111 protein-coding genes, 1 tRNA gene and 1 pseudogene (1 of these 113 only partly in view) are annotated in these 113,921 nt (G+C 62.0%); 42 read left to right on the forward strand and 71 right to left on the reverse strand.

The window, feature by feature from the left end; genetic code table 11:
* The 14 genes from CR917_RS01335 to tuf form a co-directional block, all read left to right on the forward strand.
* On the forward strand, positions 1-971 hold a 971-nt coding region (locus CR917_RS01335; protein WP_256589591.1), incomplete at its 5' end, for an elongation factor Tu.
* A gap of 53 nt (positions 972-1,024) precedes the next feature.
* Positions 1,025-1,100: transfer RNA gene (locus CR917_RS01340), tRNA-Trp, on the forward strand.
* Between the two features lie 45 nt (positions 1,101-1,145).
* A complete protein-coding gene (gene secE / locus CR917_RS01345) occupies positions 1,146-1,514 on the forward strand; it encodes a preprotein translocase subunit SecE (protein ID WP_043861940.1) in 369 nt (122 codons plus the stop codon).
* A 9-nt stretch (positions 1,515-1,523) separates the two neighbouring features.
* Positions 1,524-2,057 (forward strand): transcription termination/antitermination protein NusG, encoded by a 534-nt coding sequence (gene nusG, locus CR917_RS01350; protein WP_043861939.1) that lies wholly within the window; start codon positions 1,524-1,526, stop codon positions 2,055-2,057.
* Positions 2,058-2,176: 119 nt separating this feature from the next.
* A complete protein-coding gene (rplK, locus tag CR917_RS01355) occupies positions 2,177-2,608 on the forward strand; it encodes a 50S ribosomal protein L11 (RefSeq protein ID WP_028944937.1) in 432 nt (143 codons plus the stop codon).
* Positions 2,608-3,303, forward strand: a complete 696-nt coding sequence (gene rplA, locus CR917_RS01360; protein ID WP_043861938.1) for a 50S ribosomal protein L1 — start codon at positions 2,608-2,610, stop codon at positions 3,301-3,303. The genes rplK and rplA overlap by 1 nt, the downstream gene beginning before the upstream one ends.
* Before the next feature lie 200 nt (positions 3,304-3,503).
* Positions 3,504-4,004, forward strand: a complete 501-nt coding sequence (gene rplJ, locus CR917_RS01365) for a 50S ribosomal protein L10 (RefSeq protein ID WP_043861937.1) — start codon at positions 3,504-3,506, stop codon at positions 4,002-4,004.
* Between the two features lie 78 nt (positions 4,005-4,082).
* Positions 4,083-4,448, forward strand: a complete 366-nt coding sequence (gene rplL / locus CR917_RS01370) for a 50S ribosomal protein L7/L12 (protein ID WP_043861936.1) — start codon at positions 4,083-4,085, stop codon at positions 4,446-4,448.
* Positions 4,449-4,667: 219 nt separating this feature from the next.
* On the forward strand, positions 4,668-8,741 hold the full coding sequence (gene rpoB, locus CR917_RS01375) for a DNA-directed RNA polymerase subunit beta (RefSeq protein WP_043861935.1): 4,074 nt from the start codon (positions 4,668-4,670) through the stop codon (positions 8,739-8,741).
* Between the two features lie 64 nt (positions 8,742-8,805).
* On the forward strand, positions 8,806-13,005 hold the full coding sequence (rpoC, locus tag CR917_RS01380; RefSeq protein WP_054916698.1) for a DNA-directed RNA polymerase subunit beta': 4,200 nt from the start codon (positions 8,806-8,808) through the stop codon (positions 13,003-13,005).
* Between the two features lie 203 nt (positions 13,006-13,208).
* Positions 13,209-13,580: a 30S ribosomal protein S12 gene (gene rpsL, locus CR917_RS01385; protein ID WP_003186084.1), complete on the forward strand. Its 372-nt coding sequence runs from the start codon at positions 13,209-13,211 to the stop codon at positions 13,578-13,580.
* 120 nt (positions 13,581-13,700) lie between these two features.
* Positions 13,701-14,171 (forward strand): 30S ribosomal protein S7, encoded by a 471-nt coding sequence (gene rpsG, locus CR917_RS01390; RefSeq protein ID WP_008089143.1) that lies wholly within the window; start codon positions 13,701-13,703, stop codon positions 14,169-14,171.
* 30 nt (positions 14,172-14,201) lie between these two features.
* Positions 14,202-16,349: an elongation factor G gene (gene fusA, locus CR917_RS01395; RefSeq protein ID WP_043861933.1), complete on the forward strand. Its 2,148-nt coding sequence runs from the start codon at positions 14,202-14,204 to the stop codon at positions 16,347-16,349.
* Positions 16,350-16,379: 30 nt separating this feature from the next.
* Entirely contained in the window at positions 16,380-17,531 is a 1,152-nt protein-coding gene (gene tuf, locus CR917_RS01400; RefSeq protein ID WP_104571790.1) for an elongation factor Tu, read from the forward strand.
* Between the two features lie 42 nt (positions 17,532-17,573).
* Here the strand turns inward: tuf and CR917_RS01405 are convergent.
* From CR917_RS01405 to CR917_RS01575, 35 genes and pseudogenes are all read right to left on the reverse strand, one after another.
* Positions 17,574-18,793, reverse strand: a protein-coding gene (locus CR917_RS01405) for an IS3 family transposase (protein ID WP_104571780.1) whose coding sequence is annotated in 2 segments (ribosomal slippage) — positions 17,574-18,445 and positions 18,445-18,793 — 1,221 coding nt in all. Because the reading frame shifts where the segments join, the coding sequence is not laid out codon by codon here.
* Positions 18,794-18,895: 102 nt separating this feature from the next.
* Positions 18,896-19,408: a lysis system i-spanin subunit Rz gene (locus CR917_RS01410; protein WP_104571791.1), complete on the reverse strand. Its 513-nt coding sequence runs from the start codon at positions 19,406-19,408 to the stop codon at positions 18,896-18,898.
* Positions 19,405-19,956, reverse strand: a complete 552-nt coding sequence (locus CR917_RS01415; protein WP_104571792.1) for a glycoside hydrolase family 19 protein — start codon at positions 19,954-19,956, stop codon at positions 19,405-19,407. The genes CR917_RS01410 and CR917_RS01415 overlap by 4 nt, the downstream gene beginning before the upstream one ends.
* Before the next feature lie 55 nt (positions 19,957-20,011).
* Positions 20,012-20,440, reverse strand: a complete 429-nt coding sequence (locus tag CR917_RS27580; RefSeq protein WP_256589595.1) for a phage tail protein — start codon at positions 20,438-20,440, stop codon at positions 20,012-20,014.
* Positions 20,441-21,193: 753 nt separating this feature from the next.
* A pseudogene (locus CR917_RS27970) lies at positions 21,194-21,859 on the reverse strand (phage tail protein); the annotation flags it as partial.
* A gap of 3 nt (positions 21,860-21,862) precedes the next feature.
* Positions 21,863-22,453, reverse strand: coding sequence for a YmfQ family protein (locus CR917_RS01430; protein ID WP_104573133.1), 591 nt, complete (start codon positions 22,451-22,453; stop codon positions 21,863-21,865).
* Entirely contained in the window at positions 22,450-23,493 is a 1,044-nt protein-coding gene (locus tag CR917_RS01435; protein WP_104571793.1) for a baseplate J/gp47 family protein, read from the reverse strand. The genes CR917_RS01430 and CR917_RS01435 overlap by 4 nt, the downstream gene beginning before the upstream one ends.
* Positions 23,483-23,884 carry a phage GP46 family protein gene (locus CR917_RS01440; RefSeq protein WP_104571794.1) on the reverse strand — a complete coding sequence of 134 codons (402 nt, stop codon included), beginning with the start codon at positions 23,882-23,884 and terminating at the stop codon, positions 23,483-23,485. The genes CR917_RS01435 and CR917_RS01440 overlap by 11 nt, the downstream gene beginning before the upstream one ends.
* A gap of 3 nt (positions 23,885-23,887) precedes the next feature.
* A complete protein-coding gene (locus tag CR917_RS01445) occupies positions 23,888-24,376 on the reverse strand; it encodes a phage baseplate assembly protein V (protein WP_104571795.1) in 489 nt (162 codons plus the stop codon).
* The gene (locus CR917_RS01450; protein WP_104571796.1) at positions 24,373-25,485 is read right to left on the reverse strand and encodes a phage baseplate assembly protein; all 1,113 of its coding nucleotides are present in this window, start codon (positions 25,483-25,485) and stop codon (positions 24,373-24,375) included. Before CR917_RS01450 ends, CR917_RS01445 begins: the two co-directional genes overlap by 4 nt.
* A 4-nt stretch (positions 25,486-25,489) precedes the next feature.
* Entirely contained in the window at positions 25,490-26,869 is a 1,380-nt protein-coding gene (locus CR917_RS01455) for a DNA circularization protein (protein ID WP_104571797.1), read from the reverse strand.
* On the reverse strand, positions 26,870-29,080 hold the full coding sequence (locus CR917_RS01460; protein WP_104571798.1) for a phage tail tape measure protein: 2,211 nt from the start codon (positions 29,078-29,080) through the stop codon (positions 26,870-26,872).
* A 129-nt stretch (positions 29,081-29,209) separates the two neighbouring features.
* Positions 29,210-29,509 carry a phage tail assembly protein gene (locus tag CR917_RS01470; protein ID WP_104571800.1) on the reverse strand — a complete coding sequence of 100 codons (300 nt, stop codon included), beginning with the start codon at positions 29,507-29,509 and terminating at the stop codon, positions 29,210-29,212.
* Positions 29,509-29,856, reverse strand: coding sequence for a phage tail tube protein (locus CR917_RS01475; RefSeq protein ID WP_104571801.1), 348 nt, complete (start codon positions 29,854-29,856; stop codon positions 29,509-29,511). Before CR917_RS01475 ends, CR917_RS01470 begins: the two co-directional genes overlap by 1 nt.
* Before the next feature lie 57 nt (positions 29,857-29,913).
* A complete protein-coding gene (locus CR917_RS01480; protein ID WP_104571802.1) occupies positions 29,914-31,413 on the reverse strand; it encodes a phage tail sheath subtilisin-like domain-containing protein in 1,500 nt (499 codons plus the stop codon).
* Positions 31,410-31,589, reverse strand: a complete 180-nt coding sequence (locus CR917_RS01485; protein WP_043863306.1) for a DUF2635 domain-containing protein — start codon at positions 31,587-31,589, stop codon at positions 31,410-31,412. Before CR917_RS01485 ends, CR917_RS01480 begins: the two co-directional genes overlap by 4 nt.
* Complete coding sequence (locus tag CR917_RS01490) at positions 31,586-32,179, reverse strand: hypothetical protein (RefSeq protein WP_043863305.1); 594 nt, start codon at positions 32,177-32,179, stop codon at positions 31,586-31,588. The genes CR917_RS01485 and CR917_RS01490 overlap by 4 nt, the downstream gene beginning before the upstream one ends.
* Positions 32,180-32,200: 21 nt before the next feature.
* Positions 32,201-32,722: a hypothetical protein gene (locus tag CR917_RS01495; protein WP_043863304.1), complete on the reverse strand. Its 522-nt coding sequence runs from the start codon at positions 32,720-32,722 to the stop codon at positions 32,201-32,203.
* Positions 32,715-33,077 (reverse strand): phage head closure protein, encoded by a 363-nt coding sequence (locus CR917_RS01500; protein WP_104571803.1) that lies wholly within the window; start codon positions 33,075-33,077, stop codon positions 32,715-32,717. Before CR917_RS01500 ends, CR917_RS01495 begins: the two co-directional genes overlap by 8 nt.
* Before the next feature lie 2 nt (positions 33,078-33,079).
* Complete coding sequence (locus CR917_RS01505) at positions 33,080-33,598, reverse strand: hypothetical protein (RefSeq protein ID WP_218278971.1); 519 nt, start codon at positions 33,596-33,598, stop codon at positions 33,080-33,082.
* A 35-nt stretch (positions 33,599-33,633) separates the two neighbouring features.
* Complete coding sequence (locus CR917_RS01510) at positions 33,634-33,903, reverse strand: hypothetical protein (RefSeq protein ID WP_104571805.1); 270 nt, start codon at positions 33,901-33,903, stop codon at positions 33,634-33,636.
* 46 nt (positions 33,904-33,949) lie between these two features.
* Entirely contained in the window at positions 33,950-35,272 is a 1,323-nt protein-coding gene (locus CR917_RS01515; protein WP_104571806.1) for a phage major capsid protein, read from the reverse strand.
* A gap of 60 nt (positions 35,273-35,332) precedes the next feature.
* On the reverse strand, positions 35,333-36,277 hold the full coding sequence (locus tag CR917_RS01520) for a S49 family peptidase (protein ID WP_043863300.1): 945 nt from the start codon (positions 36,275-36,277) through the stop codon (positions 35,333-35,335).
* On the reverse strand, positions 36,274-37,545 hold the full coding sequence (locus CR917_RS01525) for a phage portal protein (RefSeq protein WP_104571807.1): 1,272 nt from the start codon (positions 37,543-37,545) through the stop codon (positions 36,274-36,276). The genes CR917_RS01520 and CR917_RS01525 overlap by 4 nt, the downstream gene beginning before the upstream one ends.
* A 2-nt stretch (positions 37,546-37,547) precedes the next feature.
* Positions 37,548-37,724: a hypothetical protein gene (locus CR917_RS27355; RefSeq protein WP_173925033.1), complete on the reverse strand. Its 177-nt coding sequence runs from the start codon at positions 37,722-37,724 to the stop codon at positions 37,548-37,550.
* Complete coding sequence (locus tag CR917_RS01530) at positions 37,721-39,553, reverse strand: terminase large subunit (RefSeq protein ID WP_104571808.1); 1,833 nt, start codon at positions 39,551-39,553, stop codon at positions 37,721-37,723. Before CR917_RS01530 ends, CR917_RS27355 begins: the two co-directional genes overlap by 4 nt.
* Positions 39,516-40,049, reverse strand: a complete 534-nt coding sequence (locus CR917_RS01535; RefSeq protein ID WP_104571809.1) for a phage terminase small subunit P27 family — start codon at positions 40,047-40,049, stop codon at positions 39,516-39,518. The genes CR917_RS01530 and CR917_RS01535 overlap by 38 nt, the downstream gene beginning before the upstream one ends.
* Positions 40,050-40,196: 147 nt before the next feature.
* Positions 40,197-40,565, reverse strand: a complete 369-nt coding sequence (locus CR917_RS01540) for an HNH endonuclease (protein WP_104571810.1) — start codon at positions 40,563-40,565, stop codon at positions 40,197-40,199.
* Positions 40,549-40,896, reverse strand: a complete 348-nt coding sequence (locus CR917_RS01545; protein ID WP_043863295.1) for a phage holin family protein — start codon at positions 40,894-40,896, stop codon at positions 40,549-40,551. Before CR917_RS01545 ends, CR917_RS01540 begins: the two co-directional genes overlap by 17 nt.
* A gap of 204 nt (positions 40,897-41,100) precedes the next feature.
* Positions 41,101-41,559 (reverse strand): hypothetical protein, encoded by a 459-nt coding sequence (locus CR917_RS01550; protein ID WP_256589599.1) that lies wholly within the window; start codon positions 41,557-41,559, stop codon positions 41,101-41,103.
* Between the two features lie 19 nt (positions 41,560-41,578).
* Positions 41,579-41,941, reverse strand: a complete 363-nt coding sequence (locus tag CR917_RS01555; RefSeq protein WP_104571811.1) for a hypothetical protein — start codon at positions 41,939-41,941, stop codon at positions 41,579-41,581.
* Between the two features lie 255 nt (positions 41,942-42,196).
* Positions 42,197-44,722, reverse strand: a complete 2,526-nt coding sequence (locus tag CR917_RS01560) for a bifunctional DNA primase/polymerase (RefSeq protein ID WP_104571812.1) — start codon at positions 44,720-44,722, stop codon at positions 42,197-42,199.
* Entirely contained in the window at positions 44,719-44,922 is a 204-nt protein-coding gene (locus CR917_RS01565; protein WP_104571813.1) for a TraR/DksA C4-type zinc finger protein, read from the reverse strand. Before CR917_RS01565 ends, CR917_RS01560 begins: the two co-directional genes overlap by 4 nt.
* Positions 44,915-45,403, reverse strand: coding sequence for a phage regulatory CII family protein (locus CR917_RS01570; RefSeq protein WP_104571814.1), 489 nt, complete (start codon positions 45,401-45,403; stop codon positions 44,915-44,917). The genes CR917_RS01565 and CR917_RS01570 overlap by 8 nt, the downstream gene beginning before the upstream one ends.
* Before the next feature lie 129 nt (positions 45,404-45,532).
* Positions 45,533-45,757, reverse strand: coding sequence for a YdaS family helix-turn-helix protein (locus tag CR917_RS01575; protein ID WP_104571815.1), 225 nt, complete (start codon positions 45,755-45,757; stop codon positions 45,533-45,535).
* Between the two features lie 97 nt (positions 45,758-45,854).
* On the opposite strand from CR917_RS01575, the gene CR917_RS01580 reads away from it, so the two are divergent.
* The 9 genes from CR917_RS01580 (at position 45,855) to CR917_RS27245 (ending at position 51,245) form a co-directional block, all read left to right on the forward strand.
* A complete protein-coding gene (locus tag CR917_RS01580) occupies positions 45,855-46,565 on the forward strand; it encodes a LexA family transcriptional regulator (RefSeq protein ID WP_104571816.1) in 711 nt (236 codons plus the stop codon).
* Positions 46,566-46,873: 308 nt separating this feature from the next.
* Positions 46,874-47,380 carry a hypothetical protein gene (locus CR917_RS01585; RefSeq protein WP_104571817.1) on the forward strand — a complete coding sequence of 169 codons (507 nt, stop codon included), beginning with the start codon at positions 46,874-46,876 and terminating at the stop codon, positions 47,378-47,380.
* Positions 47,377-47,616, forward strand: a complete 240-nt coding sequence (locus tag CR917_RS01590) for a pyocin activator PrtN family protein (RefSeq protein WP_104571818.1) — start codon at positions 47,377-47,379, stop codon at positions 47,614-47,616. Before CR917_RS01585 ends, CR917_RS01590 begins: the two co-directional genes overlap by 4 nt.
* Before the next feature lie 90 nt (positions 47,617-47,706).
* The gene (locus CR917_RS01595; RefSeq protein WP_104571819.1) at positions 47,707-48,207 is read left to right on the forward strand and encodes a hypothetical protein; all 501 of its coding nucleotides are present in this window, start codon (positions 47,707-47,709) and stop codon (positions 48,205-48,207) included.
* Positions 48,204-49,004, forward strand: a complete 801-nt coding sequence (locus tag CR917_RS01600) for a DUF2786 domain-containing protein (protein WP_104571820.1) — start codon at positions 48,204-48,206, stop codon at positions 49,002-49,004. The genes CR917_RS01595 and CR917_RS01600 overlap by 4 nt, the downstream gene beginning before the upstream one ends.
* Positions 49,001-49,195 carry a hypothetical protein gene (locus CR917_RS01605; protein WP_043863285.1) on the forward strand — a complete coding sequence of 65 codons (195 nt, stop codon included), beginning with the start codon at positions 49,001-49,003 and terminating at the stop codon, positions 49,193-49,195. Before CR917_RS01600 ends, CR917_RS01605 begins: the two co-directional genes overlap by 4 nt.
* Positions 49,165-50,430, forward strand: a complete 1,266-nt coding sequence (locus CR917_RS01610; protein WP_104571821.1) for a site-specific integrase — start codon at positions 49,165-49,167, stop codon at positions 50,428-50,430. Before CR917_RS01605 ends, CR917_RS01610 begins: the two co-directional genes overlap by 31 nt.
* Positions 50,431-50,680: 250 nt before the next feature.
* On the forward strand, positions 50,681-50,866 hold the full coding sequence (locus CR917_RS27000; RefSeq protein WP_146094975.1) for a hypothetical protein: 186 nt from the start codon (positions 50,681-50,683) through the stop codon (positions 50,864-50,866).
* Positions 50,850-51,245, forward strand: coding sequence for a hypothetical protein (locus CR917_RS27245; protein ID WP_158255573.1), 396 nt, complete (start codon positions 50,850-50,852; stop codon positions 51,243-51,245). Before CR917_RS27000 ends, CR917_RS27245 begins: the two co-directional genes overlap by 17 nt.
* Positions 51,246-51,540: 295 nt before the next feature.
* Here the strand turns inward: CR917_RS27245 and CR917_RS01620 are convergent, their stop codons facing one another.
* Positions 51,541-52,191, reverse strand: a complete 651-nt coding sequence (locus tag CR917_RS01620; RefSeq protein WP_104571823.1) for a hypothetical protein — start codon at positions 52,189-52,191, stop codon at positions 51,541-51,543.
* Between the two features lie 438 nt (positions 52,192-52,629).
* On the opposite strand from CR917_RS01620, the gene mutS reads away from it, so the two are divergent.
* Both mutS and fdxA read left to right on the forward strand, forming a co-directional pair.
* On the forward strand, positions 52,630-55,197 hold the full coding sequence (gene mutS / locus CR917_RS01625; RefSeq protein ID WP_173925071.1) for a DNA mismatch repair protein MutS: 2,568 nt from the start codon (positions 52,630-52,632) through the stop codon (positions 55,195-55,197).
* 139 nt (positions 55,198-55,336) lie between these two features.
* Positions 55,337-55,660 carry a ferredoxin FdxA gene (gene fdxA, locus CR917_RS01630; RefSeq protein ID WP_043863281.1) on the forward strand — a complete coding sequence of 108 codons (324 nt, stop codon included), beginning with the start codon at positions 55,337-55,339 and terminating at the stop codon, positions 55,658-55,660.
* 535 nt (positions 55,661-56,195) lie between these two features.
* On the opposite strand, the gene rpoS is transcribed toward fdxA, so the two are convergent.
* The 8 genes from rpoS to CR917_RS01670 all read right to left on the reverse strand — a co-directional run bounded on the left by rpoS (position 56,196) and on the right by CR917_RS01670 (position 63,335).
* Positions 56,196-57,203: an RNA polymerase sigma factor RpoS gene (rpoS, locus tag CR917_RS01635; protein ID WP_054914992.1), complete on the reverse strand. Its 1,008-nt coding sequence runs from the start codon at positions 57,201-57,203 to the stop codon at positions 56,196-56,198.
* A 108-nt stretch (positions 57,204-57,311) separates the two neighbouring features.
* Positions 57,312-58,172, reverse strand: coding sequence for a peptidoglycan DD-metalloendopeptidase family protein (locus CR917_RS01640; RefSeq protein WP_104571825.1), 861 nt, complete (start codon positions 58,170-58,172; stop codon positions 57,312-57,314).
* Positions 58,173-58,346: 174 nt separating this feature from the next.
* Positions 58,347-59,024 carry a protein-L-isoaspartate(D-aspartate) O-methyltransferase gene (locus CR917_RS01645; protein ID WP_162484879.1) on the reverse strand — a complete coding sequence of 226 codons (678 nt, stop codon included), beginning with the start codon at positions 59,022-59,024 and terminating at the stop codon, positions 58,347-58,349.
* On the reverse strand, positions 59,024-59,773 hold the full coding sequence (gene surE, locus CR917_RS01650) for a 5'/3'-nucleotidase SurE (RefSeq protein WP_043863278.1): 750 nt from the start codon (positions 59,771-59,773) through the stop codon (positions 59,024-59,026). The genes CR917_RS01645 and surE overlap by 1 nt, the downstream gene beginning before the upstream one ends.
* Entirely contained in the window at positions 59,761-60,819 is a 1,059-nt protein-coding gene (gene truD / locus CR917_RS01655) for a tRNA pseudouridine(13) synthase TruD (protein ID WP_043863277.1), read from the reverse strand. The genes surE and truD overlap by 13 nt, the downstream gene beginning before the upstream one ends.
* On the reverse strand, positions 60,816-61,289 hold the full coding sequence (gene ispF / locus CR917_RS01660) for a 2-C-methyl-D-erythritol 2,4-cyclodiphosphate synthase (protein WP_043863276.1): 474 nt from the start codon (positions 61,287-61,289) through the stop codon (positions 60,816-60,818). Before ispF ends, truD begins: the two co-directional genes overlap by 4 nt.
* A gap of 76 nt (positions 61,290-61,365) precedes the next feature.
* Positions 61,366-62,214 carry an S-formylglutathione hydrolase gene (gene fghA / locus CR917_RS01665; RefSeq protein ID WP_043863275.1) on the reverse strand — a complete coding sequence of 283 codons (849 nt, stop codon included), beginning with the start codon at positions 62,212-62,214 and terminating at the stop codon, positions 61,366-61,368.
* Positions 62,215-62,222: 8 nt separating this feature from the next.
* The gene (locus CR917_RS01670) at positions 62,223-63,335 is read right to left on the reverse strand and encodes an S-(hydroxymethyl)glutathione dehydrogenase/class III alcohol dehydrogenase (RefSeq protein ID WP_043863274.1); all 1,113 of its coding nucleotides are present in this window, start codon (positions 63,333-63,335) and stop codon (positions 62,223-62,225) included.
* Between the two features lie 106 nt (positions 63,336-63,441).
* Here CR917_RS01670 and CR917_RS01675 point away from each other — a divergent pair, with 106 nt between their 5' ends.
* Complete coding sequence (locus tag CR917_RS01675) at positions 63,442-64,338, forward strand: LysR substrate-binding domain-containing protein (RefSeq protein WP_043863273.1); 897 nt, start codon at positions 63,442-63,444, stop codon at positions 64,336-64,338.
* A gap of 94 nt (positions 64,339-64,432) precedes the next feature.
* Here the strand turns inward: CR917_RS01675 and ispD are convergent, their stop codons facing one another.
* The 23 genes from ispD to rpsB form a co-directional block, all read right to left on the reverse strand.
* Positions 64,433-65,143 (reverse strand): 2-C-methyl-D-erythritol 4-phosphate cytidylyltransferase, encoded by a 711-nt coding sequence (gene ispD, locus CR917_RS01680; protein WP_043863272.1) that lies wholly within the window; start codon positions 65,141-65,143, stop codon positions 64,433-64,435.
* Positions 65,140-65,418: a cell division protein FtsB gene (gene ftsB / locus CR917_RS01685; RefSeq protein ID WP_043863271.1), complete on the reverse strand. Its 279-nt coding sequence runs from the start codon at positions 65,416-65,418 to the stop codon at positions 65,140-65,142. The genes ispD and ftsB overlap by 4 nt, the downstream gene beginning before the upstream one ends.
* Before the next feature lie 160 nt (positions 65,419-65,578).
* Positions 65,579-66,868: a phosphopyruvate hydratase gene (gene eno / locus CR917_RS01690; RefSeq protein ID WP_043863270.1), complete on the reverse strand. Its 1,290-nt coding sequence runs from the start codon at positions 66,866-66,868 to the stop codon at positions 65,579-65,581.
* Between the two features lie 155 nt (positions 66,869-67,023).
* On the reverse strand, positions 67,024-67,869 hold the full coding sequence (gene kdsA, locus CR917_RS01695) for a 3-deoxy-8-phosphooctulonate synthase (protein WP_104571826.1): 846 nt from the start codon (positions 67,867-67,869) through the stop codon (positions 67,024-67,026).
* 3 nt (positions 67,870-67,872) lie between these two features.
* Positions 67,873-69,501, reverse strand: a complete 1,629-nt coding sequence (locus tag CR917_RS01700; RefSeq protein ID WP_043863268.1) for a CTP synthase — start codon at positions 69,499-69,501, stop codon at positions 67,873-67,875.
* A 271-nt stretch (positions 69,502-69,772) separates the two neighbouring features.
* Positions 69,773-71,056, reverse strand: coding sequence for a tRNA lysidine(34) synthetase TilS (gene tilS, locus CR917_RS01705; protein WP_104571827.1), 1,284 nt, complete (start codon positions 71,054-71,056; stop codon positions 69,773-69,775).
* Positions 71,057-71,119: 63 nt separating this feature from the next.
* Entirely contained in the window at positions 71,120-72,067 is a 948-nt protein-coding gene (locus CR917_RS01710) for an acetyl-CoA carboxylase carboxyltransferase subunit alpha (protein WP_043863266.1), read from the reverse strand.
* A 106-nt stretch (positions 72,068-72,173) separates the two neighbouring features.
* Entirely contained in the window at positions 72,174-75,695 is a 3,522-nt protein-coding gene (gene dnaE / locus CR917_RS01715) for a DNA polymerase III subunit alpha (RefSeq protein WP_058541490.1), read from the reverse strand.
* A 102-nt stretch (positions 75,696-75,797) separates the two neighbouring features.
* Positions 75,798-76,427, reverse strand: a complete 630-nt coding sequence (gene rnhB / locus CR917_RS01720; RefSeq protein ID WP_054914999.1) for a ribonuclease HII — start codon at positions 76,425-76,427, stop codon at positions 75,798-75,800.
* Positions 76,428-77,555, reverse strand: coding sequence for a lipid-A-disaccharide synthase (lpxB, locus tag CR917_RS01725; protein WP_104571828.1), 1,128 nt, complete (start codon positions 77,553-77,555; stop codon positions 76,428-76,430).
* 1 nt (position 77,556) lies between these two features.
* Positions 77,557-78,333: an acyl-ACP--UDP-N-acetylglucosamine O-acyltransferase gene (gene lpxA, locus CR917_RS01730; RefSeq protein ID WP_043863262.1), complete on the reverse strand. Its 777-nt coding sequence runs from the start codon at positions 78,331-78,333 to the stop codon at positions 77,557-77,559.
* Complete coding sequence (gene fabZ, locus CR917_RS01735) at positions 78,330-78,770, reverse strand: 3-hydroxyacyl-ACP dehydratase FabZ (protein ID WP_038613986.1); 441 nt, start codon at positions 78,768-78,770, stop codon at positions 78,330-78,332. The genes lpxA and fabZ overlap by 4 nt, the downstream gene beginning before the upstream one ends.
* Positions 78,771-78,882: 112 nt before the next feature.
* Positions 78,883-79,938: a UDP-3-O-(3-hydroxymyristoyl)glucosamine N-acyltransferase gene (gene lpxD / locus CR917_RS01740; protein WP_043863261.1), complete on the reverse strand. Its 1,056-nt coding sequence runs from the start codon at positions 79,936-79,938 to the stop codon at positions 78,883-78,885.
* 2 nt (positions 79,939-79,940) lie between these two features.
* Positions 79,941-80,444, reverse strand: a complete 504-nt coding sequence (locus CR917_RS01745) for an OmpH family outer membrane protein (RefSeq protein WP_043863260.1) — start codon at positions 80,442-80,444, stop codon at positions 79,941-79,943.
* A gap of 45 nt (positions 80,445-80,489) precedes the next feature.
* Positions 80,490-82,838 carry an outer membrane protein assembly factor BamA gene (bamA, locus tag CR917_RS01750; RefSeq protein WP_043863259.1) on the reverse strand — a complete coding sequence of 783 codons (2,349 nt, stop codon included), beginning with the start codon at positions 82,836-82,838 and terminating at the stop codon, positions 80,490-80,492.
* Positions 82,839-82,912: 74 nt separating this feature from the next.
* On the reverse strand, positions 82,913-84,265 hold the full coding sequence (rseP, locus tag CR917_RS01755) for an RIP metalloprotease RseP (protein WP_054915001.1): 1,353 nt from the start codon (positions 84,263-84,265) through the stop codon (positions 82,913-82,915).
* A 57-nt stretch (positions 84,266-84,322) separates the two neighbouring features.
* Positions 84,323-85,513: a 1-deoxy-D-xylulose-5-phosphate reductoisomerase gene (gene ispC, locus CR917_RS01760; RefSeq protein ID WP_043863257.1), complete on the reverse strand. Its 1,191-nt coding sequence runs from the start codon at positions 85,511-85,513 to the stop codon at positions 84,323-84,325.
* A complete protein-coding gene (locus tag CR917_RS01765) occupies positions 85,510-86,325 on the reverse strand; it encodes a phosphatidate cytidylyltransferase (protein WP_054915002.1) in 816 nt (271 codons plus the stop codon). Before CR917_RS01765 ends, ispC begins: the two co-directional genes overlap by 4 nt.
* Complete coding sequence (gene uppS / locus CR917_RS01770) at positions 86,325-87,080, reverse strand: polyprenyl diphosphate synthase (protein ID WP_043863255.1); 756 nt, start codon at positions 87,078-87,080, stop codon at positions 86,325-86,327. The genes CR917_RS01765 and uppS overlap by 1 nt, the downstream gene beginning before the upstream one ends.
* A gap of 18 nt (positions 87,081-87,098) precedes the next feature.
* Entirely contained in the window at positions 87,099-87,656 is a 558-nt protein-coding gene (gene frr, locus CR917_RS01775) for a ribosome recycling factor (protein ID WP_043863254.1), read from the reverse strand.
* A complete protein-coding gene (gene pyrH, locus CR917_RS01780; protein WP_038614006.1) occupies positions 87,653-88,396 on the reverse strand; it encodes a UMP kinase in 744 nt (247 codons plus the stop codon). Before pyrH ends, frr begins: the two co-directional genes overlap by 4 nt.
* Before the next feature lie 182 nt (positions 88,397-88,578).
* The gene (gene tsf, locus CR917_RS01785; protein ID WP_043863253.1) at positions 88,579-89,442 is read right to left on the reverse strand and encodes a translation elongation factor Ts; all 864 of its coding nucleotides are present in this window, start codon (positions 89,440-89,442) and stop codon (positions 88,579-88,581) included.
* A gap of 193 nt (positions 89,443-89,635) precedes the next feature.
* Complete coding sequence (rpsB, locus tag CR917_RS01790; protein ID WP_043863252.1) at positions 89,636-90,376, reverse strand: 30S ribosomal protein S2; 741 nt, start codon at positions 90,374-90,376, stop codon at positions 89,636-89,638.
* A gap of 345 nt (positions 90,377-90,721) precedes the next feature.
* On the opposite strand from rpsB, the gene map reads away from it, so the two are divergent.
* The 4 genes from map (at position 90,722) to CR917_RS01810 (ending at position 96,282) form a co-directional block, all read left to right on the forward strand.
* Positions 90,722-91,504, forward strand: a complete 783-nt coding sequence (map, locus tag CR917_RS01795; RefSeq protein WP_043863251.1) for a type I methionyl aminopeptidase — start codon at positions 90,722-90,724, stop codon at positions 91,502-91,504.
* Between the two features lie 20 nt (positions 91,505-91,524).
* A complete protein-coding gene (locus CR917_RS01800) occupies positions 91,525-94,227 on the forward strand; it encodes a [protein-PII] uridylyltransferase (RefSeq protein WP_043863250.1) in 2,703 nt (900 codons plus the stop codon).
* Between the two features lie 23 nt (positions 94,228-94,250).
* Complete coding sequence (gene dapC, locus CR917_RS01805; RefSeq protein ID WP_054915003.1) at positions 94,251-95,444, forward strand: succinyldiaminopimelate transaminase; 1,194 nt, start codon at positions 94,251-94,253, stop codon at positions 95,442-95,444.
* Between the two features lie 94 nt (positions 95,445-95,538).
* On the forward strand, positions 95,539-96,282 hold the full coding sequence (locus tag CR917_RS01810; RefSeq protein ID WP_052504292.1) for a M12 family metallopeptidase: 744 nt from the start codon (positions 95,539-95,541) through the stop codon (positions 96,280-96,282).
* Positions 96,283-96,391: 109 nt separating this feature from the next.
* On the opposite strand, the gene CR917_RS01815 is transcribed toward CR917_RS01810, so the two are convergent.
* Complete coding sequence (locus CR917_RS01815; protein ID WP_054915004.1) at positions 96,392-98,038, reverse strand: Na+/H+ antiporter; 1,647 nt, start codon at positions 98,036-98,038, stop codon at positions 96,392-96,394.
* Between the two features lie 158 nt (positions 98,039-98,196).
* Between CR917_RS01815 and pncA the strand changes: the two genes are divergently transcribed.
* From pncA to CR917_RS01840, 5 genes are all read left to right on the forward strand, one after another.
* Complete coding sequence (pncA, locus tag CR917_RS01820) at positions 98,197-98,886, forward strand: bifunctional nicotinamidase/pyrazinamidase (protein ID WP_054915005.1); 690 nt, start codon at positions 98,197-98,199, stop codon at positions 98,884-98,886.
* A 68-nt stretch (positions 98,887-98,954) separates the two neighbouring features.
* Positions 98,955-99,302, forward strand: coding sequence for an ArsC family reductase (locus CR917_RS01825; protein WP_104571829.1), 348 nt, complete (start codon positions 98,955-98,957; stop codon positions 99,300-99,302).
* A gap of 39 nt (positions 99,303-99,341) precedes the next feature.
* Positions 99,342-100,376 carry a 2,3,4,5-tetrahydropyridine-2,6-dicarboxylate N-succinyltransferase gene (gene dapD / locus CR917_RS01830; RefSeq protein WP_043863245.1) on the forward strand — a complete coding sequence of 345 codons (1,035 nt, stop codon included), beginning with the start codon at positions 99,342-99,344 and terminating at the stop codon, positions 100,374-100,376.
* 54 nt (positions 100,377-100,430) lie between these two features.
* Complete coding sequence (locus CR917_RS01835) at positions 100,431-101,636, forward strand: cysteine desulfurase (RefSeq protein ID WP_054915006.1); 1,206 nt, start codon at positions 100,431-100,433, stop codon at positions 101,634-101,636.
* Positions 101,633-102,043 carry a SufE family protein gene (locus tag CR917_RS01840; protein WP_078480074.1) on the forward strand — a complete coding sequence of 137 codons (411 nt, stop codon included), beginning with the start codon at positions 101,633-101,635 and terminating at the stop codon, positions 102,041-102,043. The genes CR917_RS01835 and CR917_RS01840 overlap by 4 nt, the downstream gene beginning before the upstream one ends.
* On the opposite strand, the gene tcdA is transcribed toward CR917_RS01840, so the two are convergent.
* Positions 102,022-102,846 carry a tRNA cyclic N6-threonylcarbamoyladenosine(37) synthase TcdA gene (gene tcdA, locus CR917_RS01845; RefSeq protein WP_058541484.1) on the reverse strand — a complete coding sequence of 275 codons (825 nt, stop codon included), beginning with the start codon at positions 102,844-102,846 and terminating at the stop codon, positions 102,022-102,024. The genes CR917_RS01840 and tcdA overlap by 22 nt on opposite strands.
* 289 nt (positions 102,847-103,135) lie before the next feature.
* On the opposite strand from tcdA, the gene CR917_RS01850 reads away from it, so the two are divergent.
* The 4 genes from CR917_RS01850 (at position 103,136) to CR917_RS01865 (ending at position 108,265) form a co-directional block, all read left to right on the forward strand.
* A complete protein-coding gene (locus CR917_RS01850; protein WP_104571830.1) occupies positions 103,136-105,727 on the forward strand; it encodes a glycosyltransferase in 2,592 nt (863 codons plus the stop codon).
* A 177-nt stretch (positions 105,728-105,904) separates the two neighbouring features.
* Positions 105,905-107,056, forward strand: a complete 1,152-nt coding sequence (dapE, locus tag CR917_RS01855; protein ID WP_058541482.1) for a succinyl-diaminopimelate desuccinylase — start codon at positions 105,905-105,907, stop codon at positions 107,054-107,056.
* Positions 107,056-107,868 carry a putative RNA methyltransferase gene (locus CR917_RS01860; RefSeq protein WP_054915009.1) on the forward strand — a complete coding sequence of 271 codons (813 nt, stop codon included), beginning with the start codon at positions 107,056-107,058 and terminating at the stop codon, positions 107,866-107,868. Before dapE ends, CR917_RS01860 begins: the two co-directional genes overlap by 1 nt.
* Positions 107,869-107,887: 19 nt before the next feature.
* A complete protein-coding gene (locus CR917_RS01865; RefSeq protein WP_043863238.1) occupies positions 107,888-108,265 on the forward strand; it encodes a hypothetical protein in 378 nt (125 codons plus the stop codon).
* 108 nt (positions 108,266-108,373) lie between these two features.
* Here CR917_RS01865 and CR917_RS01870 read toward each other — a convergent pair whose 3' ends face one another.
* Positions 108,374-108,583: a cold-shock protein gene (locus tag CR917_RS01870; RefSeq protein ID WP_038996759.1), complete on the reverse strand. Its 210-nt coding sequence runs from the start codon at positions 108,581-108,583 to the stop codon at positions 108,374-108,376.
* A gap of 222 nt (positions 108,584-108,805) precedes the next feature.
* Here CR917_RS01870 and plsB point away from each other — a divergent pair, with 222 nt between their 5' ends.
* Genes plsB through CR917_RS01885 form a run of 3 tightly spaced genes read left to right on the forward strand, consistent with a single transcriptional unit; the run spans position 108,806 to position 112,435 of the window.
* Entirely contained in the window at positions 108,806-111,301 is a 2,496-nt protein-coding gene (plsB, locus tag CR917_RS01875; protein ID WP_104571831.1) for a glycerol-3-phosphate 1-O-acyltransferase PlsB, read from the forward strand.
* A 13-nt stretch (positions 111,302-111,314) separates the two neighbouring features.
* On the forward strand, positions 111,315-111,713 hold the full coding sequence (locus tag CR917_RS01880; RefSeq protein ID WP_043863236.1) for a YbaY family lipoprotein: 399 nt from the start codon (positions 111,315-111,317) through the stop codon (positions 111,711-111,713).
* Between the two features lie 32 nt (positions 111,714-111,745).
* Positions 111,746-112,435: a DUF4197 domain-containing protein gene (locus tag CR917_RS01885; RefSeq protein ID WP_043863235.1), complete on the forward strand. Its 690-nt coding sequence runs from the start codon at positions 111,746-111,748 to the stop codon at positions 112,433-112,435.
* Between the two features lie 78 nt (positions 112,436-112,513).
* On the opposite strand, the gene CR917_RS01890 is transcribed toward CR917_RS01885, so the two are convergent.
* A protein-coding gene (locus tag CR917_RS01890) for an efflux RND transporter permease subunit (RefSeq protein WP_104571832.1) crosses the window boundary here: on the reverse strand, positions 112,514-113,921 show its end. It continues 1,658 nt past the right edge of the window; only the last 1,408 of its 3,066 coding nucleotides appear in the window; its start codon lies off the right edge, out of view; it ends in the stop codon at positions 112,514-112,516.

Genomic DNA, 113,921 nt, shown 5'->3' on the forward strand with positions numbered 1-113,921 from the left:
GCGGCCGCGGCTACCAGCCTGGCCAAGAAGGTCTTCGGCGCCCTCTAGGGCCCTTCGCCGGCAGGAACAGCAGCGTCAACGCCGTGGCCACGATCAGCCCGCCCATGATCGCCACCGCNCAAACCCGTGAGCACATCCTGCTGTCCCGTCAGGTTGGCGTTCCGTACATCGTGGTCTTCCTGAACAAGGCTGACCTGGTAGACGACGCTGAGCTGCTGGAGCTGGTCGAGATGGAAGTTCGCGACCTGCTGTCCACCTATGATTTCCCAGGCGACGATACCCCGATCATCATTGGTTCGGCTCGTATGGCGCTGGAAGGCAAAGACGATAACGAAATGGGCACCACCGCTGTCAAGCGTCTGGTCGAAACCCTGGATAGCTACATTCCAGAGCCTGAGCGCGCTATCGACAAGCCGTTCCTGATGCCAATCGAAGACGTATTCTCGATCTCGGGTCGTGGTACCGTTGTTACCGGTCGTATCGAGCGTGGCATCGTCCGCGTTCAAGACGCCCTGGAAATCGTTGGTCTGCGTGACACCACCACCACCACCTGCACCGGTGTTGAGATGTTCCGCAAGCTGCTGGACGAAGGTCGTGCTGGCGAGAACTGCGGCGTGCTGCTGCGCGGCACCAAGCGTGACGACGTTGAGCGTGGCCAGGTTCTGGTCAAGCCGGGTTCGGTCAAACCGCACACCAAGTTCACCGCAGAAGTCTATGTTCTGAGCAAGGAAGAAGGCGGCCGTCACACTCCGTTCTTCAAAGGCTACCGTCCACAGTTCTACTTCCGTACTACTGACGTGACTGGTAACTGCGAGCTGCCAGAAGGCGTTGAAATGGTAATGCCAGGTGACAACATCCAGATGACTGTCACTCTGATCAAGACCATCGCGATGGAAGACGGTCTGCGCTTCGCTATCCGTGAGGGCGGTCGTACCGTCGGTGCGGGTGTAGTAGCAAAGGTTATTGAATAAGTAGTTGATTTCTCTCGATCAGGCCGGCATAATGGTCGGCCTGATAAGCTTTTAGGTCAGTAGCTCAATTGGCAGAGCGACGGTCTCCAAAACCGTAGGTTGGGGGTTCGATTCCCTCCTGACCTGCCAGATTCACCTTGTGTGTCTGGCTTTCTTTTCACAGGATCCTCCTAGATGACTCCCAAGTCTGAAGCCCAAGACTCTCGTTTTGATCTGCTCAAGTGGCTGGCTGTTGTCGCTTTGGTGGTGGTAGGCGTGGTCGGAAATCAATATTACTCCGCTTCGCCGATTCTGTATCGCGTTATTGCACTCCTCGCTCTTGCTGCTGTTGCTGGCTTTGTTGCCTTGCAGACTGCAAAGGGCAGGTCGTTCTTTGCGCTGGCAAAGGAAGCTCGCACCGAGATTCGTAAAGTCGTATGGCCAACCCGCCAAGAGACCATGCAGACCACCCTTATTGTGGTGGCTGTTGTCCTGGTCATGGCGCTGCTGTTGTGGGGGCTCGATTCCCTGCTCGGCTGGTTGATTTCCTTGATTGTTGGCTAAGGGTGTCCTGTGGCTAAGCGTTGGTATGTTGTGCATGCTTACTCGGGTTACGAGAAGCATGTGATGCGCTCGCTCATCGAGCGCGTAAAGCTGGCTGGCATGGAAGATGGCTTCGGCGAGATTCTGGTCCCCACTGAAGAAGTGGTTGAAATGCGCAATGGCCAGAAGCGCAAAAGCGAGCGTAAGTTCTTCCCGGGCTACGTGCTGGTTCAGATGGACATGAACGAAGGGACTTGGCACTTGGTCAAGGACACCCCTCGTGTCATGGGCTTCATTGGTGGTACCGCAGACAAGCCTGCACCCATCACCGATAAAGAAGCCGAGGCCATTCTGCGTCGCGTTGCCGATGGCAGCGACAAGCCGAAGCCGAAAACGCTGTTCGAGCCAGGTGAAGTGGTTCGTGTTGTAGACGGTCCGTTTGCTGATTTCAACGGCACGGTCGAAGAGGTTAACTACGAGAAGAGCCGGCTCCAGGTAGCGGTGCTCATCTTCGGTCGCTCTACTCCGGTGGAGCTTGAGTTCAGCCAGGTCGAAAAGGTCTAGCAGAACGACGCATCCCATACCCCGCAGCCCTATGTGCTGCGGGGTTTTGTCGTCACTGGGATAAAACGCAAGTAATCCGGGGAGCCTTCTGGCGCTTGTACCCGATATTGGAGTAGCTCATGGCTAAGAAGATTCAGGCTTACATCAAGCTGCAAGTAAAGGCCGGCCAGGCCAACCCAAGTCCACCCGTCGGCCCAGCACTGGGTCAACACGGTGTGAACATCATGGAATTCTGCAAGGCCTTCAACGCCCGTACCCAGGGTCAAGAAGCCGGCCTGCCGACTCCTGTGATCATCACTGTATACAGTGACCGTAGCTTCACTTTCGAAACCAAAAGCACCCCTGCTTCGGTTCTGCTGAAGAAAGCAGCTGGCCTGACCAGCGGTTCTGCGCGTCCGAACACCGTCAAAGTCGGTACTGTGACCCGTGCTCAGCTGGAAGAGATCGCAAAAACCAAAAATGCTGATCTGACCGCTGCTGACATGGAAGCGGCCGTGCGTACCATCGCCGGTTCCGCTCGCAGCATGGGCCTCAACGTGGAGGGTGTGTAATGGCTAAGCTGACCAAGCGCCAAAAGGCTATCGCTTCGAAAATCGAAGCGGGCAAAGTCTACAACTTCGAAGAAGCAGCAGTGCTGCTGGCCGAACTGTCTACCGTGAAGTTCAGCGAGTCCTTCGACGTAGCCGTTAACCTGGGCGTTGACCCACGTAAATCCGACCAGGTCGTTCGTAGCGCTACCGTGCTGCCACACGGCACTGGCAAGACCGTACGTGTTGCCGTGTTCACCCAGGGTCCAGCTGCCGAGGCCGCTCTGGCTGCCGGCGCTGACCGTGTAGGCATGGACGATCTGGCTGCCGAAATGAAAGGCGGCGACCTGAACTATGACGTCGTTATTGCCTCCCCGGACGCAATGCGTGTTGTAGGTCAGCTGGGTCAGGTTCTGGGTCCTCGCGGCCTGATGCCTAACCCTAAAGTTGGCACCGTAACTCCAGACGTAGCCACCGCGGTCAAAAACGCCAAGGCTGGTCAGGTTCGCTACCGTACCGACAAAAACGGCATCATCCACACTTCCGTTGGCAAGATCGGCTTTGAAGCCGTCAAGCTGAAGGAAAACGTTGAAGCCCTGATCGCTGATCTGAAGCGTATCAAGCCAGCTTCCTCGAAAGGTATCTACGTCAAGCGCGTTACCCTGAGCACCACCATGGGCCCAGGTCTGGTAATCGATCAAGGTTCCCTGAACGCGTAAGACCGCGATGGGCGCGAGCAATTGCGCCCGTCAGCAAAAATTGGGGTCCCTGCCTGGCGGGGGCTATCCAAGACCGTAGGCGGCGCAAGCCTTAAACCTCAAGCCTACGCAGATGGTGCCCCTGATTCCTTACCGAGTCAGACACCAAAACGACATTCGGCTTCGGCTGGATGAAACGGTAACAAGCAGGAGTTTTACCCGTGGCAATTAAACTCGAAGACAAGAAGGCCATCGTCGCTGAAGTCAACGAGGCTGCCAAAGTCGCTCTGTCCGCTGTCGTGGCTGATGCCCGTGGTGTGACTGTAGGCGCAATGACCGGACTCCGTAAAGAGGCTCGTGAAGCTGGCGTTTACGTACGTGTTGTACGTAACACCCTGCTCAAGCGCGCTGTTGCCGACACTGAATTCAGTGTCCTCAACGACGTGTTCACCGGCCCTACCCTGATCGCGTTCTCCAACGAACACCCGGGCGCTGCTGCTCGTCTGTTCGCTGAGTTCGCCAAGGGTCAGAGCAAGTTCGAGATCAAGGCAGCTGCGTTCGACGGCAAGTTCCTTGCCGCAAACCAGATCGACGTGTTGGCTTCCCTGCCGACCCGCGACGAGGCCATTGCGAAGCTGATGAGCGTGATCCAAGGCGCGACCAGCAAGCTGGCTCGTACTCTGGCAGCCGTTCGCGACCAGAAAGAAGCTGCTGCTGCCTAAGGCACCGCAAGCCCTTTCGAAATCATACGTTTAATTTGATGGCTGCGTAGGCTGTCACCCCAATACAGGATTTAAGTCATGTCTCTGACTAACGAGCAAATCATCGAAGCAATCGGCCAGAAAACCGTTCTGGAAGTTGTTGAGCTGATCAAAGCAATGGAAGAAACCTTCGGCGTTACCGCTGCTGTTGCCGCTGCTGGCCCAGCTGCTGCCGCTGCCGTTGTTGAAGAACAAACCGAGTTCAACGTTGTTCTGGTTGCCGCTGGCGACAAGAAAGTAAACGTGATCAAGGCTGTTCGTGAACTGACCGGCCTGGGCCTGAAAGAAGCCAAGGAAAAGGTTGATACCGCTCCTCAAGTCGTTGCTGAAGGCGTTTCGAAAGAAGCCGCTGACAAAGCCAAGGCTGACCTGGAAGCAGCAGGCGCTACCGTCGAACTGAAGTAATTTCGACTGTGCGTCTCCAGCCCGAGCGACAAGCGAAAGGCTGATGGCTGGTGGCTTTTGCCACCGGCCTTTTTCCGTTATTGGCAGCCGATCAGGTCGGCGCCGATGACGAGCGGTAACCACCGATGACGGTGGCGCAAACCATGGGGTTTGCACGATTTTCTGGCTGCTCCCGTCGGGAGAAGCCAAACAAGCAGGTGACCAAGCTGGGGAACGCTGATGGCTTACTCATACACTGAGAAAAAACGTATCCGCAAGGACTTTAGCAAGTTGCCGGACGTCATGGATGTGCCTTACCTCCTGGCCATCCAGCTGGATTCGTATCGTGAATTCTTGCAGGCGGGAGCGACTAAAGATCAGTTCCGCGACGTGGGCCTGCATGCGGCCTTCAAATCGGTTTTCCCGATCATCAGCTACTCCGGCAATGCTGCCCTGGAGTACGTTGGCTATCGTCTGGGCGAACCGGCCTTTGATGTCAAAGAATGCGTACTGCGCGGGGTAACCTACGCGGTACCGCTGCGCGTGAAAGTCCGCCTGATCATTTTCGACAAAGAATCGTCGAACAAAGCGATCAAGGACATCAAAGAGCAAGAAGTCTACATGGGTGAAATCCCCCTGATGACTGAAAACGGTACCTTCGTAATCAACGGTACCGAGCGTGTTATCGTTTCCCAGCTGCACCGCTCGCCAGGCGTGTTCTTCGACCACGACCGTGGCAAGACGCACAGCTCGGGCAAGCTGCTGTACTCGGCGCGGATCATTCCTTACCGCGGCTCGTGGCTGGACTTCGAATTCGATCCGAAAGACTGTGTATTCGTCCGTATCGACCGTCGTCGCAAGCTGCCGGCTTCCGTACTGCTGCGCGCGCTGGGCTACACCACCGAAGAAGTGCTGAACGCGTTCTACACCACCAACGTATTCCACGTGGCGGGCGAAAAGCTCAGCCTGGAACTGGTGCCACAACGCCTGCGTGGTGAAATCGCGGTCATGGACATCCATGACGACAGCGGCAAGGTGATTGTCGAGCAGGGTCGTCGTATTACCGCTCGCCACATCAACCAGCTGGAAAAGGCTGGTGTCAAATCCCTGGACGTGCCGCTGGAATACGTTCTGGGCCGCACCACCGCCAAGGCGATCGTGCACCCGGCTACCGGTGAAATCCTGGCCGAATGCAACACCGAGCTGACCACCGAAGCACTGGTGAAGATCGCCAAGGCTCAGGTCGTTCGCATCGAGACCCTGTACACCAACGACATCGACTGCGGTCCGTTCATCTCGGATACCCTGAAGATCGACTCCACCAGCAACCAACTGGAAGCGCTGGTCGAGATCTATCGCATGATGCGTCCTGGCGAGCCGCCAACCAAGGATGCCGCAGAGACCCTGTTCAACAACCTGTTCTTCAGCGCCGAGCGTTACGACCTGTCGGCTGTTGGTCGCATGAAGTTCAACCGTCGTATCGGTCGTACCGAAATCGAAGGTTCGGGCGTGCTGAGCAAGGAAGATATCGTCGAGGTCCTCAAGACCCTGGTCGACATCCGTAACGGCAAAGGCATCGTCGACGACATCGACCACCTGGGTAACCGTCGCGTGCGCTGTGTCGGCGAAATGGCCGAGAACCAGTTCCGCGTTGGCCTGGTGCGTGTAGAGCGCGCGGTCAAAGAGCGTCTGTCCATGGCTGAAAGCGAAGGCCTGATGCCGCAAGACCTGATCAACGCCAAGCCGGTAGCGGCGGCGGTGAAGGAGTTCTTCGGTTCGAGCCAGCTGTCCCAGTTCATGGACCAGAACAACCCGCTGTCCGAGATCACCCACAAGCGTCGTGTCTCGGCACTCGGCCCTGGTGGTCTGACCCGTGAGCGCGCAGGCTTCGAAGTCCGTGACGTACACCCGACCCACTACGGCCGCGTGTGCCCGATCGAGACCCCTGAAGGTCCGAACATCGGTCTGATCAACTCCCTGGCGGCCTATGCCCGCACCAACCAGTACGGCTTCCTCGAGAGCCCGTACCGCGTGGTGAAAGAGGGTGTGGTTACCGACGACATCGTGTTCCTGTCGGCGATCGAAGAAGCTGATCACGTCATCGCACAGGCTTCGGCCACGATGGACGCGAAGAAGCAACTGATCGACGAACTGGTAGCGGTCCGTCACCTGAACGAATTCACCGTCAAGGCGCCGGAAGACGTCACCCTGATGGACGTTTCGCCAAAGCAGGTAGTTTCTGTTGCCGCATCGTTGATTCCGTTCCTCGAGCACGACGACGCCAACCGTGCGTTGATGGGTTCGAACATGCAGCGTCAGGCTGTACCGACTCTGCGCGCCGACAAACCGCTGGTAGGTACCGGCATGGAGCGCAACGTTGCGCGTGACTCCGGCGTTTGCGTCGTGGCTCGTCGTGGCGGTGTGATCGATTCCGTTGACGCCAGCCGTATCGTGGTGCGTGTTGCAGATGACGAAGTTGAAACCGGCGAAGCTGGTGTCGATATCTACAACCTGACCAAGTACACCCGCTCGAACCAGAACACCTGCATCAACCAGCGTCCGCTGGTGAGCAAGGGTGATGTGGTTCAGCGTAGCGACATCATGGCCGACGGCCCGTCCACCGACATGGGTGAGCTGGCTCTGGGTCAGAACATGCGCATCGCGTTCATGGCGTGGAACGGCTTCAACTTCGAAGACTCCATCTGCCTGTCCGAGCGTGTGGTTCAGGAAGATCGCTTCACCACGATCCACATCCAGGAACTGACCTGTGTGGCCCGTGACACCAAGCTTGGCCCAGAGGAAATCACCGCGGACATCCCGAACGTGGGTGAGGCTGCGCTGAACAAGCTGGACGAAGCCGGTATCGTCTACGTGGGTGCTGAAGTCGGCGCTGGCGACATTCTGGTCGGCAAGGTCACGCCAAAAGGCGAGACCCAGCTGACGCCAGAAGAAAAACTGCTGCGTGCGATCTTCGGCGAGAAGGCCAGCGACGTCAAAGACACCTCCCTGCGTGTGCCGACCGGCACCAAGGGTACTGTCATCGACGTACAGGTCTTCACTCGCGATGGCGTCGAGCGCGACAGCCGTGCGCTGTCCATCGAGAAGATGCAGCTGGACGAGATCCGCAAGGACCTGAACGAAGAGTTCCGCATCGTTGAAGGCGCAACCTTCGAACGTCTGCGCAGCGCCCTGAACGGTCAGGTCGTCGAAGGTGGTGCCGGCCTGAAGAAAGGTTCGGTCATCTCCAACGAAGTGCTGGACGGTCTGGAGCACGGCCAGTGGTTCAAACTGCGCATGGCCGAAGACGCGCTGAACGAGCAACTCGAGAAGGCCCAGGCCTACATCGTTGATCGTCGCCGTCTGCTGGACGACAAGTTCGAAGACAAGAAGCGCAAGCTGCAGCAGGGCGATGACCTGGCACCGGGCGTACTGAAGATCGTCAAGGTCTACCTGGCAATCCGTCGTCGCATCCAGCCGGGCGACAAGATGGCCGGTCGTCACGGTAACAAGGGTGTGGTCTCCGTGATCATGCCGGTCGAAGACATGCCGCACGACGCCAACGGTACGCCGGTGGACGTGGTACTCAACCCGTTGGGTGTACCTTCGCGTATGAACGTCGGTCAGATCCTCGAAACCCACCTGGGCCTGGCGGCCAAGGGCCTGGGCGAGAAGATCAACCGCATGCTCGAAGAGCAGCGCAAGGTCATCGAGCTGCGCAAGTTCCTCACCGAGATCTACAACGAGATCGGTGGTCGTCAGGAAAGCCTGGAAGACTTCTCCGACCAGGAAATCCTCGACCTGGCGAAGAACCTCAAAGGCGGTGTGCCAATGGCCACTCCAGTCTTCGACGGTGCCAAGGAAAGCGAAATCAAGGCCATGCTGAAACTGGCAGACATGCCGGAAAGCGGTCAGATGCAGCTGTTCGACGGTCGTACCGGCAACAAGTTCGAGCGTCCAGTGACCGTTGGTTACATGTACATGCTCAAGCTGAACCACTTGGTGGACGACAAGATGCACGCGCGTTCCACTGGTTCTTACAGCCTGGTTACCCAGCAGCCGCTGGGTGGTAAGGCGCAGTTCGGTGGTCAGCGTTTCGGGGAGATGGAAGTGTGGGCGCTGGAAGCATACGGCGCGGCATACACCCTGCAAGAAATGCTCACAGTGAAGTCGGACGATGTGAACGGTCGGACCAAGATGTACAAGAACATCGTGGACGGCGATCACCGTATGGAGCCGGGCATGCCCGAGTCCTTCAACGTGTTGATCAAAGAGATTCGTTCGCTCGGTATCGATATCGATCTGGAAACCGAATAACACGTGACGCGAATCGGGAGCGCGGCTGAAAAGCCCGCTCCCTGCTCCGCCAGGAGGAAAGGCCTTGAAAGACCTACTGAATTTGCTGAAAAACCAGGGTCAAGTCGAAGAGTTCGACGCCATCCGTATCGGATTGGCCTCGCCTGAGATGATCCGTTCGTGGTCGTTCGGTGAAGTAAAAAAGCCGGAAACCATCAACTACCGTACGTTCAAGCCTGAGCGTGACGGCCTGTTCTGCGCCAAGATCTTTGGCCCAGTCAAGGACTACGAGTGCCTGTGCGGCAAGTACAAGCGCCTGAAGCACCGTGGCGTGATCTGCGAGAAGTGCGGTGTTGAAGTCGCGCTGGCAAAAGTTCGTCGTGAGCGCATGGCGCACATCGAGCTGGCCTCGCCTGTTGCCCACATCTGGTTCCTGAAGTCGCTGCCGTCGCGTATCGGCCTGCTGATGGACATGACCCTGCGTGATATCGAACGCGTTCTCTATTTCGAGAGCTATGTCGTTATCGACCCGGGCATGACCACCCTGGAAAAAGGCCAGCTGCTGAACGACGAGCAGTACTTCGAGGCGCTGGAAGAGTTCGGCGATGACTTCGACGCCCGCATGGGTGCCGAGGCCGTCCGCGAACTGCTGCACGCTATCGACCTGGAGCACGAGATTGGCCGCCTGCGCGAAGAGATTCCGCAGACCAACTCGGAAACCAAGATCAAGAAGCTGTCCAAGCGACTGAAGCTGATGGAGGCCTTCCAGGGCTCGGGCAACCTGCCTGAGTGGATGGTCCTGACCGTTCTGCCGGTTCTGCCGCCAGACCTGCGTCCACTGGTTCCGCTGGATGGCGGTCGTTTCGCGACCTCCGACCTGAACGACCTGTACCGTCGGGTGATCAACCGTAACAACCGTCTGAAGCGCCTGCTCGACCTGTCTGCGCCTGACATCATCGTGCGCAACGAAAAGCGCATGCTGCAGGAAGCGGTCGACGCACTGCTCGACAACGGCCGTCGCGGCCGCGCCATCACCGGCTCGAACAAGCGTCCTCTGAAATCCCTGGCCGACATGATCAAGGGTAAGCAAGGTCGTTTCCGTCAGAACCTGCTCGGTAAGCGCGTTGACTACTCGGGTCGTTCGGTAATTACCGTAGGTCCGACCCTGCGTCTGCACCAGTGCGGTCTGCCGAAGAAAATGGCCCTCGAGCTGTTCAAGCCGTTCATTTTCGGCAAGCTGGAAATGCGTGGTCTGGCGACCACCATCAAGGCTGCCAAGAAGATGGTCGAGCGCGAGTTGCCAGAGGTGTGGGACGTTCTTGCCGAAGTGATTCGCGAACACCCCGTACTGCTCAACCGTGCACCGACCCTTCACCGTCTGGGTATCCAGGCGTTCGAGCCGGTACTGATCGAAGGCAAGGCCATCCAGCTGCACCCGCTGGTCTGTGCCGCGTACAACGCCGACTTCGACGGTGACCAGATGGCCGTGCACGTGCCGCTGACGCTGGAAGCCCAGCTCGAAGCGCGCGCGCTGATGATGTCGACCAACAACATCCTGTCGCCAGCCAACGGTGAGCCGATCATCGTTCCTTCGCAGGACGTTGTACTGGGTCTGTACTACATGACCCGCGAAGCCATCAATGCCAAGGGCGAAGGTCGCGTATTCGCCGACCTGCAGGAAGTCGACCGCGTATTCCGCGCCGGCGAAGCGGCCCTGCACGCCAAGATCAAGGTTCGTATCAACGAAACCGTGAACGATCGTGATGGCGGCAGCGTCAAGAACACCCGCATCGTCGACACCACTGTCGGCCGTGCACTGCTGTTCCAGGTTGTACCGCCAGGTCTGTCGTACGACGTGGTCAACCAGCCGATGAAGAAAAAGGCGATCTCCAAGCTGATCAACCAGTGCTACCGCGTGGTTGGTCTGAAAGAGACCGTCATCTTCGCTGACCAGCTGATGTACACCGGTTTTGCCTACTCGACCATCTCCGGCGTTTCCATCGGTGTTAACGACTTCGTTATCCCGGATGAAAAAGCCCGCATCATCGGTGCTGCCACCGACGAAGTGAAAGAGATCGAGAGCCAGTACGCCTCCGGCCTGGTAACCCAGGGCGAGAAGTACAACAAGGTCATCGACCTGTGGTCCAAGGCGAACGACGAAGTGTCCAAGGCGATGATGGCCAACCTCTCGAAAGAGAAGGTCATCGACCGCGAAGGCAACGAAGTCGAGCAGGAGTCCTTCAACTCGATGTACATGATGGCTGACTCCGGTGCCCGGGGTTCGGCAGCTCAGATTCGTCAGTTGGCCGGTATGCGTGGTCTGATGGCCAAGCCGGACGGCTCGATCATCGAGACGCCGATCACCGCGAACTTCCGCGAAGGTCTGAGCGTACTGCAGTACTTCATCTCGACTCACGGTGCGCGTAAGGGTCTTGCGGATACCGCGTTGAAAACCGCGAACTCCGGTTACCTGACCCGTCGTCTGGTAGACGTGGCGCAGGATCTGGTGGTTACCGAGATCGACTGTGGCACCGAGCAGGGTCTGGTCATGACCCCGCACATCGAAGGCGGCGACGTTGTAGAGCCGCTGGGTGAGCGCGTACTGGGTCGTGTAATCGCCCGTGACGTGTTCAAGCCTGGCACCGACGACGTCATCGTTCCGGCCGGTACCCTGGTCGACGAGAAGTGGGTCGAGTTCATCGAGCTGAACAGCATCGACGAAGTGATCGTGCGTTCGCCGATCAGCTGCGAAACCCGCTACGGCATCTGCGCCAAGTGCTACGGTCGCGACCTGGCTCGCGGTCACCAGGTGAACATCGGTGAAGCTGTCGGCGTTATCGCTGCACAGTCGATCGGTGAGCCGGGTACCCAGCTGACCATGCGTACGTTCCACATCGGTGGTGCTGCAAGCCGTACCTCGGCTGCCGACAGCGTCCAGGTGAAGAACGGCGGTATGGTTCGTCTGCACAACCTCAAGCAGGTTGAGCGTGCCGACGGCAACCTGGTTGCCGTATCGCGTTCCGGCGAGTTGGCGATTGCCGACGAGTTCGGTCGTGAGCGCGAGCGTTACAAGCTGCCTTACGGCGCCGTGATTTCGGTGAAGGAAGGCGACAAGGTCGACGCTGGCGCCATCGTCGCCAAGTGGGACCCGCACACCCACCCGATCGTTACCGAAATGAAAGGTACCGTGACCTTCGTGGGCATGGAAGAAGGCATCACGATCAAGCGTCAGACCGACGAATTGACCGGCCTGACCAACATCGAGGTTCTGGACGTCAAAGACCGTCCGGCTGCAGGCAAGGAAATCCGTCCTGCAATCAAGATGGTCGACGCCAGCGGCAAGGATCTGCTGTTGCCAGGTACCGACGTACCGGCTCAGTACTTCCTGCCAGCCAACGCCCTGGTCGGTGTGGCTGACGGTGCACAGATCGGTGTTGGTGACGTTATCGCGCGTATCCCGCAAGAAACGTCCAAGACCCGTGACATCACCGGTGGTCTGCCGCGCGTTGCCGACCTGTTCGAAGCGCGCCGTCCGAAAGAAGCCTCGATTCTGGCTGAAGTCAGCGGTACCATCGCCTTCGGTAAAGAGACCAAGGGCAAGCGCCGTCTGGTCATCACCCCGAACGATGGCAGCGATCCGTACGAAGAGCTGATTCCGAAGTGGCGTCACCTGAACGTCTTCGAAGGCGAACAAGTGAACCGCGGCGAAGTCATCTCGGACGGTCCTAGCGATCCGCACGACATCCTGCGTCTGCTGGGTGTTAGCGCGCTGGCCAAGTACATCGTCAACGAGATCCAGGACGTTTACCGTCTGCAAGGCGTGAAGATCAACGACAAGCACATCGAGACCATCCTGCGTCAGATGCTGCGTAAGGTCGAGATTGCCGAGTCGGGTGACTCCAGCTTCATCAAGGGCGACCAGATGGAACTGACCCAGGTACTGGTAGAGAACGAGCGCCTTGGCGCGGAAGACAAGTTTGTCTCCAAGTTCACTCGTGTACTGCTGGGTATCACCAAGGCCTCGCTGTCCACCGAATCGTTCATCTCGGCGGCTTCCTTCCAGGAAACCACCCGCGTACTGACCGAAGCGGCGGTAACCGGCAAGCGCGACTACCTGCGCGGCCTGAAAGAAAACGTGGTCGTGGGTCGTCTGATCCCGGCCGGTACCGGTCTGGCCTACCACAGCGAGCGCAAGCGTCGCCGTGATGCCGACAAGCCGTTGCGTGTTAGCGCCAGTGAAGTGGAAGCTGCACTGACCGAAGCGCTGAACTCCAGCGGCAACTAAAGCGTAGGGCCCTGGCGGCCCTCACCCGATCTTCGCGACATAATCTGTTGCGAAGGGGAGGGTGGGGGATGTCGGGGCCTTGCCTTGACGAGGGGCAAGATCCTCTTTAGACTCTTGTACCCCTAAATTTGGTGGGACTTCGTCCTGCCATTTTGCTTTTCTTGCAAGACAATAGCGTCGCAAGACAACAGTGGAGCTAGTAGATGGCAACTATCAACCAGCTGGTACGTCAGCCGCGTAAGCGTATCGTCGAGAAATCCGACGTTCCTGCGCTGCAGAACTGCCCGCAACGTCGTGGCGTGTGCACCCGTGTGTACACCACCACGCCGAAAAAACCTAACTCGGCACTGCGTAAAGTATGCCGTGTGCGTCTGACCAACGGTTTCGAGGTTTCCTCGTACATCGGTGGTGAAGGCCACAACCTGCAAGAGCACAGCGTGGTACTGATCCGCGGCGGTCGTGTAAAAGACTTGCCAGGTGTTCGTTACCACACCGTTCGCGGCTCCCTGGATACCTCCGGCGTCAAAGGTCGTAACCAAGGTCGTTCGAAGTACGGTACCAAGCGTCCGAAGTAATCGGCCGTTTGCAGCAATTTGCAGTTATCAATTTTATTGAGTCGATAAGAGTAAGGTCGGGCACGCAACCTCTGGGTTCCCTGTCCCGAGCTAACCTGAAGACCGTTTGAGGGCTTATCAATGCCAAGACGTCGTGTAGCAGCCAAGCGTGAGATTCTGGACGATCCAAAATACGGATCGCAGATTCTCGCCAAGTTCATGAACCACGTGATGGAAAGCGGCAAGAAGGCCGTTGCCGAGCGTATCGTTTACGGTGCGCTGGACAAGGTCAAAGAACGCAAGAACAGCGATCCCCTGGAAATCTTCGAGAAAGCTCTCGACGCCATCGCTCCGCTGGTCGAAGTGAAGTCGCGCCGTGTTGGCGGTGCTACTTACCAGGTTCCGGTCGAAGTTCGTCCGTCCCGTCGTAACGCCCTGGCAATGCGCTGGTTGGTAGACTACGCGCGCAAGCGCGGCGAGAAGTCTATGGCCCTGCGCCTGGCCGGCGAATTGCTGGATGCTGCTGAAGGCAAAGGTGCTGCAGTCAAGAAGCGTGAAGACGTACACCGTATGGCCGAAGCCAACAAAGCGTTCTCGCACTACCGCTTCTAATTCAGGCATCACTATTTTTGCGAGGGCTCTATGGCTCGTACTACACCAATCAACCGCTACCGTAACATTGGTATTTGCGCGCACGTTGACGCGGGCAAGACCACTACTACCGAGCGGATCCTGTTCTACACAGGCCTGAGCCACAAACTGGGCGAGGTGCATGATGGCGCCGCGACCACCGACTGGATGGTGCAGGAGCAGGAGCGGGGTATCACCATTACCTCCGCTGCTGTCACTACCTTCTGGAAAGGCTCCAAGGGTCAGTATGACAACTACCGCGTAAACGTCATCGATACCCCCGGCCACGTTGACTTCACCATTGAAGTTGAGCGTTCGCTGCGTGTACTCGACGGCGCTGTCGTTGTGTTCTGCGGTACCTCCGGCGTTGAACCACAGTCCGAAACCGTATGGCGTCAAGCCAACAAGTACGGCGTTCCACGTGTTGTATACGTGAACAAGATGGACCGTGCCGGTGCCAACTTCCTGCGCGTCGTAGGTCAGATCAAGAACCGTCTGGGTCACACCCCGGTTCCTGTTCAGCTGGCCATCGGTTCGGAAGAGAACTTCCAGGGTCAGGTCGATCTGATCAAGATGAAGGCTATCTACTGGAACGAAGACGACAAAGGCACCACCTATCGCGAGGAAGAAATTCCTGCCGATATGCTGGAGCTGGCTCAAGAGTGGCGCTCCAACATGGTTGAAGCGGCTGCCGAGTCCAGCGAAGAGCTGATGAACAAGTACCTGGAAGGCGAAGAGCTGACCGTCGAAGAAATCAAGGCCGGTCTGCGCGCGCGTACCCTGGCCAGCGAGATCGTTCCGGCTGTCTGTGGTTCGTCGTTCAAGAACAAGGGCGTTCCCCTGGTTCTCGACGCCGTTATCGACTTCCTGCCTGCTCCTACCGAGATTCCTGCGATCAAGGGTATCCACCCTGACCTGATCGAGAAGCCAAAGGAAGAGCTGGTCGACGCCGACTACGACGAGCGTCATGCCGACGATAACGAGCCGTTCTCGGCTCTGGCGTTCAAGATTGCCACCGACCCGTTCGTTGGTACTCTGACTTTTGTCCGTGTTTACTCGGGTATGCTGCAGTCTGGCGACTCCGTGATCAACTCGGTCAAGGGCAAGAAAGAGCGCGTTGGTCGTATGGTGCAGATGCACGCCAACCAGCGTGAAGAAATCAAGGAAGTACTGGCCGGCGACATCGCTGCTCTGATCGGCATGAAGGACGTCACCACTGGTGACACCCTGTGCAACGCCGACAAGCCGATCATCCTCGAGCGTATGGACTTCCCTGAGCCTGTGATTTCGGTAGCTGTCGAGCCGAAAACCAAGCAGGACCAGGAAAAGATGGGTATCGCACTGGGCAAGCTGGCTCAGGAAGACCCGTCGTTCCGCGTCAAGACCGACGAAGAAACCGGCCAGACCATCATCTCGGGTATGGGCGAGCTTCACCTGGACATCCTCGTTGACCGCATGAAGCGCGAATTCAACGTCGAAGCCAACATCGGTAAGCCGCAGGTTTCCTATCGCGAGCAGATCACCAAAGACAACGTCGAAATCGAAGGCAAGTTCGTTCGTCAGTCCGGTGGTCGCGGTCAGTTCGGTCACTGCTGGATCCGCTTCTCGCAGCCAGACGTGGACGCACACGGCAACATCACCGAAGGCCTGGTTTTCACCAACGAGGTTGTGGGTGGTGTGGTTCCGAAGGAATACATCCCGGCGATCCAGAAGGGTATCGAAGAGCAGATGAAGAACGGCATCGTTGCCGGCTATCCGCTGATCGGCCTGAAGGCAACCGTGTTTGATGGTTCCTACCACGACGTCGACTCTAACGAGATGGCGTTCAAGGTGGCGGCCTCCATGGCGACCAAGCAACTCGCAGCCAAAGGCGGCGGTAAGGTGCTTGAGCCGATCATGAAGGTAGAAGTTGTGACCCCTGAGGACTACATGGGTGACGTGATGGGTGACCTGAACCGTCGTCGTGGTCTGATCCAGGGTATGGAAGATTCGGTGTCCGGCAAGGTTGTCCGTGCTGAAGTTCCGCTCGGAGAGATGTTCGGTTATGCGACCGACGTTCGTTCCATGTCCCAGGGTCGCGCGAGCTACTCCATGGAATTCTCCAAATACGCTGAGGCTCCGTCGAACATCGTCGAAGCGCTCGTTAAAAAACAAGGCTGATTCAGTCCTTTAGGCTAGGAGTTAATTGTCGTGGCTAAAGAAAAATTTGATCGTTCCCTTCCGCACGTCAACGTTGGCACCATCGGTCACGTTGACCACGGTAAAACCACTCTGACCGCAGCTCTGACTCGCGTCTGCTCCGAAGTTTTCGGTTCCGCAGTCGTTGAATTCGACAAGATCGACAGCGCTCCAGAAGAGAAAGCTCGCGGTATCACCATCAACACCGCTCACGTTGAGTACAACTCGACCATTCGTCACTACGCTCACGTCGACTGCCCAGGTCACGCTGACTACGTGAAGAACATGATCACCGGTGCTGCCCAGATGGACGGCGCGATCCTGGTTTGCTCGGCTGCCGATGGTCCGATGCCACAAACCCGTGAGCACATCCTGCTGTCCCGTCAGGTTGGCGTTCCGTACATCGTGGTCTTCCTGAACAAGGCTGACCTGGTAGACGACGCTGAGCTGCTGGAGCTGGTCGAGATGGAAGTTCGCGACCTGCTGTCCACCTATGATTTCCCAGGCGACGATACCCCGATCATCATTGGTTCGGCTCGTATGGCGCTGGAAGGCAAAGACGATAACGAAATGGGCACCACCGCTGTCAAGCGTCTGGTCGAAACCCTGGATAGCTACATTCCAGAGCCTGAGCGCGCTATCGACAAGCCGTTCCTGATGCCAATCGAAGACGTATTCTCGATCTCGGGTCGTGGTACCGTTGTTACCGGTCGTATCGAGCGTGGCATCGTCCGCGTTCAAGACGCCCTGGAAATCGTTGGTCTGCGTGACACCACCACCACCACCTGCACCGGTGTTGAGATGTTCCGCAAGCTGCTGGACGAAGGTCGTGCTGGCGAGAACTGCGGCGTGCTGCTGCGCGGCACCAAGCGTGACGACGTTGAGCGTGGCCAGGTTCTGGTCAAGCCGGGTTCGGTCAAACCGCACACCAAGTTCACCGCAGAAGTCTATGTTCTGAGCAAGGAAGAAGGCGGCCGTCACACTCCGTTCTTCAAAGGCTACCGTCCACAGTTCTACTTCCGTACTACTGACGTGACTGGTAACTGCGAGCTGCCAGAAGGCGTTGAAATGGTAATGCCAGGTGACAACATCCAGATGACTGTCACTCTGATCAAGACCATCGCGATGGAAGACGGTCTGCGCTTCGCTATCCGTGATGTCTAGTCCTGAAATAGGTTTACACCTGTTCAGGTAGGCCGATAGGCCTCAAAACGCCCGATGCACCGCATCGGGCGTTTTGTTTTTCAGGGCCATATGGGGCCGTTCTGTGTTGTAGATCTGCACTGCCTCATCAACCATCTGCCTCGCTTGCTCCAGATCTTCAGGTCTGCTTAACAGCAGCTCCATCTTGAGGATTCCGTTGATTCGCTCAGCCAGCGCGTTCTGGTAGCAGTCATACCCATCAGTCATGGAGCACTGAACGCCGTGCCGTTGGTGCAGTGACTGGTATAGCGCCGAGCAATATTGGATGCCTCGATCCGAATGGTGGACTAATGGCTGGCGACGACGTCGCTTTCGTAAGGCCTGCTTGAAGGCTTGCGCTACTGACTCGGCATGCAGGCTTTCATGGACGTGGTGACCAACAATTTTCCTGGAGTACGCGTCCGTTACCAGGCTCAGGTACAGCGGGCCGTTACGTGCGGGCAGATAAGTAATGTCGGCAACCCAGACGTGCTCCGGCCTTGTCGGAACGACTTGGCTTGGACCGGGCTTGATTAAGTTGGGATGGCGGTAGAAGCGATGAAAGCTCTGTGTTGTCTTGTGGTATGCCCGCTTGGGCAGTACCAGCAAACGGCGCTCTCCCAAGACCTGAAACAGCCTATCTCGGCCGACCTGGAATCGTTTGTCAGGTTGGCAATGCAGCAAATAGTGCAGCTTACGGGTACCCAGACGGGGCTGGCGCAGCCGGACTTGCTGAACAAACTGAACCACCCGATCTGCCTGGCGCTCTTTGCCATCAGCAGCTCGGTTGCGCTTGTAGTAAGCCTGTCGACTGATGCCTAGAAACTGACAAGCCCTGGCAATGCTCAGTCCTGCGACTTGACCTTGCGAGAGGACTTGCCGGATCGCTTTTTTACGACCGAGACACCATAGTCATTTTTCAGAACATCAACGACCGTTTCAAAGAACTGGGCCTTCTGGCTCATCAGCTCAAGCTGCTGCTCAAGCTCTTTGATTCGCTGCTCTGGAGTGAGCATTTTGGGGTCAGACATCGCGCAGCTCCTCTCGTCGCGGATCGAGGCCCCCTGGCTCCAATCCTGCCGACCGTGCTTACGCAACCATACCAGAACCGTCGACCGTCCCTGGATGCCATACCGCACCTGGGCCTGCTTGTAGGTCAGTTCGCCTTTTTCAATCTGATCAACCACCGCCAATTTAAAAGACAGTGAGTAATCACGCTGTGTGCGCTTTACACCTTGCTCCATCTGACTCTCCGGAAATTCGGGATGGGAGGTGTAAACCTTATTCAGGACGGGACACCCTCTGACAAAAAGCCTTGAAATTCAAGGCTTTTCTTTTTCACAAGTTTATTCTGAAACAGTCCGAGCGTAACGCTGACAGGCCTTCAATGCGATCAGTCCTTGGTCGCCGGCATCGGTGATGCTGATAATTCGTCGAGCATGCGCTGGGTCAAGTTTGGCTCGCGTGACTCCATGATCCACGCTGCTGGCGCCGGTGGCGGCTCGCATCCCACTGTCACAACCCGTGGAGGCGTCGAGTAGGACTGACAACCGCAGATCAGCAGTGGCAAGGCGGTCACGCAGGCGAGACTGAGCTTGTTGCGCATCGTTTAATTCCTTGTAGTGGGTTTGATCGTTCGCCTGCAGGCGATCTTCCAGCTCACGCCGATGGGTCTGCTGCAAATCCATCTGCTCAAGCGCTGCGACCGCGGCAGTTTCTCGGTCGAGCCTATGAGCCTCGGCCTGCTCAGCCAGCACCCTGGCATAGGCGTTGTCCTGCCACTGCCAAGCAGCCCAAGCGCCCAGTACGATCCCGACCAGCAGGGCAAAGGCCGTCACACGTATATGGAGGGCTTTCACTGCAGCACCCTCAAGGCGCGCTCATAAAGCACTTCCCGGTCTGCCAAGCCATTGATGCCGCCATTGATGCGCCTGGTGATCAGCACGAAAGCCCCTTTGTCGGCGAGCTTGTTCAGCTCGGCTTGATGCCAATACCAGCCTGCCGACAGGCACGCGTACACCGGGTGCTCCAACAGCTCAGGCGTATTGAGCAATCGGCTGTCGCCGAACAAAGCCTCGCTGCAGGCTTCGTAGTTCGCCCTGCCAGTAACCTGAATCAGCCCCCTGCCCCGGTACTTTTGCCCGTCACCATCGGCCTCTGGCGTATTGCCCAGCGCCTTGGCCAGCTTCCCCGTGTCGTACTTGGAGAGGTAGTCATTGCTGCCCAGCTCGCGGACGTAGCGCAACTGGCCGGACTCATGGCCGATCTGCGCAATGAAGGCCGCGATACGCAGACGGGTAACGATGGCGTACTTGCCCATGGCCGCATTCAGGGCAGGTACAAAAACGCCGGCTTTGGCGCCGGCGTTGGGGAGGATTTGCAGCAGTTGCCGCTCGGTAATAGCCATACAACCTGTTCCTCAAATAATGGTGGGAAAGAAAAAGCCCCGTCAGTGCGGGGCTTTATTGGGATTGCTCGGCGAGCCAGGGCGGCGCCACCGGGCGGTGTTCGATGGCGGGGAACAGCTCCGACTGGGGCCAGTCGCGAAGCTGCTGGATGTAGAGCAGTAGAGCCATGAACTGATCAGGCTCCAGTGTTGTGGGAAGGCCAAGCTCCTGCTGATCGCGGTGGCGGTCGCGTAGACCCGCAGCGCGCAGCATCACGCCATCCCGCCAGATGCGCTCTTGCTCCTCGACCACAGCAGCAGCCGCCGGCGGCGCTGCCTGAAACGATATGACACCCCCCGAACAGACAATCACCTGCCCATCAGCCCGAGCGGCAATAATCTGACCGCGACGTTCGGTGCTGACTTCGACGATGCCTGCGGGCAGGTCCGTACCATGGATAACAGTGTCCAGAAACCCGCCAGTTGCGGGGTTGTAATAGATCATGTGCCAGGACTCCTAGCGGCCGATAACGAAACCAATGACGCTCTGCACGCCTTTCGATGCTTGCGCTGCGTTGAAGACTGAAAGGTTCATACCGGTGGAGTTCATCCCGCTGGGCGTCACCACCATGCCCACCTCGGAGGCTGTTGCGCCGGTGGCAATTCCCCACGGCACCATTGGGCCAACAGGAAACGTCAGGGGCCAGGTCAGTGTTTTAGTTACAAAGCCACCCGATGCGAGGCTGGGAATGGAGCCAGCATTGACCCACTGAAGAATCCACCCGCCCATCCAGCTCGGGAGCGCGATGTACCCCGTACCGTCGAACTGCACCGAAAACCCGTTGCGCAGCTTCTTCGGCGTGACAAAAGTTGTGTCATCGTTGCCGGCATTCGTTGCTGACTGCCCGGCGACCTTTGCCCAGCCGAACGCGGTTTCCGTAGCTTGCGACACAAAGCTGGTGAACGCCCTGAAGACGCCCAGCGGTGTCATCCACTTAGTGTCGTTTACCCCCGACTCAGCATCAGTCTGCGTGGCTTTGTTCGCCACACTAACAGCATCGGTAATGCCGTACCCGGTGAGCGTGGTTGCTTTGCTCGCCTTCCCCTGCAGCGCACTGGACATAGCCGCCAGTGCGTTGGTCGTAGTGGTTGAGAAATTTGGGTCACTCCCAATCGCACTTGCCAGTTTTTTCAGCGTGTCCAGCGAGGACGGCGCTTCCGCAACCAGCGCCGATATAGCCACCTGAATTGCCTCAGTGGATTCGATTTTGGTGATCGCGTCGAGAATGCCGAACCCCTGCAGGGTTGTTGGGTTGGCCCCGCTTCTGACATGACCGTAGGCATCTACAGAGACCTTGAAGTAGGGCCCGGGAGTCACGCCCGTTTTACCTCCTGCCTGTTCAAATACCAGGGCCGTCGCGCCGAGAACGGGCTGCGTGGTGTTCGACAACTGCCACGATGTGCCGGCGTTTCGCGTGCCAGCCTGCACCGGTACCAGGTGGCCCGGGGCACACTCAATACTCTCATCGGCATCCTTCGCTCGCACCCAGGCCCCTGCGGCGGCGGTGTAGATCCAGTTTTGTGCAGCGTTGGCCTGGTTCTTGACCAGGACACGATCCCCGGCCACCAGGGCAACATCGTCAATGGTCTGCAGGCCGCTCAGCGCGATAGCCCCCGTGGTGGCCACCCGCACCGACTTCTTGACATCCGACGCGGCGATAGCCAGAACCGCAGACAGCAACTGACTGACGTTGGCCTCGTCGGGCACCATGCCGGCGCCCTTGATAACGTTCAGCACTTCCTGGGTGATCGCGTCGCCCCAGGCGGCCGGGATCAATGAGCCGATTTGCCCGGTGACCGGATTCTCATCGACAAAATGCCCGTCCACCAATCCGATGTTGGGCACGCTCTTGGGATAGTCCATCCACTACTCTCCATACTTAATAAATTCGACGGCATGCGCAGGTGCGCCACGCCGCAAGACACACTCTAGGGCGCCGCTCGGACTGCCCCCGAACTGCTCGCCAAAGTACGACACCCCGAAGCGACGCCCCACGCGGCGCCGGGGTCCCGTGTCGAGTGTCCACATGAACTGCGCGAACCAAGTGCCGAAGTGCGCCGCACCGAAGCGTGAGCGGCCAAAGCGCGGCGCCCTGTGCTCGAACACGCGGGCCTGCGGGTAGCCTTGGTCGATGGCCAGCTCGACGAAGTACGCCGGCGACTGCCCGCCGACCTCGACCAGGCGCCGGCGCACGGCCAACTGCCGGTCCTCAAACTTGGGCGAATCGCCCAAGCACGGATCGGGCAAGTCCATGACCCGCTCCCAATCCGGCACCAGCTCGCGCACGGTGTACGGATCGGACTCGGCCAACAGGTCGGCGGCGCGCAAGTCTTCCTTGGCCAGCCGCTCGGCACCCGCCTGCAGCAGCTCGTCCAGCCCCGGGTTGAACTCCCGGTCCCATGCCGGCCCAGGCGGCAGCAGCAGGCGCAGCTGCGCGTGGTAGGCCTCGGCGGTCATGATCGCCACAGCACACCCCCGTAGGTCAGCAACTGGTTGGCAGCGGCCGAGACGTTGCCGGACGGGCTGATAACGTCGTGATCGCGCTCGCCCGTGGCGCCGCTGATGGCCTCGCGAATATGCGACAGCAGCAGCTCGGCGCCCAGGGCGGATTCACGGTTGTGCAGATCGATCAGCGCACCCTCAACGGCACGGCGCACGGCGCTGCTGTCGGGGGTGATTTTCAGTTCGTACTGCACCGGCTTTTCCGCCGGCGGCAACACGTACAGCTCGGCAGTCACCGGCCGTTCTTTCTCGATGTAAGCCCGCACCAGGTCGCACGCGGCCGGGCTGGGGATCGGGTCGACGTCGCTGTCACGCATGAAGAACACCGCGACCGTGCCCGGCCCCATCCAGTGCCGCACGACCCAGGCCCGGGTGACCCCGGCCACCTCCAGCGCCCAGGTCACGTAATCGCTTTGGCTGCCGCCGTGGGGAATCACACGATACGAACGAAGCACACGGGCGCGCAGGGCCTCAATGCTCTCCTGGGCCACCCCGCCCTGCAGGCCGGGCGCATCGACGGTGACCGTCTCTTTCACGCCCAGCACCGGCGAGACGAAGCGCAGCACGGTGCCCGCCGGGGTGTTGCCCAGCGGGCCGGCGTCCAGGGCTTCAAGCTTGGCGGTACCGCTCGCGCCGGTCAGGGTGACCGTGGTCGTCACACGAAAGCGCACGCCGTCGTCACGCTGCAGCAGCGTGCCGGCATCGAGCAACGCCGAGACCGCGCCGGCGAATGTCCCGGTACCGGTGCTGACTACCGCCTCCAGCCGGCCACGCTTCAAGCGCGCCTGCGCCATGCGCAGCAAGGTTTCTTCGTCCGCCGTGTCCGGCAAAATCTGGTCGGCAATGTAGGCCTGATGCCCGTAGCGCCCATACGACGCGGCAGCCAGCACGCGGGCCAGCACCTCGGCGTCAGAGCGCAGCAGCGCACTGGAGCCCGCCAGGCGCGACAGCTCGGTGCTGATCAGCTCGGGCAGGCTCGGGGTATTAAACGGCATTAATCACCTGCCATAGGTTGTCGAGTTGCAGATTGATGGTTCGCCCGTCTCGCAACGTGAGTACCACCCCCATGTTCAACCGGTCGATACCCCGGGCCACCGTTACCGTAACGGCAGTGACCCGGCCGTCATCGAGCATCCAGGCCAGCGCCTCCCGCGCGAAGGCCTCGGCCAGCTGCAGCGTGGCGTCGTTCAGCGTGCGCCGGCGCAACTGCCACAGCCGAGACCCGATACGGTCGTCGGCCTGGCTGGGGAAACTGTCGCCCCACCAGCCGAAGCGCTCGGCGTCGTCCAGACGGTCATCCGCGCCGGCGCGGCGCCAGGTCAGCAGGCTGATCACCGCTGCTCGTCGCCAGGCCGTGTCGGTTTCGTCGGCTTCAATCAGTGCCATGCGTTACCCCTTGACCGGCTTCTTGTCCGAGCCTTCGTGTACGTGCTGCGACGTGCTAACACCGGCGGCGACCTGATCCCCGACCGACACGATGCGGCCAGTGGTGCTGATCAGCGGCGTGTCGAACTCCACCGCCGTGCCGGCCTTGATACGTAGGGTCATCGTTTCAATCGAGATTTCCCGGCCGCGCTTGAAGTGCAGAAAATCGCCCTCGTCGGTGTACAAGGCGACCTCGCCGGACTTGAGCCCCTGCAGACGAAAGCGCCGGTCGGACACTTGAATCACAAGGCCGTGGGATCGATCACCGCCGACAAACACCGCCACGGCTTCGGCCCCCGGGTGCGGGTTGGCCGTGAACCCGTAAGGCTCAAAGTGCTCCATGCCGTCTTTCACCTCATCGGCGTTCAGGCGCATCTGCAGGCCCTGCATCTTGCCGTCAGGGTTCACCAGGGCCAGCTCGCCCCGGGCTATCACGTTGTTGCTCGGCTTCATGTGCCAGGCTTCCAGTCAGCGGGAATGAGGTATTCGAAGTTGTCGGCCTTGCCGCCCTTCTTGAGCTTGCGTGTGCTGTGCGGGTCTTTCGGCTCAGGCTCAAACGCATCCGGCGGCGCCACGGTCAGGTTGGCCACGGTGCCGCCTTCGTCCAGGCTGTATTCGATTTCGCTGATCAGCATGTCGCGGTCGATGCCGATCAGCGGATCGACCACGCGCACGATCATGTTCGGCAGCCACAGGGCGCCGTTGGACTGCCTCCAGCCCTGCACCTTGTAATTCAGGGTCAGGGCCTTGCCCATGCGGTTGCCGCGCTCCCAGTTGGCCCGGGCGGCTGCCAGGTCCGGGGTCATCTGCCCGCTTTCGTGAATCACCAACACGCGCTTGCGTGCGGCACGCGGATCAGTCACAGCGGCCTGTACCTCCGAGGCCTTGGCCCCAAAGGCGTCATCCGTACCCGAACGCTGGCCGGTCACCTTGTAGTCCGAGAACACCCCGGAAAAGTCGAGCGCCGCATCACCGGTCAGAATGTTTTGCCCCAGCTCCAGACGGTCAACCGCCCGGCCGGCTGACCCTGGGCGAATGATCACCAGGCGGCCCCGCGTGTCGTCCGTTGACAGCAGGCGCGATAAGGTCAACAGCCGGTCGATGGACTCGAACACTGTTTCCCCGGGCTCGATGGCGTGCTCGGCCAGCTTCGACGTTTCCGCCGCCTGGCTGATAACCTGCACGCCGTAGAGCTCGGCCAGCGCCTGCACGATTTGCTGCACGCTCTGACCCTTCCACTGCCCGGGCTTGTTGATCGCCGAGCAGTCCACCAGGTCTGCGGTCAGCGACCGCCCCTGAATCGAGCGCGTCACCTGCTTGCTGTCGTAGCTGACCGGCGTACCGAAGATGTAGCCCGTCAGGGCCAGGTCATCGCCGATCTTGACGACGCAGTGATCGCCCTGGCGGATCGGGATTTCATCCGCCTGGCCGGGCCACCGCCAGGTCACGTCAAGTTTGAAGTCCCGGCTCTGTCGCTCGATGCCGGCGCTGATGCTGACTTTCTTCCAGCCGCGATAATCCAGGCCGTTCACGCTCAGCGTGACAGCATTCTGTTCATGCATAGGGTTACTCCTGGGCGACTTGCAGCACCCCCGCTGGCAGAAACCCGGGGTGCTTCACTTTGTTACGGGTAACGATTTCACCGGCGCGGGATGCGTCAGCGAACAACTGATAAGCCAGCACCACCGCCGGCAGGCTTTCCTTGCGCTCAACCTCGACCAGGCGCACACCGGCCCCGGCCACGGCTGTCAGGTGATCCCGCACGCGCTTGCGCACCGCCTCCAGCAGTTGGAAGTGCTCATGTGTGGCCACCAGCGACGCCGACCACAGCGCATCACTGATTGCCTCGCGTAGCGTGATCACGTCCGCCGCCACCGGCACCTGCGGCCGATCAATCGGCGCCGCCACCTGCTGCGCCAGGCCCGGCACCCCGGGCAACGCCGCCGGCGCCGACACCACTGGCATCGACGCGGCAACACGCACGGCCTGCACGATCAGCGCGTCACGCATCAACTCGCGTGCCGCCTGCACCACGGCGGCCGTGGCCAGCCCGCCGTCGGCATTGACCGCTGTAGCACTGTCCTGCAGCTCGCCGTTCAGCCCCTGGGCCAGCTCGATCTGGTTGGTGATGTCGCGTGACGCCGACACAAAGCTGCTGAATCCCGGCTCAGTGTCTGCAAGGCGCGCCACGGTGCGCGAAAACTCGGGGTCGGCCTCGACCCCGGTTGCGCCCGCGCTCCCCCCCGAGGGGTCCCAGCGGTAGCCAGACGACCGGTTACTACCCCCGACACTGGCGAACTGTGCGCGGATCATCGCCGCGAAGTTGCCCGGGGCGTTGATCAGCATGTCAGCCAGCGCCTCGACCGACGACACCAACCCCAGCACCTGGCCCAGCTCGCGCTGGATGGCCATCTGAATCCCGGCTATGCCGTTCTGCAGGGCGACCACGGCCAGCCGCGCTTTGTTGACCACGGCCATTGCTGCCTTGTAGCGAGCAATGGCCGACTCAAGCAGGCTTTCCGAATCGTCCTCCAGCTGGCTGGCCGGGTTGGGCACCCCGACCGGGTAGCCCTTCTCGCCGGCTTCGATGAACTCCAGTTCAAAGCGCACCAGGCCACCCTCGCGGCGTTCGTGCGACACGTCGCAGGCCTCGCCCGGGGTGACCGTCATGCGCCCGAACCATGGGTGCACCAGCTCGCCAGCGCCGGGTTGGTTCAGGGCGTGCAGCAGGTTGTCACGTTGAAACAGGCAATCCTCGCCGACGACAAACGCCGTCATCTTGACTACCCGAGTCTTCGCGCCCATGTCTTCCACCAGCGGCTTGTCGCGCTGAGGGTACTCATGCAACTGCGTGCGCCGGCCGACCGGCGTTGAATCACTCTCGACAAAGAACGGCACCCCGCGAAAGGATGCCGGCTGCCGTTTCTCCCGCCATGTACCCGACATTTATCCAGGCCTCCCCAATGAGCGATAGCCCACGCTCGGCGTGACCGACAGCCCGGGCTGGTTGGTTTGCGCTGGGTTGACGACCATGCCCGCCGGGGCATTGTCGAAGCGCACGACCATTGAGCCCTGCAGCTCGGTTTTCGAAGCAGCGGCTGTTTGCTGAACCAGCGAACCGCGCGCCGTTGGCAGGCTGCCGCCCGGGGTTGCCCCAGGCAGCGGCCGACCACGCGCCGCGTCCCGGGCCAGCGCTTCGGCCTTGGTCGTCACCGGCACAGCGGCCGGCTTGGCCAGCGACTGCGCGGCCGCTGCAGACTGCACCGCACTGGCCGGTACCGACGGCACGGCCATCAGCGGCACCAGCCCATCATTCGCAGGCGCCCGCATCATGCTGGCCACCGTCGTCGCCTCGGGCAGCAGCTGGGGCATCGGGGCAATGGGCTTGACCAATCGCCCCTGGCCCGCCTGGGCCTGTTCGTTACGCGCCTTCTGTTCCTCGGTCCAGGCGTTGACCTTATCGGTCGCCCCCTTGACCACGCCGTCACCGTCCGAGCTGAACCCTAGAAACTTCATCATCGGTTCAATGATCGGTTTGAGCTTGTCCCACAGGCCTTTAAAGAATCCGGTAATCGGCTCCCAGTGCTTGAGGATGATGCCCAGCGGCGACCAGTCGAACAGGGTTTTCATGAAGTCCAGGAACGGCACCGAAAGGGCTTTGATCAGTTCCCACACCGCGCCGAAGAACTCAGTGATCGGCCCCCAGTTGGCGACGATCATGCCGAGCGGGGTCCAGCTGAAAGCCTGTTTCATCCAGCCCCATACGGCCATCGCCGGGCCCTTCACCATGTCCCAGACCTTGGCGAAGTACGGCCCCACCGTTGACCAGTTGCCGATCAAAAGGCCGGCGGCCAAGGCGATACCCCGCACAACCAAGCCAATGGGGCTCATGCTGGCCACCGCGTTCATCAGCGTGAGCGCGCCGGTTGCGGCGGCCGTGGCCAGGCGCAGCACGGTAAAGCCCACAGCGGCGCCGAGGATGCCCTTGATCAGCCACGGGTGCGCGCCGGCCAGCTCGGTCACGTTGCTGATGATCGGCCCCACCGTGGCCATGAAGTCGTTGAACGGCGGCAGTAGCGCCGTACCGACTGTTATGCCCAGGCGGGTTACCCGGTTCTGCAGCAGTTGCAGGCCGTTTTCCGTGGTGGCCGCCCGTGCGGTGTACTCGTCTTGCATCGAGCCGGCAAAGTCGCCCTCCTTGCCTACCGACCTGAAGTTCTTCTGCAGCGTGTCCAGGTTGGTCAGCAGTGGCGCAATGGCCCCTACCGACTCCTTGCCGAACAGGCTGGTAAGCACCGCCGCCTGCTTGGCCTTATCGACCTTGGCCAGCGTCTTGAGTACGCGGGTCATGGTCCCTTCGCTATCGGTCTGCATGCCCTGGGCGATTTCGTTCGCGTCCAGTCGCAACGCCTTGTAGGCCTCGCGTTGCGACTTGGTGGCCGCGTTACCGGCGGTCATCGTGAGCATGAAGTTCTTGATGCCAGTGGCCGCCACGTCCTGGGCGATACCCACCCCGGCCAGCGCCGAGCCCATCGCAGCCAGTTGCCCGGCGTTGACCCCCGCTACCTCGCCCAGCGGGCCGATGGCGGTCACGATGGCGGAGATTTGCGCCGTGCTGGCTGCACCCGTGTTACCCAGGTAGTTGATCTTGTCGGCCAGGGTGACCACTTCGTCCTGGTTCATGTGGAACGCGGTGCGCCACTTGGCCATCATTTCCCCGGACTGCGCGGCGGTCTGGTCGAACGCCACGCCCATCTTTACCGCGTCTTCGGCGAACTTGTTCAGTTCCTCCCGGGCAATACCCGACTGCCCGCCGGCCGCAACGATTTGCGCGATGCCATCGGCCGCCATTGGCAAGCGCTCAGACAGGTCGAGCACGTCGTTGCTCATGGCCTTGAACTGCTCGGGCGTGTCGAAGTTGACGACCTTCTTCACGTCGGCCATGGCGCTTTCAAACTTCATCGCCGCCTGAACGCCCATGACAAAGGGGGCCGCGATGGCCCCCCCTTGTACTGCATCCATGAACGTGATTTTGCCCAGGCCCGAGCTGTTCAACTGCTTGCGCAACATGGCCGCGTTTTTGCGCACGCCGGTCATCACCGGCGACAGCTTATCGACGCCGGTAATCAGCGCTTTAAGCTGGAACTTATCCGCCATTGTTCGCCCCCGCTAACTCTTGGATTCGCCAAGCGTTTTCTTCACTTTCGAACAGCACGTCCAGCGGCCACGCCTTGACCTGTTCCGGGTTGGTTTTCCAGTACCAGGCCAGGTCGTAGGACAGATCAATCAGCTCGCTGATGGTGGCGAAGCGGGGGACATGAAAAAACCAGCAATCAACCACGCGAAGCGGTTGAGGTCGGACAGGTCCAACTGATCCACCGACCCCGGGGGGATGGCTGCGCATACACCCAGGTACTTAGCGGCGACGTCAAGATCGAGCGAGACTGCTTCGTCTTTGTCGATGTGGTAGGGCAGCGACTTGATAGCGCGGCAGTCCTGTACGGTGGGGCGGCGAATGGTCAGTTCGACCAAAGTTTCGCCGTGTGCCTGAATCGGTGCGCTCAACGTGTGAGTAGTGGTGCTCATTATTGCCAGTCCCCTGCGATGCCTTCGAAATTGAGTGAAACCTTGCCGTCGTCACCGGTGACGTTCACGTCGTCCACCAGGTAGGCGCCGGACAGCACATAGCTGCGCCCGGTCTTGAACTCGGTTGTAACGGTCATGTTGATGCCGTTGGTCAGCTTGGTAATGGGAAAACCCGGCGTCATCACCGCGTCAACCTTGGTGAACGGAACGCGGTCTTCCTCCTTGAAGTAACCCTTCACAACGGTTTCGCGCTTGACGCTGGAAAGCGCCACCTCGACGCCACCCGTGATAACCAGCTGCTCGCCATCGACCTTGATGTAGCAGGTGCCTGCGACTTTCTGACCCATAAAAAGGGCTCCCATAAAAAGGCCCGCACAAGGCAGGCCGGGGTGAATTGCTGCGGGTTACGCCGCGTCGGGGTGCTGCAGGCGGAACTGGTACAGCAGCGCGAACACGCGCAACTGATTGACCAGATCCGGCGGGAACAGCACGTTCAGCCGGTTCGGGTTGGTCGCGTCACGCTCGACCACCAGATGCTCCTTGAACGCCTCAATGTTCTCGACGATGCCGGCGCGCTCCAGCTCGCCATACGCCGCGATCAGCTCGCCCCGGATCACAATCGGCGTGACGATGGCCGCGCCGGCGCCGAAGCTGGTGCCGTCGTTGGCCAGCTTACTGCGCCCGTATTTGCTGGTGATACGGCTTTGCAGGTTGCGGATCACATACGCCGACTGGTGCAGCGGCTCGCTGTCCAGGTAAGAGTCATCCGCCTGGCCAAACGCATTGCGCTGGTATGTGGTGATACCCCGCTGAATGCGGTAGCTGCCGCCTTCGTAGTACGCCGTGGCAATGCCGTTCATCAGCAGCGACTGCCGCTCGGTCAGCATGAAGCGGCTGCTCGCCGGCGCAGGATCGATGCCCGGCAGCGTGCCGGTTTGCGTCGGCCGGGCTGGGTCGGCGCTGATGAACACGGCGGTGCGTGCCGCGTACTGCGCCGCGATTTCCCACGCCGGCTGCGGCACACCGCGTTCGAAACCGTGAATCGTCATGTGTGGGTCATTGCGCGCCCGGCCGGCCGCCACCAGCTCGCCCAGGCTGCCGCGCTTGGCGGTGTACACATGACCATACAGCTGCTTGGCCCAGGACCAGCGGCCGGCGGTGTCTTCCATCGTGACTTTCCAGGCGTCCAGGGTCGCCACGTCGCTCCAGGGCTGACAGATGAACTCGAAAGGCTCATCGCCCAAGGCAGCCAGCGCGGTCGCCATATCGGGGCTGCCAACGCCGCCCGTCATCACACCCGCCACCAGCGTCAGCCCGGCCGGGGTTTCCTCGCCGTTGGTGCGGCCCAGGCGGTTCAGCTCGACCCGAATGTCGTTGCTCAGGTCGCCCTTGAACTTGGCCGTCAGGGTCACCACGGCCGCCTCCACGGTCGCCGTGACCGGCAGATCAAGCGCCGCGTTGATGCTGGCCGCGACAGCGGTGGCCACCGCCTCGGCCGACATACCCAGGGTGACGGTGGTACGCACGCGCTTGCCAGCCACGTACAGATTGACCTGGCCGGGCGCCGACGGTGTGCCCGTTACGGTAACGGTAGCGGTGGCCGCCGTGCCTTCGGTCACCTGCAGCGGCAGACACCAGACCTCGCCGGCGATATCGATGGCGCGGTGTTTCTCGTACATCGCGGCCAGCATCGAGCCGGTACCGCCGATGGCGGTGGCTTCGGCCTGGCGCGACACCAGCACCAGGCTGCCGACTTCTTCGCTGTCTACGCCGTCGTTGACCTGCCCCACCAGCAGCCGGCGCAGCGCGGCGCCGGCATTGCTATTGGCCATCGAGTTATCAACCTCGGCGTAGAACAGCGGCACGCGCAGGTCGGACGGAATGTTGCTGAAACCAATGCTCATGGCTTGGTCACCCTCGCTTTTTTGGGTTCGACGACAACCGCGTCGCCATCAGCCAGGCGGCGCTGCCACCAGGCGTTGTGGGGCACCTTGGCCCCTTCGTCGGGCAGCAGCTCGCCGCCCTTCTCCGGCATCGGGCAAGCACGCCCCGGGGCCGGTTTCAGGTGAATCAGTGTCATTGAGGTAGATCCTCTCGGGTTGTGAATTCGACACGGCCGTCAGGGCCCGACTGGGCGACGTTGCGGTCGACGAGGGGGTCGATGAAGTCGAGCGAGATATCGAGCCCCTGCAGGGTGGGCAGGCCGTCCACTTCGTGCTCGTACCATGTTTCAGCTGGGTCGCTGTCGTTGCTGCGCCCCAACTGGAACTCAGCACTGAAGCTGTAGCGGTAGACCACCCGAGCCCTGTTGATGAAGATCAGTGCACCACCGCCATAGGTAACCTGGTCATACTCTGGCTCCGGCTTCCACCCCACCAATGCGCGCCAGAGATCAGCCCTCAAAACGTGCAGGTCGTGCACAGCCTCCTGGCCGCGTTCGTCTGATGTGTCGAGCACGACAATGACGTCGAAGCCGTCAGAGATAACCTGACGGACCCCATTTTTCAGGTCGTTGGGTTCGGCCTCATCATCGGAGGCAATGACATACGCCGACGGGTGCTTGAGGTTGGAACTGGTCGCGACGGCGTCCCAATCGATCCCTGCCGCGATCCTGCCGGCGAAGGCAGAACAATGGGCACGCAGATGCGCGACGATCACATTCAGTCTCATCGTGGTTTCCGTATGTAGGGGTTAACTCAATGCGTCAGCGAAGGCCGCCGCCAGCAGACGCTGCACCTGCGAACTCGAGTCCTGCAGCGCATCTGCCATGTAGTTGTCACGCGGTGTGATGCGCCACTCGCCAGACGCCCGGGCAGCGAGCGCTTGTGCACGAACGCCCTTCGCCCGGCGATTCGTCTTCCCGACTCCCGCGCCCGGAGCCAGCTTCCCGAGGCGCCGCCCCTGCTTCACGCCGTAATGCAGAAATGCGGGGTAATAGGCTTTCATTGCACCGGTCTTAGTGGGAGCCACCCGGACCAGAAAGCCGGAGCGCGACACCTTGGCCTTGATCGAATCGAGCGTGGCCCCGGTGCGGCTCACCGGGTAGCCGTCCCGGCCACCACCCAGGGCGAGATTCATTTGGGCCTTCTGCATGACCAGCCGACCTGCCTTGCGCATGCCGGCACGGATCTTCTTACGGTCGAAGGCATCGCGCTCAAAGCTATCGAAGCCTTCGAAATGCACGTACCCATCGAGAGAGGCACTGTTAGCCATACACGCCACCTCCAGCCCGCACGCGCCCCAGCTCCTCCACCTCAAGCACCGTGAAACGGTGCGTGCCGTTCAGGTCAGCGACACGCCGGACCCGGTAAAGCCTGGACCCGTGAACGACTTCGTGAGCGTCAGTGATGCCGTCAAGGAATCGCAGCGTAATACGGTGCGTGACCTTCGCATCAAGCTGCACACTGGCGCTATAGGCAGCGGTCCCCACAGGGACAATGCTGGCCCAGCGGCGTTTTTCATCTGTGAAAACCGAGTCGATGCCATTGTCTGAGGCAGGCTGATCAGAGCGAAAGCGTATGGTGATACGCCGGTTCAACTCACCGGCAGATGGTTCTCTCAGTGCCATGACTAGAACCTCGGGGGCACGCTGACCTCAGCCAGCAGGTGGTCCAAAAAGGTCGACGGCAGTTCAGTGAGCGCCTGTCCCACAACGAGCATGCCGCGATGGGTATAGGCCGTCTCTGCAGCCATCAAAAGCCAGCTGCGAACACCTGGGTAAGCGTCAAGATCAACCCCAGCCCGGTACCGGATGCGCAGCGGGCCGACAGGACGGCCATCAGGGAAGATCAGGTAGCTTTCGCGCCCGCCCTGATGAACCTGCACAGGGCCGGTGTACGGCTCAATGACACCAGTGTCAGCCAGCAGGTGCACCGATTCGATCTCGGTGGCCTGCCCCACATCCAGCGCATGCCCCGAAGGAAACTGGCTTGGCCAGTCCTCTTCGTACAAGGCGCCACGGATAGCGGCGCCCGTCTTCGACTCGGCTTGCGCGGTCACACCGGGGATGATAATCAGGTCGATCAGCTCGGGCTGCAGATCCTCGGGTTCAAGCCGGCACTGAAATGCCACCTGGTCCAACGTCAGCACGGGCGCCCCCGTGTAGGCGATGCGACGCGCCATAGTCAGGGCTTGTCATCGTCGTCATTCTCCCCACCGTCTTCAGCATCCGCATTCGGTGGCGGCCCTACCACCGGGCCGGGCTGAGCCGGACCTTTGACAGCTGCGGCACCCTTGCCCTTTCCACCTCCCGACTTGCCCGACTTTTTGCCTTCGTACAACTGAGCACGGCCACCATCGACTAGCGACTGCGCCAGATCTTCTTCGAAACCAGCCACTTCGCCTTTGCCATAACCGCGCCAAGACCCGGTGAACTCAACAATTACCTGTGCCATAACGTTCCATCCAGTTGAGTGGCCCCGGACCATCCGGGACCAGGGATTACATGCCTGCGCCCCACTTCACCGCGACCGCTACCACGATGCTCTCGACGTGACGTGGGCCGAAGTCGTGCTTGGCGATCACACGCAGCAGCGTCTGGTCGCGCTGGAAAGCACTGACCAGATCGCCGTTGGAGTCCTTGTAGGAAGCCTCATTGCTGAAGCTCAGGGTCAAGTCCATGTCTTCGCCGATCATGCAGTCAGCGAAGTTGACGAAGTAGATTTCGGTTTCGTTGCCATCAGCACCCAGGTTCACCGGGATCTGATTGCTCAGCCCTACCGGGTAACCTTTGAGCATGCCGGCATCGATCTCGGGATAGGCCTTGTTACCGTTGCCGTCACGCAACGCTTGCAACCAACGCAGTACACGCGGCGCCATCAACCAGCCACACGACTTCATCATCACGTTCGCCGTTTCCAGGCGCAGCATCATGCCGCCCAGGAACAGATCGATCTTTTCCAGGGTCAAGCCATCCACAGCCGGGGCCGGCAGGATGTTGTAAGGCAGCGCCCAGTGACGCATACCTTTGGGCAGGGAGCCGGAACCGTCGGCACGAATGAAGTGCAGATCCTCTGACAAGCCCATGCTGACGGTGAGGTCGTTGAGCACTAACCCATCGATACGCGGGTTAACCCCACTCATGGCCAGCAGATCGTTGGAGATCGGCACGATGGCGGCGGCCTTTTTCGCCGACAGCTTGGTGTCACTGAACGTCATCCCGGTGATCGGGATATCACTGTCACTGCCGATGTACGTCACCACGGTGTTGCCGGTGATACGCGGCTGGGTCAGGTTGCCGTTGTTCAGCGGCAGGCTGGTAACGCCCATCTTGCGGACAATGGATACGGGGCGCAGCGACTCGATTACATCGGTGGCGAAGTTCTGCGGCACCAGAACACCACCAGCACCCGGGGTCACGACGCTCAGCGCCATGTGGACATCTGCCGGGAACCCGCCCTCTTTGGCCATTTGGGCAGCCGTCTGCTGGTTGCCCTGGGCAGCGGCCAGCAGGCGTGCCATCTGCGCCATGCCGGTACCGGGTTTGGACTTTTCACTGAATGGGCCAGAAATGCTGCCGCCGGGCGGACTGTTGTTGCCTTGGGCAGTCTCGCTCACCGGTACGGCACCAGCCGCGGCTAAACGCTCAGCCGATTCCGCGCGGCTGATCTTGGCAGTCAGCTCGTTGATCTGGGTTTCCAGCGTGGTGAACTGGCTCAACTGTTCGGCACTCAGGCTACCGCCGCCCGCTTCGATCTGGGCAAGCGCTTGGACCTGGGCAACCAGTTGGGCGCGGTCGTTACGCATTTGAAGTACAAGGGACATGGTGCCTCCTGGGCATAAAAAAACCCGCACAGGGCGGGTCGACTGCTACCGCGAAAGCGGTCAATTAAGGGTTTGCATGCTCAGCGCTGCAGCGCGCAGGCCGATGCGGCCGGGCTGCCTCGTTGCGCGGTTCAGCGCAACAGCGCGTGAGAGTTCGTCGACTGCATGCTGTGGGCTCTGCAGGCGGTCGGCCAAGCCGACGTTGATCGCCGTCTGACCTCGGTAAAGGCCAGCCTCGGTGGCAATGACCTGCTGTACTGAAAGGCCGCGATAGTCGGCCACTGCACTGACAAACATCTGATAGCTCTCCTGCACCAGCTCGTTCAGGAAGCGCAGCGATTGTTCGGTCAGTGGCTCATGTGGCGACAGGTCGTTTTTGTGCGCCCCGGCGAACACCGTGGTCACCTTGACCCCCTTGTCTTCCTGCATCTTGGAGCGGTCCATGTGGCTCGCAATCACCCCGATGGACCCGACACCGCTGGTCTGGCTGACAACCAGCTCGCTGCAGGCAGAACCGAGCAGGTAACCGCCGCTGTAGGCCATGAAGTTGACCAGCCCGGTGATAGGCTTCTGCTGAGTCATTGCCCGAATGTCGGCGGCCAGTTCGAAAGCGCCTACCGCTGAGCCACCGGGGCTGTCGATGTCGAGCACGATGCGCTCCACCGTCGGGTCAGCCACAGCGCGCTGCAGCTGGCTCCGGAGCCCTTCGTAACTGGTCATCGTCTCGCACATGCTCAGGTGGCTACCCCGGCTGACCAGCACCCCGCTCACCGGCACAATCTCAATGCCGGTCTGGGCAATCGCCGTGCGACGCTGTTCATCTGCCAGCGCCACGCGATCAATGGGGTCGTCTTTCCACAGCTCGGCCGCACCACCGCCGAGGTTGACGATGTTCAGGCTCATCGCCTGGTTGGCCCAGCGCATGCCCAGGTCGAGCATGTCCGGGGTCACCAGCAGGGGTTGATTGAACAGCAGGCTGGACGCCCGCAGGTACGTTCGACTCATTGGGCCAGGATCCTTTCGATTTCCGCGTGCTGCAGCTCCAGCTGCGCCCGCACTTGTGGATTGTTGAGGTCGGGCGGCGTTTTGCCGGCATCGACCATGTTCAGCGGCTGCAGGTAGATATCGCCACCGGGCACGGGCGGCATGTTCTCGAGCCGGCGAATGTCGTTGACGCTCAACCAGCCCCACTGCCGCCCAATTGCATAGGCCTCATAACGGCTCTTCTGGTCACCGCGCAGCAGGCCGGACAGGTTGAACTCGATGAAGTATTCGCGCCGGTCCGATGGCAGCAGGAAGTCGCGCATCATCGCCTGCTCATGCCGCTTGACCCACGGCAGCAACGCGAAGATCACGAACTGGATCATGAGTTGCTCAAGCGTGTTGTAATTGGACTTCTCAAGGTCGTTGACCATCGGCAAGGGGATCTTGTAAATCCGGGCAATGTCGGTACCCGTCAACTTGAGGATGCCTACAATCTCGGCATCGACGTTGCTCATAGATACCGGCTTGAAGGTCATGCCCTCCTGCAGCAGCGCGACCTTCTTGGCGTTGTCCATGCCGCCGAACTTCTGGCCCCATTGATCGACGATCTTGTCGATGCTGCCCTGATCCTTGATGGCCGGCGCTTCCCGAGGCCGCTCGATCACACCAGACACCGCGACACCGTTGGCGAAGCTCTTGCCGGTGTACTGGCGCACGGCTTGCGCCAGGCCGACCGCATCCGCGTGCAGCTCAATCGGCGACAACCCCACGTAGGGGTTGGTACCGAACCAGCGGACGTGGTGAACCATGCGCATTGGCACCACATCACCGCCGGCAATACGGTAGCAAGGCAACATGTCGGCGCCTTTGAGCACCTGCACCTGGTCGTTGTGCAACGCCCACAGCGCTGTGATGTTGCCGTCATCCCGTCGGTCGATGAAGCTGAACGAGTTGCCACGCAACCCGGCAGCGCCCTGTTGCCGCTCACGAAACTCGAAAGGCGTCTGAAAGCCGTTGGGCGCGTAGCGCAGCACATCGTACGCTGGATGGTTGATCGCTGGTTCACGCTGGCCCTTGTCCTGCCGCCGGTACAGCTCCAGCGGCAGTTGGGCCACCGTCTCGGCCAACAGGGTCAGGCAGTTCTGCAGGATGGGCAGGCCAAGCGCGCTTTCCGGGGTCACGGGCGCGCCCGACGAGCTGCGACCACGACCAATCAACCCGCGCCAAAAGCCGCTGTCAGGGTTGGTGAGGGTGCCCGCACCAGAGGCACGGACGCTGGAAAAGAACATGCTCAACCCTCCCCGGCCGGGGCCTGCACCGCAGAAGCGCGATCAGCAAGCCACGACCAGAAAAGTAAACCGCCCCCCGCCACCACCAAGCCAGCGGGCAGGGATACCAGAACCACGCCGGTTACCAACAGGGCAAAGCCCAATAGGCCGGTAAGCCAGGACAGGTACACCAGTTTCATATGCCGACCCCTTTGTCGTAGATAGATTCGCCACTCTCGGCACTGATGGCACTGCTGATACCGACCGCGATAAGCGCCGCAACAATGCCGTCGATGCGGCCGATGGCTTTGGATTTGTCGACCTTACGGTTGTTGGCCGGGTCCGAGACGATCACCGCGTTGCCAGCGCACCAGGTCATGACCGGGTTGTCGTCGTGCAGCAGTGTCTCCACCAGTTCCTCAGCCTCGGCGGGCGCCTCCAGCACCTCGTAATCCTCGGGCCCAAGATCGATCACGTCCGCGTCCTCGACCTTGCGGCCCAGCAATCGGCGTTCGAACTCGTCCACGGCCGGGCCCATGTCCTTGAAGCCCTGACCGAACGGCATCAGCTCCGGCAGCGCAATGTCGTGTTCACTCATCAGTTGCAACAAGTCTTCGATACGCCAGCGGTCATAGCCGATCCGGCGCACATCGAAAAAGTCGCAGATGGTGCGCATGCGTCGTAGCACATGCAGTTTGCTGATGGCCCGCCCCGGCGTGGTCTCAAGGTGCTTGTCCTTGATCCACAATGCGTAGGGCACCTTGTCGCGCTTCTCCCGGCCAAGCAGATCGTCGTCGGGGATCCAGAAGTACGACAGGGATCGCCAGTGCGGGTCGTGGGGTACCGGGCTGAACATCAGGACAAAGGCCGTCAGGTCGGTGGTACTGGACAGGTCGAGCCCGCCCACACAAGCCCGCTCACGCAATACCTTCATGCGCACGCGGTCAGCGGCCTGGCTCCAGATCTCCCAGGACAACCAGGGCGACGTGGCCTGCGTCCATTCGCAGAAGTTGAGGCGACGAACCACCGCCTCCTTGGCCGGCAGGCCCCGTGCCTCTTGCACCTGCTCGCGCAAGTACTTGCGGCCCGGGATCCCGTCGGTCTGGCCTTCCAGCATGAAGTCCAGCGAAGGGTTCACCTTTGGCCAACAGGCCTCATCCTTGAACGGGTCCTCGCCCTCATCCAACGAGCAGATGAAGGCGAAGAACGCTTCGTTTTCCTCTTGCCCTGCACACACCCGCACACCGTGGTCATGGTACTGACCGCAGGTCGACTTCTTGTCTGACCCGCTGTTGGTGATCATTGCGATCAAGGCGCGCCGACGGAACTTGGTACCGGCACGCATCATGTTCACGGCGCTGGCGTTCTTGTGTTCGTGCAGCTCATCGATCAACGCGATATGCGGACGCGGGCCCGATTGGCCTTCATCCGAACTGATCGGCCGGAAGAAGCTGTTGGTGTTCGGGTAGAACAGGTTCCAGACCTTTTCGTCCCGGCCCGACTGGACCAGCCGAGCGGCAAGGTGGCTGGACATGTTCACCATACTCACCGCATCGCGAAACAGGATCTGGGCCTGGTCCTTTTTGGTGGCTGCCGCGTACACCTCGGCACGCTGCTCACCATCGGCCACCAGGCCATACAAGCCGATGCCCGCCACCAATGGCGACTTGCCCGAGCCCTTTGCCGTTTCGATATAGGCCATCCGGAAGCGGCGATAGCCATCATCGCTGTACCAGCCGAACAGGCTCCCAACGACGAATGCCTGCCACGGCGCCAGGATGAACGGCAAACCTTCATAGTCACCGCCGTTCAAACACAACACGTCTTCGAAAAAGCCGATGGCCCGGGCAGCGGCATCTGCGTTCCAGATCAACCCTCTGGCACCACCTTCTTCCAGATCCCGCAGATGCCGGCGTGCGGCGTTGCGGACATTCGGCCCGGCGACAAGCTTGCCGCCCAGGACGGCATCGGCGAATGCCTTTACTCGGCATTCAGTTGAAATACTGGGCAGCTGCGTCTCGTTGGTCATTTGGGAATAACTCACCTTGCGGGGCCGCCGACGCCCTCATGTTGCGGCGTGCCAATGGCGACAAACCGAACTGGGCCGCTGCCGCGTTGGCACGCTTCTCGGCATCGTTGGCCAGTTGCCGCAGCACATGGGTCTGCTGGGCACCGGTCTTGAAGGTCTGGACTTCGCCGCCCAGGCCATCGAGAGATTCGCTGTTGCGCGTGGCGATCAGCCGCTGAAACCGGACCCAATCGGCGTAGGCCTGGCAGTAGGACGCCAGCGCCATCAGGTCCAGGTTCGACACCCAGCCCAGTGCAATCAGCGCCGGCACCAGGCGCTCCCATTCAGCAACCGCTTCACCGGCCAGAAACTCCGGCATTGGCGGTGCATTCACCGGAACGACCGGATCCTTCACCGCATTGATCAAACTGCCCAAGTTCTTTTTGCTTCGATTGCCGTTGAGCACATGTACGGACGCCGGCAACGGCGGGCGCCCGGAATTTCCATTCCCAGCCATGGGACTACCTCCTAGTCTGATACCCCCCCTCCTCCATATTTCCCGTCTTTGCGAAGAGAGGGGGGCAAGCGGTCAAGAAGAGGGGCGGAAGAATGTTTTTCACCCCCCTACCCCTGCGCGCCTGGGCAAATGGCGCGGCGCGCCAGATCAGCGGCGGTTCCAATGGTGGTTGGGATCGAGGGGAATGCCGGTTGCCGTGCAACCCGCCAGCCGGCCGCTTCGTTCAAGCCGCTGTTTGGTCGAGTCGTGGCAAAGTTTGCAGAGTGGCTGCCAGTTGCCCTGATCCCAGAACAACTTCCATGCGGCCTTGATCCGGTCCGGCTCGCCTGACGCCTTGGCGTCCATCAACCGGGGCGGGGTCTTGTGGTCGACCACCGACGCCGGCACGGGGCGGACATCGGTGGAGCACATCGAGCAGAACGGGTTCAGCGCCAGGAACGTATCCCGAGATTGCCGCCAACGGTGGCCGTAACCACGGGATGCGCTGCTGCCGCGTCGATCACTGACCTTGGCCATTGTTGGTCGGGCTCACATCGCACACGCCCAAACGCTTGGCGGCCCAGCGTTCATACAGTCCGATGGCAACATCAGCACCGGCCATCGCAGTCAAACAGCCGACAGCCGCTGACGCCCAGATCGACACACCCATCGAATACATGAGCATGTTGGTCGAGAGCCCGCACACGATGCAGGCACCCGAGCGCAGCGCGATGCGCCGCACCAACCCCCAGCCACGAGCGCCCGCCTTGTCGGCCCTCCACATCTCACCTGATACACCACCGAGCAGAGACAGTACGATCACCATCCATAGCGGCATTTCGATTAACGCTTGTTGCTCATTGGTCATGCTGGCCTCATCGGTAGAAAGCACGGCGCCGGAAAAAGAAAACCCCGCCGGATGGCAGGGTTCTCGGTGCGCCGATTGCTCGGTGCGGGCTTGCACAGCACAGTGCTTGGGGGAGCGCCGAAGCGCAATTTGCAGATCGTGGTGACTTTTTACCCTCGGACTGAAAGACCGAAAAGAGGCAATTTTCGGTCATTCGTTTCGACCCTACTTCGACGCAACTTTGGCACCAGTTGGGCGCATACCAACTCGACGAACGGTATGGGTGCGCTCGGGGCCAGCCCGCACCAGCAGGATACGCATCACCTGAAGGTGCAGCGCCTTGACCCAGTTGAAGTAGGTACGCTCAGCACCCTCAGCCAATCCCACTTCCTGCATCTGCTCACGGATGCTCAGCGCGTGCAGGTAACGGCAGTGCGCAAGGTGGGCGAGTACCTTGCCGCGTGCATCCCGCCGATCGAGCTCGGCCAGGGCCGCGTCGACCTCTGCCGCAATGTGATCCAACCCCGCACCACCAACCAAGATTCGTGTGCCAGGGGTGCCACGCGGTGCGTTGCCCTTCCACTCCATGATGCTGCCCATCTGGCTGCCCAAGCCTGACGCCAGGCCGAGCCGGGCTCGCTGCTCGGCCCAATGGCGCATCAACTGGTCAATGTCAGTAAGCATCTATCTTTCCTTGAGAGAATTAGCAGCGAGCCAGCTCAGCGGCTGCGGCTGCTTGGACAGCCAGAGCATGAGCAACCAGCGGACTCAGCATTGCCATTACCGCGAGGTAATTCCCCAAGTGATCGTCAAGCAGGATGTAATCCACGGTAGAGTCGTGAGCCATCACATCGAACAAATGCACGATACCCGGCAGCACCGCCCGATCACCATCTACGCGCTGATATCGACGGTATGCCAATTCCACGTCGTCTTGCAGGAAGAACCCCATCTTGCGAAGGAACTGATCTGGGTCCCCTATTTCCTCCCAATTCACCTGGCTGTACCGCACCAGATCCTCTGCAACACGTTTCAGTTGTCCATTCTCTACGATGTAAACAGCCATTTTTTGCTTTCCTATGCTTTATGGATAATGTCGGAACTTTGTCGGAAACCTGTCGGAACAACTAAATCCTTTAAAATCAACAAGATAATGATTGATTCAGACAATCAGACAGGTATTTAGAGAAAGCCTTACGCGTAAGAGTGTGTGCACGCGCACATGGGAACATTCATTTTTACTGTCGGATTGTCGGAATGCCCGGTTTCATTGGGCCAAGTAGTGTCGGAATGCTGTCGGAATGTTGTCTGATTGTCGGAATCAAAAGGCGCCCGCCGCAGGCAACGAATGCCTATCAAAAGCGGTGGAGAACTTGCGGCACTCCAGCCCGGCCTTACTTGCCCACTCTCGCCCCATAGCGCCCTTCTCAGCCAGAAAGGTCGGAGTTACATAGATGCGCTTCGTGATGAAGTCATCATTCTGCGTCGGGTACCTGATGTCGTTGCGTGACTGCTTCAAGTCCCTCACCGCTTCCTGAGTGAAATCCCTCTGTCTTCGCTTGAACTCGTTTGCACCGTCACACCATCGGCAAAATGCCCGCCATAGATCGTCCTGAGTGACAGCAGCAGTTACAGGAAACTCAGTCTCTCCGGCCAGCCACCGACGGACAAAGTACCGTGGCGCTGGCAGACTCCCATCAATGAGGCCCTGCTTCTCCTCGTTGAGCGGAGGCTTTGTATGGGGGCTGAAGCCCGTCAAATCAATGCTCATGAGGTATTCGTAGAACGCGGCAATGCCACCGCTATCGATCTCTGCCACTAACGCCTCGAAATACTCCTTGGGTGGTACACGGTCCACGTAGAGCACCAGATAACGCCGATCACCATCATCAAGGGCCAGCGGCACCGTTGAGTTGGACAGGAACACGAAGTTGAGGTGGTTTCGCTCCTCTCGCACCGGCATGTTCTTTTCGTTGATCTGAAGCGTATCACCGGTAACCAGGTGCTTGAGTACACCTTTGTAATGACGCATTTCCTCCCGACTGACAACTTCCTCGGCCAAGGCAAACAGTTTACGGCTTTGCCAGCCGGTGAACTGGCTTTCCAACTGCGCCTGCCCAATTGTCGTGCCGTAAGTACCGTAGATCTCCCTCACGACCTTTTCCCACAGCAGGCTCTTACCAGGGCCTTCTGCACCAAACATCACTACCGCTGTAGCCATCTTCGCGCCGGGGTGCTGCAACGGGTAAGCGATCCACTTGAGCAAGAAACGGTATTCATCGGCCCTGTTGTTACAGAGTAACCCCAGATGCTGCAAGATCAACTTGCAGCCCTCTTGGCCTCTCGCATCACGCTCCGCGTGGAAGCCGTCGAACAGGTTGAGCATCATCGGGCTGCATGTTTCTGTCGGGTCAAATACCACGTCCTGAGCCATACGCCGATGTTCACTTTCCTGCCACCACTTATAGGTCGTGCGCCCGACAGCCTCACGAATGGCAGACAGCTTGATCATCCGTGCACGGGTGCAATCCCATGCCACGTCCGAGCCATAGACAACAACAAAGTCCTTGAGCAGTTCCTGCTCCCGAATCTTGAAGCCCCCTGCGCCCCCAGGTGTGTGTGAGTCGGCCTCAAACTGCTCTTCCGGCCACTCAGGAGAAGGGGCGCAGGGAAGAGGACCCGGCTCAGCGGTTGGTACGTCCTCCACTGCTGCAACTGGCTGCGCAGGACGCTCACCGGTAGGGGCGCGGGGAAGGCCCTGCGCCGGCGGAACCGGGCGAGATAGCCCAACAATCTGGGCTGCTGCTTTTGTCGCCGCAGACACGTTGCCGCCATGGCTCAGAATGCAGAACACGTCGAACGCATCGTTCTTATGGCCATTGTTGAGCGGATCGGAGCTGTGGTGAGAGAACAGCTTATCGTCGACGATTGTTACTCCAGGCAACCCACTGCTGCTTTGAGGGCAGAGCCATTTGTTCCCCTGACGTTTGTACCCGTGCGCCTCGATCAGAGAAGCGAGGTCATGTAACCGATTGAATTCGGGGATCACCTTGGGTAGCTCGCGACCACTACGCGCCGCAGGGTGACGCTGCTCAACGGGCGCAGGCTTAACCTGAGCTGGCTTGCTCACCCACGGGCAACCCTGCTCGGCACCACGCTTGAAATCCTCCCAACCCTGCCAGATTGCCAACAGCTCAGGCGGCAGCTCGGGAAGTCCGCCCGGCTTAGGCGGATTGATCCAGATGTATGGCTTACCCGTACCTGGATGAATTGACGGCGGTAAAACGTCCTGCACCAAACCGGCACGCAACTCCAGCACCGTGAACTTCTTGAATGGCTCAGCAGCCAACCGCATAGCGCCTTCGCGAGCAGCATCACCCGCCTCTTTCGCTGCATTGGCCTGATCCATCAATGCCTTGAAGATCGATCCGTCGGGGTCTTTCTGGCTTGGCCAGGTTAACGAATGTCGGCTCAGTTCAACCCCGTCAGGCACGCGAAACAACAACCTTAAACGGGCTGGGTTTCCCACTACTGTCGGGTAGGCATCCGCGAGAGCGTCCAGATCCAGGCCGAGCTGGGCACCCAGCACGAAACGGGTCCACTCGACGTCATCGACATCCAGCGAACAGACCCTGCTTGGACCCAACACGACCCCAAGGTTATGCGAAGGGTTCGCCTGCCAGAACGCCTCAGCGCTATCAGCGTCAGTGAAGTAACCGCCCGGCTTGTTCCAACCCATCCCTTTTGGTGTTTTCTCACCAGGCTCAATTGGCACCAGGGCGAGCCCAAACGTATCGATGTAGCGCCGCGCCCATGCGGCCATTGGCATTCCGTTGCGGTTACTCATCGGCGTCGCTCCCGCAGGTCTTGGCAACTGATGCAGGTCTCACAGCCAGACACCGCCAGTTGGCGTGGCAGAGGAATGGCTTCATCGCAGTCAGCGCAGAACTGAGCGCTTGGCTGCTGCGAAAGGCGAGTACGGCGCCCAAGGGCGAGCTGCAGCAGGTAGTCGGCCTGGTCATTGGCCATATCAGCTTCATCAGCCATCGATATGATCCTCCATCGCCTGCCGAGCACCCGCCATGATGCCCAGCACCTCGCGGATAACGTCGGCGCCCTGCTTTTCCAGGTCTAGTACCTCGTGCAGCTCCCAGTGCTTGTCGGCGGCCCCTTTATGCAGGCTCGCAACGAACTCGCCCGCTTCACCCAGCAGCTTGCCGACAGCCTTCAGTGCCTCACGGCTGGCAGGTACGGGAATGGGGCGGTACCAGACGGCACCCGCCGGCCTGACCAGCGCATCGAGCAGGCGCGGATCGGCCGTCAACCGAATGACTTCCTCCAGCTCATCAGGATTCAGCCACCGGCGCTCTTCATCGTGTTTTAGCTTTTTTTGCAGGGCGTCGTTTTCGACGACCATTTCGAATGCCAGGCGGGTGATACCGCCCTGATAATCACGCGCTGCGCGATAGATTGCATGCCGTAAGGACAAAACCGGGCCAGCGCCCGGCAGTAGATCTATGCGACTCATAACCGTAAAACCTCCGTTTACGGTGTAGCCATAGGATTAGGTACGACCTATCCTACGACCACGACCGATGTGCTGTGCTGTGCGTCGTCGTCGCTGGACTGGGGAGGTGAGAGGCCCCGGTCCAGCACCCTACTTTCTCGTTTGCCTCAAATACGCCCAATCAATATCAGGCCGCAGAACTTCGCAGCTGATGGCGCCGTTCGTTTCCCGATCCAAGCCAACGGCCAGACCAGCGCTTGCACGTCGATTGCCATAGGCCACCTGCTTTAACTGGCCCGCAGACGTTCCGCAGCGGCGCGCAAAAGCCTCAAGCCCCTCCTTGTCCATCGTTTTCAAGTACTCGCTAAGTGTCATATGGCCCTCCATTGGCGGAAAGATTAGCAATTGCTAATTGACAAGACAATAGCATTTCGTAATTTACTGTTTGCTAACGGAAAGCAATCATCGCGGTATGGATATCAACGAAAGGCGTATCGCCTCCCTCCGCAAGATCATGGGGCCCATGAGCCAGAAGGAATTTGCCGAGGCTCATGACCTAGACGCGTCGTACCTGTCGCAATTGCTCAACGGCCATCGCAAGTTGGGGGAAAAGGCTGCTCTGAATCTCGAGGTCAAGATCGGGCTTGCTGCTGGAACGCTTACCTCCCCTCGTACCGAGGGATCCCCAACAAGTAACCCGGACAATGTCGTTCAACTGCCTGCTCCCGCTCGGTCAGCCAAGGACAAGAACTTCGTCCTGATACCACATCTGGATATTGCGGCGTCTATGGGGCCTGGCAAGGCAGCCCCGAATATGCACATTGAAGTCATACGCGACATGACGGTCCACCTCGATTGGCTGAGGATGCAGGGCCTCGCTTTTTCGAAGATTGACAACCTCGCGATTATTTCCGGCGATGGCGACAGCATGTCCGGCACGTTTACCGATGGCGATGCTCTGCTCGTTGATAGAGGCATCACAGAAGTCAGGACAGATGCGATTTACGTCTTTACCCTCGACGGCGACCTGTACATCAAGCGCCTTCAGCGGATGACTGGTGGGCAGCTCAGGATGATCTCAGACAACCCTGTTTATCCCCCGATCATCATCGACGAATCAATGATTGATCGTATGCACATACAGGCGCGCGTCCTGCTAGCCTGGAACGCCAAAAAGCTGTAACCCTCTCCACCGCTGTGTCATTTGGCCATAGGTCGAGCACAGCCGCGTCAAAATTACTTAGCATTTGCTATTGCTCAATATTTTAGCTTTTGCTAATTTCAGCCCGTGTCACTCCTCTCACACATAGGACACGGCCTTATGAAATCAGCACAGCAGCTTCTCTGCAGGATCTACCTGCACCCCTCCATTTGCAGTAGCCGAACAGCAATTGGCGCCATCCAACAGCAAACTGGCCTCCTTATCGTCACCACCCAAAGTGGCTACGCCCAAGCCATTCGCCCTACCCCCCCAACAGCGGGGGCCCAGGCATGAGCGCCTTTGTCATTCCATTCGGCAAACAAGGCCTGCTGCACCAGGTGCTTAGTACAGGTGGCTCCACGAGGTGCCCGTTGTATTGCCCAGCAGTTCAACTCGACGCTGACATAGAAGTTGAGCTGAGCAGTGGGCAGGTGCACATCAAGGTGGCATTTGGCGAGTTGACCGGCTCGCTGACCCTTCCACACAACGACCGGGCCAATCACCTGCACTTGCGCGACTTCGTTCAGGACGTGGCCAACGGGCGTACAGAGGCCGGAAGCACTCAACAGGCCATTGCCCTGATGGAAGCACTCGACCACGTAGACACGGTGCTACAGCCCGGCCAGGTTGCGTACATCACACCCACCATATCGGATGTGCATCCCTTCGGCGCAGTGGTCACGAACGGGTTGGGTGAAGTGTGCGCAGCAGCCATGGGCAGCAGCAAAGAGCACCTGGCCGAGCTGATCAGCCGCAAGTTGCAACGTTACCCCGAGGGGACCGGGGAGCGCGCATGAGCGACACGCTAGCCCAGTTGCGTCGCCAGTGGACCACCCCATGCCCAACCTTGAGCGCTGTCCGGGAGCACTATTTCCCGCACATCAAGACGGATCGGCACCTGCGCAACCTGATCAACGCCGGCCGTATCCCACTCAAGCTGAGCAAGCTGCACCGCTCTGTACGCGCTGAGCACGTGGTTTACCTGCATGAACTCGCTGCCTATCTGGACTCACAAGCCCAGTCAGCGGCATGACAAGGCGGCCCCGGCCATCAGGGGCAACACTACCTGCCGCACCTCTCACATGGCCTATGCCGGCGGCGGGCACAGTTTGGAGCACAGCACATGCAACCACAGCAAATCATCCTTGCCCTGGCCACCCTCTGGCTGTTCACGCTGGCGGCACTGCCATTCCTGTTCAACGCAGCTTGCCGTCGAGCAAAAGAAAGCGGCTTAGCCGCGGGGCTCGCACAGCGGGAAGCCGACCATGCCAGGCAGATCGCCGCCCTGAACGCGGACATTGACGCCATCGCCCAGGAGCGCCTGACAGAACAGCGGGCGCACCTGCTAGCAACGAGTCAGCGGCTGGCTCACATCGAAGAACTTGAAGCCAGGATCATGTCGTACACCGGGCTCGCCGTGACGAAGGCTGATTACGAACACCTTACAAACGCTGCGGAAACACTGCGCCTTGCCCGCAACACTTGGCAAAAGCTGCAAGGCACCGAGCCGTGGTGTGCACGCGCATACACCGAATGCCAAGGCCTTCTGAAACTCGCCAGCCGCGTGCATGCAGAGTTGCGCACCAGCCCCAGCTCGGCCATTCAGCAAGGGGATGCGGCATGAGCACTACACATGATCAGCAGGAACGTGAACGCATCATCCGCAAGATCAAGCACTGCCTTGCACTTTCTGCCAGCTCCAACGAACACGAAGCTGCTGCAGCGATGCGCCAGGCTCAGAAGCTGATGCGCAAATACCGGCTCACCGAACTCGACGTGCACATCAGTTCTGTGGGGAAAACCTATGGCACCCAGGTGAAATGCCGCCGGCCTTCCTGGGATCGAGACCTGATCAACGTCGTGGCCCAGGCCTTCAACTGCAAAGGGTTCACCCACAGCAACTGGGACGCAGCGTCCGGTGGTCGCAGAGAAAGGGCGCTGTTTATTGGCGTGTCTCCAGCGCAGGAAATTGCCAAGTACGCCTATGACACTTTGCTGGTGAAGGTGACCAGCGCCAGGAGGGAGCACGTTGCCAAAATCAAAAGCGGATTGCTTCCCCAAGCCCGGTTCACCCCCGAAACCCGAGGAAACCACTTCGCCCAAGCATGGGTTGGCCAGGTCCATTACAAGCTGCAGGAACTGGTACCAGAGGTGGATGAACCTGATGACGACAACAGTAGCGACGAGCGAGCACTAGCGGTTACTGAGTCCAGGGAACACGCCCTGATAGATGCCTTCGTACATCAATTGACGAAAGGGAACGGGGCAGCCACCGAGCGCAGCCGGAAAGGGCCAGAAGCAAACATCGAAGATCTGATGCTGGGCATGAGGGCGGGCCAAGCCGTTGAGCTGAACCAGGGGCTGGCAAGTGCGGGGGATTTGGCCTCGACCTTAGAGCACGAGACGCGGGAGGTCGCATGAGCGTTCCACGCTGGGTAATGATCAAACGCGCCGCTGAACTTACTGGGTACAGCGAAGATGCCATCCGCCACAAAGTGAAGGATGGCACCTGGGCACAAGGCCGCGTCTGGCGCAAAGCTCCAGACGGCCGCATCGCAATCAACATGGCGGAGTATGACAAGTGGGCCGAGAGCGCATCGCAAGTGGCTTAGAGGCCGAGCTGGCTAAGCACACGGGCATTGAGATTCATGGCGGCAACTTGCGGATCGTCTTCATGTGGCGACGCATCCGCTGCCGTGAGTCTCTGGGCCTGCCGGTGACCAAAGCCAACATAAAGCACGCCGACCAGCTTAGGGCGGCGGTGCTTCATGAGATCAAGACCAACACCTTCGAGTACGGGAGACACTTCCCGAACTCGAAGCATGCCACCAACTACAGCAGCGCGAAGGACGAGCGCCTGGAGGCCCTGGCGGAACGCTACAAGCCGCTGAAGGCCATCGACATCACCGCCATGACCGAGGAGAAGTACTCCTACGCCATCGACATATGCGTCGAGCTGGTGGGCAAAGATCGACTGGCCGGCATCCTGCTGCCCGAGGATATCCACTTACTCCGGGCACGCCTGATCGAGACCCGCGCACCGTCGACCGCCAACCATTACTTGGCCACCTTCTCCGGCTTCCTCACCTGGTGCGAGAGCAACAAGTACTGCGTGGCCGGGCTCGCTGCTGCGTGCACACGCTTTGCCATGAGCGAGAAAGAGCCGGATCCACTGACGCACGAGGAGTTCGACCTGATCGTCACGAAAGGCTGCCTGCACCCTCAAGATGTCGCGGCAACCACGCTTGCCGTCTACACCGGCCTGCGACCTGGTGAACTGTGCGCGCTGGCCGTGGAAGACATCGACCTGCAGGCTGGGAAGATCGAAGTAACGCGGGCGATCACCGCCAACGGCACATTCAAGCTCCCCAAGACAGGCAAACCCCGCACGGTGCTGCTGATGGAGCCCGCGATCGAGGCGTGCCGAACACTGATTGCCATCGTGGCCAAGCACCCCAAGCGGGACATTCGCGTGTACCACAACCGGCATGAATGGCGAGACGAGTCGGTCACCCCGCTTCTATCCCCTAGTACGCAGGCAAGGAAGCGGGTGATCAATGAGTGGTTCGTCTCAACTGCCTGGAACACGAAATGGGCAGGTATTCAACGTCGCGCCGGGATCCGGCCTAGGCGCCCGTACCAGACACGACACACCTATGCCTGCTGGTGCCTGACTGCCCGAGGGAACCTTGCATTCATTGCGAAGCAGATGGGGCACAAGGACTTCACGATGCTGGTGGAGGTCTATAGCAAATGGATGGATGACGAGTCGCCAACAGAACTCGCCCGCATCTGGGAGGGAATCAATAAAATCTCACAGAAACGTAAAACACGAGAGTCAAAATGACTAGAATTCCGCTCAGGAGGCAGCCGGGCGGCTTTGCCGCCCGGCTGCCTCCTGAGTATTTTCTGACACGAAGCGAGAGATATTCCTAATCTATGGGATCGTCAAGAATAATGTCAACCAGTCTTTACCTTTCCTCGATGCTGACATAGTGACATGCGCCTCACACCAGTCTAAACTCAGGGCAACTGCGGCAGACGCCCAGCCTCAGATGGACCAATGGCCTGCCCCAAGCAGACCAAGGAGATTTTCCATGAGCACCCCGACTCTTGCGCCGAAACGCAGGGTTGATCAAGATCTTGACGCACCTGTCCTCTACGACTTGGATCTTATGAAAGCATCCTTAGCCAGTGGAGTAATGTGTGTGCCGAAAGGTATCACTCGAGAAGCACGTCGCAAATACGTGCGTGAGCAGCTGAAGAATGTCCCTAACGGTTAAACTCAGCATACATTTTTCCCAGCGATATGATGGCTTGCCAGAGCGCGACCTGGATCATATCGATGCCTTCTGGGACCATTGTGAAAAGCATGGTCTCGCGGGATGGAAAGGCAAAATAAAGCCTAGCTGGATCGTACCCGAGCATTATCCCGACAAAGCAACGCGGGAATCTCATGCGAAGCTTAATCAGCTTTGGCACGCGCATATTGGGATTCCAAGCTGGAAGCCATCGAAAAATGCACTAGCTCAATATCAGACGTCTGATTGGGTTGTGCATTTCCGATACAATCCAAATGAAGGCTGGATCATGCTATGCGATTACGGCGACCACGATCCGTTTGAGCTCCCGGAGCTAGATCGCCTTACCGAGGAGGCATAACCCCAGGGTTTGGCCCTTTCACTCCGATAAGCTGCAAAATTGGCGTAGATCGAGCACACAACAAAAAGCCCGGCATTGACCGGGCTTTTTGTTGTGTGCTTCTCAGCACATCATGACGGGCTTTTCGATGCCCAACTCAGCACACGCCTCTTTGAGACTTTGATCAGCCTCTTGAAAACGGCGAACTCGGGCTAGGGTGAAATCGCGACCGCTCAACCCATCTTTGCGAGGGGTTGCAGCGTGCTTGGCTTGGTAAGCTCTAGCGCTAAAGCTTTTCATGACTCGATTCCTTTCCTTACAAGGGAATAAAGCAATCTTTGTTGCTTTGATATGCTTCTAGCATGTGTTGCAGCACATGCTTATACGTAACGTGCGATGTTGAGTACGTAGCCGTGTGGATATCCTGCAACCCCTGATCCTCAAGATAACGGTAGAACAGATCGTCGAACATATCTACCTGATCTCGGACGCTTGCCCGGATAGCTTTATTCTTGAAGTCATCAATGAAGCAGTAATACTCACCTTCAGGCCAGCGAGGACGGTGGTACATCAACACGGCCGGCTTGAGGGGGTCTACGGACACAACTCGACCTTCGTTAGGGTCATTCTCCAGGTTGATCGGATCCAATGCGTACCACAACCAAAGTACTGCAGCACAACTCATTGCAAACCGACCAACGGCAATCTCAACGTCAGCATTGGTTCTCGCCAAAGCCTCTATGAGATCCTGCAGCTGGCCTACGTTGCCACCTGGGTTAGCCCGCAAGTAAATGCGAATCTTCTTTCCTAGGGGAGCGTCTTGTAGTACCTGGATCAACGGCCGAACCGACTCAGTGTCAATACAACTGAGTTCAATGGTTTCCCTATCATCCTTCACCACATGCAGTTGTGACACTACGGATTCAACAGCAGTTCCATCCTGCACGGCGATCGCACCTACTTCCATGAATGACCCTTAAACAACGCGTTCTTGTTGTCAAAAATCTTACAACAATAGTGGCATTTTGCCATCACAATGATCGCAAAAAACCCGGCTTCTGCCGGGTTTTTGTCGATCACTCCCTGCGAGACACGCAAAGACGATCCGATAGGCAAATGGTCGACGATGAGGCCATTTGATGTCAAGCAAAGCCTTCGTGACATGTCACATTTTTTAGGTGATTCGACCGGAGAGGAGCTTCTAAGAGCCACCTCCTCGGGTCATCCATAGCCAAGGATGTCTGCCTTAATAAGTGAGCGTGTTAACCTACCGGCCTAGCGGGTCTCAGACGTCCTGAATCGCGTTGAGCTGTGGGCGGCATCAGCCCCTTGGAACCAGCGCAAAGGCCCCAAATTTGCCCCACCACTTCGAGACCCAAAGCTTAAGCCATTGATGAATAGAGCAATTTTAGATTTATCAACACACACCCCGATGATGCAGCAGTACTGGAAGCTGAAGAACCAGCACCCGGACCAGCTGATGTTCTACCGCATGGGCGATTTCTACGAGATCTTCTACGAAGACGCGAAGAAGGCCGCCAAACTGCTGGATATCACCCTGACCGCCCGCGGGCAGTCGGCGGGCCAGTCGATCCCCATGTGCGGTATCCCCTACCACGCCGCCGAAGGCTACCTGGCCAAGCTGGTGAAGCTGGGCGAATCGGTGGTGATCTGCGAGCAGATCGGCGACCCGGCCACCAGCAAGGGCCCGGTGGAACGCCAGGTGGTGCGCATCATCACCCCAGGCACGGTCAGCGACGAAGCCCTGCTCGACGAGCGCCGCGACAACCTGATCGCCGCCGTACTGGGTGACGAACGCCTGTTCGGCCTGGCCGTGCTGGATATCACCAGCGGCAACTTCACCGTGCAGGAGTTCAAGGGCTGGGAAAACCTGCTGGCCGAGCTCGAGCGGGTCAACCCCGTGGAGCTGCTGATCCCCGACGACTGGCCCCAGGGCCTGCCCGCCGAGAAGCGCCGTGGCTCGCGCCGCCGCGCACCATGGGACTTCGACCGTGACTCGGCGCGCAAGAGCCTGTGCCAGCAGTTCGCAACCCAGGACCTCAAGGGCTTCGGCTGCGAGAAGCTGACCCTGGCCATCGGCGCCGCCGGCTGCCTGCTCGCCTACGCCAAGGAAACCCAGCGCACCGCCCTGCCGCACCTGCGCAGCCTCAAGCACGAGCGGCTGGACGACACCGTGGTGCTCGACGGCGCCAGCCGGCGCAACCTGGAGCTGGACGTCAACCTGGCCGGGGGCCGCGACAACACTCTGCAATCGGTGATCGACCGCTGTCAGACCGCCATGGGCAGCCGCCTGCTGACCCGCTGGCTGAACCGGCCGCTGCGTGACCTGAAGGTGCTGCAGGCCCGCCAGAGCTCGATTCGCTGCCTACTCGACGGCTACCGCTTCGAGAAGCTGCAACCGCAACTGAAGGACATCGGCGATATCGAGCGGATTCTCGCCCGTATCGGCCTGCGCAATGCTCGCCCACGGGACCTGGCGCGCCTGCGCGACGCGCTTGGCGCGCTGCCTGAACTGCAGAACGCCATGGCCGAGCTGGAGGCACCGCATCTGGCGCGCCTGGCGGCCATCGCCGGTACCTACCCGGAACTGGCCGACCTGCTGCAGAAGGCGATCATCGACAACCCGCCTGCGGTGATCCGTGATGGCGGCGTGCTCAAGGTCGGCTATGACGCCGAGCTCGACGACCTGCTGTCGATGAGCGAGAACGCCGGGCAGTTCCTGATCGACCTCGAAGCCCGCGAAAAGGCCCGCACGGGCCTTGCCAACCTCAAGGTCGGCTACAACCGCGTGCATGGCTACTTCATCGAGCTGCCGAGCAAGCAGGCCGAACAGGCGCCGGCCGATTACATCCGCCGCCAGACCCTCAAGGGCGCCGAGCGCTTCATCACCCCCGAGCTCAAGACGTTCGAAGACAAGGCGCTGTCGGCCAAGAGCCGCGCCCTGGCGCGCGAGAAGATGCTCTACGATGCGTTGCTCGAAACCCTGATCGGCCACCTGGCCCCGCTGCAGGACACCGCCGCGGCGCTGGCCGAACTGGATGTGGTCAGCAACCTGGCCGAGCGTGCGCTGAACCTTGACCTCAACTGCCCGACATTCGTCGACGAACCGTGCATGCGCATCAGCCAGGGTCGCCACCCGGTGGTCGAGCAGGTGTTGACCACGCCGTTCGTGGCCAACGACCTGGGCCTGGACGACAACACGCGCATGCTGGTGATCACCGGCCCGAACATGGGTGGTAAGTCCACCTACATGCGCCAGACCGCACTGATCGTGCTGCTGGCGCATATCGGCAGCTTCGTGCCGGCCGCCAGCTGCGAGCTGTCGCTGGTGGACCGCATCTTCACCCGTATCGGTTCCAGCGACGACCTGGCCGGCGGGCGCTCTACCTTCATGGTGGAGATGAGCGAAACCGCCAACATCCTGCACAACGCCACCGAACGCAGCCTGGTGCTGATGGACGAAGTGGGCCGCGGCACCAGTACCTTCGACGGCCTCTCGCTGGCCTGGGCCGCCGCCGAGCGCCTGGCCCAGCTGCGCGCCTACACGCTGTTTGCCACGCACTACTTCGAACTGACCGTGCTGCCCGAAAGCGAGCCGCTGGTGGCCAACGTGCACCTGAACGCTACCGAGCACAACGAACGCATCGTGTTCCTGCACCATGTGCTGCCAGGGCCTGCCAGCCAGAGCTACGGCCTGGCAGTGGCACAACTGGCAGGCGTGCCGGCACCGGTGATCCAGCGAGCCCGCGAGCACCTGGGCCGCCTGGAAACCAACAGCCTGCCCCACGAAACCGCGCCAGCAAGCCCGGGAGCGCCCAGCACGCCGCACCAGAGCGACCTGTTCGCCAGCCTGCCGCATCCGGTGATCGAGAAGATCGGCAAGCTCGACGTGGACAACCTGACGCCACGCCAAGCTATCGAAATGCTCTATACACTAAAGACTCTGTTATAACGCCCCATCGCACAAACTGATAGAATCCCGCGCGGTTCGGCGGGGCAGCGAGTTATTAGCCTGGCTCGCTGCCGACCTACCGAACCGAGCGGCCCTGTCTGGAAGGGAACGCTGCCGTCGCCTGAGGAGAAAATTAGAAATGACCTTCGTCGTCACCGACAACTGCATCAAGTGCAAGTACACCGACTGTGTAGAAGTCTGTCCGGTGGACTGCTTCTACGAAGGCCCGAACTTCCTGGTCATTCACCCGGATGAGTGCATCGACTGTGCACTGTGCGAGCCTGAGTGCCCCGCCGTTGCGATCTTCTCGGAAGATGAAGTGCCGGCCGGCATGGAAAACTTCATCGAGCTCAACGCCGAGCTGGCCGAAATCTGGCCGAACATCACCGAGAAGAAGGATTCGATGCCAGACGCTGCAGAGTGGGATGGCAAGCCGGGCAAGATTGCAGATCTGGAGCGTTGATCGACGCCGGATCAATGAAAAAGGCCCTTCGGGGCCTTTTTTATGTTCGCTGCAGGGCCACCCACTTTTTCGCAGGCAAAAAAAAGGGGCGGTATGACCCGCCCACATTTTTTTCCGTAGTCCCTGTATTCCCTATCATCATCCTGATGAATCGCATCCCGCGATGTCCTTGGCGCTCATCCTTGAGAACCTGTGTCAGTCCGTAGACACAGTTCAGATACTATCCCCTGCAGCCGGCAGAGCAACTGGTAAAAGCTCTCAAAAAAAGTCCGGAAGGTGACGCCACCTCACAATAAACTCTTTCAATATCAATTGGTTAGACAAAATACCACGTCAAAACCGACTGGAATTTACACCCGCTTGATATAAAGGCTTACGGATCTTGTAAGCGATAACCTACAAATCCAATAACAATACGCAACCGGGAAAGGTTGCCGCCGTGGTATCGGTGTTTCTGCGCGTGTCTGAGCGCTTGAGACAGCCACGAACAAAAACGCCTCGACTGGGTCGAGGCGCCTTTTCACAGCCGTCGCAGTTACTGGAACAGCGACTCGCTGGACAGACCGTTCTTCTCCAGGATCTCCCGCAGCCGCTTGAGGCCCTCCACCTGGATCTGACGTACCCGCTCCCGCGTAAGACCAATCTCCAGGCCGACATCCTCCAGGGTGCTGCTCTCATGCCCGCGCAGGCCAAAGCGGCGAATCACCACCTCACGCTGCTTGTCGGTCAGTTCGCTCAGCCACAGGTCGATGCTCTGGGACAGGTCGTCGTCCTGCAACAGCTCGCAAGGGTCGGTGGGACGATCGTCGGTGAGGGTATCGAGCAGGGTCTTGTCCGAGTCCGGGCCCAGTGAAACGTCCACCGAAGACACGCGCTCGTTCAGGCCGAGCATGCGCTTGACCTCGCCTACGGGTTTTTCCAGCAGGTTGGCGATCTCTTCCGGTGACGGCTCGTGATCGAGTTTCTGGGTCAGCTCGCGTGCTGCACGCAGGTAGACGTTCAGTTCCTTGACCACATGGATCGGCAGGCGAATGGTGCGCGTCTGGTTCATGATGGCGCGTTCGATGGTCTGCCGGATCCACCAGGTGGCGTAGGTCGAGAAACGGAACCCACGCTCGGGGTCGAACTTCTCGACTGCGCGAATCAGGCCCAGGTTGCCCTCTTCGATCAGGTCGAGCAGCGATAGACCGCGGTTGACGTAGCGGCGCGCAATCTTCACCACCAGGCGCAGGTTGCTTTCGATCATGCGTTTGCGCCCGGCAGGGTCGCCACTTTGCGACAAACGCGCAAAATGAACTTCTTCTTCCGGGGAAAGCAGGGGCGAAAAGCCGATTTCGTTGAGGTAGAGCTGAGTTGCATCAAGTGCTCGAGTGTAATCGATGTACTTGTGCTGTTTGAGCGGTGAGCCTTGTTTGGCCCGGGTCCGAACCGGAGATACAGCAGGTTCGTCTGACACCACATCCGTTTCCAAAACGATGCCGGTTTCCATAAGGAGCACCTCATCGTCGATGTCAAACTCCGGCACTTCTTTACTGAGAGCCATTGTTATAGTCCTTTGCTGAGTTCGAACTCAGACTCAAGCGGCGCCTTTATCCTTGGCAACGCTGAGCCTGTCCCCACTACGCGAAGGAACAGGCCGGGTACATGCTTATCAACGACGTGGCAGGAATTGCAACGGATCTACAGGTTTGCCCTGGCGGCGAATCTCGAAGTGAAGCTTCACCCGGTCGGTGCCCGTGGACCCCATTTCGGCAATTGTCTGCCCAACCTTGACCTGCTGTCCCTCCCGAACCAACAGCCTGCGGTTGTGACCGTAGGCACTGACGTAGGTATCGCTGTGCTTGATGATTACCAGTTCACCGTAGCCCCGCAAGCCACTTCCGGCGTACACAACGGAACCATCCGACGCAGCAAAAACAGGCTGTCCCAAATCACCGGCGATATCAATGCCTTTATTCAAACTACCGTTTGAAGCGAATTTTCCAATCAGCACACCGTTGGCCGGCCATGCCCAGCCACCGGCCGAACGCTCCGAAGCCGGCACCTGGACGGGGGGGGTGGCGACGACGGGCGGCGCGCTGGTACCGCCTGGAGACGTGGTTTTTGCCGGTGCCGGGGTACCTGCCGGACGACGGGTGACCGTGGTCTTGCTGGAGGGCGAGGTGGAGGTGACGACCCGCGAGCCGCTGCTGGTAGCCGTGCCGGAGCCGAAGCGGATCGCCTGGCCGGGCCGGATGGTATAGGGCGCCGGGATACCGTTGCGCGCAGCGAGCTCCTTGTAGTCCCAGCCGTAGCGAAAGGCAATCGAGAACAGCGTATCGCCCGGGCGAACCACGTACTGCCCCGTAGTGACCACCGGGCGCTTGGGCGCGGCGCTGTTGCGGTCGACCACCCGCACGCTGCTCGAAGATGAACTGGAACACCCTGAAACCAGGGTTCCCAAGGCGAGTGCAATCACCAGAAGCTTTAAGCTCGATAGACCCATGCGCTGCCGAATGACTGTGTGACTCACCCGCCGCTCCCTTATGTGGTGACCGATGTAGGAATGCAATATTGTTGCAATTATAACCGAGCGCACAGGCAATGCAGATCAACTGCTTGCCAGGTTGTGCGATCGTTCAAGAAACCGCACGCCCCATAGACCCGGCAATGCACCGGGAATTCGACGCCCGCGAAAAAAATCGACTCAGCTCAATGTTCCATTGAGCAACGGCACGAAGCGTACGTCACACAGTTTGCGCCGCGAGAAGCCCTGTTCTTCGCGCACGATCAACAGCAATTGCTGTGTCTCGCCACTGGCGCCCACCGGTATCACCATGCGCCCGCCCGGTGCCAGCTGGTCGAGCAAGGCCTGGGGCACTTCGGGTGCGCCGGCGGTGACGATGATGCCATTGTAGGGGGCCAGTGCCGGCCATCCCTCGAAACCGTCGCCCCAGCGGAACACCTGGTTGCGCAGGTTCAACTCGACCAGCCGTTCCTTGGCGCGGTCCTGCAGGGGCTTGATGCGCTCTACCGAGAACACCCGCTCCACCAGCCTGGACAGCACTGCTGTCTGGTAGCCAGACCCGGTGCCGATCTCCAGCACCTTGTCCAGCGGACCGTCCTCCAGCAGCACCTCGCTCATGTACGCGACCATGAACGGCTGCGAGATGGTCTGGTTGTTGCCGATGGGCAGGGCGGTATCTTCATACGCACGGTGCGACAGCGCCTCGTCGACGAACATGTGCCGCGGGATGTTGCGCAAGGCCTCGAGCACCCGCTGGTCCTTGATGCCTTCCTCGATCAAACGCTGGATCAGCCGTTCACGGGTTCGCTGCGAAGTAAAACCGATACCATGGCGCATCAGATCCTCCGGCTCTCGCATCAGAGCAGCCCCTCCAGCCAACCCTCGAGACGGTCGAAGGCATCGTTGAAGGTGCGGTCAAGCTGTAGCGGGGTGATCGAGACATAGCCCTGCATCACCGCGTGAAAATCGGTACCCGGGCCGCCATCCTCGGCGTCGCCGGCCACCGCGATCCAGTAGCCTTCCTTGCCGCGCGGGTTGACCACCTTGGTCGGCGCCGCCGCACGTGCACGATGCCCCAGGCGTGTCAGCTGGATGCCACGGATGTGCTCCAGCGGCAGGTTGGGAATGTTCACATTGAGTACGGTGCGCGGTGGCAGCTCAAGGCTTGCATGCGCCTCGACCAGCTTGCGCGCGAAATAGGCGGCAGTGGGCAGGTTGTCCGGCAGGCGCGAGAGCAGCGAGAAGGCAAACGAGGTGCCCCCCAGGAATCGACCTTCCAGCGCCGCGGCGACCGTGCCCGAGTACAGCACGTCATCGCCCAGGTTGGCGCCCAGGTTGATACCCGAGACGACCATGTCCGGCGGATGCTCCAGCAGCCCGTTCAGGCCCAGGTGCACGCAATCGGTCGGTGTGCCGTTGAGGCTGATGTAGCCGTTGGCCAGGGTCTGCGGATGCAGCGGGCGGTCGAGCGTCAGCGAACTGCTGGCGCCGCTCTTGTCCTGGTCCGGGGCAATCACCACGCACTCGGCATAATCCGCCAGCGCAGCATGCAGCGCGGCGAGACCGGGTGCGGTGACCCCGTCGTCGTTCGAAATCAGAATACGCATGGGCTGTCCGTCTGCCCTGCCGGCACCAGATCGACGAGTTCGCGCACCACCACGGTGGCGAAGCATCCGGCCGGAAGGACGAATTCCAGTTGCAGGATATCAGGCTCGGGATAATGCCACGTCAAGCCGCCAATGGGCAGCCGCAGAATGCGACGTTCCTGTTTGAGGTTGGCATTGCCCAGCCATTGGCACAGGGCTGCCTCCTGTTCGGCCACGCGTTGCTCGATCGCACCGCCTGCCCCACTGGTGGCCGGCAGGCCCTCGCCCCACAGCGGCCCGGTAGGGTGCAGGTCGAGTATTGCCAGGCGCGGATCGCTGCACTCGGCCTCGCCCGCCGCGAAAAAGCTGCGGCTGTCGGTGAACGCCAGCAGGTCGCCGACCTGAGCCTGTTGCCAGCTGCCATCGGCAACCCGCTCGGCCAGCACCCGGTTGAACAGGTAGCTGCGTGCGCTGGACAGCAGCCGCGAGCGCACATTGCGCTGCTCGGGCAGGGCCTTGCGCTCGGCCCACTGGCGCGCATCGTGCACGTTGCCGCCCGCAAAGCCGAAGCGCTGGCTGCCGAAGTAGTTGGGCACGCCTTGTATGCGCAATTGCTCGAGGCGCGCGTCCAGGGCCTGGTGATCGGCGCTGAGCGCTGTGAGGCGCAGGGTGAAGCCGTTGGCCGAGTGCGCGCCACGCTGGAGTTTGCGCGAGTGGCGGGTGTGTCTGAGGATGCTCAGGGTTTCGTTTTCAGCCGCGCTCAGGTCAGGGTCGGCCTTGCCCGGCAGGTGCAGGCTGAACCATTGGCGAGTCAGCGCCTGACGGTCCTTGAGGCCGGCATAGCTCACGGTGCGCAGCGGTACGCCGGCGGCGCGGGCCAGGCGGCGGGCGGCCTCCTCGGTATTGAGGTCGCGTTTCTCGACCCACAGCCACAAGTGCTCGCCTTCACCCGACAGGGGAATGTCGAGCACTTCATCGACCTGGAAATCTTCGGCCGTGGCCTTGAGGATGGCGCTGCCCAGCGCCGGCCCGGCTGCCTGCGGGCCGAGCAGTTCGAGTTCGGTCATGCGCGCAGCAACAACGCGACGGCGTGAACGGCGATGCCTTCTTCACGGCCGGTGAAGCCGAGCTTCTCTTCGGTGGTGGCCTTGACGTTGACCTGGTCGAGCTCGACCTGCAGGTCCTGGGCGATCAGGGTACGCATGGTTTCGATGTGCGCGGCCATCCGGGGTGCCTGGGCCACGATGGTGGCGTCGACGTTGCCCACCTTCCAGCCCTTGGCATGGATGATCGACAGGATGTGGCGCAGCAGCACGCGGCTGTCGGCGCCCTTGAACTGCGGGTCGGTATCGGGGAAATGCTTGCCGATGTCACCCAGCGCGGCGGCGCCCAGCAGTGCATCGCTCAGCGCGTGCAGCAGCACATCGCCGTCGGAATGGGCCAGCAGGCCGAACTTGTGCGCAATGCGCACCCCACCCAAGGTGATGAAATCGCCTTCCGCGAAGCGGTGCACATCGTAGCCGTGGCCAATACGCATAAAAAAACGCCCTGATTGAGTCAGGGCGTGATTCTACCTGCTTTGCCGGGGGTTTGGCTTATTTGTAGGACTAGCCCTACGCCCGCCCCAATGCCGCCGCATGGTGGCGCAGGTGGTCATCGATGAAGCTGGCGATGAAGTAGTAGCTGTGGTCGTAGCCAGGCTGCAGGCGCAACGTCAGCGGGTAGCCAGCCGCCTGCGCGGCCTGGGCCAGCACTTCGGGCTTGAGCTGGGTTTGCAGGAAGTCGTCGCGATCGCCCTGGTCGACCAGCAGCGGCAGCGTTTCCTGCGCCTGCGCGATCAGCACGCTGGCATCCCATTCGCGCCAGCGCGAACGCTCCTCGCCCAGGTAGCGACTGAACGCCTTCTGGCCCCAGGGGCAGTCCATCGGGTTGCCGATGGGCGAGAACGCCGACACCGACACATAGCGCCCGGGGTTGCGCAAGGCGCACACCAGCGCGCCGTGCCCACCCATGGAGTGACCGCTGATGCTGCGCGCAGCGGAGGCCGGGAAATGCGCCTCCACCAGTGCCGGCAGCTCATCCACCACGTAGTCGTGCATGCGGTAGTGCTCGGCCCACGGCTGTTCGGTGGCATTGAGGTAGAACCCCGCGCCCAGGCCGAAGTCCCAGGCGCCGTCCGGGTCGTCCGGTACCTGTGGCCCGCGCGGGCTGGTGTCCGGCGCCACGATGATCAGGCCGAGCTCGGCGGCAAGCTTGTGCGCGCCGGCCTTCTGCATGAAGTTCTCGTCGGTGCAGGTCAGCCCGCTCAGCCAGTACAGCACCGGCAGCTTGCCGCCCTGCTCCGCCTGCGGCGGCAGGTACACGGCAAACACCATGTCGCACCCCAGCACGCTGGAGCGGTGCCGGTAGCGCTTGTGCCAGCCGCCGAAGCTCTTCTGGCAGGAGATGTTTTCCAGGCTCATGGCAGACCTCAGAAGTGGATGACGCTGCGGATGCTCTTGCCTTCATGCATCAGGTCGAAGGCCTTGTTGATGTCTTCCAGGCCCATGGTGTGGGTAATGAAGGTGTCCAGCGGGATCTCGCCCTGCTCGGCCATGTCCACATAGCTTGGCAGCTCGGTGCGACCACGCACGCCACCGAATGCCGAGCCGCGCCAGACGCGGCCGGTGACCAGCTGGAACGGACGCGTTGCGATCTCCTGGCCGGCACCGGCGACGCCGATGATCACCGACTCGCCCCAGCCCTTGTGGCAGCACTCCAGGGCCGCACGCATCAGTTGCACGTTGCCGATGCACTCGAACGAGAAGTCCACGCCGCCATCGGTCAGGTCCACGATCACTTCCTGGATCGGGCGATCGTAGTCCTTGGGGTTGATGCAGTCGGTGGCACCCAGCTGGCGTGCGATCTCGAACTTGGCCGGGTTGATGTCGATGGCGATGATGCGGCTGGCCTTGGCCTTGACCGCACCGATCACGGCCGACAGGCCGATGCCGCCCAGGCCGAAGATGGCCACGGTGTCACCCGGCTTGACCTTGGCGGTATTGAGTACCGCACCGATGCCGGTGGTCACGCCGCAACCAAGCAGGCACACCTTCTCCAGCGGGGCCTCTTTCTGGATCTTGGCCACGGAAATTTCCGGCAGCACGGTGTATTCGGAAAAGGTCGAGGTGCCCATGTAGTGGAACAGCGGCTGACCCTTGTAGGCAAAACGGGTGGTGCCGTCGGGCATCAGGCCCTTGCCCTGGGTCGCGCGGATGGCCTGGCACAGGTTGGTCTTGCCCGACTTGCAGAACTTGCACTGGCGACATTCCGGGGTGTAGAGCGGGATCACGTGATCGCCCACCGCCACCGAGGTCACGCCCTCACCGATGGCCTCGACGATGGCGCCGCCTTCATGGCCCAGGATGGACGGGAAGATGCCTTCCGGGTCGGCGCCCGACAGCGTGTAGGCGTCGGTGTGGCAGACGCCGCTGGCGACCACGCGCAACAGCACTTCGCCGGCCTTGGGCATGGCCACGTCGACTTCGACGATCTCCAGCGGTTTCTTGGCTTCGAAGGCAACGGCAGCACGGGACTTGATCATCAAGGTTCTCCACAAAGGTTTCAGTTCAGGCGTGAAGTGTAATTCATCGTCTTTTGCTTAATAATCGAGCCAAACACAAAACATTATTGCCATGCAGGGATAATCGATGAGCAGCCGCTGGGAAGGGATCGACGAATTCGTCGCGGTGGCCGAATCGGGCCAGTTCACTGCGGCAGCCGAACGCCTGGGGGTATCGTCGTCGCACGTGAGCCGTGCGGTGGCGCGCCTGGAAGATCGCCTGCAGACGCGCCTTTTGTACCGCAGCACGCGCAAGGTGACCTTGAGTGAGGCCGGGCAGACCTTTCTTCAGCACTGCCAGCGCCTGCAGGATGGCCGCGAAGAGGCCCTGCGCGCCATAGGCGACCTGACCAGCGAGCCCAAGGGGCTGCTGCGCATGACCTGTGCGGTGGCCTATGGCGAGCGCTTCATCGTGCCGCTGGTCACCCGCTTCATGGCGCAGTACCCGCAGTTGCGGGTGGACATCGAGCTGACCAACCGCACCCTCGACCTGCTGCACGAAGGCATGGACATGGCGATTCGCCTGGGTCGGTTGCAGGAGTCACGCCTGGTGGCGGCACGCCTGGCCCCACGGCGCATGTACCTGTGCGCCTCGCCAGCGTACCTGGAGCGCTATGGGCGGCCCCACAGCGTGTCGGAGCTGGCGCGGCACAACTGCCTGATCGGCAGCACGGATATCTGGGCCTTGCAGCAGGAGGGCCGGGAAATCAGTCAGCGGGTGCAGGGCAACTGGCGCTGCAACAGCGGGCAGGCGGTGCTGGATGCGGCGCTGCAGGGGATGGGCCTGTGCCAGTTGCCGGACTACTACGTGCTGGAGCATCTGGGCAGTGGCGCGCTGGTGTCGCTGCTTGAAGCGCATCAGCCGCCGAATACGGCGGTGTGGGCGTTGTACCCGCAACAGCGGCACCTGTCGCCGAAGGTGCGCAAGCTGGTGGATTATCTACGGGAGAAGTTGGGACAGCTGCCTGAGTACCGCAGCGTGTAGAAAACGTCGCGGGCTCCCACAGGCAGTTCACCAGCCCCTGAACGTGCTGCAGTCCCTTGTGTGGGCTGGCTTGCCAGAGAATGGGCCACCGCGGTCAATTGCCGCGATTGGCCCAGCGCTGCCTCAGCCACTCCAGGTCTTCCGGTCGCGTCACCTTGATATTGTCGTTGCGCCCTTCGACCAGGCGCGGCGCCTGCCCCGACCATTCGATGGCCGACGCCTCGTCGGTGATCGCCACGTCCGCCACCAGGCTGTCTGCCAGCGCACGGTGCAATGCCCCCAGGCGGAACATCTGCGGGGTGTACGCCTGCCACACCGTGCTGCGGTCGATGGTGGCGCTTACCCGCCCGTTGGCATCGGCACGCTTGAGCGTGTCGCGCGCCGGCACCGCCAGCAGCCCGCCCACCGGATCATTCGCCAGCTCGCCTAGCAGGCGGTCAAGGTCGTCGCGCGCCAGGTTCGGCCGCGCCGCATCGTGCACCAGCACCCAGTCGTTGTCGGCCGCGCCCTGGGCGTGCAACAGCAGCAAGGCGTTGAGCACCGAATCGGCACGCTCGCGCCCACCTGCCGCACGCTGGATGCGCGTATCGCTGGCGCAGGCCAGGCCCGGCCAGTAAGGGTCGTCGGCAGCAATGCTGACCACCACGCCCTTGAGGCATGGATGGTCGAGAAAACAGTCGAGGCTATGCTCGAGAATCGTCCGCCCGCCCAGTTGCAGGTACTGCTTGGGACGGTCGGCCGCCATGCGGGCACCAACACCCGCGGCAGGAATCACTGCCCAGAAGGCAGGCAGGAACGCCGTCATTGGGCCAACTGGTAGAGGGTTTCACCCTCCTTGACCATACCCAGCTCATGACGAGCGCGTTCTTCGACGGTTTCCATACCTTTCTTCAACTCCAGCACTTCGGCATCAAGCACGCGATTACGCTCCAGCAGACGCTCGTTTTCAGCGTGCTGGTCGGCGATCTGCTGCTTGAGGTCGGCAACCTGGGCCAGGCTGCCGTTGCCCACCCACAGACGGTACTGCAGGCCACCCAGCAACAGGAGCAAGACGAGGAACAACCAATAGGGACTACGCATCAGGGTATCCACTGGAAAAAGGCCGCCCGTGCACAAGGGGCTGATGGCACGAAGCCTGACCGAAGCCAGGCTTTGTGGGGAAAGCACTTGCTGCACAGGGTTGCTGAAAGATTAGCTGCGTCTTTCAGCCTCACACTGCGGCCTTTTTACCATCTCTGGCTTAGCCGCGAAACTCGCCGCGACCACGGTACACAGCCTTGCTGCCCAGTTGCTCTTCGATACGCAGCAATTGGTTGTACTTGGAGACGCGGTCGGAGCGGCACAGCGAACCGGTCTTGATCTGGCCGGCAGCGGTACCCACGGCCAGGTCGGCAATGGTCGAATCTTCGGTTTCGCCCGAACGGTGCGAGATCACCGCGGTGTAACCGGCGGCCTTGGCCATCTGGATGGCTTCCAGGGTTTCGGTCAGGGTGCCGATCTGGTTGAACTTGATCAGGATCGAGTTGGCGATCTTCTTGTCGATGCCTTCCTTCAGGATCTTGGTGTTGGTCACGAACAGGTCGTCACCGACCAGTTGCACCTTGTCGCCGATCTTGTCGGTCAGGATCTTCCAGCCAGCCCAGTCGGACTCGTCCAGGCCGTCTTCGATCGAGATGATCGGGAAACGCTCGGTCAGGCCCTTGAGGTAGTCGGCAAAACCGGCTGCGTCGAACGACTTGCCTTCACCGGACAGGTTGTACTTGCCGTCCTCGTAGAACTCGCTGGCCGCACAGTCCAGCGCCAGGGTCACGTCGGTGCCCAGGGTGTAGCCGGCGTTGGCGATGGCTTCGGCGATGGCCGACAGCGCGTCTTCGTTGGAAGCCAGGTTAGGTGCGAAACCACCCTCGTCACCCACGGCGGTGTTCAGGCCACGGGCCTTCAGTACTGCCTTGAGGTGGTGGAAGATCTCGGTGCCCATGCGCAGCGCGTCGGAGAAGGTCTTGGCGCCGACCGGCTGCACCATGAACTCCTGGATGTCGACGTTGTTGTCGGCGTGCTCGCCGCCGTTGATGATGTTCATCATCGGGACCGGCATCGAGTACTGGCCAGGGGTGCCATTGAGGTTTGCGATGTGCGCGTACAGCGGCAGGTCCTGGTCCTGTGCAGCGGCCTTGGCGGCAGCCAGGGACACGGCGAGGATGGCGTTGGCGCCCAGGTTGCCTTTGTTTTCAGTACCGTCGAGCTTGATCATCGCCAGGTCGAGCGCTTTCTGCTCGACCGGGTCCTTGCCCAGCAGCAGGTCGCGGATCGGGCCGTTGATGTTGGCGACGGCCTTCAGTACGCCCTTGCCCATGTAACGGCTCTTGTCGCCATCACGCAGCTCCAGCGCTTCGCGCGAGCCAGTGGAAGCACCCGACGGCGCACAGGCGCTGCCGATGATGCCGTTGTCGAGCAGTACGTCCGCTTCGACGGTAGGGTTACCGCGCGAATCGAGAACTTCACGACCTTTGATGTCGACGATTTTTGCCATTGTTGTAAGCACTCCAGAATTGACGAAAACAACGCAGCTGAGAAAAAAACCGGGTCCGTCACAGGCGGTCGGCGCACGGGCAGGCCTGACGAGGACAAGCCCCTGACCCGGGGGTCAGGGGATGAACGGGCGGTACTTTACCGGAGAATCGAGGTTTACGCGGTTTCTACCGTCGGAAAACTCTTGACCAGTTCGTCCAGTTGCTTGAGCTGGGCCAGGAATGGCTCCAGTTTGTCCAGGCGCAGGGCGCACGGGCCGTCGCACTTGGCATTGTCAGGGTCCGGGTGGGCCTCGAGGAACAGGCCCGCCAGCCCCTGACTGAGGCCGGCCTTGGCCAGGTCGGTGACCTGGGCACGGCGGCCACCTGCGGAATCGGCGCGACCACCCGGCATCTGCAGGGCATGGGTCACGTCGAAGAACACCGGGTACTCGAACTGCTTCATGATGCCGAAGCCGAGCATGTCCACCACCAGGTTGTTGTAGCCGAAGCTCGAACCACGCTCGCAGAGGATCAGTTGGTCGTTGCCGGCCTCTTCGCACTTGCTCAGGATGTGCTTCATCTCCTGGGGTGCAAGGAACTGCGCCTTCTTGATGTTGATCACCGCGCCGGTTTTGGCCATCGCGACAACAAGGTCAGTCTGGCGCGACAGGAAGGCCGGCAGCTGGATGATGTCGCACACGTCGGCCACGGCCTGCGCCTGGTGCGGCTCGTGCACGTCGGTGATCACCGGCACGTTGAAGGTGCGCTTTATCTCTTCGAAGATCTTCATCCCCTCTTCCAGGCCAGGGCCGCGGTAGGAGTTGATCGACGAACGGTTGGCCTTGTCGAAGCTGGCCTTGAACACGTAGGGGATACCGAGTTTCTCGGTAACCCGCACGTACTCTTCGCAGACCTTCAGGGCCAGGTCACGGGATTCCAGCACGTTCATGCCGCCGAACAGGACGAACGGCTTGTTGTTGGCGATCTCGATGTTACCGACGCGAATGATCTTCTGGGTCATGGATCAGGCCTTGTTCTTTTGAGCCAATGCAGCTTTGACGAAGCCGCTAAACAGCGGGTGGCCGTCACGCGGGGTAGAGGTGAACTCCGGGTGGAACTGGCAGGCCACGAACCACGGATGGTCCTTGGACTCGACCACTTCGACCAGTGCGCCGTCGCCGGAACGACCCGAGACCACCAGGCCCGCCTCGATCAGTTGCGGCAGCAGGTTGTTGTTGACCTCGTAGCGGTGACGGTGACGCTCGACGATCACGTCCTTGGCGTAGCAGTCGTGCACCTTGGAGCCGCTTTGCAGCTGGCACTCCTGGGCGCCCAGACGCATGGTGCCGCCAAGGTCCGAGGCTTCGGTACGGGTCTCGACCGCGCCGGTGGCATCTTCCCACTCGGTGATCAGGCCCACCACCGGGTGACCGCTGGCGCGATCGAACTCGGTGGAGTTGGCGTCCTTCCAGCCCATCACGTTGCGGGCGAATTCGATGACCGCCACCTGCATGCCCAGGCAGATACCCAGGTAAGGCACCTTGTTCTCGCGAGCGTATTGAACGGCAGTGATCTTGCCTTCCACGCCGCGCAGGCCGAAACCGCCCGGTACCAGGATGGCGTCCACGCCTTCGAGCAGGCCGGTGCCCTGGTTCTCGATGTCTTCGGAGTCGATGTAGCGCAGGTTGACCTTGGTGCGGTTGCTGATGCCGGCATGGCTCATCGCTTCGATCAGCGACTTGTAGGCATCGAGCAGTTCCATGTACTTGCCGACCATGGCGATGGTGACTTCGTGCTCGGGGTTGAGCTTGGCATCGACCACCGCGTCCCACTCGGACAGGTCGGCGCTGCCGCACTGCAGGCCGAAACGCTCGACGACGAAGTCGTCCAGGCCCTGGGAGTGCAGGATGCCCGGGATCTTGTAGATGGTGTCGGCGTCTTCCAGCGCGATCACCGCACGTTCTTCAACGTTGGTGAACTGCGCGATCTTGCGGCGCGACGAGCTGTCGATCGGGTGATCGGAACGGCACACCAGCACGTCCGGCTGCAGGCCGATGGAGCGCAGCTCCTTGACCGAGTGCTGGGTAGGCTTGGTCTTGGTCTCGCCGGCGGTGGCGATGTACGGCACCAGGGTCAGGTGCATCAGCATCGCGCGCTTGGCGCCCACTTCGAAGCGCAGCTGGCGGATGGCCTCGAGGAACGGTTGCGACTCGATGTCACCCACGGTACCGCCGATCTCGACCATGGCCACGTCGGCATCGCCGGCGCCCTTGATGATGCGGCGCTTGATTTCGTCGGTGATGTGCGGGATCACCTGGATGGTGGCACCCAGGTAGTCACCACGGCGCTCCTTGCGCAGCACGTGCTCGTACACGCGGCCGGTGGTGAAGTTGTTGTTCTGGGTCATGGTCGTGCGGATGAACCGCTCGTAGTGGCCCAGGTCCAGGTCGGTCTCGGCGCCGTCGTGGGTGACGAACACTTCACCGTGCTGGAACGGGCTCATGGTGCCCGGGTCGACGTTGATGTACGGGTCCAGCTTGAGCATGGTGACCTTGAGCCCCCGCGCCTCCAGGATGGCCGCCAATGAAGCCGAGGCAATGCCTTTCCCCAATGAAGAAACAACACCGCCCGTGACGAATATGTAGCGCGTCATGAAAAACCCTAGAAGTCTGCGTTAAAGCGGTCAGTGCCGCCGGGGAAAGCGAAGGAAGGCCGAAGCCCCCGATCACCTGCGTCAATCACAGTGCATCTTAAAAAACTGCCGCGCCTGGTCAGACCGGGGGTTGAAAACCCGGTAAGGAGCTCGCTAAACATTTTTAGAATCGCCCAGCAAAAAACTGCTTGGTAATCGGCAACTGCCGTGATTCAGATGAAGTCACAGAAGTTGTATCAAGAAGGGAGCGTAGTCTACCGGAGTGTCCCTTTCATCTCAAACCTTGCGCGCTTGTCGGTACGCACCAGTGCAGTTGCCCGTCGGCAAGCCCCAGCCCCGGCAGGTTGGCCACCGCCAGCAACTGCCCGTCGCGGTACAGCAGCGGCACGCGCTGGCGGGCGAACAAGGGTAGCTGGCGCTCGTTGAGCAACCGCTTGAGGTCGCGATGGCCTCTGCCCTCGACCGCCATCCTCTCGCCGCCCTGGCGATAGCGCACCTGCAGCGGGCCCTGCGGCAACCTGCCGCTTAGTGTCAACTGGCCATTGCCGGGCAGTGCAAGCGGCTGGCGCGGGTCGAGCCAAGGCACCGGCTGCGCCGGCGGCGTGAGCCAGTGCGCATCCAGCCAGTAGATACGCAGGCCACTGCGGTGCAGCTCGCCATCGGCCAGGCGCCATACAGGACGCCCTTCGCCGCCGGCATCGCGCACGTCTTCCCAACCCGACCAGTGGCGGGTGTCCGGCAGGCGCGTGCGCGCCGCCAGCCAGTACTGCAGGGCGTTGCGCTGGCGTGCCGGGGACAGTTGGCGCAGCACCTCCAGATCCAGCGACGGGCAGCCCAACCAGGCGAAGGCATCAGGGGTCGAGGCTTGTGCGAGGTCCTGCTGCGCCACTTCATCGAGCAGGCCCTGCGCCTCGGCCAGGTGCGCGGCGCTGCGCGCCAGGCTGCGCGCCGCCTGGGGCCAGCGTCGGGTCAGCGCCGGCAGAACCTGGTGGCGCAGGTAGTTGCGCGAGAACTGGGTGTCATCGTTGCTGGGGTCTTCTATCCAGTGCAGGCCATGCGCGGTGGCGTAGGCCAGCAGTTCATCACGCGGGGTATCCAGCAAGGGTCGCAGCAGGCTGCCCTGCCCCAGCGCCCGCTGCGCCGGCATCCCCGACAGGCCACGCAGGCCGGTCCCGCGCAACAGCCGAAACAGCAGCGTCTCGGCCTGGTCGTCGCGGTGCTGGCCGGTCAGCAGCAGTTCGCCCGGGCGCAGGGCCCGGGCGAAGGCTGCATAGCGCGCGTCCCGGGCGCCCTGCTCCAGGCTGGCGCCTGGGGCGACGTGCACATGGATGATGTCCAGCGGTACGCCCAGGCTGTCGCACAGGCGCTGGCAGTGGGCCGGCCACGCATCGGCAGCGGCTTGCAGACCGTGGTGGACATGGAGGGCACGAAGGGGCGCAGCCGGCTGTTGGGCCAGCAGGTGCAGCAGCACGGTGGAGTCTAGGCCGCCAGAGAGGGCGACGCACCAGCCGGTAGCTTGGTGCCAGGGGGACAGGGTGTTGCGCAGGTCGATCATCGGTGGCCCTTCGCCGGCAAAGCCGGCTCCTACAGAAGCGAAAGGGCCACCGATGAGTTCAGATCAGAGCCCGTAGCTCATCAGGCGATCATAACGGCGCTTGAGCAGCGCGTCGTTGTCGAACGCCTTGAGCATGTCCAACTGCTCGATCAGCGAAGCGCGGATGTTGGCCGAGGCTGCCGCCGGGTCACGGTGTGCGCCGCCCAGTGGTTCGCCGATCACCTTGTCGACGATACCCAGGCCCTTGAGGCGCTCGGCCGTGATGCCCATCGCTTCGGCTGCGTCAGCAGCCTTCTCGGCAGTCTTCCACAGGATCGAGGCGCAGCCTTCCGGCGAAATCACCGCGTAGGTGGAGTACTGCAGCATGTTCAGCTGGTCGCAAACGCCGATGGCCAGTGCACCGCCCGAACCGCCTTCGCCGATCACGGTGGCGATGATCGGCGTTTTCAGGCGAGCCATCACGCGCAGGTTCCAGGCAATCGCTTCGCTCTGGTTGCGCTCTTCGGCGTCGATGCCGGGGTAGGCGCCCGGGGTGTCGATGAAGGTCAGGATCGGCATCTTGAAGCGTTCGGCCATTTCCATCAGGCGGCACGCCTTGCGGTAGCCTTCAGGGCGTGGCATGCCGAAGTTGCGGCGTACCTTCTCGCGCACTTCACGGCCTTTCTGATGACCGATCACCATCACCGGCTGGTCGTCCAGGCGGGCGATGCCACCAACGATCGCGGCGTCGTCGGAGAAGTGGCGGTCGCCATGCAGCTCGTCGAACTCGGTGAAGATGTGGTCGATGTAGTCCAGGGTGTACGGACGACGCGGGTGACGCGCCAGGCGCGCGATCTGCCAGCTGGTCAGGTTGCCGAAAATGCTCTCGGTCAGCGTGCTGCTCTTGTCTTGCAGACGGGCGATTTCATCGCCGATGTTCAGCGAGTTGTCATTGCCGACCAGGCGCAGCTCTTCGATCTTGGCTTGCAGGTCAGCAATCGGCTGTTCGAAATCCAGAAAATTCGGGTTCATAGGCATCCGTCTTGGGTCGACGGCCAGGCGGCCGGCCGGTTGATCCGTTTGGCGCCCTACCTTAAGGGATCAGGCGCATTCAGGTCGAGATTAAAAATTCATCAATTCATCGATATTGCAGGAAGACGTTCTCACGCCCGAACTGGTCACGCAGGGCCTGAATCAGTCCGTCCGCGGGGTCGATGCGCCAACCTTCGCCAAACTGCAGCAGGGCGCGCGCATCGTTGCCGGTGTATTCCATGCTGATCGGGCACGCGCCGCGATGGCGCTTGAACAGCTCGCCCAGCCACGCCAGGCGGTCGCCCTTGAGGGCGTCGGCATGGATCTTCAGGCGCAGGCTTTCGGCCAGGTTGGTACGTGCATCTTCCATGCTCATCACGCGCTTGACCCGCAGGCGCAGGCCACCGGAGAAGTCGTCATTGCTGACCTCCCCTTCGACCACCACCATCGCGTCGGTCTGCAGCAACGGCTGCGCGGCCATGAACGCATCGGCAAACAGCGACGCCTCGATGCGCCCGGAGCGGTCGTCGAGGGTCACGAAGCCCATCTTGTCGCCCTTCTTGTTCTTCATCACGCGCAGCGCAATGATCATGCCGGCCACGGTCTGGGTATCGCGGGCCGGCTTGAGGTCGATGATGCGCTGACGGGCGAAACGGCGGATCTCGCCTTCGTACTCGTCGATCGGGTGGCCGGTCAGGTACAGGCCCAGGGTGTCCTTCTCGCCGCGCAGGCGTTCCTTGAGGGTCAGCTCGCGGGCGTTGCGGTGGTTGGCATAGACGTCGGCGTCGGCCTCCACGAACAATCCGCCGAACAGGTCCGAGTGCCCGCTGTCGTGGGTGCGTGCGGTCTGTTCGGCCGACTTGATCGCCTCTTCCATCGCCCCCAGCAGCACCGCGCGATTACGGTCGATGTTGGCCTGGTAGGCCTTGATCTCGTCGTGGAAGAACGGCCCCAGGCGATCCAGTGCACCGCTGCGGATCAATGCATCGAGGGTGCGCTTGTTGATGCGCTTGAGGTCGACCCGCTCGCAGAAGTCGAACAGGTCCTTGAACGGCCCGCTGCTGCGCGCCTCGACGATCGCGTCGACAGGGCCCTCGCCCACGCCCTTGATCGCGCCCAGGCCATACACGATGCGGCCGTCGTCGTTGACCGTGAACTTGAAGTCGGAGGTGTTCACATCCGGTGCATCGAGGCGCAGCTTCATGCTGCGCACTTCCTCGATCAGGGTCACCACCTTGTCGGTGTTGTGCATATCCGCCGACAGTACCGCAGCCATGAACGCGGCCGGGTGATGGGTCTTGAGCCAGGCGGTCTGGTACGACACCAGGCCGTAGGCGGCGGAGTGGGACTTGTTGAAACCGTAACCGGCGAATTTTTCCACCAGGTCGAAGATGTTGCCCGCCAGGTCCGGGTCGATGTTGTTGGTGGCGCAGCCTTCGATGAAACCGCCACGCTGCTTGGCCATTTCCTCGGGCTTCTTCTTGCCCATCGCCCGGCGCAGCATGTCCGCACCGCCGAGGGTGTAGCCGGCCATCACCTGGGCGATCTGCATCACCTGTTCCTGGTACAGGATGATGCCGTAGGTCGGCGCCAGTACCGGCTTGAGGCCTTCGTACTGGTAGTCGGAGTGCGGGTAGGCCAGCTCGGCGCGGCCGTGCTTGCGGTTGATGAAGTCGTCCACCATGCCCGATTGCAGCGGGCCCGGGCGGAACAGTGCCACCAGTGCGATAAGGTCTTCCAGGCAGTCGGGCTTGAGCTTCTTGATCAGCTCCTTCATGCCGCGCGACTCGAGCTGGAATACCGCAGTGGTCTCGGCCTTCTGCAGCAGGTCGTAGGTCTTCTTGTCGTCCAGCGGGATGAAGTCGATGTTCAGGTCCGGCAGGCCGGCCTTGGCCTGCTCGCGGTTGATCGTCTCCATCGCCCACTTGATGATGGTCAGGGTACGCAGGCCGAGGAAGTCGAACTTCACCAGGCCGGCCGCCTCCACGTCATCCTTGTCGAACTGGGTTACCAGGCCGCCGCCCTCTTCGTCACAGGCAATCGGCGAGAAGTCGGTGAGTTTGGTCGGCGCGATGACCACGCCACCGGCGTGCTTGCCGGTGCCCCGGGTAACGCCCTCGAGCTTGAGGGCCATGTCCCAGATTTCCTTGGCATCCTCGTCGGTCTTGAGGAAGTCGCGCAGCATTTCCTCCTGCTCGTAGGCCTTCTCCAGGGTCATGCCGACTTCGAACGGAATCATCTTCGACAGGCGGTCGGCCAGGCCGTAGGACTTGCCCTGCACCCGCGCCACGTCACGCACCACCGCCTTGGCCGCCATGGTGCCGAAGGTGATGATCTGGCTCACCGCATTGCGCCCGTAGGCATCGGCCACGTACTCGATCACGCGGTCGCGACCGTCCATGCAGAAGTCGACGTCGAAGTCGGGCATCGAGACCCGTTCAGGGTTGAGGAAACGTTCGAACAGCAGGTCGTAGGCCAGCGGGTCGAGGTCGGTGATCTTCAGCACGTAGGCCACCAGCGAGCCGGCACCCGACCCCCGGCCCGGACCTACCGGCACGCCGTTGTTCTTGGCCCACTTGATGAAGTCCATAACGATCAGGAAGTAACCGGGGAAGCCCATCTGGATGATGATGTCCAGCTCGAACTTCAGCCGGTCGAGGTAGACCTGGCGCTTCTCTTCATAGTTGGGCGTGGTGTCCTTGGGCCAGAGCACCGCCAGGCGCTCTTCCAGGCCTTCATGGGACACATGGCGCAGGTATTCGTCGATGCCCATGCCGTTGGGCGTGGGGAAGTCGGGCAGGAAGTGCTTGCCCAGCTGCACCTCGATGTTGCAGCGCTTGGCGATCTCGACCGTGTTGGCCAGGGCGTCGGGCAGGTCGCTGAACAGCTCGGCCATTTCTTCCGGGCTTTTCAGGTACTGCTGGTCGCTGTAGTTGCGCGAACGCCGCGGATCGTCCAGTGCACGGCCTTCGCCGATGCACACCCGGGTTTCGTGGGCGTCGTAGTCGGTCTGCTTGATGAAGCGCACGTCGTTGGTGGCCACCAGCGGCGCGCCCAGGCGGTCGGCAAGGGCCACGGCGGCGTGCAGGTACTCTTCGTCGCCGCTGCGGTTGGTGCGCTGCACCTCGACATAGAAGCGATCGGGGAACATCGCCATCCAGTCGCGCAGCAGGGCCTCGGCTTCCTGCGGGTTGTTGCCCAGCAGTGCCATGCCGATATCGCCTTCCCTGGCCGCCGACAAGGCGATCAGGCCCTCGCTGGCCGGGGCGATCCACTCGCGTTCGATGACCACCACGCCATTGCGCTGGCCGTCCATCCAGCCACGGGAGATCAGCTCGGTGAGGTTGCGGTAGCCCTTGGCGTTCATCGCCAACAGGCAGATGCGCGACAGCGGCAGGTCGGGGTCGGCGTTGGACAGCCACAGGTCGGCCCCGCAGATCGGCTTGATCCCGCTGCCCATGGCGGTCTTGTAGAACTTGACCAGCGAGCACATGTTGCTCTGGTCGGTGACGGCCACCGCCGGCATGTTCATCCCGGCCAGGGCCTTGACCAGCGGCTTGATCCGCACCAGGCCATCGACCAGCGAGAATTCGGTGTGCAGGCGAAGATGAACGAAAGAAGCCGACATGATGATCCTATAGCAGCACAAAACAACAAGGCCCGGATTGTACCGGGCCTCGATCAAAACTACAGCCTGCGCGGGAGCGGTCAGGCTGAACGGGGGTTGCCTCTACACCGGCAACAGGCCGTTGGCCTGCAGGCCACGGGCCTCGAATGCAGCCCGTACCGGGGCGAACGAGCGCCGGTGAATCGGCGTGGGGCCAAGCCGGGCCAGGGCTTCAAGGTGCAGCGGGGTCGGGTAGCCCTTGTGCCCGCCGATGCCGTAGCCAGGGTAGATCAGCTCGAAGGCAGCCATTTCCCGGTCACGGGTCACCTTGGCCAGGATAGAGGCCGCAGCGATGGCCGGCACCTGGCTGTCACCCTTGACCACCGGCGCCGATGGCACGTTGAGCTTGGGGCAACGGTTGCCATCGATCAGTGCCAGCTTGGGCGTGATGTGCAGGCCTTCGACCGCGCGCTGCATGGCCAGCATGGTGGCATGCAGAATGTTCAGCTGGTCGATCTCGTCGACCTCGGCGCGGGCGATGTGAAAGCTCAGGGCCTTCTCGCAGATCTCGTCGAAGAGCTTTTCGCGGCGCGCCTCGGTGAGTTTTTTCGAATCGTTCAGGCCCAGGATCGGCCGGCTCGGGTCGAGGATCACGGCAGCGGTCACCACCGCGCCACACAGCGGGCCGCGGCCGACTTCGTCAACCCCGGCGACCAGGTCTTCGACCAGGTTGAAATCCAGTCCGATTTGCATTTATCGATGTTCCAGCAAGGCCAGTACCGCGTCGGCTGCCTGGTTGGAGGCATCGCGGCGCAGGGTACGGTGAATCTGATCGAAGCTCTCGGTCTGCTGCTCGCCACCATTCACCAGTGGTGCCAGGGTCTGCGCCAGGGCCTCGCTGGTGGCGGCCTCCTGCAGCAGTTCGGGCACCAGCAGGCGCTGGGCCAGCAGGTTGGGCAGCGATACATAAGGGCTTTTGACCAGGCGCTTGAGAATCCAGTAGGTCACCGGGGCCACACGGTACGCCACCACCATGGGTCGCTTGAACAACAGCGCCTCCAGGGTAGCGGTGCCCGAGGCGATCAATACCGCATCGCAGGCCGCCAGGGCCTGGTGCGACTGGCCGTCGAGCAGGGTCAGTGGCAGGTCGCGGCCTTCGAGCATCTGTTCGAGCTGGGCACGGCGCACCGGGTTGGCGCAGGGCGAGACGAAGCGCACCCCCGGCACCAGCTCGCGAAGCCGCTGTGCGGTATCCAGAAACAGTGCACCCAGGCGCCCTACTTCGCCGCCACGGCTGCCTGGCATCAGCGCCACCAAGGGGCCGTCGGGCAGGCCCAGTGCTTCACGCGCTGCAGTGCGGTCGGCCTGCAGCGGGATGGTATCGGCCAGCGGGTGGCCGACGAAACGCACCGGCACGCCCTGTTCTTCATAGAACCGCGCCTCGAACGGAAACAGCGTGAGCATCAGGTCGCAGCCTTCGCGGATCTTCAGCACGCGCTTCTGCCGCCAGGCCCATACCGAAGGGCTGACGTAGTGCACGGTCTTGATGCCGGCCTGGCGCAGTTTCAGTTCGATGTTGAGGGTGAAGTCGGGCGCATCGATACCGATGAACACGTCCGGCTTCTGCTCGATCAGCGTCTGGATCAGCAGCTTGCGGCGCTTGAGCAGCTCGCGCAGGCGACCCAGCACTTCGACCAGGCCCATGACGGCCAGGCGCTCCATGGGAAAGTAGGAGCTCAGCCCCTCGGCTTCCATCAATGGGCCGCCGACGCCGATAAAGCGTACCTGCGGATGGCGGGCCTTGAGTGCACGCATCAGGCCGGCGCCAAGAATATCGCCGCTGGCTTCGCCTGCCACCAGCGCTACACAGAGTGGCGCCATGTCAGCGGGTGATGCCGCGGGCGGAGTTCTGGATCGACTTGACGAACAGGTCGACCTCGGGGAACTGCTGGGCGGGCTCGGCCAGTTCGGCGATGGCCTGGTCGACCGTCAGGTTCTGGCGATACACCACCTTGTAGGCGCGGCGCAGGGCATGGATAGCTTCATCGCTGAAACCGCGACGGCGCATGCCTTCGAAGTTCATGCTGCGCGCCTCGGCCGGGTTGCCGAACACGGTGACGAAGGCCGGCACATCCTTGCCGATGGCGGTACCCATGCCGGAAAAGCTGTGGGCGCCGATATGGCAGAACTGGTGCACCAGGGTAAACCCGGACAGTATCGCCCAGTCGCCCACATGCACATGCCCGGCCAGCGCGGTGTTGTTGACCAGGATGCAGTGGTTGCCGATCACGCTGTCGTGCCCGATATGGGCATAGGCCATGACCAGGTTGTGATCACCCAGGGTGGTTTCGCTACGGTCCTGCACGGTGCCACGGTGAATGGTCACGCCTTCGCGGATCACGTTGTGGTCGCCGATCACCAGGCGCGTCGGTTCACCCTTGTACTTGAGGTCAGGGGTGTCTTCGCCGACAGAGGCGAACTGGTAGATGCGGTTGTGCTTGCCGATGCGGGTCGGCCCTTTGAGAATCACATGCGGACCAATCACGGTCCCTTCCCCGATCTCGACCCCGGCACCGACGATCGACCATGGGCCGACCTCGACGCCGTCGGCAATCTTTGCCGATGGATCGATGATTGCCCGAGGGTCAATCAAACTCATAGTTTGCGTTCCGCGCAGATGATCTCGGCCGAGCATACCGGCTTGCCGTCCACCGACGCCTGGCACTCGAACTTCCAGATCTGGCGCTTGCAGCTGATGAACTTGGCTTCGAGGATCAGTTGATCACCCGGCAGCACCGGCTGGCGAAAGCGCAACTTGTCGGAACCGACGAAGTAGTACAGGGTACCGTCCGCGGGTTTGACGTCCAGCATCTTGAAACCGAGGATGCCGGCTGCCTGGGCCATCGCTTCGATGATCAGCACGCCGGGCATGATCGGGTGCGCCGGGAAGTGACCGTTGAAGAAAGGCTCGTTGATGCTGACATTCTTGTAGGCACGAATGCGCTGGGCCTCTACGTCCAAGTCCACCACCCGGTCCACCAGCAGGAACGGGTAACGGTGAGGCAAATATTCGCGAATCTCGTTGATGTCCATCATTTCGGGGGGAAGCCTGTAGTAAAGATAGGGAGCGCGCACGTTCGAGCGGCGCTCCTTTAGCAAATCAAGGAGCGCAGTCTAGCGGCTGGGCGCTCTTGATCAGGAAATGGTATCAGCCTTCTGATGAAGCTTTGTCGCCCGAGGTCACGGCCTCGAGTCGCTTTTCCACTTGTTGAAGACGTTTGGCCATCTCATCCAGCTGGCGAATGCGCGCGGCACTCTTGCGCCACTCACCCAGCGGCTGCATGGCCGTACCGGACGAATAGGCACCTGGCTCGGTGATGGAACGGGTGACCATGGTCATCCCGGAGACGAACACTCCATCACACACATCAATATGCCCGACCATGCCGACACCGCCGGCGATGGTGCAATGCTTGCCGATCTTGGTGCTGCCGGAAATACCGACACACGCGGCCATTGCCGTGTGGTCGCCGACCTGTACGTTATGGGCGATCTGGATCTGGTTGTCGAGTTTCACGCCATTGCCGATACGGGTATCGGCCAGTGCACCGCGGTCGATGGCGGTGTTCACGCCGATCTCGACATCGTCTCCGATGCTCACGCCGCCGATCTGGGCAATCTTCTGCCATACGCCCTTTTCATTGGCGAAACCGAAACCTTCACCCCCCAGCACGGCGCCGGATTGGATCACCACACGCTTGCCGATATGCACATCGTGGTACAGCGTGACGCGCGGGGCCAGCCAGCCGCCTTCGCCGATCACGCTGCGCGCACCGATGAAGCAGTGGGCACCGATGGTCACGCCAGGGCCGATCTGCACCCCGCTCTCGATCACTGCACAGGCACCGATGCTGGCGCTGGCATCGACCTGTGCGTCTGCAGCCACCACGGCGCTGGGATGAACTCCCGCCACAGCCCTGGGCTTTGGATCGAACAGGTGGGAAACACGTGCGTAGGCCAGGTAGGGGTCTGCAACGATCAGCGCGTGACCGGCAAAGCCCTCGGCATCGGCAGCCTTGAGCAGGACCGCAGCGGCCTTGCTCTCAGGCAGGAATTTGCGGTACTGCGGGTTGGCCAGGAAGCTCAATTGTCCCGGGCCAGCCTCGTGCAGGGTCGCAAGGCCAGTGATGTCGAGCTCCGCCGGGCCACTGAGGGTGGCCCCGAGGAACTCGGCCAGCTGGCCGAGTTTCATGGTCGCAGTCATGTTCAACGGGACTGGTTCATGCGCTCGATGACCTGGCGGGTGATGTCGTACTGAGGCTTGACATCAATGACCGCGCCACGCTCGAGTACCAGGTCGAAAGCACCCTTCTTGATCACTTCCTCCACTGCGCCGTCGAGCTTGGGCTTGAGCTGCTTGAGCATCTCGCGGTCGGCAACGGCCTTGGCTTCGTTCAGCTCCTTGGACTGGAACTGGAAGTCACGGGCCTTTTGCTTGAATTCAAGCTCCAGACGCTCGCGCTCGCCCTGGGCCATCTTGTCGCCACCCTTGACCAGACGGTCCTGGATGCCCTTGGCGCTGCTTTCCAGGTTTTTCAGCTTGGTCAGTTGCGGGCCGAATTTCTTCTCCGCATCGACCGCGTACTTCTTGGCCGCGTCCGATTCCAGCAGCGCCATCTGATAGTTCAGGACGGCAATTTTCATCTCGGCAAATGCCGGGGTCGCGATCAGGGTCGCAGCCAGTACAGCCAGTTGAGTCAACTTACGCACGATGCACTCCTACAGAATCCGTTGTCGTTTACGCGGGGCAGACCCTTAGAAGGTCTGGCCCAGAGAGAATTGGAACACCTGGGTATCGGCATCGTCCGGCTTCTTGACCGGCATCGCCAGGCTGAAGCTCAACGGGCCCAGTGCAGTAATCCAGGTCACGCCCAGGCCGACCGAGCTGGCCAGGCCGCTGAGGCCGACCTTCTCGCAATCCGGCTTGGAGCCGCAGTTGGTGTCGAACACGTTACCCACGTCCCAGAAAACCGAGGTGCGCAGCGAACGCTGGTCCTTGACGAACGGCAGTGGGAACAGCAGTTCCACGCCGCCCTGCACCAGCACGTTGCCGCCGAACGGCAGTGGGTCCTGGTCCGGGTCGCGCGCAGTGCCAGGGTTGTTGCCTTTACTCGGGGTACTGCGCGGGCCCAGGCTGCTGTCCTTGAAGCCACGCACGGAGTTGAAGCCACCGGCGTAGTAGTTCTCGTAGAACGGCAGACCCGAGGTGCCGCCGAAGCCGTCGCCGTAGCCCAGCTCGGTGTGCAGACGCAGGGTGTAGTCGTTGTTGATCGGCTTGAACAGCTGGCCACGGTAGTCAAGCTTGAAGAACGACAGGTCGCTGCCCGGGGTGGTCGCCTCGAGCACCAGGCTCTGGGAGTGACCACGGGTAGCCAGCACGCCCTTGTTCAGGGTGGACTCCGACCAGCCGGCCGATGCCTTGAAGTTCAGGTAGTTGTCGCCTTCCTTTTTGACGAAGTCGAAGATCTCGTCAACGGTGTAGCGACCGGTCTTGATCTTGTCCTGCTGGGCGGTGAGGCCGAAGGTCAGGCGCGAAGTCTCGCTGATCGGGTAGCCGACGCTGACGCCCGCACCCAGGCTGTCCACCGCATAGCTGGCCACGTCGACGTCGAGGTCGTCGTAGTCGGTGGTGCGGTAGAAGGCGTTGTAGCCAAGGCTCACGCCATCGGCAGTCCAGTAGGGGTCCACGAAGCCGAAGTTGTAGCGGCTCTGGTATTCGGAACGGGTCAGGCCGATGGAGACCTTGTTACCGGTACCCAGGAAGTTGTTCTGGCTGATCGAACCACCCAGGATCAGGCCGGCGCTCTGCGCGAAACCGACGCTGGCGGTGATCGAACCCGATGCCTGCTCTTCGACGCTGTAGTTCACGTCGACCTGGTCGTCGGTGCCCGGTACGGCCGGGGTCTCGACGTTGGCTTCCTTGAAGAAGCCCAGGCGCTCGAGGCGGGTCTTGGACTGGTCGATCAGGTAGGTCGATGCCCAGCCACCTTCCATCTGGCGCATCTCGCGGCGCAGCACTTCGTCCTCGGACTTGGTGTTGCCACGGAAGTTGATGCGGTTGACGTAGGCACGCTTGCCCGGGTCGACGACGAAGGTGATGTCGACGGTGTGGTCGTCATCGTGAGGCTGCGGCACGCCGTTGACGTTGGCGAAGGTATAGCCTTCGTTGCCCAGGCGGCGGGTGATCAACTCGGAGGTGGTGGTCATCACCTTGCGCGAGAACACCTGGCCAGGCTGCACCAGCATCAGTGCCTTGACCTGGTCTTCCGGCACCTTCAGGTCGCCGGACAGCTTGACGTCACGAACGGTGTACTTCTCGCCCTCGTTGACGTTCACGGTGATGTAGACGTGCTTCTTGTCCGGGGTGATCGACACCTGGGTGGAGGCGATGTCCATGTTGATGTAGCCGCGGTCCAGGTAGTAGGAGCGCAGGCGCTCGAGGTCACCGGACAGTTTTTCGCGGGCATACTTGTCGTCGTTCTTGAAGAACGACAGCCAGTTGGTGGTCTTGAGTTCGAACAGGCTGGCCAGCTCGTCGTCGCTGAACTTGGTGTTGCCCACCACGTTGATGTGCTGGATGGCAGCGACGGTGCCTTCGTTGATCTTGATTTTCAGACCTACGCGGTTGCGCGGTTGCGGCACCACCTCGGCGTCGACCTCGGCCGAGTAGCGCCCTTGGGCCACGTACTGGCGCTGCAGCTCGTTGCGCACACCTTCGAGGGTGGCACGCTGGAAGATTTCACCTTCGGCCAGGCCCGACTGCTTCAGACCCTTCATCAGGTCTTCGGTGCTGATGGCCTTGTTGCCTTCGATCTCGATGCTCGAGACGGAAGGACGCTCGACCACGGTTATGATCAGGACGTTGCCGTCGCGACCCAGTTGGATGTCCTGGAAGAAGCCGGTCTTGAACAGCGCACGGGTGGAATCCACCAGGCGCCGATCATCGGCCTCGTCCCCAACGTTCAATGGCAAGGCGCCGAACACGCTGCCCGCGGAAACCCGCTGCAGACCATTGACACGAATATCGGAGATGGTGAAGGACTCGGCGTGAACTTCAGCGATCATCAGTACGGCGAGAACCGCAGTTAGCAGCAGACGTTTCATGAAGTCCTTTCTTATTCCAACTGGCAATAAACGACCCACCGCGGGACGCGGCAGGTTCGCAATTGAGCGAAGCGTTACAGTCGACCCAAATCGTTGATCAGGGCAAGCAACATCACCCCGACTACCAAACTGATACCGATCTGGACCCCCCAACCTTGCACCCGATCCGAAAGCGGACGACCACGCGCCCATTCGATCAGGTAAAACAGCAAATGCCCCCCATCCAGTACAGGAATGGGCAGCAAATTAAGAACCCCCAGGCTAATGCTCAGGTAGGCGAGGAAATTCAGGAAATCCCCAACGCCGGACTGGGCCGAAGCGCCCGCCACTTTAGCAATGGTTATCGGTCCGCTCAAGTTTTTTACCGAGAGCTCGCCGAACAGCATTTTCTTCAGCGAATCGAGGGTCAGCACGCTCATGTTCCAGGTGCGCGAAACACCCTCGCCCAGGCCCTGCAGCGGGCCATAACTGACCTCGCGCAACATGGCCGCAGGCCACTCCACCGGCGCCACGCCCGCCCCCAGGTAACCACTGGCATTCTGGCCTTCGCCACGGCTGGCGAGGGTTACCGGCAACTCCAGCGTCGCCCCGTCACGCGCCACGCTCAGCACGATGCGGCTGCCGGCACGGCCGCGCACGGTGTCCACCACCTGCTGCCAATCGTCAAGCGCCTTGCCGTCGAGTGCCAGCAGGCGGTCGCCGGTTTTCAGACCGGCGGCCTGGGCCGGCCCCTTGGGATCAAGTTCGGCCAGCACCGGCACCAGCGCCGGGCGCCATGGGCGGATGCCCAGGGAGCGGATCGGGTCGGGCTCGTCGGCACCCTTGAGCCAGGCATCGAGCTTGAGCACATGGCTGCTGTCGGTGCTGGCACCCTCTTCACGCACGCTGACCTGCAGCGCGCCGCTTTCACCCAGCCGGCGCACCAGCTGCAGGTTGACCGCTGCCCAGCCGTTGGTCGGCTTGCCGTCGACCGCGACGATCTCCTGGCCGGCGCTAAGGCCTGCGGCAGCCGCCAGGCTGCCAGCCTCGACCGCGCCGATGACCGGCCGCGCCTGCTGGCTGCCAAGCATGGCCAGTGCCCAGAAGAACACGATGGCCAGCAGAAAGTTGGCGATGGGGCCGGCGGCGACGATAGCGATGCGCTGGCGCACGCTCTTGCGGTTGAACGACTGCTCCAGCTGGTCGGCAGGCACTTCGCCTTCGCGCTCGTCGAGCATCTTCACGTAGCCGCCCAGGGGAATGGCGGCCACCACGAACTCGGTACCATGGCGGTCATGCCAGCGTACCAGCGGCATACCGAACCCTACGGAAAACCGCAAAACCTTGACGCCGCAGCGCCGCGCCACCCAGAAGTGACCGAACTCGTGAAAGGTGACCAGCACGCCCAATGCGACCAGGGTGCCGATAATCATGTAGAGCGCACTCATGTCTTTCTCCGAATAGCGTTCAGCGGGAGCGGGCGCAACCCGTGGCGACGTCGCACCTCAGACCCCGTGACGATCCAACCAGTGCCCGGCCAGGCTGCGTGCACGCTGGTCGGCTGCAAACACCGCCTCCAGCGTCGGCACGGCAACGACCGCTTCCTGGTTGAGCACGTGCTCGATGATACTCGGGATCTGCGGGAAGCGGATGCGCCGCTGAAGAAATGCCTCGACGGCCACTTCATTGGCCGCATTGAGCATCGCAGGGGCACTGTTGCCGGCGTCCGCCGCTTCACGCGCCAGGCGCAGACACGGAAAGCGCTGCTCGTCCGGCGCCTGGAAATCCAGGCGGGCAACGGCGAACAGGTCCAGCGGCGCCACACCCGAGTCGATGCGCTGCGGCCAGGCCAGGGCGTTGGCGATCGGCGTGCGCATGTCGGGGTTGCCCAACTGTGCCAGCACCGAACCATCGACGTAGTCGACCAGCGAGTGAATCACGCTTTGCGGGTGGACCACCACCTCGACCTGGGCAGGCCTGGCATCGAACAGCCAGCACGCCTCGATCAGCTCCAGGCCCTTGTTCATCATGCTGGCCGAGTCGACGGAGATCTTGCGCCCCATGGACCAGTTCGGGTGCGCACAGGCCTGCTCCGGGGTGACGTGCTCCAGCTCGGCCTGCGGCGTTTCACGAAACGGACCACCGGAGGCGGTCAGCAGGATGCGCCGCACACCCACCTGGGCCAGGCCGCGGGCATAGTCCCCAGGCAGGCACTGGAAGATCGCGTTGTGCTCGCTGTCGATCGGCAGCAGTACCGCACCACTGCGCTGCACGGCCTGCATGAACAGGGCGCCGGACATCACCAGCGCCTCCTTGTTGGCCAGCAGCACCTTCTTGCCCGCCTCCACTGCGGCCAGGGTCGGACGCAACCCCGCCGCACCGACGATGGCCGCCATCACCGCATCCACCTGCGGGTCGGCCGCCACCTGGCACAGGCCCTGCTCGCCCACCAGCACCTCGGTACTCGACCCCGCAGCACGCAGGTCGGCCTGCAACTGCTGCGCGGCCTCATCGCCCGGCACCACGGCAAACACCGGAGCATGGCGCAGGCACAGGGCCAGCAGCTCGCCCAGGCGCGAATAGCCGCTCAGGGCATAGGCCTGGTAGCGCTCGGGGTGACGGGCAATCACGTCCAGTGTGCTCAGGCCAATGGAGCCTGTGGCGCCCAGCACCGTGATCCGTTGCGGGCGGCTCACAGCGCGCCCCAGTTGGCGGCCCACAGCAGCACGGCAAACAGCGGGATGGCAGCCGTGAGGCTGTCGATGCGATCCAGTACCCCACCATGCCCCGGCAGCAGGTTGCTGCTGTCCTTGATCCCGGAACGGCGCTTGAACATGCTTTCGGTCAGGTCGCCGACCACCGACACCAGTACCACGACGGCGGCACCGAACAGACCGAGGATCAGCTCGCCGGCGCTCCACTCGCGGGTCACGCCCACCACCGCCGTGATCACCAGGCTCAGCGCCAGGCCACCGTAGACACCTTCCCAGCTCTTGCCGGGGCTGACCTGCGGCGCCAGCTTGCGCTTGCCAAAGGCCCGGCCCGAGAAGTAGGCGCCGATATCGGCGCCCCATACCAGGACCATCACCGCCATGATCAGCCAGTTGCCCAGGGGCCAGTGCTTGATCAGCACCAGGCCTTGCCAGGCCGGCAACAGCACCAGCAGGCCGATCAGCAGGCGGCAGGCCACACTGGCCCACAGCTCGCTGGTACGCGGGTAGGTCAGCACCAGCCAGGTGGCCAGCGCCCACCACAGCACCGAAACGCCCAGCACCCAGGGTGCCAGCTCCGGCATCAGGTGCAGCAGCATCAGCAGGCCGGCGACCACCACGGCATAGGCAACCCGCAGGCCCTGGGCGATCAGCCCGGCCAGGCGGGCCCATTCCCAGGCCCCGAGGGTGACCACCAGGCCGATGAACAAGGCAAAGTTCGCCCCGTCGAGCAGGAAAAACCCGCACAGGGCAATCGGCAACAGAATCAGCGCAGTGATGATGCGTTGTTTAAGCATTAAGCACGGGCTCCAGCCTCGACCTGCTCGCTGGTTTTACCGAAGCGGCGCTGGCGCGAAGCGAAATCGGCCAATGCAGTGCGCATGGCCTCGTGTTTGAAGTCCGGCCAGAACAGGTCGGAGAAATACAGCTCGGCGTACGCCAGCTGCCACAGCAGGAAGTTGCTGATGCGGTGCTCGCCACCGGTGCGGATGCACAGGTCGGGCAACGGCAGATCGCCTGTCGCCAGGCACGGCTGCAGCAACTCGGGGGTGATGTCTTCCGGGCGCAGATGCCCGGCCTGCACTTCACGCGCCAGGCGCTGGGCGGCCTGGGCGATATCCCACTGACCACCGTAGTTGGCGGCGATCTGCAGGATGAAGCGATTGCTGCCTGCGGTCAGCGCCTCGGCCTCGCGCATGGCAGCCTGCAACTCAGGGTGAAAGCGCGAGCGATCACCGATGATGCGCAGGCTGATGTTGTTCTCGTTGAGCCGCCTGGCCTCGCGACGCAGCGCCGAGAAGAACAGCTCCATCAGCGCACCGACCTCGTCGGCCGGGCGCTGCCAGTTCTCGCTGGAGAACGCGAACAGGGTCAGGACCTCGACCTTGGCCTCGGCGCACACCTCGATGACCGCGCGCACCGCATCCACGCCTGCCTTGTGCCCGGCAACGCCGGGCAACAGGCGCTTCTTCGCCCAGCGATTATTTCCATCCATGATGATCGCGACATGGCGCGGCACCGATGGAGGCACACCCTGCTTGGTCTTTTCCATTGAAAAAAGTCCCGGCCCTTAAACGGCCATCAGGTCCTTTTCTTTCTCTTCGGTGGCCTTGGTGATCTGGGCCTCGGTATCTTTGGTCAGCTTGTCGATATCAGCGATGGCGCGACGCTCTTCGTCTTCACTGATTTCCTTGTCCTTGACCAGCTTCTTCAGCTCACCCAGAGCATCGCGGCGAATGTTGCGCACAGCAACGCGCGCGTCTTCGGCCGCACTGCGCGCCTGCTTGGTGAAGCCCTTGCGGGTTTCTTCGGTCAGGGCTGGCATGCTGATCAGCAGCAGCTCACCCAGGTTGGTCGGATTGAGATTCAAACCGGCGCTCTGGATGGCCTTGTCGACGGCAGCGAGCATGTTGCGCTCGAACGCCACGACCTGCAGGGTGCGCGAATCTTTCACGGTGACGTTGGCCACGCCGCTGATCGGGGTGTCGGTACCGTAGTAAGGCACCATCACGCTTGCCAGGATGCTGGGGTGTGCCTTGCCGGTACGAATCTGGCCGAACGCATAAGCCAGAGACTCCAGGGATTTCTGCATACGCGCTTGGGCGTCTTTCTTGATTTCGTTGATCATTTTTGAACTTCCTCGATCAGGGTCCCTTCAGCGCCACCATGCACGATGTTCAGCAGGGCGCCAGGCTTGTTCATGTTGAAGACGCGCAACGGCATCTTGTGGTCTCGGCACAGACAGATAGCTGTCAGGTCCATCACGCCCAGCTTGCGATCCAGCACTTCATCGTAGGTAAGATGATCGAACTTCTCGGCATGCGGGTCTTTGAATGGGTCTGCAGTGTATACACCATCGACCTTGGTTGCCTTCAATACCACGTCGGCATCGATTTCGATGGCGCGCAGGCAGGCGGCGGAGTCGGTGGTGAAGAACGGGTTGCCGGTACCGGCCGCGAAAATTACCACTTCTTTCGAGTTCAGGTGGCGCATGGCCTTGCGGCGATCATAGTGATCGGTCACGCCTACCATGGAAATCGCCGACATGACGATGGCGGTGATGTTGGCGCGCTCCAGCGCATCGCGCATGGCCAGCGCATTCATTACCGTGGCCAGCATACCCATGTGGTCGCCGGTAACGCGGTCCATGCCCGCTGCGCTGAGCGCCGCGCCACGGAACAGGTTGCCGCCACCGATCACCAGGCCGACCTGCACACCGATACCGACCAGCTGGCCGACTTCCAGCGCCATGCGATCCAGCACCTTGGGGTCGATGCCGAACTCTTCCGAGCCCATCAGGGCCTCGCCGCTAAGCTTGAGTAGAATGCGTTTATAGCGAGCTTGATAACCACTGCCCTGCTGAGCCATTGCGAATCTCTCCTGCGGCGTTTTGAAAAAAAATCTAGGCGGGCTGTTTTCAGCCTGCTAACTGTAGCGTGGCGCAGCGACTGCGCCAGCGAAAGGGCGGCGTTGTAAACCGCCCCCGCTTTGACAAAGAGGCTGCGCGCGTGAGCGGGCAGCCTCTTTGGGGCGACAGAGGTGACTCTGTCTTACTGCTTGGCAGCAGCCAGCTGTGCAGCAACTTCTTCAGCGAAGTTGTCGACTGGCTTCTCGATGCCTTCGCCTACCTTGAAGTAGGTGAAGGAAACGATTTCGGCACCGGCTTTCTTGGCCAGCTCGCCGACCTTGATTTCCGGGTTCATGACGAAGGCTTGCTCGACCAGGCTGGCTTCGGCCAGGAACTTCGAGATACGGCCTTTGACCATGTTCTCGACGATGTTCTCAGGCTTGCCTTTGATCTTCTCTTCGTTCAGCTGCAGGAACACGGCTTTTTCGCGCTCGATCGCTTCAGCCGAAACTTCCGACGGCAGCAGGAACTCAGGGTTGCTTGCCGCCACGTGCATGGCGATCTCTTTGGCCAGTTGGACGTCGCCGCCCTTCAGGACCACTGCAACACCGATCTTGTTGCCGTGCAGGTAGGTACCGACAACGTCACCTTCAACGCGCACCAGGCGACGGATGTTGACGTTTTCGCCAACCTTGGCCACCAGGGCTTCACGAGCAGCTTCACGCGCAGCGATCAGCGGCGCAGCGTCGGTCAGTTTTTCAGCGAAGGCTTGCTCGACGCTTTCGGCGACGAAGGCCTTGAAGTCGTCTTGCAGGGCCAGGAAGTCGGTCTGCGAGTTCACTTCCAGCAGGACAGCGGACTTGTCGTCGGCCTTGATGGCGATGGCGCCTTCAGCGGCAACGTTGCCAGCTTTCTTGGCTGCCTTGATGGCACCCGAAGCGCGCATGTCGTCAATGGCTTTTTCGATGTCGCCGCCAGCCTTTTCCAGGGCTTTCTTGCAATCCATCATGCCTTCGCCGGTACGCTCGCGCAGTTCTTTTACCAGCGCTGCAGTAATTGCTGCCATTTCAAATTCCTCTTGGATAGGTTTTCAACCATTCCACCCGATACCTGACGGGCGTTCAATTCTGGAAATCCACTGCCAGAGCACATGCAGTTCGCAATGATGCAACGGCGACGCTGACAAGAGGATTTCAAGGTGGCAAAAAGGGGGCCAAGCCCCCTTTTTGCGTGCCGAGTCGACGCTAAGCGTCAGCTACTCAGGCTTCGGCAGCCGGTGCAGCTGCTTCTTCTGCGAACACTTCGGTGCCGCCGGCAACGTTGTTGCGACCACGGATAACGGCGTCAGCCATCGAACCCATGTACAGCTGGATGGCGCGAATGGCGTCATCGTTGCCTGGGATGATGTAGTCAACGCCTTCCGGGCTGCTGTTGGTATCGACAACGCCGATGACCGGGATACCCAGCTTGTTGGCTTCGGTGATAGCGATGCGCTCGTGGTCAACGTCGATCACGAACAGGGCATCAGGCAGGCCGCCCATGTCCTTGATACCACCCAGGCTGCGGTCCAGTTTTTCCAGATCGCGGGTGCGCATCAGCGCTTCTTTCTTGGTCAGCTTGGTGAAGGTACCATCTTCGGCCTGGGTTTCCAGGTCGCGCAGACGCTTGATCGAAGCACGGATGGTCTTGTAGTTGGTCAGCATGCCGCCCAACCAGCGGTGATCGACGTACGGCGAACCGCAACGTGCTGCTTCTTCAGCAACGATCTTGCCAGCGGAACGCTTGGTGCCGACGAACAGAATCTTGTTTTTGCCCTGGGCCAGGCGCTCTACGAAGGTCAGTGCCTCGTTGAACATCGGCAGGGTTTTTTCAAGGTTGATGATGTGGATCTTGTTGCGCGCGCCGAAAATGTACTTGCCCATTTTCGGATTCCAGTAACGGGTTTGGTGACCGAAGTGCACACCGGCCTTCAGCATATCGCGCATGTTGACTTGGGACATGATAGTTCCTTGATAAGTCGGGTTGGGCCTCCACGTATCCCAATGACCAACCCCGAAACCGAAGTCAGGGGCACCCAGGCCATCGTGTCGACACGTGTGTGGGTTTGAGCAGACGGGGCTATCCCCGAAAGCGGCGCATTTTATACCACACAAGTGAGCCGAGCGAAACCGAAAAAACAGACGACACCCGAGGGTTGCACCCGCCCTGCTCACGCAGCGACCGATGCAATCAACATAAATAGTAGGCAATGCCCAGCAGCCCAGGCCCCAGCCCGCCGCCTCGCTCTGTTAGAATCACGCCTTTCCCGTTTCATTTGCGCCTGCGCGCGCCGTAGAGAGCCTGCAATGACCGTCACTATCAAAACCGCCGAAGACATCGAAAAGATGCGCGTCGCCGGCCGCCTGGCCGCCGAAGTCCTGGAGATGATCGAAGAACACGTCAAGCCCGGTGTCACCACCGAGGAACTCGACCGCCTGTGCCACGACTACATCGTCAACGTGCAGCAGGCCATCCCCGCGCCCCTGAACTACAAGGGCTTCCCCAAGTCGATCTGCACCTCGGTCAACCACGTGGTGTGCCACGGCATCCCGGGCGACAAGCCGCTCAAGGATGGCGACACACTGAACATCGACGTGACCGTGATCAAGGACGGCTACCACGGCGACACCAGCCGCATGTTCCACGTCGGCACCGTGCCGGTATGGGCCGAGCGCCTGTCCCAGGTCACCCAGGAGTGCATGTACAAGGCCATCGAGCTGGTCAAGCCGGGCTGCCGCCTGGGCGACATCGGCGAAGTGATCCAGAAGCACGCCGAAAAGAACGGCTTCTCGGTGGTGCGCGAGTTCTGCGGCCACGGTATCGGCAAGGTGTTCCATGAAGAGCCGCAGATCCTGCACTACGGCCGCGCCGGTACCGGCATGGAACTCAAGGAAGGCATGACCTTCACCATCGAGCCGATGATCAACCAGGGCAAGGCCGACACCAAGGTGCTGGGCGACGGCTGGACCGCCATCACCAAGGACCGCAAGCTCTCGGCGCAGTGGGAACACACCCTGGTGGTCACCGCCACCGGCTACGAGATCTTCACCCTGCGCAAGGACGACACGATCCCGCGCACTTCGGCCTGACCCTCACAGGAACGTCATCGATGCCCCAGGTGGACCCCGAGCTGTTCGACCGCGGCCAGTTCCAGGCGGAACTGGCCCTCAAGGCCAGCCCCATAGCGGCCTTCAAGAAAGCCATCCGCCAGGCCGGCGAGGTGCTCGACGGGCGCTTTCGCAGCGGCCGCGAGATCCGCCGACTGATCGAGGACCGCGCCTGGTTCGTCGACAACATCCTGCAACAGGCATGGAACCAGTTCAGCTGGAGCGAAGCCGCCGACATCGCCCTGATCGCCACCGGCGGCTACGGGCGCGGCGAGCTGCACCCCTACTCCGACATCGACCTGCTGATCCTGCTCGATGACGCCGACCACGAGGTGTTTCGCGACTCGATCGAGCGCTTCCTCACCCTGCTCTGGGACATCGGCCTGGAAGTCGGCCAGAGCGTGCGCTCGGTGGACGAATGCGCCGAACAGGCGCGGGCCGACCTCACGGTGGTCACCAACCTGATGGAAAGCCGCACCATCTGCGGCCCCGAACACCTGCGCCAGCGCATGCTCGAGGTCACCAGCACGGCGCACATGTGGCCGAGCAAGGAATTCTTCCTGGCCAAGCGCGCCGAGCAGAAGGCGCGCCACCACAAGTACAACGACACCGAGTACAACCTGGAACCCAACGTCAAGGGCTCCCCCGGTGGCCTGCGCGACATCCAGACCGTGCTCTGGGTAGCGCGCCGCCAGTACGGCACGCTCAACCTGCATGCGCTGGCCGGCGAAGGCTTCCTGCTGGAGAGCGAGAACAACCTGCTGGCCTCGTCACAGGAGTTTCTGTGGAAGGTGCGCTACGCCCTGCACATGCTCGCCGGGCGCGCCGAAGACCGCCTGCTGTTCGACCACCAGCGCAGCATCGCCGCGTTGCTGGGCTTTACCGATGACAACCCCAAGCGCGCCATCGAACAGTTCATGCAACAGTACTACCGGGTGGTGATGAGCATCGCCGAGCTCAGCGACCTGATCATCCAGCATTTCGAGGAAGTCATCCTCGCCGATGACAGCGCCAGCAGCACCCAGCCGCTGAACCCGCGCTTCCAGCTGCATGACGGCTATATCGAGGCGGTGCGCAGCAACGTGTTCAAGCGCACCCCGTTCGCCATGCTCGAGATCTTCGTGCTGATGGCCCAGCACCCCGAAATCAAGGGCGTGCGTGCCGACACCATCCGCCTGCTGCGCGAGCACCGGCACCTGATCGACGACGAGTTCCGCAACGATATCCGCAACACCAGCCTGTTCATCGAGCTGTTCAAGTGCGAGATCGGCATCCACCGCAACCTGCGCCGCATGAACCGCTACGGCATCCTGGGGCGCTACCTGCCCGAGTTCGGCCTGATCGTGGGGCAGATGCAGCACGACCTGTTCCACATCTATACGGTCGATGCGCACACCCTGAACCTGATCAAGCACCTGCGCAAACTGCAGTACACCCCCGTGTCCGAGAAATTCCCGCTGGCCAGCAAGCTCATGGGGCGCCTGCCCAAGCCCGAGCTGATCTACCTCGCCGGCCTGTACCACGACATCGGCAAGGGGCGTCAGGGCGACCATTCCGAGATCGGTGCGGTGGACGCCCAGGCATTCTGCAGCCGCCACCAGTTGCCCGCCTGGGACAGCCGGTTGATCGTGTGGCTGGTACAGAACCACCTGGTGATGTCGACCACTGCCCAGCGCAAGGACCTCTCCGACCCGCAGGTGATCCACGACTTCGCCCAGCTGGTCGGCGACCTGGTGCACCTGGACTACCTCTATGTGCTCACCGTGGCCGACATCAACGCCACCAACCCGAGCCTGTGGAACTCCTGGCGCGCCAGCCTGCTGCGCCAGCTCTACACCGAAACCAAGCGGGCCCTGCGCCGCGGCCTGGAAAACCCGCTGGAACGCGAAGAGCAGATCCGCCAGACCCAGAGCGCAGCTCTGGACATCCTGGTACGCGAAGGCACCGACCCGGACGACGTCGAACAACTGTGGTCGCAACTGGGCGATGACTACTTCCTGCGCCACACCGCCGCGGACGTGGCCTGGCACTCCGACGCGATCCTGCAGCAGCCGGCCGACGGCGGCCCGCTGGTGCTGATCAAGGAGACCACCCAGCGCGAGTTCGAGGGCGGTACGCAGATCTTCATCTATGCCCCCGACCAACACGACTTCTTCGCCGTGACCGTGGCCGCGATGGACCAGCTCAACCTGAACATCCACGACGCACGCATCATCACCTCCAGCAGCCAGTTCACCCTCGACACCTACATCGTGCTCGACAACGACGGCGGCTCGATCGGCGACAACCCGCAGCGCGTCAAGGAAATCCGTGAAGGCCTCACCGAAGCCCTGCGCAACCCCGACGACTACCCCACCATCATCCAGCGTCGGGTACCGCGCCAGCTCAAGCACTTCACCTTCGCGCCCCAGGTGACCATCCTCAACGATGCCCAGCGCCCGGTGACCATCCTCGAGCTCAGCGCCCCGGACCGCCCGGGCCTGCTGGCACGCATCGGCAAGATCTTCCTGGAGTTCGACCTGTCGCTGCAGAACGCCAAGATCGCCACCCTGGGCGAGCGGGTGGAAGACGTGTTCTTCATCACCGACGCCGACAACCAGCCGCTGTCCGACCCTGAACTGTGCCGCCGCCTGCAGGCCGAGATCGTCGAGCAGTTGCGCGTCGACCAGGCCACCGGCGTCGAGATGACCCGCCTCACCCTTTGACCGATTGACGAGACCCAGCGCCAATGAACAACGCTTTGAACCAGCTTCAGCCCTACCCGTTCGAGAAACTGCGTGCCCTGCTCGATGGCGTGACGCCGGCCGCAGACAAGCGCGCCATCGCCCTGTCGATCGGCGAGCCCAAGCACGCCTCGCCGGCATTCGTGGCCAAGGCACTGGCCGACAACCTCGACAAGATGGCGGTGTACCCCACCACCCTGGGCCTGCCCGCGCTACGCGAAAGCATCGTGCACTGGTGCGAGCGCCGCTTCGGTGTACCGGCCGGCTGGCTGAATGCCGCACAGCACGTGCTGCCCGTCAACGGCACCCGCGAGGCGCTGTTCGCCTTCACCCAGGCGGTGGTCAGCCGTGGTGAGGACGCGCTGATCGTCAGCCCCAACCCGTTCTACCAGATCTACGAAGGTGCCGCGTTGCTCGCCGGCGCCCAGCCGCACTACCTGCCGTGCCTGGACAGCAACGGCTTCAACCCGGACTTCGACGCGGTGCCAGCCGAGATCTGGCAGCGTTGCCAGATCCTGTTCCTGTGCTCGCCAGGCAACCCGACTGGCGCACTGGTGCCGCTGGACACCCTGAAAAAACTCATCGCACTGGCCGACGAGCACGACTTCGTGATCGCCGCCGACGAGTGCTACAGCGAGCTGTACTTCGACGAGCAGGCCCCGCCACCCGGCCTGCTCAGCGCCTGCGTGGAACTTGGCCGCAGCGACTTCAAGCGCTGCGTGGTGTTCCACAGCCTGTCCAAGCGCTCCAACCTGCCAGGCCTGCGTTCGGGCTTCGTGGCCGGCGATGCCGAGATTCTCAAGGCCTTTTTGCTCTACCGCACCTATCACGGTTGCGCGATGCCGGTACAGACCCAGCTGGCGAGCATCGCCGCCTGGAACGACGAGGCGCATGTCCTGGAGAACCGCGACCTGTATCGCGAGAAGTTCGACGCCGTGCTGCAGGTGCTGGCCCCGGTAATGGATGTACAGAAGCCCGACGGCGGTTTCTACCTGTGGCCGAAGGTCCCCGGCGATGACGCGCAGTTCTGCCGCGACCTGTTCGAACAGCAGCACGTGACCGTGGTGCCGGGCTCGTACCTGTCTCGCGAGGTGGAGGGCTTCAATCCGGGGGCCGGACGCGTGCGCCTGGCGCTGGTGGCCCCGCTTGCCGAATGTGTCGAGGCGGCCCAGCGCATCCGCGCATTCGTCGAAGGCTGAGCCGGTACGCCTGGTCGGCCGACCGATAGATAAGTAACGCCCAAGGCCCGGTCGGCCCGCCAATCATGGAGCTCCACTCAACAGGAGCTCCAGCATGGACATACCAACCTTGTGCAAGGTCACCCAGGTGGCCGATCAGCAGCAATCCTACGAAACAGCCCTGAAAGAAAACCCGCTCAACGCCCCGCAGCCCTCGCGCTCGGGTCGTCAGAAACGCGGCGTTGCCTACCACAGCCGCCTGTGGGCGCCGGGCCGCACCCTGCTCATCGCCTTCGCGGCCGACGTACCGGAACAGACGCAACAGAGCATCTTCGAGGTTGCCTGCCAATGGCTGGCGTACGCCAACCTCAAGTTCCAGCGCACCGCCGACTGGGCCGAGGCACAGATCAGGATCGAGATGAAGCCAAGCGGCACGGGGATCAACCATTCACTGGTCGGTACCGACGCCTTGCTCCGCGAAGACAGCACCATGACCCTCAGCGACTGGCCTGGCGATGAGCAGTTCCAGCGCAGCGTGCTGCATGAGTTCGGGCACGCGCTGGGCCTGGACCATGAGCATCAGCACCCGGATGCGGACATCCAGTGGAACCTGGCCAAGCTGCTGGAATACGCCGAACAGGTCGGCATGCCCATGGAAGAGATTGCTGAAAACTTCCTCAACAGGATCGAACGCACGCAGGCATTGCACAACGCCTACGACCCGGGTTCGGTCATGCACTACCCGATTCCGGCCACCTTCACCCTGAACAATGTGGCTTTCACCGGCTCGGCGCAGCTCAGTGACGGCGACAAGGCGCTGGCGGGCAAGGCCTACCCCTTCACCCCGGTACACCCGTGAAGTACACCCCGCCCAGCCCGGCAGCGGGCGAGACCTGGGCGCCAGCATGCGCCTGACCTGTCCGCGCGACTGACCCCCAGCGCGGGGCCGCCATGCGACCCCGAGCACTTCACTTGACCGGCCCCAGGTTGGCCTCGCTCATGTCCAGCTCACCCAGCACCTGGCGCACCACGTCATCACCGATCTGGTGCTGGCGGTGCAGGTTGTACAGCTCCAGGCGCTGCGCCCGCAGCGCCCGCAGGCGCAGGCGTCGCTCCAGCTGATCCATCTGCGCGGCCAGCGCCTGGGCCTCGGCACTGTCGTTGAACACGTCCAGTTGCTGCCGGTACTCGGCCATCAGGCGCGCCTTCAACTCGGCGGCCAGTGCGGCCTGGGAGGCATCCTGGGGCGCGCCGGGCTCCACCAGTTCCTCGGCCTCCAACGCATGGATCGCCGCCTCGGCGGTGCGCCGCCAGGCCTCGCGCGCCTCCTGGCGCAGGGTATCGTCGGGGCTCTTCTCCACCCCGCGCAGCAGCAACGGCAAGGCAATGCAGGCCGATACCAGCGACAGCAGAATCACCCCTGCGGCAATGAAGATCAGCAGGTCGCGTTCGGGAAACGCCTTGCCCGCGCCGATCAGCAGCGGCACCGACATCACGCCCGCCAGGGTCACCGCCCCGCGCACGCCGCCCACGGTCAGCAGCCAGCACGAACGCGCGTTGGGCACCAGCACCAGGTCTTCCTTGCCGCGCCAGCGCCGGATCACCCCGATCAGGCGCCAGATGCTCTGCACCCAGATGAACCGCAGCGCCAGCAACACCAGGAAGATCGCCACCACATCCAGGCAGCGGTACAGCAGGGTTGGCCACAGCGATGCCTCATGGCTGGTCACCGCCTTGGCGATATCGGGCAGTTGCAGGCCCAGCAGCAGGAAGATCAGGCCGTTGAAGGCGAACTCCAGCAGCGACCACACACTGCGGTTGAGCAGGCGCGTGCTGGTCTGGCGCGGCAGCAGGTCAAGCCAGCTCTGCATCATGCCCGCCGCCACCGCCGAGAGAATGCCCGAGGCGCCCAGGCGCTCGGCCAGCACATAGGCGGCGAACGGCAGCAACAGCATGAATACCACGTGGGTGGCCGGGTCGTCCCAGCCGCGCGCGATCATCCACACCCGCAGGCGCCCCACCAACCAGCTCAGCGCCACGCCGATGGCCAGGCCACCCACGGCCACCAGCACGAAGGTCACACTGGCCTCGGCCAGCGAGAACACCCCGGTGATCGCCGCCACCAGCGCAAACTTGAATGTCACCAGGCCCGAGGCATCGTTCATCAGCGCCTCGCCCTGCAGCATGTGCATCAACGGGGTGGGCAGGCGATCCTGGCTGATTGCCGACACCGCCACCGCGTCGGTGGGCGACAGCACGGCGGCCAGGGCAAAGGCCACCGGCAGCGGTATGCTCGGCAGGATCCAGTGGATGAAATAGCCGGCCCCCACCACCGTGAACAGCACCAGCCCCACCGCCAGGGTCAGGATCGGCCCGCGCAGGCGCCAGAACTCGCGCTTGGGCATGCGCCAGCCATCGGAGAACAGCAACGGGGGCAAGAACAGGAACAGAAACAGCTCAGGGTCCAGGGCCACGTGCAGGCCCAGAGTCGGCCAGGCCAGCAGCGCACCGGCACCAATCTGCACCAGCGGCAGTGGCAGCGGGATCAATCGCCCCACCAGTTTCGAGACACTGACCAGCATCAGCAGGATAAGAACGGTATAGGCTGACTGCATACGGCGTGTTTTTCCTGTTCAGTTTCAAATACGCTCAACGGCCAGGGTTATGCCATTGAAACAACATGTTACCGGGATCTGCATGAACACAACCGCTCCACCTAAGTCGCAGACCCGCCGGCAATCTGTAACACAATGCTACAAAAGAGGAGCCTCGCATGATCACCCCCGCGTCGACCCTATTGACCCACGATAGCCCCAACCGTGCGCTGCTGGTCATCGATGTGCAAAACGATTTCATCCCCGGCGGCGCCCTGGCGGTGCCCGGTGGCGACGAGATCGTGCCGCTGGTCAACCAGCTCGGCCGCCAGTTCGAGCGCGTGGTGCTGGCCCAGGACTGGCACCCGGCCGGGCACGCCTCGTTCGCCTCGAGCCACCCGGGCAAGAATCCGTTCGAGGTCATCGAACTGTCATACGGGCCGCAGACACTCTGGCCCGACCACTGCATTCAAGGGAGCCCCGGCGCACAGTTTCACCCGGACCTGAACATTGCCCACGCACAGCTGATCGTGCGCAAGGGCGGCAACCGCCAGGTCGACAGCTACTCGGCGTTCACCGAAGCCGACCAGACCACACCCACCGGCCTGGCCGGCAACCTGCGCGAGCGCGGCATCGACACGCTGTTCCTGTGCGGCCTGGCCCTGGACTTCTGCGTGGCCTGGACGGCACTGCACGCACGCCGCAAAGGGTTCGCCACCTATGTGGTGCTGGACGCCTGCCGCGCCATCGATACCGCAGGCTCCTGCGCGGCGGCGATGGCACAGATGCAGGCTGCCGGGGTGCAGTTCATTCAGGCGCGGCAACTGGGCGGCGCCAGCCGTGGCGCCCTGCCCGATGTTGTCGCATAATCCAGCCCACCCATTCTTCGAGGAGTTTCGGGGCGGCTGCGGGAACACCCGCGCGCCCTTAACGTTCAATGGCTTATATTCTCTTCGGCATCAAAGCCTGTGACACGATGAAGAAAGCCCGTACCTGGCTTGAAGAACAGCACATCCAGTACGACTTTCACGACTACAAGACCCAGGGTATAGACCGGGACCACCTGAACCGCTGGTGCGACGAGCACGGCTGGCAGGTGGTACTCAACCGCGCAGGCACCACCTTCCGCAAGCTCGATGACGCGCAGAAGGCCGACCTCGACCAGGCCAAGGCCGTCGAGCTGATGCTGGCACAACCCTCGATGATCAAGCGCCCGGTGCTCGACCTGGGCGGCAAGACCCTGGTCGGTTTCAAACCGGACCTGTACGCGGCAGCCCTGCGCTGAACCGCGACGCCTTCACTCAATTTCGCAAGAGGTAACCGCATGTCCACTTCACTGTTCAGCCTGGCCTTCGGCGTCGGCACTCAAAACCGTCAAGGCGCCTGGCTGGAAGTCTTCTACGCACAGCCACTGCTCGCCCCGAGCGCCGAGCTGGTCGCAGCCGTCGCCCCGATCCTGGGCTATGAAGGCGGCAACCAGGCCATCGCGTTCAGCAACGCCCAGGCCGCGCAACTGGCTGAAGCCGTCAAGGGCGTCGACGCCGCCCAGGCTGCACTGCTGACCCGCCTGGCCGAAAGCAACAAGCCGCTGGTGGCCACACTGCTGGCCGAAGACGCCACCCTGAGCTCCACCCCTGAGGCCTACCTCAAGCTGCACCTGCTGTCGCACCGCCTGGTCAAGCCCCACGGCCTGAGCCTGGCCGGCATCTTCCCGCTGCTGCCGAACGTGGCCTGGACCAGCCAGGGCGCCATCGACCTGGCCGAACTGGCCGAGCAGCAACTCGAAGCCCGCCTCAAGGGCGAGCTGCTGGAAGTGTTCTCGGTCGACAAGTTCCCGAAAATGACCGACTACGTGGTGCCGAGCGGCGTGCGTATCGCCGACAGCGCCCGCGTGCGCCTGGGTGCCTATATCGGCGAAGGCACCACCATCATGCACGAAGGCTTCGTCAACTTTAACGCCGGCACCGAAGGCCCGGGCATGATCGAAGGCCGCGTTTCGGCGGGCGTGTTCGTCGGCAAGGGTTCGGACCTGGGCGGCGGCTGCTCCACCATGGGCACCCTGTCGGGCGGCGGCAACATCGTCATCAAGGTCGGCGAAGGCTGCCTGATCGGCGCCAACGCCGGTATCGGCATCCCGCTGGGCGACCGCAACACCGTCGAAGCCGGCCTGTACATCACCGCCGGCACCAAGGTGAACCTGCTCGACGAAAACAACGAGCTGGTCAAGGTGGTCAAGGCCCGCGACCTGGCTGGCCAGACCGACCTGCTGTTCCGCCGCAATTCGCTAAACGGCGCGGTCGAGTGCAAGACCCACAAGTCGGCCATCGAGCTGAACGAAGCGCTGCACGCCCACAACTAAGTGGTACGATCGGGTCTGGCCCTCTGCCAGACCCGATATCAGGCCCTACACATCATGTTCCAGCCCTCTCCCTGGCGCGCAGACTTCCCTGCCATCGCCGCCCTGCAACGCCAGCACCAGACCTACCTGGACAGCGCTGCCACCACGCAGAAACCCCAGCACCTGCTCGACGCCCTGAGCCACTACTACACCCAGGGTGCGGCCAACGTGCACAGGGCCCAGCACCTGCCCGGCGCACTTGCCACCCAGGCATTCGAGGCCAGCCGCGAAAAAGTCGCCGCCTGGCTCAATGCCGCCGATGCGCAGCAGATCGTGTTCACCCATGGCGCCACCTCGGCGCTCAACCTGCTGGCCTATGGCCTGGAATGGCGCCTGGAGGCGGGCGACGAGATCGCCGTCAGCGCCCTGGAGCACCACGCCAACCTGCTGCCCTGGCAGCAGTTGGCCCAGCGCCGGGGCCTCAGGCTGGTGATCCTGCCCCTCGACGCCAACGGGCATATCGACCTGGAGGCGGCCCTGCAACTGATCGGCCCGCGTACCCGCGTGCTGGCGGTGAGCCAGTTGTCGAATGTGCTCGGCACCTGGCAGCCGCTGCAACCGTTGCTCGACCACGCCCGCGCCCAAGGCGCCCTCAGCGTGGTCGATGGCGCCCAGGGCGTGGTGCACGGGCGTCACGATGTACAGCAACTGGGCTGCGACTTCTATGTGTTTTCCAGTCACAAGCTGTATGGCCCGGACGGCCTTGGCGTGCTCTATGGCCGCCGCGAGGCGTTGGGCCTGCTGCGTCACTGGCAGTTCGGCGGCGAGATGGTGCAACTGGCCGGCTACCAGCAGTCGAGCTTTCGCCCCGCCCCGCTGGGTTTCGAGGCCGGCACGCCGCCGATCGCCAGCGTGATCGGGCTGGGTGCCAGCCTGGATTACCTGGCCAGCCTCGACGCTACCAGCGTGGTCGAACATGAAGCCGCCCTGCACCGCCATCTGCTGCGCGGCCTCAACGATCGTGAAGGGGTGCGGATACTGGGCGCGCCGCAACTGGCCCTGGCCAGCTTCGTGGTCGAGGGCGTGCACAATGCCGACCTTGCGCACCTGCTGACCGAACAGGGCATCGCCGTGCGGGCCGGTCATCACTGCGCCATGCCGCTGGTCAACAGCCTGGGCCTGGACGGCGCGATCCGCGTGTCGCTGGCGCTGTACAACGATTCCCACGACCTGGAGCGCTTCTTCAGCGCCCTGGACCAGGCCCTGGAGCTGCTGCGATGAGCCTGCCCGACGCCGCCCGCGAGGCGCTGGATGTATTCGAACAGGCTGCCGGCTGGGAGCAGCGCGCCCGCCTGCTGATGCAATGGGGCGAGCGCCTGGCCCCCCTGGACGCGACGCAGCAGTGCGAGGCCAACCGCGTGCACGGTTGCGAAAGTCAGGTGTGGCTGGTGGCCGAGCAGGTCGAAGGTCGCTGGCACTTCAAGGCCGCCAGCGATGCGCGGCTGCTGCGCGGCCTGCTGGCGCTGCTGCTGGTGCGGGCCGAAGGCTTGACCGGCAGCCAGCTGCAGCAGCTGGACCTGCCCGCCTGGTTCACCGCCCTGGGCCTTGGCCGACAGCTCTCGCCGTCCCGCAGCAACGGCCTGAACGCCGTGCTGCAGCGCATGGCTCAGCTCGCCGCCGGCGCCTGAGCTGCTACGCGATCGGCCGGGCGGCGCTTGCCACCCACCAGTTTCTCCACGGCCTTGCTGGCAGCGACCATGCCGAAGGTCGCCGTCACCATCATCACCGCGCCGAAACCGCCCGAGCAGTCGAGCTTGACCCCGTCCCCGACGAAGCTCTTCTGCAGGCAGATACCGCCATCGGGCAGCGGATAGCGCAACTGCTCGGTGGAGAACACGCACGGCACCCCGTAGTTGCGGCTCACGTTGCGCGAAAACCCGTGGTCGCGGCGCAGCGTCGAACGCACCTTGGAGGCCAGCGGGTCGTTGACCGTGCGGTTGAGATCGGCCACCTGGATCTGCGTGGGGTCGAGCTGCCCGCCCGCACCGCCGGTGCAGATCACCTGGATCTTGCGCCGCTTGCACCAGGCAATCAGCGCAGCCTTGGCCATCACGCTGTCGATGCAGTCGATCACGCAGTCGATATGATCGGTGATGGTCTGGGCCAGGTTGTCGCGGGTGACGAAGTCCACCACCGCGTGCACCTTGCAGTCCGGGTTGATTGCGCGCAGGCGCTCGGCCATCACCTCGACCTTGGGCTTGCCCACGTTGCCCTGCAGCGCATGCAACTGGCGATTGGTGTTGCTCACGCACACGTCATCCAGGTCGAACAGCGAAATTTCGCCAACGCCGCTGCGGGCCATGGCCTCGGCCGCCCACGAGCCGACACCGCCGATGCCGACGATCGCCACATGCGCCTCGCGCAGGCGTTGCAAGCCCTGCTGGCCATACAACCGGGCAACACCGGCAAAGCGTGGATCTTCTGTACTCATGGCCCAACCCTGAAAAAACCGGCGCGCATTATAGGCCCCACAACGCAGGATGACAGCCCGCAACCGACGCACTGATTGCCATGAATTGGTAAACCTGGCGCCAACCCTGCTTTAATGACCGGTGCAAACCCTGCTTTGGACGGCAATTGTACGGGCTTCAGAACTTCAGCATCTGAGGAAAATCCAAGCGCTACATGCACCCGTTTCCTATACCACGCTACCTGCCTGGTGCGTAGGATCCGTGCCCGCCGGCGCTTGCCCGTTCCACTTTTCGGAACCCGAAATATCTATGTCATCGCGTAAATTTGGTATCAACCTGGTGGTCGTCATGGCGATTGCCGCGCTATTCACCGGGTTCTGGGCACTGATCAACCGCCCGGTGTCCGCCCCCGACTGGCCGGAGCAGATCTCCGGCTTCTCGTATTCGCCTTTTCGCCTGGGCGAAAGCCCGCAAAAGGGCCAGTACCCGACCGAAGCCGAGCTGCGCGAAGACCTCGAGCAACTGAGCAAGCTGACCGACAGCATCCGCATCTATACGGTGGAAGGCACCCAGGCGCTGATCCCGCGTCTGGCCGAAGAGTTCGGCCTGCGCGTGACCCTGGGTGTGTGGATCAGCCCCGACCTGGAACGCAACGAGCGCGAAATCGAGACCGCCATCCAGTTGGCCAACACCTCGCGCAGCGTGGTGCGGGTGATGGTCGGCAACGAGGCGCTGTTTCGCGAAGAGGTCACCCCCCAGGCCCTGATGGACTACATGGACCGCGTGCGCGCCGCAGTGAAGGTGCCGGTCACCACCAGCGAACAGTGGCACATCTGGAAGGAAAACCCCGAGCTTGCCGGGCACGCCGACCTGATCGCCGCGCACATCCTGCCCTACTGGGAATTCATCCCGGTGAGCCAGGCCGAGCAGTTCGTGCTCGACCGCGCCCGCGAGCTCAAGCAACTGTTCCCGCGCAAGCCGCTGCTGCTGTCCGAGGTCGGCTGGCCCAGCAATGGCCGCATGCGCGGCGGTGCCGACGCCACCCAGGCGGATCAGGCCATCTACCTGCGCAGCCTGGTCAACCTGCTCAACCGCCAGGGCTACAACTACTTCGTGATCGAAGCCTACGACCAGCCCTGGAAAGCCAGTGACGAAGGTTCGGTGGGCGCCTACTGGGGCGTGTTCAATGCCGCGCGCCAGCAGAAATTCAACTTCGAGGGCCCGGTGGTGGCCATTCCGCAGTGGCGCGTGCTGGCCGTGGGCTCGGTGGTGCTGGCGATGCTGTCGCTGACCCTGCTGCTGATCGACGGTTCGGCGCTGCGCCAGCGCGGGCGCACCTTCCTGACCTTCATCGCGTTCCTGTGCGGCTCGGTGCTGGTATGGATCGGCTATGACTACAGCCAGCAGTACAGCACCTGGTTCAGCCTCACCGTGGGTTTCCTGCTGGCGCTCGGCGCGCTGGGGGTGTTCATCGTGCTGCTGACCGAGGCCCATGAACTGGCCGAGGCGGTATGGACGCACAAGCGCCGCCGGCTGTTCCTGCCGGTGGAGGCCGACAGCGCCTATCGGCCCAAGGTGTCGGTGCATGTGCCGTGCTACAACGAGCCCCCGGAGATGGTCAAGCAGACCCTCGATGCCCTCGCGGCGCTGGACTACCCGGACTTCGAAGTGCTGATCATCGACAACAACACCAAGGACCCGGCCGTGTGGGAGCCGCTCAAGGCCCATTGCGAGCTGCTGGGCGAGCGCTTCAAGTTCTTCCATGTGGCACCGCTGGCGGGCTTCAAGGGTGGCGCGCTGAACTACCTGATCCCGCACACTGCCAAGGACGCCGAAGTGATCGCGGTGATCGACTCGGACTATTGTGTCGACCGCAACTGGCTCAAGCACATGGTGCCGCACTTTGCCGACCCCAAGATCGCCGTGGTGCAGTCGCCGCAGGACTACCGCGACCAGAACGAAAGCACCTTCAAGAAGCTCTGCTACGCCGAGTACAAGGGCTTCTTCCATATCGGCATGGTCACCCGCAACGACCGTGACGCAATCATCCAGCACGGCACCATGACCATGACCCGGCGCTCGGTGCTCGAAGAGCTCGGCTGGGCCGACTGGTGCATCTGCGAAGATGCCGAACTGGGCCTGCGCGTGTTCGAGAAGGGTTACTCGGCAGCGTATTCCCACGAGAGCTACGGCAAGGGCCTGATGCCCGACACCTTCATCGACTTCAAGAAGCAGCGCTTTCGCTGGGCCTACGGCGCGATACAGATCATCAAGCGTCACACCTCCAGCCTGCTGCGCGGCAAGGACACCCAACTGACCCGCGGCCAGCGCTACCACTTCCTGGCCGGCTGGCTGCCGTGGATCGCCGACGGCATGAACATCTTCTTCACCGTGGGTGCGCTGCTGTGGTCGGCGGCCATGATCATCGTGCCGCAGCGGGTCGACCCGCCGCTGCTGATCTTCGCGATCCCGCCGCTGGCGCTGTTCGTGTTCAAGGTGGGCAAGATCGTGTTCCTGTACCGCCGCGCGGTAGGGGTCAACCTCAAGGACGCATTCTCGGCGGCGCTGGCAGGGCTGGCGTTGTCGCACACCATTGCCAAGGCGGTGCTGTACGGGTTCTTCACCAGCAGCATTCCGTTCTTCCGCACGCCGAAGAACGCCGACAGCCACGGGCTGCTGGTGGCACTGGCAGAGGCCCGCGAGGAGCTGTTCATCATGCTGCTGCTGTGGGGCGCGGCGCTGGGCATCTACCTGGTGCAGGGCCTGCCGAGCAACGACATGCGCTTCTGGGTGACCATGCTGCTGGTGCAGTCGCTGCCGTACCTGGCGGCGCTGATCATGGCCATGCTGTCGTCGCTGCCCAAGCCTGCGGGTGTCACGCAGCCCGCACCTGCCGCCTGATAAACCGCCATCGCGGGTCAGGCCCGCTCCCACAGGGATTGCGCAGTACCTTGTGGGAGCGGGCTTGACCCGCGATAGGCCCGCACAGACAGCACAGATCCACAGTCCCTTCCCCGCACTTTTGCTATAAGATAACGCCCCTTCTTTTTGCCCCAGCCTTGCACCCCGGAGTCCTTCATGACGGCCCCAGCCGACCTCTCGCCTACCCTTGAACTGGCCTGCGACCTGATCCGTCGTCCCTCGGTGACCCCGCTGGACTTCGACTGCCAGAAACAGATGATGCAGCGCCTGGGCGATGCCGGCTTCATGCTCGAACCGATGCGCATCGAAGACGTCGACAATTTCTGGGCCACCCACGGCAGCGACGACGGCCCGGTACTGTGCTTCGCCGGCCACACCGACGTGGTGCCCACCGGCCCGGTGCAGGCCTGGGCCAACGACCCGTTCGACGCCCTGATCGACGCCGACGGCATGCTCTGCGGGCGCGGCGCGGCCGACATGAAGGGCAGCCTGGCCGCCATGATCGTGGCCACCGAGCGCTTCGTCGCCGACTACCCGAACCACAAGGGCAAGGTCGCCTACCTGATCACCAGCGACGAGGAAGGCCCGGCCCATCACGGCACCAAGGCCGTGGTCGAACGCCTGGCGGCGCGCAACGAACGCCTGGACTGGTGCATCGTCGGCGAGCCGTCGAGCACCGCCCTGGTCGGTGACGTGGTCAAGAACGGCCGTCGCGGCTCGCTTGGCGCTAGGCTCACCGTGCGTGGCGTGCAGGGCCACGTGGCCTACCCGCACCTGGCGAAGAACCCGATCCACCTGGCCGCCCCGGCCTTGGCCGAACTGGCCGCCGAGCACTGGGACGAGGGCAACGATTTCTTTCCCCCCACCAGCTTCCAGATCTCCAACCTCAACTCGGGGACCGGCGCCACCAACGTGGTGCCAGGCGAGCTGACCGCACTGTTCAACTTCCGTTTCTCCACCGAGTCGACCGTCGAAGGGCTGCAGGCCCGCGTGGCGGCGATCCTCGACAAGCACGGCCTGGACTGGCAGGTGGACTGGGCGCTGTCGGGCCTGCCGTTCCTCACCGAACCGGGCGACCTGCTCGACGCGGTGTCGGCCAGCATCAAGGCCGTGACCGGCCGCGACACCCAGGCCTCCACCAGCGGCGGCACCTCCGACGGGCGCTTCATCGCCACCCTGGGCACCCAGGTGGTCGAACTGGGCCCGGTCAACGCCACCATTCACCAGGTCAACGAGCGGGTCCTGGCCAGCGACCTGGACGTGCTGACCGAGATCTACTACCAGACCCTGACCCGGTTGCTCGTCTGATGCTCATCTGCCCCATCTGCAGCGCCGCGCTCGGCGCCCTGGACAACGGTGTCGGCTGCCCTGCCGGGCACCGCTTCGACCGGGCGCGCCAGGGCTACCTGAACCTGTTGCCGGTGCAGCACAAGAACAGCCGTGACCCTGGCGACAACCAGGCCATGGTCGAGGCACGTCGCGACTTCCTCAATGCCGGGCACTACGCCCCGGTGGCACGGCGCCTGGCCGAGCTTGCGGCCGAGCGCGCCCCCGCGCGCTGGCTGGACATCGGTTGCGGCGAAGGCTACTACACCGCGCAACTGGCCGACGCCCTGCCCCAGGCCGACGGCTATGCCCTGGACATCTCCCGCGAGGCGGTCAAGCGTGCGTGCCGGCGCAACCCTGCACTCACCTGGCTGGTGGCGAGCATGGCCCGGGTGCCACTGGCCGATGCCAGCTGCCAGTTCCTGGCCAGCGTGTTCAGCCCGCTGGACTGGCAGGAAGCCAGGCGCCTGCTCAGCCCCGGCGGCGGCCTGATGCGCGTCGGCCCCACCCGCGGCCACCTGATGGAGCTGCGCGAACGGCTGTACGATGAAGTGCGCGACTATGCCGACGACAAGCACCTGGCCCTGGTGCCCGAGGGCATGCACCACGCCCACGGCGAAGTGCTGGAGTTTCGCCTGAGCCTGGCGGCCCCGGCCGACCGCGCCAACCTGCTGGCCATGACCCCCCATGGCTGGCGCGCCAGCGCAGAAAGACGCGCGGCCGTCATCGATCACCCCGAGCCCTTAGAGGTGACGGTATCGATGCGTTACGATTACTTTGTGCGCCAAGACTGAGCCGCACCCGGAGAGCCCCATGCGCCAACCCGATATCGAGATTTACCTGAAGGACGCCGACGTCGATCACAAGCAGATCGCCGCCTGGCTGGGCCAGGCCCTCGGCCCGTGCAGCGACTGGCAGCAGAAGGGCCAGACCTACAAGTGCAAGGCCGGTAACGTACCTGTTACCTGGCTGCCCAAGGCTGTGGGCAAATGGAACAGCCTGTACCTGGAAAGCGACCAGACCCCGTGGGAGGACGACATCGCCTGCGCCCGCGCCGCATTCGCCGCCCTCAATGTCGAAGTGCGCTGCGCGCCGGGTAGCTGGGTGGAAGAGGAAGGTGAAGAAGACGCCGACCGCTGGATCCGCATCAGCGCCGATGGCGAGGAAGAGATCACCTGGCGTACCAGTTGAGCCGTTGACCGGCTCTGCTTAGGCGCCAGCCTTGCTGGCGAAGCCCGGCATCGCCGGGCCAAGGGGCTGCTGCGCAGCCCATCGCCAGCAAGGCTGGCGCCTGCCGCTTTACAGCCCCACTACGTCTTCGGCCTGCAGGCCTTTCTGGCCCTGGGTCAGGTTGTACTCGACCTGTTGCCCTTCCAGCAGGGTGCGATGCCCTTCACCGCGGATCGCGCGGTAATGCACGAACACATCCGCACCGCCCTCACGCTGAATGAAGCCATATCCCTTGGCGTCATTGAACCACTTCACACTTCCAGTCTCACGAGACGACATCTGAACTACTCCGGATTTTTATTTTGGAATCGCCTTGTCGGCAGGGCCTCACCAGGCCCCACCTACGCCGCTTGCGGATTTGTCCTGCAAGTGGCGGACCGACTATAACGCAGCCATTCAACAATTTTCATGACCGGGGCGCTTTTTGCTGAACTTGCGCGGATACGGCACACTAACCTACTGAGCATCTGCTCGAATCCCATTACCCAGGGCACCTACCGAATGACCCGTTCCCCCTTGCGCCGCCTGATCTTCGGCGCCCTGCGCCGACTGCTGTACCTGTGGGTGCGCTCCGAAACCATCAACCAGTCATCCTTCTCGCTGAACCTGGACCGCAGCCGTCCGGTGTTCTACGTGCTGCAATCACCCGCGCTCACCGATCTGGCCGTGCTCGACCGCGAATGCACCAAAGCCGGGCTTCCGCGCCCGGTGCTGCCCGTGGCGGTAGGCCCGATGATGGAGCCGGCGGCGTTCTTCTACCTGACCCCCGAACCCGACTGGCTGGGCCGCCACGACAAGCGCGGCGCACCGCCGACGCTGACGCGCCTGGTCAACCTGGTCAGCCAGCACGCCGAACAGGACGCGCAGATCATTCCGGTCAGCGTGTTCTGGGGCCAGTCGCCGGCCAGCGAATCGAGCCCGTGGAAGCTGTTGTTCGCCGACAGCTGGGCCGTCACCGGGCGCCTGCGCCGGCTGCTTACCGTGCTGATCCTGGGGCGCAAGACCCGCGTGCAGTTTTCCGCGCCGATCCATCTGCGTGAGCTGGTCGAGCACAACAAGGGCCACGAGCGCACCGTGCGCATGGCCCAGCGCCTGCTGCGGGTGCATTTTCGCAACCTCAAGACCGCCGTCATCGGCCCCGACATCTCGCACCGGCGCAACCTGGTCAAGGGCCTGATCCACGACCCGCTGGTACGCCAGGCCATCAGCGACGAGGCCCAGCGCGAGAACATCCCGCTGGCCAAGGCAGAGGCCCAGGCCCTGCGCTATGGCAACGAGATCGCCTCGGACTACACCTACACCGCCATCCGCTTCCTCGAAGTGGTGCTGAGCTGGTTCTGGAACAAGATCTACGACGGCATCAAGGTCAACCATATCGAACAGGTGCAAGGCATCGCGCCGGGGCACGAGGTGATCTACGTGCCCTGCCACCGCAGCCACATCGACTACCTGCTGCTGTCGTACCTGCTGTTTCGCAACGGCCTGACGCCGCCGCACATCGCCGCCGGCATCAACCTCAACATGCCGGTGATCGGCAGCCTGCTGCGCCGCGGCGGTGCGTTCTTCATGCGCCGCACCTTCAAGGGCAACCCGCTGTACACCGCGGTGTTCAACGAGTACCTGCACACCCTGTTCACCAAGGGCTTCCCGGTGGAGTACTTCGTCGAGGGCGGGCGCTCGCGCACCGGGCGCATGCTGCAGCCCAAGACCGGCATGCTGGCGATCACCCTGCGCAGTTTTCTGCGCTCCTCGCGCACCCCGATCGTGTTCGTGCCGGTGTACATCGGCTACGAGCGCGTGCTCGAAGGCCGCACCTACCTGGGCGAGCTGCGCGGGGCGAGCAAGAAGAAGGAATCGATCTTCGACATCTTCAAGGTCATCGGCGCGCTCAAGCAGCGCTTCGGCCAGGTGGCCGTGAACTTCGGCGAGCCGATCCGCCTGGCCAGCTTCCTCGACCAGCAGCAACCGGGCTGGCGCGAACAGGACCACAGCCCGCAGTTCCGCCCGGCCTGGCTCAACGAAACCACCTCGCGCCTGGGCGAGAAGGTCGCGCAGCACCTGAACGAGGCCGCCGCGATCAACCCGGTCAACCTGGTGGCCCTGGCGCTGCTGTCCACCAGCCGCCTGGCCCTGGACGAACGCGCCCTGGCGCGGGTACTGGACCTGTACCTGGCGCTGCTGCGCCAGGTGCCCTACTCGGCCCATACCACCCTGCCCGAAGGCGACGGCCTGGCGCTGATCGGCCACGTGCGCGGCATGGACCTGCTGGCCGAGCAGCAGGACGCGCTGGGGCGCATCCTGTACCTGGATGAAAACAACGCGGTACTGATGACCTACTACCGCAACAACGTACTGCACATCTTCGCCCTGCCGGCGCTGCTGGCAAGCTTCTTCCAGAGCAGCTCGCGCATCAGCCGCGAACTGATCGGCCGCTACACCCACGCGCTGTACCCGTATCTGCAGTCGGAGTTGTTCATCCGCTGGGATGCCCAGGAGCTCGTCGGGGTGATCGACCAATGGCTGGAGGCATTCGTCGAACAGGGCCTGCTGCGTTTCGAGAACGGCGTGTACCTGCGCCCGGCCCCGAGTTCGCGCCAGTTCGTGCTGCTGACCCTGCTGGCGCGGGCCATCACCCAGACCCTGCAGCGCTTCTACATGGCCACCGCGCTGCTGCTCAACAGCGGCCAGCACACCCTCAGCGCCGAAGAGCTGGAAGACCTGTGCGTGGTCATGGCCCAGCGCCTGTCGATCCTGCATGGCCTGAACGCCCCGGAATTCTTCGACAAGAGCCTGTTCCGCCACTTCATCCAGACCCAGATCGAACAGGGCGTGCTGCGCCCGGATGCGGCGGGCAAGCTCGGCTACCATGAAAAACTCAGCGAGCTGGCCGAAGGCGCCGCCAAGCGCGTGCTGTCGGCCGAGGTGCGCCTGTCGATCCGCCAGGTGGCCTTGCAGCGCAGCGACGAAACCACCGAACACACCGAGCAACAAGTCTGAACAGGAGTACACGATGAAGAAATTGACCCTGGCTGTGCTGGGCAGCCTGCTGGCCGCCTGCAGCAGCACCCCGTCACCCTCCAAGGCCAGCCTGGACGGCGAGGTGTTCTACCTGCAGCGCATCGCCCTGCCACCGGCAGCCACCCTGAGCGTCAGCCTGCAGGACGTGTCGCTGGCCGATGCGCCAGCCGTCACCCTGGCCAACCAGAGCGGCCCGGTAAAAGGCCAGGTGCCCCTGCCGTTTCACCTGAGCTACGACCCGGCACAGGTCAAGCCGGGCCACCGCTATGCCGTGAGCGCGCGCATCGAGCTGGACGGCAAGCTGCTGTTCATCAACACCGAACACCACGGCGTGCAGCTGGACGGTAGCGACGCCCAGCCTGTACGAATCAAGGTCGACGCCGTTCGCTGATCCCCTTTTTGCCTTTGGATAAGGATGCTGCCATGTTCCGCCCTGCTCTTACCTTTACCGGCCTGTGTGCCGGCCTGCTGTTGTCGGCCAGTGCGCTGGCCCTGTCACTCGGCGACCTGTCGCAGAAGGACGCCACCGGCGGCCTCAAGGATGCCCTGACCCAGGGTGCGCAGATTGCCGTCAAGCAACTGGGCACCCCAGGCGGCTTCAGCAACAACCCGGACGTGCGCATCGAGCTGCCGGGCAACCTGGGCAAGGCTGCCAAGGCCATGAAGAAATTCGGCATGGGCGCCGAGGTCGACCAGCTCGAAGCCAGCATGAACAAGGCGGCCGAGGCGGCAGTACCGCAGGCCCAGGCGTTGCTGGTGGATGCGGTCAAGAAGATGAGCGTGGCCGATGCCAAGGGTATTCTCAGCGGTGGCAACGATTCGGCCACCCAGTACCTGAACAAGACCAGCCGCGAGCAGATCCGTGCCAAGTTCCTGCCCATCGTCAAGCAGGCCACCGACCAGGTCGGCCTGGCCAAGCAGTACAACAGCTTTGCCGGGCAGGCCTCGTCGCTGGGCCTGCTGGACAGCAAGAACGCCAACGTCGAGGGTTATGTGACCGAACAGGCGCTGGATGGCCTGTTCGAGATGATCGGCAAGCAGGAAGCGACGATCCGCCAGAACCCGGCGGCCGCGGCTACCAGCCTGGCCAAGAAGGTCTTCGGCGCCCTCTAGGGCCCTTCGCCGGCAAGGCCGGCTCCTACAGGATGCGCAGTGCCCCCGTAGGAGCCGGCCTTGCCGGCGAACGCCTTCTCAGGGCTTGCGCACCTTGAACCACGCCGCATACAGCGCCGGCAGGAACAGCAGCGTCAACGCCGTGGCCACGATCAGCCCGCCCATGATCGCCACCGCCATCGGCCCGAAGAACACGCTGCGCGACAGCGGAATCATCGCCAGCACCGCCGCCAGCGCGGTCAGCACGATCGGCCGGAAGCGCCGCACCGTGGCCTCGATGATCGCCTGCCAACGATCCAGCCCGGCCGCGATGTCCTGCTCGATCTGGTCCACCAGAATCACCGAGTTGCGCATGATCATCCCCGACAGCGCAATGGTGCCCAGCATCGCCACGAAGCCGAACGGCTGGCGGAACACCATCAGGAACAGCACCACCCCGATCAGCCCCAATGGCGCGGTGAGGAACACCATCACCGTGCGCGAGAAGCTGCGCAACTGCACCATCAGCAAGCTCAACACCACCACGATGAACAGTGGCACCCCGGCATTCACCGAGTTCTGCCCGCGGGTCGAATCCTCCACCGTACCGCCCACTTCCAGCAGGTAGCCATCCGGCAGCTCGGCACGCACCGGCTCCAGAGTCGGCAGTATCTGCTTGACCAGGGTCGCCGGCTGCTCCTTGCCATAGATGTCGGCACGTACCGTCACCGTCGGCAGGCGATTACGGTGCCAGATGATGCCTTCCTCGAAGCCGTACTCCAGCGTCGCCACCTGCGACAGCGCAACGCTGCGCCCATTCTCGGTGGGCACCGCCAGGCTCGACAGGTTGGTCAGCTCGGTGCGTTCCTGGCGCGTGCCGCGCAGCAGGATCTCGATCAGCTCGTTGTCTTCGCGGAACTGGCTGACCGACGAACCGGTCAGCGAGCTTTGCAGGAACTTGGCCAGGTGCGCGGTGCTGATCCCCAGGGCCCGGGCACGGTCCTGGTCGATACTCAGGTAGATCACCTTGCTCGGCTCTTCCCAGTCCAGGTGCACGTTCACCACATGCGGGTTCTCGCGCACCCGGGCCGCCACCTTGCGCGCCAGTGCACGCACCTCCTCGATGTGCTCGCCGGTGACCCGGAACTGCACCGGATAGCCCACGGGCGGGCCGTTTTCCAGGCGCGTGACCCGCGAACGCAGGTCCGGGAACTGCTCGTTCAGGGTCTCGATCAGCCAGCTGCGCAGCGCCTCGCGCTCCTCGATGGTCTTGGCCAGCACCACGAACTGGGCGAAGCTGGTTGCCGGCAACTGCTGGTCCAGGGGCAGGTAGAAGCGCGGCGAGCCGGTGCCCACGTAGGCCACATAGTTGTCGATGCCGGCGCGCTCCTTGAGCAGGGCCTCCAGGCGCGTGACCTGCTCGGCGGTGTTGCTCAGCGAGGCGCCCTCGGCCAGCTTCAGGTCGACCATCAGCTCCAGCCGTCCGGAGGCCGGGAAGAACTGCTGG

This window comes from Pseudomonas sp. BRM28, assembly GCF_002939405.1.
Lineage (GTDB): Bacteria > Pseudomonadota > Gammaproteobacteria > Pseudomonadales > Pseudomonadaceae > Aquipseudomonas > Aquipseudomonas palmensis.

Excerpts from the sequence above, each read along its gene's own strand:
- secE (WP_043861940.1), top strand. The coding sequence starts at position 1,146 with ATGACTCCCAAGTCTGAAGCCCAAGACTCTCGTTTTGATCTGCTCAAG.
- rplK (WP_028944937.1), top strand. The coding sequence starts at position 2,177 with ATGGCTAAGAAGATTCAGGCTTACATCAAGCTGCAAGTAAAGGCCGGC.
- rplA (WP_043861938.1), top strand. The coding sequence starts at position 2,608 with ATGGCTAAGCTGACCAAGCGCCAAAAGGCTATCGCTTCGAAAATCGAA.
- rplL (WP_043861936.1), top strand. The coding sequence starts at position 4,083 with ATGTCTCTGACTAACGAGCAAATCATCGAAGCAATCGGCCAGAAAACC.
- rpoB (WP_043861935.1), top strand. The coding sequence starts at position 4,668 with ATGGCTTACTCATACACTGAGAAAAAACGTATCCGCAAGGACTTTAGC.
- rpsL (WP_003186084.1), top strand. The coding sequence starts at position 13,209 with ATGGCAACTATCAACCAGCTGGTACGTCAGCCGCGTAAGCGTATCGTC.
- rpsG (WP_008089143.1), top strand. The coding sequence starts at position 13,701 with ATGCCAAGACGTCGTGTAGCAGCCAAGCGTGAGATTCTGGACGATCCA.
- fusA (WP_043861933.1), top strand. The coding sequence starts at position 14,202 with ATGGCTCGTACTACACCAATCAACCGCTACCGTAACATTGGTATTTGC.
- CR917_RS01415 (WP_104571792.1), bottom strand. The coding sequence starts at position 19,956 with ATGGCTATTACCGAGCGGCAACTGCTGCAAATCCTCCCCAACGCCGGC.
- CR917_RS27580 (WP_256589595.1), bottom strand. The coding sequence starts at position 20,440 with ATGATCTATTACAACCCCGCAACTGGCGGGTTTCTGGACACTGTTATC.
- CR917_RS01430 (WP_104573133.1), bottom strand. The coding sequence starts at position 22,453 with ATGACCGCCGAGGCCTACCACGCGCAGCTGCGCCTGCTGCTGCCGCCT.
- CR917_RS01435 (WP_104571793.1), bottom strand. The coding sequence starts at position 23,493 with ATGCCGTTTAATACCCCGAGCCTGCCCGAGCTGATCAGCACCGAGCTG.
- CR917_RS01440 (WP_104571794.1), bottom strand. The coding sequence starts at position 23,884 with ATGGCACTGATTGAAGCCGACGAAACCGACACGGCCTGGCGACGAGCA.
- CR917_RS01445 (WP_104571795.1), bottom strand. The coding sequence starts at position 24,376 with ATGAAGCCGAGCAACAACGTGATAGCCCGGGGCGAGCTGGCCCTGGTG.
- CR917_RS01450 (WP_104571796.1), bottom strand. The coding sequence starts at position 25,485 with ATGCATGAACAGAATGCTGTCACGCTGAGCGTGAACGGCCTGGATTAT.
- CR917_RS01455 (WP_104571797.1), bottom strand. The coding sequence starts at position 26,869 with ATGTCGGGTACATGGCGGGAGAAACGGCAGCCGGCATCCTTTCGCGGG.
- CR917_RS01460 (WP_104571798.1), bottom strand. The coding sequence starts at position 29,080 with ATGGCGGATAAGTTCCAGCTTAAAGCGCTGATTACCGGCGTCGATAAG.
- CR917_RS01470 (WP_104571800.1), bottom strand. The coding sequence starts at position 29,509 with ATGAGCACCACTACTCACACGTTGAGCGCACCGATTCAGGCACACGGC.
- CR917_RS01475 (WP_104571801.1), bottom strand. The coding sequence starts at position 29,856 with ATGGGTCAGAAAGTCGCAGGCACCTGCTACATCAAGGTCGATGGCGAG.
- CR917_RS01480 (WP_104571802.1), bottom strand. The coding sequence starts at position 31,413 with ATGAGCATTGGTTTCAGCAACATTCCGTCCGACCTGCGCGTGCCGCTG.
- CR917_RS01485 (WP_043863306.1), bottom strand. The coding sequence starts at position 31,589 with ATGACACTGATTCACCTGAAACCGGCCCCGGGGCGTGCTTGCCCGATG.
- CR917_RS01490 (WP_043863305.1), bottom strand. The coding sequence starts at position 32,179 with ATGAGACTGAATGTGATCGTCGCGCATCTGCGTGCCCATTGTTCTGCC.
- CR917_RS01495 (WP_043863304.1), bottom strand. The coding sequence starts at position 32,722 with ATGGCTAACAGTGCCTCTCTCGATGGGTACGTGCATTTCGAAGGCTTC.
- CR917_RS01500 (WP_104571803.1), bottom strand. The coding sequence starts at position 33,077 with ATGGCACTGAGAGAACCATCTGCCGGTGAGTTGAACCGGCGTATCACC.
- CR917_RS01510 (WP_104571805.1), bottom strand. The coding sequence starts at position 33,903 with ATGGCACAGGTAATTGTTGAGTTCACCGGGTCTTGGCGCGGTTATGGC.
- CR917_RS01515 (WP_104571806.1), bottom strand. The coding sequence starts at position 35,272 with ATGTCCCTTGTACTTCAAATGCGTAACGACCGCGCCCAACTGGTTGCC.
- CR917_RS01520 (WP_043863300.1), bottom strand. The coding sequence starts at position 36,277 with ATGAGTCGAACGTACCTGCGGGCGTCCAGCCTGCTGTTCAATCAACCC.
- CR917_RS01525 (WP_104571807.1), bottom strand. The coding sequence starts at position 37,545 with ATGTTCTTTTCCAGCGTCCGTGCCTCTGGTGCGGGCACCCTCACCAAC.
- CR917_RS27355 (WP_173925033.1), bottom strand. The coding sequence starts at position 37,724 with ATGAAACTGGTGTACCTGTCCTGGCTTACCGGCCTATTGGGCTTTGCC.
- CR917_RS01530 (WP_104571808.1), bottom strand. The coding sequence starts at position 39,553 with ATGACCAACGAGACGCAGCTGCCCAGTATTTCAACTGAATGCCGAGTA.
- CR917_RS01535 (WP_104571809.1), bottom strand. The coding sequence starts at position 40,049 with ATGGCTGGGAATGGAAATTCCGGGCGCCCGCCGTTGCCGGCGTCCGTA.
- CR917_RS01540 (WP_104571810.1), bottom strand. The coding sequence starts at position 40,565 with ATGGCCAAGGTCAGTGATCGACGCGGCAGCAGCGCATCCCGTGGTTAC.
- CR917_RS01545 (WP_043863295.1), bottom strand. The coding sequence starts at position 40,896 with ATGACCAATGAGCAACAAGCGTTAATCGAAATGCCGCTATGGATGGTG.
- CR917_RS01550 (WP_256589599.1), bottom strand. The coding sequence starts at position 41,559 with ATGCTTACTGACATTGACCAGTTGATGCGCCATTGGGCCGAGCAGCGA.
- CR917_RS01555 (WP_104571811.1), bottom strand. The coding sequence starts at position 41,941 with ATGGCTGTTTACATCGTAGAGAATGGACAACTGAAACGTGTTGCAGAG.
- CR917_RS01560 (WP_104571812.1), bottom strand. The coding sequence starts at position 44,722 with ATGAGTAACCGCAACGGAATGCCAATGGCCGCATGGGCGCGGCGCTAC.
- CR917_RS01565 (WP_104571813.1), bottom strand. The coding sequence starts at position 44,922 with ATGGCTGATGAAGCTGATATGGCCAATGACCAGGCCGACTACCTGCTG.
- CR917_RS01570 (WP_104571814.1), bottom strand. The coding sequence starts at position 45,403 with ATGAGTCGCATAGATCTACTGCCGGGCGCTGGCCCGGTTTTGTCCTTA.
- CR917_RS01575 (WP_104571815.1), bottom strand. The coding sequence starts at position 45,757 with ATGACACTTAGCGAGTACTTGAAAACGATGGACAAGGAGGGGCTTGAG.
- CR917_RS01580 (WP_104571816.1), top strand. The coding sequence starts at position 45,855 with ATGGATATCAACGAAAGGCGTATCGCCTCCCTCCGCAAGATCATGGGG.
- CR917_RS01585 (WP_104571817.1), top strand. The coding sequence starts at position 46,874 with ATGAGCGCCTTTGTCATTCCATTCGGCAAACAAGGCCTGCTGCACCAG.
- CR917_RS01590 (WP_104571818.1), top strand. The coding sequence starts at position 47,377 with ATGAGCGACACGCTAGCCCAGTTGCGTCGCCAGTGGACCACCCCATGC.
- CR917_RS01595 (WP_104571819.1), top strand. The coding sequence starts at position 47,707 with ATGCAACCACAGCAAATCATCCTTGCCCTGGCCACCCTCTGGCTGTTC.
- CR917_RS01600 (WP_104571820.1), top strand. The coding sequence starts at position 48,204 with ATGAGCACTACACATGATCAGCAGGAACGTGAACGCATCATCCGCAAG.
- CR917_RS01605 (WP_043863285.1), top strand. The coding sequence starts at position 49,001 with ATGAGCGTTCCACGCTGGGTAATGATCAAACGCGCCGCTGAACTTACT.
- CR917_RS27000 (WP_146094975.1), top strand. The coding sequence starts at position 50,681 with ATGAGCACCCCGACTCTTGCGCCGAAACGCAGGGTTGATCAAGATCTT.
- CR917_RS27245 (WP_158255573.1), top strand. The coding sequence starts at position 50,850 with ATGTCCCTAACGGTTAAACTCAGCATACATTTTTCCCAGCGATATGAT.
- CR917_RS01620 (WP_104571823.1), bottom strand. The coding sequence starts at position 52,191 with ATGGAAGTAGGTGCGATCGCCGTGCAGGATGGAACTGCTGTTGAATCC.
- fdxA (WP_043863281.1), top strand. The coding sequence starts at position 55,337 with ATGACCTTCGTCGTCACCGACAACTGCATCAAGTGCAAGTACACCGAC.
- rpoS (WP_054914992.1), bottom strand. The coding sequence starts at position 57,203 with ATGGCTCTCAGTAAAGAAGTGCCGGAGTTTGACATCGACGATGAGGTG.
- CR917_RS01645 (WP_162484879.1), bottom strand. The coding sequence starts at position 59,024 with ATGCGAGAGCCGGAGGATCTGATGCGCCATGGTATCGGTTTTACTTCG.
- surE (WP_043863278.1), bottom strand. The coding sequence starts at position 59,773 with ATGCGTATTCTGATTTCGAACGACGACGGGGTCACCGCACCCGGTCTC.
- truD (WP_043863277.1), bottom strand. The coding sequence starts at position 60,819 with ATGACCGAACTCGAACTGCTCGGCCCGCAGGCAGCCGGGCCGGCGCTG.
- ispF (WP_043863276.1), bottom strand. The coding sequence starts at position 61,289 with ATGCGTATTGGCCACGGCTACGATGTGCACCGCTTCGCGGAAGGCGAT.
- fghA (WP_043863275.1), bottom strand. The coding sequence starts at position 62,214 with ATGAGCCTGGAAAACATCTCCTGCCAGAAGAGCTTCGGCGGCTGGCAC.
- CR917_RS01670 (WP_043863274.1), bottom strand. The coding sequence starts at position 63,335 with ATGATCAAGTCCCGTGCTGCCGTTGCCTTCGAAGCCAAGAAACCGCTG.
- CR917_RS01675 (WP_043863273.1), top strand. The coding sequence starts at position 63,442 with ATGAGCAGCCGCTGGGAAGGGATCGACGAATTCGTCGCGGTGGCCGAA.
- ispD (WP_043863272.1), bottom strand. The coding sequence starts at position 65,143 with ATGACGGCGTTCCTGCCTGCCTTCTGGGCAGTGATTCCTGCCGCGGGT.
- ftsB (WP_043863271.1), bottom strand. The coding sequence starts at position 65,418 with ATGCGTAGTCCCTATTGGTTGTTCCTCGTCTTGCTCCTGTTGCTGGGT.
- eno (WP_043863270.1), bottom strand. The coding sequence starts at position 66,868 with ATGGCAAAAATCGTCGACATCAAAGGTCGTGAAGTTCTCGATTCGCGC.
- kdsA (WP_104571826.1), bottom strand. The coding sequence starts at position 67,869 with ATGACCCAGAAGATCATTCGCGTCGGTAACATCGAGATCGCCAACAAC.
- CR917_RS01700 (WP_043863268.1), bottom strand. The coding sequence starts at position 69,501 with ATGACGCGCTACATATTCGTCACGGGCGGTGTTGTTTCTTCATTGGGG.
- tilS (WP_104571827.1), bottom strand. The coding sequence starts at position 71,056 with ATGATCGACCTGCGCAACACCCTGTCCCCCTGGCACCAAGCTACCGGC.
- CR917_RS01710 (WP_043863266.1), bottom strand. The coding sequence starts at position 72,067 with ATGAACCCGAATTTTCTGGATTTCGAACAGCCGATTGCTGACCTGCAA.
- dnaE (WP_058541490.1), bottom strand. The coding sequence starts at position 75,695 with ATGTCGGCTTCTTTCGTTCATCTTCGCCTGCACACCGAATTCTCGCTG.
- rnhB (WP_054914999.1), bottom strand. The coding sequence starts at position 76,427 with ATGCAAATCGGACTGGATTTCAACCTGGTCGAAGACCTGGTCGCCGGG.
- lpxB (WP_104571828.1), bottom strand. The coding sequence starts at position 77,555 with ATGGCGCCACTCTGTGTAGCGCTGGTGGCAGGCGAAGCCAGCGGCGAT.
- lpxA (WP_043863262.1), bottom strand. The coding sequence starts at position 78,333 with ATGAGTTTGATTGACCCTCGGGCAATCATCGATCCATCGGCAAAGATT.
- fabZ (WP_038613986.1), bottom strand. The coding sequence starts at position 78,770 with ATGATGGACATCAACGAGATTCGCGAATATTTGCCTCACCGTTACCCG.
- lpxD (WP_043863261.1), bottom strand. The coding sequence starts at position 79,938 with ATGACTGCGACCATGAAACTCGGCCAGCTGGCCGAGTTCCTCGGGGCC.
- bamA (WP_043863259.1), bottom strand. The coding sequence starts at position 82,838 with ATGAAACGTCTGCTGCTAACTGCGGTTCTCGCCGTACTGATGATCGCT.
- rseP (WP_054915001.1), bottom strand. The coding sequence starts at position 84,265 with ATGAGTGCGCTCTACATGATTATCGGCACCCTGGTCGCATTGGGCGTG.
- CR917_RS01765 (WP_054915002.1), bottom strand. The coding sequence starts at position 86,325 with ATGCTTAAACAACGCATCATCACTGCGCTGATTCTGTTGCCGATTGCC.
- uppS (WP_043863255.1), bottom strand. The coding sequence starts at position 87,080 with ATGGAAAAGACCAAGCAGGGTGTGCCTCCATCGGTGCCGCGCCATGTC.
- frr (WP_043863254.1), bottom strand. The coding sequence starts at position 87,656 with ATGATCAACGAAATCAAGAAAGACGCCCAAGCGCGTATGCAGAAATCC.
- pyrH (WP_038614006.1), bottom strand. The coding sequence starts at position 88,396 with ATGGCTCAGCAGGGCAGTGGTTATCAAGCTCGCTATAAACGCATTCTA.
- tsf (WP_043863253.1), bottom strand. The coding sequence starts at position 89,442 with ATGGCAGCAATTACTGCAGCGCTGGTAAAAGAACTGCGCGAGCGTACC.
- rpsB (WP_043863252.1), bottom strand. The coding sequence starts at position 90,376 with ATGTCCCAAGTCAACATGCGCGATATGCTGAAGGCCGGTGTGCACTTC.
- map (WP_043863251.1), top strand. The coding sequence starts at position 90,722 with ATGACCGTCACTATCAAAACCGCCGAAGACATCGAAAAGATGCGCGTC.
- CR917_RS01800 (WP_043863250.1), top strand. The coding sequence starts at position 91,525 with ATGCCCCAGGTGGACCCCGAGCTGTTCGACCGCGGCCAGTTCCAGGCG.
- dapC (WP_054915003.1), top strand. The coding sequence starts at position 94,251 with ATGAACAACGCTTTGAACCAGCTTCAGCCCTACCCGTTCGAGAAACTG.
- CR917_RS01810 (WP_052504292.1), top strand. The coding sequence starts at position 95,539 with ATGGACATACCAACCTTGTGCAAGGTCACCCAGGTGGCCGATCAGCAG.
- CR917_RS01815 (WP_054915004.1), bottom strand. The coding sequence starts at position 98,038 with ATGCAGTCAGCCTATACCGTTCTTATCCTGCTGATGCTGGTCAGTGTC.
- pncA (WP_054915005.1), top strand. The coding sequence starts at position 98,197 with ATGATCACCCCCGCGTCGACCCTATTGACCCACGATAGCCCCAACCGT.
- CR917_RS01825 (WP_104571829.1), top strand. The coding sequence starts at position 98,955 with ATGGCTTATATTCTCTTCGGCATCAAAGCCTGTGACACGATGAAGAAA.
- dapD (WP_043863245.1), top strand. The coding sequence starts at position 99,342 with ATGTCCACTTCACTGTTCAGCCTGGCCTTCGGCGTCGGCACTCAAAAC.
- CR917_RS01835 (WP_054915006.1), top strand. The coding sequence starts at position 100,431 with ATGTTCCAGCCCTCTCCCTGGCGCGCAGACTTCCCTGCCATCGCCGCC.
- CR917_RS01840 (WP_078480074.1), top strand. The coding sequence starts at position 101,633 with ATGAGCCTGCCCGACGCCGCCCGCGAGGCGCTGGATGTATTCGAACAG.
- tcdA (WP_058541484.1), bottom strand. The coding sequence starts at position 102,846 with ATGAGTACAGAAGATCCACGCTTTGCCGGTGTTGCCCGGTTGTATGGC.
- CR917_RS01850 (WP_104571830.1), top strand. The coding sequence starts at position 103,136 with ATGTCATCGCGTAAATTTGGTATCAACCTGGTGGTCGTCATGGCGATT.
- dapE (WP_058541482.1), top strand. The coding sequence starts at position 105,905 with ATGACGGCCCCAGCCGACCTCTCGCCTACCCTTGAACTGGCCTGCGAC.
- CR917_RS01860 (WP_054915009.1), top strand. The coding sequence starts at position 107,056 with ATGCTCATCTGCCCCATCTGCAGCGCCGCGCTCGGCGCCCTGGACAAC.
- CR917_RS01865 (WP_043863238.1), top strand. The coding sequence starts at position 107,888 with ATGCGCCAACCCGATATCGAGATTTACCTGAAGGACGCCGACGTCGAT.
- CR917_RS01870 (WP_038996759.1), bottom strand. The coding sequence starts at position 108,583 with ATGTCGTCTCGTGAGACTGGAAGTGTGAAGTGGTTCAATGACGCCAAG.
- plsB (WP_104571831.1), top strand. The coding sequence starts at position 108,806 with ATGACCCGTTCCCCCTTGCGCCGCCTGATCTTCGGCGCCCTGCGCCGA.
- CR917_RS01880 (WP_043863236.1), top strand. The coding sequence starts at position 111,315 with ATGAAGAAATTGACCCTGGCTGTGCTGGGCAGCCTGCTGGCCGCCTGC.
- CR917_RS01885 (WP_043863235.1), top strand. The coding sequence starts at position 111,746 with ATGTTCCGCCCTGCTCTTACCTTTACCGGCCTGTGTGCCGGCCTGCTG.